115 protein-coding genes (1 of these 115 running past the window's edge) are annotated in these 115,343 nt (G+C 42.2%); 41 read left to right on the top strand and 74 right to left on the bottom strand.

All coding sequences use genetic code 11. The features are described 5' to 3' along the window. Positions 1-755 carry the final stretch of an alkaline phosphatase D family protein gene (locus tag BIZ38_RS09360; RefSeq protein ID WP_187490161.1) on the top strand. 1,036 nt of this gene lie to the left of the window's left edge, so only the last 755 of its 1,791 coding nucleotides appear in the window; its start codon lies off the left edge, out of view; its stop codon occupies positions 753-755. Here the strand turns inward: BIZ38_RS09360 and BIZ38_RS09355 are convergent. The 6 genes from BIZ38_RS09355 to BIZ38_RS09330 form a co-directional block, all read right to left on the bottom strand. After that, positions 752-1,294 (bottom strand): PH domain-containing protein, encoded by a 543-nt coding sequence (locus tag BIZ38_RS09355; protein ID WP_054554410.1) that lies wholly within the window; start codon positions 1,292-1,294, stop codon positions 752-754. The genes BIZ38_RS09360 and BIZ38_RS09355 overlap by 4 nt on opposite strands. A gap of 98 nt (positions 1,295-1,392) precedes the next feature. Then, positions 1,393-5,697: an alpha-1,6-glucosidase domain-containing protein gene (locus tag BIZ38_RS09350; protein WP_187490160.1), complete on the bottom strand. Its 4,305-nt coding sequence runs from the start codon at positions 5,695-5,697 to the stop codon at positions 1,393-1,395. A 22-nt stretch (positions 5,698-5,719) separates the two neighbouring features. Then, positions 5,720-8,614, bottom strand: coding sequence for a TonB-dependent receptor (locus tag BIZ38_RS09345; protein WP_187490159.1), 2,895 nt, complete (start codon positions 8,612-8,614; stop codon positions 5,720-5,722). A gap of 187 nt (positions 8,615-8,801) precedes the next feature. After that, entirely contained in the window at positions 8,802-9,419 is a 618-nt protein-coding gene (locus BIZ38_RS09340) for a LysE family translocator (RefSeq protein WP_054554413.1), read from the bottom strand. Then, positions 9,419-9,598, bottom strand: a complete 180-nt coding sequence (locus tag BIZ38_RS09335) for a DUF4177 domain-containing protein (RefSeq protein WP_054554414.1) — start codon at positions 9,596-9,598, stop codon at positions 9,419-9,421. The genes BIZ38_RS09340 and BIZ38_RS09335 overlap by 1 nt, the downstream gene beginning before the upstream one ends. A gap of 1 nt (position 9,599) precedes the next feature. Then, positions 9,600-10,004 carry a DUF3224 domain-containing protein gene (locus BIZ38_RS09330; RefSeq protein WP_054554415.1) on the bottom strand — a complete coding sequence of 135 codons (405 nt, stop codon included), beginning with the start codon at positions 10,002-10,004 and terminating at the stop codon, positions 9,600-9,602. A 77-nt stretch (positions 10,005-10,081) separates the two neighbouring features. Here BIZ38_RS09330 and BIZ38_RS09325 point away from each other — a divergent pair, with 77 nt between their 5' ends. Further along, positions 10,082-11,854 (top strand): ABC transporter transmembrane domain-containing protein, encoded by a 1,773-nt coding sequence (locus BIZ38_RS09325; RefSeq protein ID WP_054554416.1) that lies wholly within the window; start codon positions 10,082-10,084, stop codon positions 11,852-11,854. A 61-nt stretch (positions 11,855-11,915) separates the two neighbouring features. On the opposite strand, the gene BIZ38_RS09320 is transcribed toward BIZ38_RS09325, so the two are convergent. Further along, on the bottom strand, positions 11,916-12,548 hold the full coding sequence (locus tag BIZ38_RS09320) for an OmpA family protein (protein WP_054562840.1): 633 nt from the start codon (positions 12,546-12,548) through the stop codon (positions 11,916-11,918). Positions 12,549-12,628: 80 nt separating this feature from the next. Next, a complete protein-coding gene (locus BIZ38_RS09315) occupies positions 12,629-13,408 on the bottom strand; it encodes a substrate-binding periplasmic protein (protein WP_171041555.1) in 780 nt (259 codons plus the stop codon). A gap of 120 nt (positions 13,409-13,528) precedes the next feature. Here BIZ38_RS09315 and chrA point away from each other — a divergent pair, with 120 nt between their 5' ends. Beyond that, positions 13,529-14,665, top strand: a complete 1,137-nt coding sequence (gene chrA, locus BIZ38_RS09310) for a chromate efflux transporter (RefSeq protein WP_138618416.1) — start codon at positions 13,529-13,531, stop codon at positions 14,663-14,665. Here chrA and BIZ38_RS09305 read toward each other — a convergent pair. The 4 genes from BIZ38_RS09305 to speA are packed head-to-tail and all read right to left on the bottom strand — an operon-like array spanning position 14,662 to position 19,641. After that, positions 14,662-15,912 (bottom strand): mechanosensitive ion channel family protein, encoded by a 1,251-nt coding sequence (locus tag BIZ38_RS09305; RefSeq protein ID WP_054554419.1) that lies wholly within the window; start codon positions 15,910-15,912, stop codon positions 14,662-14,664. The genes chrA and BIZ38_RS09305 overlap by 4 nt on opposite strands. After that, positions 15,909-16,832, bottom strand: a complete 924-nt coding sequence (locus BIZ38_RS09300) for an acetyltransferase (RefSeq protein ID WP_166341111.1) — start codon at positions 16,830-16,832, stop codon at positions 15,909-15,911. Before BIZ38_RS09300 ends, BIZ38_RS09305 begins: the two co-directional genes overlap by 4 nt. Before the next feature lie 28 nt (positions 16,833-16,860). Continuing rightward, a complete protein-coding gene (locus tag BIZ38_RS09295) occupies positions 16,861-17,739 on the bottom strand; it encodes an acyltransferase (protein ID WP_054554421.1) in 879 nt (292 codons plus the stop codon). A gap of 21 nt (positions 17,740-17,760) precedes the next feature. After that, positions 17,761-19,641 carry a biosynthetic arginine decarboxylase gene (gene speA / locus BIZ38_RS09290; RefSeq protein ID WP_187490158.1) on the bottom strand — a complete coding sequence of 627 codons (1,881 nt, stop codon included), beginning with the start codon at positions 19,639-19,641 and terminating at the stop codon, positions 17,761-17,763. A gap of 198 nt (positions 19,642-19,839) precedes the next feature. Here speA and speE point away from each other — a divergent pair, with 198 nt between their 5' ends. Next, a complete protein-coding gene (gene speE, locus BIZ38_RS09285; protein WP_054554422.1) occupies positions 19,840-20,703 on the top strand; it encodes a polyamine aminopropyltransferase in 864 nt (287 codons plus the stop codon). A 49-nt stretch (positions 20,704-20,752) separates the two neighbouring features. Here the strand turns inward: speE and BIZ38_RS09280 are convergent, their stop codons facing one another. From BIZ38_RS09280 to BIZ38_RS09270, 3 genes are all read right to left on the bottom strand, one after another. After that, positions 20,753-22,354 carry a methyl-accepting chemotaxis protein gene (locus tag BIZ38_RS09280; protein ID WP_138601030.1) on the bottom strand — a complete coding sequence of 534 codons (1,602 nt, stop codon included), beginning with the start codon at positions 22,352-22,354 and terminating at the stop codon, positions 20,753-20,755. A gap of 73 nt (positions 22,355-22,427) precedes the next feature. After that, positions 22,428-23,657 carry a hypothetical protein gene (locus BIZ38_RS09275; RefSeq protein ID WP_187490157.1) on the bottom strand — a complete coding sequence of 410 codons (1,230 nt, stop codon included), beginning with the start codon at positions 23,655-23,657 and terminating at the stop codon, positions 22,428-22,430. Continuing rightward, positions 23,644-24,258, bottom strand: coding sequence for a methylamine utilization protein (locus BIZ38_RS09270; RefSeq protein ID WP_187490156.1), 615 nt, complete (start codon positions 24,256-24,258; stop codon positions 23,644-23,646). The genes BIZ38_RS09275 and BIZ38_RS09270 overlap by 14 nt, the downstream gene beginning before the upstream one ends. 160 nt (positions 24,259-24,418) lie before the next feature. Between BIZ38_RS09270 and BIZ38_RS09265 the strand changes: the two genes are divergently transcribed. Next, positions 24,419-26,461, top strand: a complete 2,043-nt coding sequence (locus tag BIZ38_RS09265) for a glycoside hydrolase family 97 protein (RefSeq protein WP_187490155.1) — start codon at positions 24,419-24,421, stop codon at positions 26,459-26,461. 132 nt (positions 26,462-26,593) lie between these two features. Here BIZ38_RS09265 and envZ read toward each other — a convergent pair whose 3' ends face one another. Both envZ and ompR read right to left on the bottom strand, forming a co-directional pair. Further along, the gene (envZ, locus tag BIZ38_RS09260) at positions 26,594-27,889 is read right to left on the bottom strand and encodes a two-component system sensor histidine kinase EnvZ (RefSeq protein WP_054554427.1); all 1,296 of its coding nucleotides are present in this window, start codon (positions 27,887-27,889) and stop codon (positions 26,594-26,596) included. Positions 27,890-27,894: 5 nt separating this feature from the next. Continuing rightward, positions 27,895-28,614 (bottom strand): two-component system response regulator OmpR, encoded by a 720-nt coding sequence (ompR, locus tag BIZ38_RS09255; protein WP_054554428.1) that lies wholly within the window; start codon positions 28,612-28,614, stop codon positions 27,895-27,897. A 166-nt stretch (positions 28,615-28,780) separates the two neighbouring features. Here ompR and greB point away from each other — a divergent pair, with 166 nt between their 5' ends. From greB to BIZ38_RS09235, 4 genes are all read left to right on the top strand, one after another. Continuing rightward, positions 28,781-29,263, top strand: coding sequence for a transcription elongation factor GreB (gene greB / locus BIZ38_RS09250; RefSeq protein WP_054554429.1), 483 nt, complete (start codon positions 28,781-28,783; stop codon positions 29,261-29,263). A 113-nt stretch (positions 29,264-29,376) separates the two neighbouring features. Then, positions 29,377-29,682, top strand: coding sequence for a hypothetical protein (locus BIZ38_RS09245; RefSeq protein ID WP_054554430.1), 306 nt, complete (start codon positions 29,377-29,379; stop codon positions 29,680-29,682). Between the two features lie 49 nt (positions 29,683-29,731). After that, positions 29,732-30,313, top strand: coding sequence for a CBS domain-containing protein (locus BIZ38_RS09240; protein ID WP_054554431.1), 582 nt, complete (start codon positions 29,732-29,734; stop codon positions 30,311-30,313). A gap of 135 nt (positions 30,314-30,448) precedes the next feature. Continuing rightward, positions 30,449-32,764, top strand: coding sequence for a Tex family protein (locus BIZ38_RS09235; protein ID WP_187490154.1), 2,316 nt, complete (start codon positions 30,449-30,451; stop codon positions 32,762-32,764). 68 nt (positions 32,765-32,832) lie between these two features. Here the strand turns inward: BIZ38_RS09235 and BIZ38_RS09230 are convergent, their stop codons facing one another. The 3 genes from BIZ38_RS09230 to bioH all read right to left on the bottom strand — a co-directional run bounded on the left by BIZ38_RS09230 (position 32,833) and on the right by bioH (position 34,853). After that, a complete protein-coding gene (locus BIZ38_RS09230) occupies positions 32,833-33,699 on the bottom strand; it encodes a putative metalloprotease CJM1_0395 family protein (protein ID WP_138601025.1) in 867 nt (288 codons plus the stop codon). A gap of 6 nt (positions 33,700-33,705) precedes the next feature. Further along, positions 33,706-34,014 (bottom strand): hypothetical protein, encoded by a 309-nt coding sequence (locus BIZ38_RS09225; RefSeq protein ID WP_054554434.1) that lies wholly within the window; start codon positions 34,012-34,014, stop codon positions 33,706-33,708. 101 nt (positions 34,015-34,115) lie between these two features. Next, on the bottom strand, positions 34,116-34,853 hold the full coding sequence (gene bioH / locus BIZ38_RS09220; protein ID WP_187490153.1) for a pimeloyl-ACP methyl ester esterase BioH: 738 nt from the start codon (positions 34,851-34,853) through the stop codon (positions 34,116-34,118). 58 nt (positions 34,854-34,911) lie between these two features. Here bioH and BIZ38_RS09215 point away from each other — a divergent pair, with 58 nt between their 5' ends. Beyond that, a complete protein-coding gene (locus BIZ38_RS09215; RefSeq protein ID WP_138601023.1) occupies positions 34,912-35,628 on the top strand; it encodes a ComF family protein in 717 nt (238 codons plus the stop codon). Positions 35,629-35,634: 6 nt separating this feature from the next. Here BIZ38_RS09215 and BIZ38_RS09210 read toward each other — a convergent pair whose 3' ends face one another. Then, positions 35,635-38,187, bottom strand: a complete 2,553-nt coding sequence (locus BIZ38_RS09210) for a M14 metallopeptidase family protein (protein ID WP_187490152.1) — start codon at positions 38,185-38,187, stop codon at positions 35,635-35,637. Between the two features lie 144 nt (positions 38,188-38,331). Between BIZ38_RS09210 and nfuA the strand changes: the two genes are divergently transcribed. Further along, positions 38,332-38,907, top strand: a complete 576-nt coding sequence (gene nfuA, locus BIZ38_RS09205) for a Fe-S biogenesis protein NfuA (RefSeq protein WP_054554437.1) — start codon at positions 38,332-38,334, stop codon at positions 38,905-38,907. A 14-nt stretch (positions 38,908-38,921) separates the two neighbouring features. Further along, the gene (locus BIZ38_RS09200) at positions 38,922-39,191 is read left to right on the top strand and encodes a hypothetical protein (protein WP_054554438.1); all 270 of its coding nucleotides are present in this window, start codon (positions 38,922-38,924) and stop codon (positions 39,189-39,191) included. A gap of 1 nt (position 39,192) precedes the next feature. On the opposite strand, the gene dinF is transcribed toward BIZ38_RS09200, so the two are convergent. Then, the gene (dinF, locus tag BIZ38_RS09195) at positions 39,193-40,527 is read right to left on the bottom strand and encodes an MATE family efflux transporter DinF (protein WP_138618440.1); all 1,335 of its coding nucleotides are present in this window, start codon (positions 40,525-40,527) and stop codon (positions 39,193-39,195) included. On the opposite strand from dinF, the gene BIZ38_RS09190 reads away from it, so the two are divergent. Continuing rightward, the gene (locus tag BIZ38_RS09190) at positions 40,504-41,535 is read left to right on the top strand and encodes a polysaccharide deacetylase family protein (protein WP_228290611.1); all 1,032 of its coding nucleotides are present in this window, start codon (positions 40,504-40,506) and stop codon (positions 41,533-41,535) included. The two genes, dinF and BIZ38_RS09190, sit on opposite strands and share 24 nt — an antisense overlap. Here BIZ38_RS09190 and BIZ38_RS09185 read toward each other — a convergent pair. The 13 genes from BIZ38_RS09185 to BIZ38_RS09125 all read right to left on the bottom strand — a co-directional run bounded on the left by BIZ38_RS09185 (position 41,522) and on the right by BIZ38_RS09125 (position 53,573). Further along, complete coding sequence (locus BIZ38_RS09185; RefSeq protein ID WP_187490151.1) at positions 41,522-42,556, bottom strand: chemotaxis response regulator protein-glutamate methylesterase; 1,035 nt, start codon at positions 42,554-42,556, stop codon at positions 41,522-41,524. The genes BIZ38_RS09190 and BIZ38_RS09185 overlap by 14 nt on opposite strands. Before the next feature lie 8 nt (positions 42,557-42,564). Continuing rightward, positions 42,565-43,182: a chemoreceptor glutamine deamidase CheD gene (gene cheD / locus BIZ38_RS09180; RefSeq protein ID WP_054554441.1), complete on the bottom strand. Its 618-nt coding sequence runs from the start codon at positions 43,180-43,182 to the stop codon at positions 42,565-42,567. Next, positions 43,179-43,997, bottom strand: coding sequence for a CheR family methyltransferase (locus tag BIZ38_RS09175; protein ID WP_054554442.1), 819 nt, complete (start codon positions 43,995-43,997; stop codon positions 43,179-43,181). The genes cheD and BIZ38_RS09175 overlap by 4 nt, the downstream gene beginning before the upstream one ends. Before the next feature lie 64 nt (positions 43,998-44,061). Next, entirely contained in the window at positions 44,062-46,389 is a 2,328-nt protein-coding gene (locus tag BIZ38_RS09170) for a methyl-accepting chemotaxis protein (protein ID WP_138601015.1), read from the bottom strand. A 29-nt stretch (positions 46,390-46,418) separates the two neighbouring features. Next, positions 46,419-46,904: a chemotaxis protein CheW gene (locus tag BIZ38_RS09165; RefSeq protein WP_054554444.1), complete on the bottom strand. Its 486-nt coding sequence runs from the start codon at positions 46,902-46,904 to the stop codon at positions 46,419-46,421. Beyond that, complete coding sequence (locus BIZ38_RS09160) at positions 46,901-48,982, bottom strand: chemotaxis protein CheA (protein ID WP_187490150.1); 2,082 nt, start codon at positions 48,980-48,982, stop codon at positions 46,901-46,903. Before BIZ38_RS09160 ends, BIZ38_RS09165 begins: the two co-directional genes overlap by 4 nt. Positions 48,983-48,997: 15 nt before the next feature. Next, entirely contained in the window at positions 48,998-49,360 is a 363-nt protein-coding gene (locus tag BIZ38_RS09155; RefSeq protein ID WP_054554446.1) for a response regulator, read from the bottom strand. A gap of 9 nt (positions 49,361-49,369) precedes the next feature. Continuing rightward, positions 49,370-49,642, bottom strand: coding sequence for a lipid asymmetry maintenance protein MlaB (locus BIZ38_RS09150; protein ID WP_054554447.1), 273 nt, complete (start codon positions 49,640-49,642; stop codon positions 49,370-49,372). A 164-nt stretch (positions 49,643-49,806) separates the two neighbouring features. Then, a complete protein-coding gene (locus tag BIZ38_RS09145; RefSeq protein ID WP_187490149.1) occupies positions 49,807-50,424 on the bottom strand; it encodes an SCO family protein in 618 nt (205 codons plus the stop codon). Next, entirely contained in the window at positions 50,421-51,329 is a 909-nt protein-coding gene (cyoE, locus tag BIZ38_RS09140) for a heme o synthase (protein WP_054554449.1), read from the bottom strand. Before cyoE ends, BIZ38_RS09145 begins: the two co-directional genes overlap by 4 nt. Positions 51,330-51,338: 9 nt before the next feature. Then, positions 51,339-52,328, bottom strand: a complete 990-nt coding sequence (locus tag BIZ38_RS09135; protein WP_054554450.1) for a COX15/CtaA family protein — start codon at positions 52,326-52,328, stop codon at positions 51,339-51,341. 20 nt (positions 52,329-52,348) lie between these two features. Continuing rightward, a complete protein-coding gene (locus tag BIZ38_RS09130) occupies positions 52,349-52,843 on the bottom strand; it encodes a hypothetical protein (protein ID WP_054554451.1) in 495 nt (164 codons plus the stop codon). Then, the gene (locus tag BIZ38_RS09125) at positions 52,824-53,573 is read right to left on the bottom strand and encodes an SURF1 family protein (protein WP_166341141.1); all 750 of its coding nucleotides are present in this window, start codon (positions 53,571-53,573) and stop codon (positions 52,824-52,826) included. The genes BIZ38_RS09130 and BIZ38_RS09125 overlap by 20 nt, the downstream gene beginning before the upstream one ends. Before the next feature lie 14 nt (positions 53,574-53,587). Here BIZ38_RS09125 and BIZ38_RS21945 point away from each other — a divergent pair, with 14 nt between their 5' ends. After that, positions 53,588-53,899 (top strand): DUF2909 domain-containing protein, encoded by a 312-nt coding sequence (locus BIZ38_RS21945; protein ID WP_082389325.1) that lies wholly within the window; start codon positions 53,588-53,590, stop codon positions 53,897-53,899. Here BIZ38_RS21945 and BIZ38_RS09115 read toward each other — a convergent pair. From BIZ38_RS09115 to lexA, 5 genes are all read right to left on the bottom strand, one after another. Next, on the bottom strand, positions 53,799-54,674 hold the full coding sequence (locus BIZ38_RS09115; protein WP_055020536.1) for a cytochrome c oxidase subunit 3: 876 nt from the start codon (positions 54,672-54,674) through the stop codon (positions 53,799-53,801). The genes BIZ38_RS21945 and BIZ38_RS09115 overlap by 101 nt on opposite strands. A 37-nt stretch (positions 54,675-54,711) precedes the next feature. Next, positions 54,712-55,242 carry a cytochrome c oxidase assembly protein gene (locus BIZ38_RS09110; protein WP_054554454.1) on the bottom strand — a complete coding sequence of 177 codons (531 nt, stop codon included), beginning with the start codon at positions 55,240-55,242 and terminating at the stop codon, positions 54,712-54,714. After that, positions 55,242-56,837 (bottom strand): cytochrome c oxidase subunit I, encoded by a 1,596-nt coding sequence (gene ctaD / locus BIZ38_RS09105; protein WP_054554455.1) that lies wholly within the window; start codon positions 56,835-56,837, stop codon positions 55,242-55,244. The genes BIZ38_RS09110 and ctaD overlap by 1 nt, the downstream gene beginning before the upstream one ends. Continuing rightward, positions 56,837-57,979, bottom strand: coding sequence for a cytochrome c oxidase subunit II (coxB, locus tag BIZ38_RS09100; protein WP_187490148.1), 1,143 nt, complete (start codon positions 57,977-57,979; stop codon positions 56,837-56,839). Before coxB ends, ctaD begins: the two co-directional genes overlap by 1 nt. 437 nt (positions 57,980-58,416) lie before the next feature. After that, positions 58,417-59,034, bottom strand: a complete 618-nt coding sequence (gene lexA, locus BIZ38_RS09095) for a transcriptional repressor LexA (RefSeq protein ID WP_054554457.1) — start codon at positions 59,032-59,034, stop codon at positions 58,417-58,419. Positions 59,035-59,195: 161 nt separating this feature from the next. Between lexA and BIZ38_RS09090 the strand changes: the two genes are divergently transcribed. Beyond that, positions 59,196-59,633: a PaaI family thioesterase gene (locus tag BIZ38_RS09090; protein ID WP_187490147.1), complete on the top strand. Its 438-nt coding sequence runs from the start codon at positions 59,196-59,198 to the stop codon at positions 59,631-59,633. Positions 59,634-59,640: 7 nt separating this feature from the next. Here BIZ38_RS09090 and BIZ38_RS09085 read toward each other — a convergent pair whose 3' ends face one another. Next, positions 59,641-60,021 (bottom strand): hypothetical protein, encoded by a 381-nt coding sequence (locus BIZ38_RS09085; protein ID WP_054554459.1) that lies wholly within the window; start codon positions 60,019-60,021, stop codon positions 59,641-59,643. 158 nt (positions 60,022-60,179) lie between these two features. Here BIZ38_RS09085 and BIZ38_RS09080 point away from each other — a divergent pair, with 158 nt between their 5' ends. After that, positions 60,180-60,905 carry a hypothetical protein gene (locus tag BIZ38_RS09080; protein ID WP_054562880.1) on the top strand — a complete coding sequence of 242 codons (726 nt, stop codon included), beginning with the start codon at positions 60,180-60,182 and terminating at the stop codon, positions 60,903-60,905. On the opposite strand, the gene BIZ38_RS09075 is transcribed toward BIZ38_RS09080, so the two are convergent. Next, positions 60,880-61,233 (bottom strand): VOC family protein, encoded by a 354-nt coding sequence (locus BIZ38_RS09075; RefSeq protein WP_054562881.1) that lies wholly within the window; start codon positions 61,231-61,233, stop codon positions 60,880-60,882. The two genes, BIZ38_RS09080 and BIZ38_RS09075, sit on opposite strands and share 26 nt — an antisense overlap. Before the next feature lie 116 nt (positions 61,234-61,349). On the opposite strand from BIZ38_RS09075, the gene BIZ38_RS09070 reads away from it, so the two are divergent. After that, positions 61,350-62,003, top strand: a complete 654-nt coding sequence (locus BIZ38_RS09070) for an endonuclease (protein WP_166341147.1) — start codon at positions 61,350-61,352, stop codon at positions 62,001-62,003. Positions 62,004-62,116: 113 nt separating this feature from the next. On the opposite strand, the gene hmpA is transcribed toward BIZ38_RS09070, so the two are convergent. Beyond that, positions 62,117-63,280 (bottom strand): NO-inducible flavohemoprotein, encoded by a 1,164-nt coding sequence (hmpA, locus tag BIZ38_RS09065; protein WP_166341149.1) that lies wholly within the window; start codon positions 63,278-63,280, stop codon positions 62,117-62,119. 20 nt (positions 63,281-63,300) lie between these two features. After that, complete coding sequence (locus BIZ38_RS09060; protein WP_187490146.1) at positions 63,301-64,533, bottom strand: NnrS family protein; 1,233 nt, start codon at positions 64,531-64,533, stop codon at positions 63,301-63,303. Between the two features lie 156 nt (positions 64,534-64,689). Between BIZ38_RS09060 and norR the strand changes: the two genes are divergently transcribed. Continuing rightward, positions 64,690-66,252, top strand: coding sequence for a nitric oxide reductase transcriptional regulator NorR (norR, locus tag BIZ38_RS09055; protein WP_187490145.1), 1,563 nt, complete (start codon positions 64,690-64,692; stop codon positions 66,250-66,252). On the opposite strand, the gene BIZ38_RS09050 is transcribed toward norR, so the two are convergent. After that, entirely contained in the window at positions 66,249-67,142 is an 894-nt protein-coding gene (locus BIZ38_RS09050; RefSeq protein ID WP_054562888.1) for a LysR family transcriptional regulator, read from the bottom strand. The genes norR and BIZ38_RS09050 overlap by 4 nt on opposite strands. Before the next feature lie 115 nt (positions 67,143-67,257). On the opposite strand from BIZ38_RS09050, the gene BIZ38_RS09045 reads away from it, so the two are divergent. Beyond that, the gene (locus BIZ38_RS09045) at positions 67,258-67,827 is read left to right on the top strand and encodes an NADPH-dependent FMN reductase (protein ID WP_187490144.1); all 570 of its coding nucleotides are present in this window, start codon (positions 67,258-67,260) and stop codon (positions 67,825-67,827) included. Positions 67,828-67,850: 23 nt separating this feature from the next. Here BIZ38_RS09045 and BIZ38_RS09040 read toward each other — a convergent pair whose 3' ends face one another. Further along, positions 67,851-68,297: a TerB family tellurite resistance protein gene (locus BIZ38_RS09040; RefSeq protein ID WP_054554468.1), complete on the bottom strand. Its 447-nt coding sequence runs from the start codon at positions 68,295-68,297 to the stop codon at positions 67,851-67,853. A 175-nt stretch (positions 68,298-68,472) separates the two neighbouring features. On the opposite strand from BIZ38_RS09040, the gene BIZ38_RS09035 reads away from it, so the two are divergent. Continuing rightward, positions 68,473-68,790: a hypothetical protein gene (locus tag BIZ38_RS09035; RefSeq protein ID WP_251603649.1), complete on the top strand. Its 318-nt coding sequence runs from the start codon at positions 68,473-68,475 to the stop codon at positions 68,788-68,790. A gap of 2 nt (positions 68,791-68,792) precedes the next feature. On the opposite strand, the gene BIZ38_RS09030 is transcribed toward BIZ38_RS09035, so the two are convergent. The 7 genes from BIZ38_RS09030 to fabR form a co-directional block, all read right to left on the bottom strand. Continuing rightward, positions 68,793-69,386, bottom strand: coding sequence for a hypothetical protein (locus BIZ38_RS09030; protein WP_138618462.1), 594 nt, complete (start codon positions 69,384-69,386; stop codon positions 68,793-68,795). 124 nt (positions 69,387-69,510) lie between these two features. Further along, complete coding sequence (gene leuD / locus BIZ38_RS09025) at positions 69,511-70,110, bottom strand: 3-isopropylmalate dehydratase small subunit (RefSeq protein ID WP_138618464.1); 600 nt, start codon at positions 70,108-70,110, stop codon at positions 69,511-69,513. After that, a complete protein-coding gene (gene leuC / locus BIZ38_RS09020) occupies positions 70,110-71,510 on the bottom strand; it encodes a 3-isopropylmalate dehydratase large subunit (protein WP_054554474.1) in 1,401 nt (466 codons plus the stop codon). The genes leuD and leuC overlap by 1 nt, the downstream gene beginning before the upstream one ends. Positions 71,511-71,568: 58 nt before the next feature. Then, a complete protein-coding gene (gene leuB, locus BIZ38_RS09015; RefSeq protein WP_187490143.1) occupies positions 71,569-72,645 on the bottom strand; it encodes a 3-isopropylmalate dehydrogenase in 1,077 nt (358 codons plus the stop codon). Beyond that, positions 72,642-74,189 (bottom strand): 2-isopropylmalate synthase, encoded by a 1,548-nt coding sequence (leuA, locus tag BIZ38_RS09010; RefSeq protein ID WP_063528590.1) that lies wholly within the window; start codon positions 74,187-74,189, stop codon positions 72,642-72,644. The genes leuB and leuA overlap by 4 nt, the downstream gene beginning before the upstream one ends. A 391-nt stretch (positions 74,190-74,580) precedes the next feature. Then, positions 74,581-75,069, bottom strand: a complete 489-nt coding sequence (locus BIZ38_RS09005; protein ID WP_166341161.1) for a hypothetical protein — start codon at positions 75,067-75,069, stop codon at positions 74,581-74,583. 109 nt (positions 75,070-75,178) lie between these two features. Beyond that, on the bottom strand, positions 75,179-75,811 hold the full coding sequence (gene fabR / locus BIZ38_RS09000; protein ID WP_166341163.1) for an HTH-type transcriptional repressor FabR: 633 nt from the start codon (positions 75,809-75,811) through the stop codon (positions 75,179-75,181). A gap of 116 nt (positions 75,812-75,927) precedes the next feature. On the opposite strand from fabR, the gene BIZ38_RS08995 reads away from it, so the two are divergent. After that, positions 75,928-77,061, top strand: coding sequence for an acyl-CoA desaturase (locus BIZ38_RS08995; RefSeq protein ID WP_058586121.1), 1,134 nt, complete (start codon positions 75,928-75,930; stop codon positions 77,059-77,061). Between the two features lie 13 nt (positions 77,062-77,074). Beyond that, positions 77,075-78,505 (top strand): Si-specific NAD(P)(+) transhydrogenase, encoded by a 1,431-nt coding sequence (gene sthA, locus BIZ38_RS08990; RefSeq protein ID WP_054562900.1) that lies wholly within the window; start codon positions 77,075-77,077, stop codon positions 78,503-78,505. Positions 78,506-78,554: 49 nt separating this feature from the next. On the opposite strand, the gene hemE is transcribed toward sthA, so the two are convergent. Beyond that, positions 78,555-79,619, bottom strand: coding sequence for a uroporphyrinogen decarboxylase (hemE, locus tag BIZ38_RS08985; RefSeq protein ID WP_054554485.1), 1,065 nt, complete (start codon positions 79,617-79,619; stop codon positions 78,555-78,557). Between the two features lie 612 nt (positions 79,620-80,231). Between hemE and rsd the strand changes: the two genes are divergently transcribed. Continuing rightward, a complete protein-coding gene (gene rsd / locus BIZ38_RS08980; protein WP_187490142.1) occupies positions 80,232-80,702 on the top strand; it encodes a sigma D regulator in 471 nt (156 codons plus the stop codon). 146 nt (positions 80,703-80,848) lie between these two features. Continuing rightward, positions 80,849-81,895: an LD-carboxypeptidase gene (locus BIZ38_RS08975; protein ID WP_187490141.1), complete on the top strand. Its 1,047-nt coding sequence runs from the start codon at positions 80,849-80,851 to the stop codon at positions 81,893-81,895. A gap of 55 nt (positions 81,896-81,950) precedes the next feature. On the opposite strand, the gene fkpA is transcribed toward BIZ38_RS08975, so the two are convergent. Continuing rightward, the gene (gene fkpA, locus BIZ38_RS08970; RefSeq protein WP_054554488.1) at positions 81,951-82,706 is read right to left on the bottom strand and encodes an FKBP-type peptidyl-prolyl cis-trans isomerase; all 756 of its coding nucleotides are present in this window, start codon (positions 82,704-82,706) and stop codon (positions 81,951-81,953) included. Positions 82,707-82,906: 200 nt separating this feature from the next. Between fkpA and BIZ38_RS08965 the strand changes: the two genes are divergently transcribed. Then, the gene (locus tag BIZ38_RS08965) at positions 82,907-83,905 is read left to right on the top strand and encodes a WD40 repeat domain-containing protein (protein WP_054554489.1); all 999 of its coding nucleotides are present in this window, start codon (positions 82,907-82,909) and stop codon (positions 83,903-83,905) included. Beyond that, on the top strand, positions 83,892-84,104 hold the full coding sequence (locus BIZ38_RS08960) for a SlyX family protein (RefSeq protein WP_054554490.1): 213 nt from the start codon (positions 83,892-83,894) through the stop codon (positions 84,102-84,104). The genes BIZ38_RS08965 and BIZ38_RS08960 overlap by 14 nt, the downstream gene beginning before the upstream one ends. Before the next feature lie 23 nt (positions 84,105-84,127). On the opposite strand, the gene BIZ38_RS08955 is transcribed toward BIZ38_RS08960, so the two are convergent. After that, positions 84,128-84,331, bottom strand: coding sequence for a YheV family putative zinc ribbon protein (locus BIZ38_RS08955; RefSeq protein ID WP_054554491.1), 204 nt, complete (start codon positions 84,329-84,331; stop codon positions 84,128-84,130). A gap of 129 nt (positions 84,332-84,460) precedes the next feature. On the opposite strand from BIZ38_RS08955, the gene BIZ38_RS08950 reads away from it, so the two are divergent. From BIZ38_RS08950 to BIZ38_RS08920, 7 genes are all read left to right on the top strand, one after another. Beyond that, positions 84,461-86,380 (top strand): ATP-binding cassette domain-containing protein, encoded by a 1,920-nt coding sequence (locus BIZ38_RS08950; RefSeq protein WP_054554492.1) that lies wholly within the window; start codon positions 84,461-84,463, stop codon positions 86,378-86,380. Beyond that, on the top strand, positions 86,367-86,792 hold the full coding sequence (locus BIZ38_RS08945; protein WP_138618474.1) for a TIGR02444 family protein: 426 nt from the start codon (positions 86,367-86,369) through the stop codon (positions 86,790-86,792). Before BIZ38_RS08950 ends, BIZ38_RS08945 begins: the two co-directional genes overlap by 14 nt. A gap of 220 nt (positions 86,793-87,012) precedes the next feature. Beyond that, entirely contained in the window at positions 87,013-87,153 is a 141-nt protein-coding gene (locus BIZ38_RS08940) for a DUF3149 domain-containing protein (RefSeq protein WP_074989877.1), read from the top strand. Between the two features lie 142 nt (positions 87,154-87,295). Then, positions 87,296-88,276, top strand: coding sequence for a hydrolase (locus BIZ38_RS08935; protein WP_054554494.1), 981 nt, complete (start codon positions 87,296-87,298; stop codon positions 88,274-88,276). Beyond that, entirely contained in the window at positions 88,273-88,530 is a 258-nt protein-coding gene (locus BIZ38_RS08930) for a YheU family protein (RefSeq protein ID WP_138600969.1), read from the top strand. Before BIZ38_RS08935 ends, BIZ38_RS08930 begins: the two co-directional genes overlap by 4 nt. 60 nt (positions 88,531-88,590) lie before the next feature. Next, positions 88,591-89,784: a dipeptidase gene (locus BIZ38_RS08925; protein ID WP_187490140.1), complete on the top strand. Its 1,194-nt coding sequence runs from the start codon at positions 88,591-88,593 to the stop codon at positions 89,782-89,784. A gap of 129 nt (positions 89,785-89,913) precedes the next feature. After that, positions 89,914-90,798 (top strand): hypothetical protein, encoded by an 885-nt coding sequence (locus tag BIZ38_RS08920; RefSeq protein WP_187490139.1) that lies wholly within the window; start codon positions 89,914-89,916, stop codon positions 90,796-90,798. A 211-nt stretch (positions 90,799-91,009) separates the two neighbouring features. On the opposite strand, the gene rpsQ is transcribed toward BIZ38_RS08920, so the two are convergent. Genes rpsQ through rpsJ form a run of 11 tightly spaced genes read right to left on the bottom strand, consistent with a single transcriptional unit; the run spans position 91,010 to position 95,977 of the window. After that, entirely contained in the window at positions 91,010-91,267 is a 258-nt protein-coding gene (rpsQ, locus tag BIZ38_RS08915; protein WP_054552372.1) for a 30S ribosomal protein S17, read from the bottom strand. Next, positions 91,267-91,458 carry a 50S ribosomal protein L29 gene (gene rpmC / locus BIZ38_RS08910; protein WP_054552371.1) on the bottom strand — a complete coding sequence of 64 codons (192 nt, stop codon included), beginning with the start codon at positions 91,456-91,458 and terminating at the stop codon, positions 91,267-91,269. The genes rpsQ and rpmC overlap by 1 nt, the downstream gene beginning before the upstream one ends. After that, positions 91,458-91,871 carry a 50S ribosomal protein L16 gene (rplP, locus tag BIZ38_RS08905; RefSeq protein ID WP_036974208.1) on the bottom strand — a complete coding sequence of 138 codons (414 nt, stop codon included), beginning with the start codon at positions 91,869-91,871 and terminating at the stop codon, positions 91,458-91,460. Before rplP ends, rpmC begins: the two co-directional genes overlap by 1 nt. A gap of 12 nt (positions 91,872-91,883) precedes the next feature. Further along, complete coding sequence (rpsC, locus tag BIZ38_RS08900; protein WP_054552370.1) at positions 91,884-92,585, bottom strand: 30S ribosomal protein S3; 702 nt, start codon at positions 92,583-92,585, stop codon at positions 91,884-91,886. 11 nt (positions 92,586-92,596) lie between these two features. Further along, positions 92,597-92,929 carry a 50S ribosomal protein L22 gene (gene rplV / locus BIZ38_RS08895; RefSeq protein ID WP_004588690.1) on the bottom strand — a complete coding sequence of 111 codons (333 nt, stop codon included), beginning with the start codon at positions 92,927-92,929 and terminating at the stop codon, positions 92,597-92,599. 14 nt (positions 92,930-92,943) lie between these two features. Beyond that, positions 92,944-93,222 (bottom strand): 30S ribosomal protein S19, encoded by a 279-nt coding sequence (rpsS, locus tag BIZ38_RS08890; protein WP_010376377.1) that lies wholly within the window; start codon positions 93,220-93,222, stop codon positions 92,944-92,946. A gap of 16 nt (positions 93,223-93,238) precedes the next feature. Beyond that, complete coding sequence (gene rplB, locus BIZ38_RS08885) at positions 93,239-94,063, bottom strand: 50S ribosomal protein L2 (RefSeq protein ID WP_054552369.1); 825 nt, start codon at positions 94,061-94,063, stop codon at positions 93,239-93,241. A 17-nt stretch (positions 94,064-94,080) separates the two neighbouring features. Beyond that, a complete protein-coding gene (gene rplW / locus BIZ38_RS08880; RefSeq protein WP_054552368.1) occupies positions 94,081-94,383 on the bottom strand; it encodes a 50S ribosomal protein L23 in 303 nt (100 codons plus the stop codon). Beyond that, positions 94,380-94,985 carry a 50S ribosomal protein L4 gene (rplD, locus tag BIZ38_RS08875; protein WP_062568199.1) on the bottom strand — a complete coding sequence of 202 codons (606 nt, stop codon included), beginning with the start codon at positions 94,983-94,985 and terminating at the stop codon, positions 94,380-94,382. The genes rplW and rplD overlap by 4 nt, the downstream gene beginning before the upstream one ends. A 17-nt stretch (positions 94,986-95,002) precedes the next feature. Continuing rightward, on the bottom strand, positions 95,003-95,638 hold the full coding sequence (rplC, locus tag BIZ38_RS08870; protein ID WP_036974218.1) for a 50S ribosomal protein L3: 636 nt from the start codon (positions 95,636-95,638) through the stop codon (positions 95,003-95,005). 27 nt (positions 95,639-95,665) lie between these two features. Next, positions 95,666-95,977, bottom strand: a complete 312-nt coding sequence (gene rpsJ, locus BIZ38_RS08865) for a 30S ribosomal protein S10 (RefSeq protein WP_002957900.1) — start codon at positions 95,975-95,977, stop codon at positions 95,666-95,668. A gap of 431 nt (positions 95,978-96,408) precedes the next feature. Between rpsJ and plsB the strand changes: the two genes are divergently transcribed. Beyond that, positions 96,409-98,859 carry a glycerol-3-phosphate 1-O-acyltransferase PlsB gene (gene plsB, locus BIZ38_RS08860; protein WP_187490138.1) on the top strand — a complete coding sequence of 817 codons (2,451 nt, stop codon included), beginning with the start codon at positions 96,409-96,411 and terminating at the stop codon, positions 98,857-98,859. On the opposite strand, the gene tesB is transcribed toward plsB, so the two are convergent. After that, positions 98,856-99,713, bottom strand: a complete 858-nt coding sequence (tesB, locus tag BIZ38_RS08855; RefSeq protein ID WP_187490137.1) for an acyl-CoA thioesterase II — start codon at positions 99,711-99,713, stop codon at positions 98,856-98,858. The two genes, plsB and tesB, sit on opposite strands and share 4 nt — an antisense overlap. 79 nt (positions 99,714-99,792) lie before the next feature. On the opposite strand from tesB, the gene BIZ38_RS08850 reads away from it, so the two are divergent. After that, positions 99,793-100,254, top strand: a complete 462-nt coding sequence (locus BIZ38_RS08850; RefSeq protein ID WP_138618051.1) for an EVE domain-containing protein — start codon at positions 99,793-99,795, stop codon at positions 100,252-100,254. Positions 100,255-100,339: 85 nt separating this feature from the next. Next, positions 100,340-101,371: a cytosolic protein gene (locus BIZ38_RS08845; protein ID WP_187490136.1), complete on the top strand. Its 1,032-nt coding sequence runs from the start codon at positions 100,340-100,342 to the stop codon at positions 101,369-101,371. 26 nt (positions 101,372-101,397) lie between these two features. Here BIZ38_RS08845 and BIZ38_RS08840 read toward each other — a convergent pair whose 3' ends face one another. After that, entirely contained in the window at positions 101,398-101,610 is a 213-nt protein-coding gene (locus BIZ38_RS08840) for a hypothetical protein (protein WP_054563926.1), read from the bottom strand. A gap of 43 nt (positions 101,611-101,653) precedes the next feature. Further along, entirely contained in the window at positions 101,654-102,718 is a 1,065-nt protein-coding gene (locus BIZ38_RS08835) for a potassium channel family protein (RefSeq protein ID WP_187490135.1), read from the bottom strand. A gap of 145 nt (positions 102,719-102,863) precedes the next feature. Here BIZ38_RS08835 and BIZ38_RS08830 point away from each other — a divergent pair, with 145 nt between their 5' ends. Together BIZ38_RS08830 and BIZ38_RS08825 are read left to right on the top strand one after the other, a co-directional pair. Next, on the top strand, positions 102,864-103,817 hold the full coding sequence (locus BIZ38_RS08830; RefSeq protein ID WP_054554500.1) for a chemotaxis protein CheV: 954 nt from the start codon (positions 102,864-102,866) through the stop codon (positions 103,815-103,817). Positions 103,818-103,932: 115 nt separating this feature from the next. After that, on the top strand, positions 103,933-105,246 hold the full coding sequence (locus BIZ38_RS08825; RefSeq protein ID WP_054554501.1) for a short-chain fatty acid transporter: 1,314 nt from the start codon (positions 103,933-103,935) through the stop codon (positions 105,244-105,246). Between the two features lie 668 nt (positions 105,247-105,914). Here the strand turns inward: BIZ38_RS08825 and BIZ38_RS08820 are convergent. Next, positions 105,915-106,931 carry a metalloprotease gene (locus tag BIZ38_RS08820; RefSeq protein WP_187490134.1) on the bottom strand — a complete coding sequence of 339 codons (1,017 nt, stop codon included), beginning with the start codon at positions 106,929-106,931 and terminating at the stop codon, positions 105,915-105,917. A gap of 173 nt (positions 106,932-107,104) precedes the next feature. On the opposite strand from BIZ38_RS08820, the gene BIZ38_RS08815 reads away from it, so the two are divergent. Then, positions 107,105-108,325 (top strand): EAL domain-containing protein, encoded by a 1,221-nt coding sequence (locus tag BIZ38_RS08815; protein ID WP_054554503.1) that lies wholly within the window; start codon positions 107,105-107,107, stop codon positions 108,323-108,325. On the opposite strand, the gene BIZ38_RS08810 is transcribed toward BIZ38_RS08815, so the two are convergent. Continuing rightward, a complete protein-coding gene (locus BIZ38_RS08810) occupies positions 108,322-109,386 on the bottom strand; it encodes a hemolysin family protein (RefSeq protein ID WP_054554517.1) in 1,065 nt (354 codons plus the stop codon). The genes BIZ38_RS08815 and BIZ38_RS08810 overlap by 4 nt on opposite strands. 144 nt (positions 109,387-109,530) lie before the next feature. Between BIZ38_RS08810 and BIZ38_RS08805 the strand changes: the two genes are divergently transcribed. Together BIZ38_RS08805 and BIZ38_RS08800 are read left to right on the top strand one after the other, a co-directional pair. After that, positions 109,531-112,026 carry an alpha/beta hydrolase family protein gene (locus tag BIZ38_RS08805; protein ID WP_187490133.1) on the top strand — a complete coding sequence of 832 codons (2,496 nt, stop codon included), beginning with the start codon at positions 109,531-109,533 and terminating at the stop codon, positions 112,024-112,026. A gap of 165 nt (positions 112,027-112,191) precedes the next feature. Beyond that, positions 112,192-112,896 carry a response regulator transcription factor gene (locus BIZ38_RS08800; protein WP_187490132.1) on the top strand — a complete coding sequence of 235 codons (705 nt, stop codon included), beginning with the start codon at positions 112,192-112,194 and terminating at the stop codon, positions 112,894-112,896. Between the two features lie 7 nt (positions 112,897-112,903). Here BIZ38_RS08800 and BIZ38_RS08795 read toward each other — a convergent pair whose 3' ends face one another. Then, positions 112,904-114,415 (bottom strand): YifB family Mg chelatase-like AAA ATPase, encoded by a 1,512-nt coding sequence (locus BIZ38_RS08795; protein ID WP_187490131.1) that lies wholly within the window; start codon positions 114,413-114,415, stop codon positions 112,904-112,906. A gap of 39 nt (positions 114,416-114,454) precedes the next feature. Beyond that, entirely contained in the window at positions 114,455-115,069 is a 615-nt protein-coding gene (locus BIZ38_RS08790) for a trimeric intracellular cation channel family protein (RefSeq protein ID WP_138600951.1), read from the bottom strand. Positions 115,070-115,343 lie beyond the last annotated feature (274 nt).

The raw sequence follows: 115,343 nt of genomic DNA, 5'->3' as shown, positions 1-115,343 counted from the left end.
TAGGTAACGAGCAACTTACATGGCTGACTGATGGTTTAACGACAGCAACAACACAATGGCAAGTACTTGGGCAACAGGTGCTGATGACCAAAATGCATTTGCCACTCGAGATTTTACAGTTACTAATGAATATTCAAGTGACTCAAGCAAACGGTGCTGATCCCTCGGCATTACTTGCTCAAGCAAACACATTATTTAGTGAGCTTGCGCAAATTAAAGGGCGCGTATTAGCTGGCGATCCAACGGTTACTAGTGAACAGCGAGCACGTGTAGAAACAACAGCACCTTATAATCTTGATGCATGGGATGGCTATGCTTATGAGCGCGAGCAAATACTTGGGACTGCAATTGCAGCACAAAAGAATTTGGTCGTTTTGGCAGGTGATACGCATAACAGTTGGGCAGGACAATTAGTCACTGATGCAAGCAATCCTGTTTCTGCTAAAGCCGCAGCTGGTGTTGAATTTGCAGCATCTTCGGTTTCATCACCAGGTCTTGAGAACTACTTAGCGTTAAATACGCAATCGAACGAAGCTGTCGCACAAATTGAGCAAGTCATTGCATTATTGGTTAACGACTTAGCTTACAATAACTTAGTTGAACGCGGCTACTTAACCGTCACCTTTACTCAACAACAAGCGCTTGCCCAGTGGCATTATGTAAGTAGCGTTAAAACAGCCGATTACACACTGCTTAGCGAGCGTCAAAAAGCGCTCAGCGTACAAGCTGGTAACCCTACTTTACAAATGGTTTAACGCTTTTCATCTAATAGCGTAACTAACATTTGCTCAATGTTTTTTACGCTATAAGTAAGTGAACGCAGCAGCTCTAACTGACTATCTTCAGGTTGATGCTCAGCTTTAGTACTGCTGCTTTGAGTCATCTCATCTTTTTGTTTTAAGATTGCCTCGCGAAACGTCTCTGCATCAACCACTCCGAGCAATGATACTAATGCACCTTGCCCTGATTGACCTGCCGTTTCAAAACTCAGTCGATAAAGACCAAATTGACGCATTAAAGGACCTTGACTTAGTGCTACATCGGTTATTTTTTCAAGTGGGATCGATTTTTCTTCTTTAAAGAAGACACCGCGTTTTACCACTAACTTACGTGTTAACAACGTGGCTGACATCGCCGCTAAAATACGCCCTGCCACCAGCCAGATTATTAACGCAACAATGGGAATGAAAGGGATCCCTACCATACTAATCACACAGGTAAAAATACCCAGTAATAACCAATACTGTTTTACTTTTGGATCAAAGCTGGCACTCAATAAACTGGTTTCTGTCATCATAGGCTCCTTGATAGAGAGTTATGACAATATACAAACTTTTCATTAAACACAAAAAAAGCCGAGCAAAGCCCGGCTTAAGGGTACTGCAGGGAAAGCTATTCCACTGCTTCAACCGTCACTGTTAATTTACTCAGATCAGGTCCTTGCACTGTAAAACGATAATCCCCCGCTACAGCAATACTCAAGGTGATATCGCCCCCAACGGCTTCTAATAAGGTCGCTTCACCAATAATAGCGATGGGTGAATCACCACTACCGCCATAATTTATGGTGTTCCAGTCGCTTGAAGCGACTTTGAATCCATATTCTCCCACTTCAAGTGCCAGTGTCGTACTATATAAAGCATCGCCAGTATAAATTAACGGATCCACTGGATCCCAATTATTCATGCTGCCTCGCAAATAGACTTGAGTTTCGCCAAACATTTCTGCATTAAATACGGTCATGAGTGGCTCTTCAAGGTTACTAGCATCAAACACAAACTGATATTGACCATCGCTGGCAATATCCATTGTCATGTTTGCGCCTTTTACTGCGAGTAGTTTTTCAGTACCCACTGTAACCGCTGCGCTACTTTCACCTGAGCCATAATCGACTGTATTCCAATCACTTGAAGCAAACTTAAAGCTATAGCTACCTGCAGTTAATTGTTTAGTGAAAGTATAAACACCTTTGCCTTGGTACATTAACTCATCACTGGTATCCCAACTATTGAAGTCACCGCGCACATAAATTGGGGTGCCAACAAATGGCTCTTCATTATAGATTTTAAGCACTGGGTTATCGGTGTCTGTGGCATCGAATGAGAACACATAAACAGCATCCATTGCCGCCGTAAAGGTCATATTGGCGCCACTGCGTGTTAGCGGCTCATCTTCACCTTCGATCACTTCAGCAACATCGGCAGAAAGCGCACCAAAATCAACGGTAGACCAATCTTCAGAAGCCACTTTAAATTCATAGCTACCTGCTGTTAGAGGAATCGCAATTTTGTACTCGCCATTACCTACATATTCAAAGCTATTTGCCGTCCCCCAGTCATTTAACGAGCCACGAACATAAACTGTTGTGCTACCAAATGGAACAATATCTGGCGCCCCCACAGTCGCATCGGCACTTAAGCCTTCACCTTGTGCATCAGCTTGTGGTTTCACAAACACAGCAACAGTATATGGTGGAACATTAAAGGTACCTTCGCCCTCACCAGCCATAAAGCTTGCCGCTGACATACTTGAGTCAACACTCGCTTTTAAAACAGGATGAAGCTCAAAACCCGCAGCCGTTGATACCGTATGCGATAAGCTTTGCTCAGTGCCGTTCATCACCACGACAATGGCATCGTATTGGCTATCTAGGTCAGTCAACCCAACACCATCATCAATACTCATCACCACTAAGCCTTGTTGTTGACGCTTACCAATATTGTGGAAGCCAACGCGGTCTAGAATGTCTTGCTCTGTGGTTAAACTAAATAATGGGCTGGCACTACGAATTGCTAAGAACTCAGTAAATACATTACTTGCGTACTCAATGTCGCTTGCCATCGCTTGCGCATTCGTATTTGCAGAAATAGGTGCAATTTCGCCCCACTTCGCTTGGTTATCTTGCGCAGGAGGTAGGCCTACATTCCAGTTATTGGTATCCATACTGAAATCAACAAAGTTGAACCAATCACCAGAATCATAGCTGTTACGATCCATTGATTTAGAACGCAGCATATCAGCACCCATTTGCATAAATGGAATACCTTGGCTCATCAGCGGCATAGCTAAAGCCATATTGTGAACACGCACACGCTCTTCAATACTTAAGTTAGTACCATGCTTATATTGCAGCTGATCCCATAGTGTTTCGTTATCATGCTTAGAGACATAGTTAATGCTATCAGCTGGGTCGAGTGCATAAGCTGCTGGCTGACCACCCCAACTAAAGCTGCTACCTTTTGCTGAATTACCTTTAAAGTCTTTAAGAATGTAGTTTTGTAAGTTACCTGCCAGCGATAAACGCAACGTATCTTGCTCAGATAAATTGCCATCTGTGGCATTATTGGTAAAGAATGCACCACCACGAATTGCTTCACGGATACGGTCATTAAAGGTACCTACTTCAGTTCCAGCCATATCCATTTGTTTAGCTTGCACAAATAAACGATTATCTGCGACTTCATCAAAGTTCCATCCTTCACCGTAAAAGTAAGTATCTGGGTCAACTGCTTGCACTGCATTAAGCGCTGCCATAATTGAGGCTTTTGGCATATGCCCCATCACATCAAAGCGGAAGCTATCGTAACCAAAGTCACGGGCTAAAATCACCATAGAGTCAGTAACAAACTTATCCATCATGACATGTTCTGTTGCAGTATTCTCACAACATGTTGAGCGTTCCATTATGCCTGTTGTTTCGTTATATCTGTGGTAGTAACCTGGTACTAGTTTATCAAACACAGATTTATCCCAAACACCTGATGAGGTAGTGTGGTTATAAACAACATCAAGCACAACACGCAAACCAATTTCCTGTAAAGACTGGATCATCGCACGCGTTTCTTTGACTCGTGCAATACCTTCAGGCGATGAAGCGTAAGAGCCTTCAGGCGCAATAAAATGATGCGGATCATAACCCCAATTAAAGCTATCAACACCACGCATAGCATTAGCCAGTGCTTGAGCATCATCAGAACCAGGCAGGTAAGACGCCATTAAATCAACTATCAATGCACTCTTATCTTCGGTTTTACATGCATCAGCATCATCGTCAATGCGGGTACATAAATCACCTAAGGTTGCAGTAATATCAACACGCTGACTAGCATCTTCATCTATGGTGCCAATATCAGTCAGTGGCAGTAAATGGAAATGAGTTAAGCCATTATCTGCCAGCTTTTTAAGATGTTGCATTGGTGCGCTATCAAGTTCAGTAAACGCTAGATACTTACCACGGTTTGCTTCACTGACGGTTTCATCCCGTACACTAAAATCACGCACATGACCTTCGTAAATGACCGCTTGCTCAGGGTAATCAACCGTTGGCACCATACGCTCATCCCAGCCGGTTGGTTTAGTATCTTCATCATCAAGGTTGATCAGTTGGCTATATAGACCATTGGTTGAAACGTTTAATGAATAAGGATCAGTGCTCCATAAGCTTTCAATTTGCTTAGTCGTAGGATGATAAACATCAAACATAAAGCGGTAGTAATGGCGATCGTGACTGATATCGATATTGCTAGACCAAATACCCGTTGCGCTATCAAAGGTCATCACAAGTTGTTCAAGCTCTGTTTTATCAGCATCATACAGCACTAATTTCATATTGCTTGCCGTTGGAGCCCATACCGACACATCAATGCCATTATTGGCGTAATGCACACCTAGTTGTGCTTCATTAGCATCACTTTCGCCACTGGTGTATAAGTCATCTAGGGCTTTAGCGGTTTGCACATAAGTGGCTTCTGTTAGCTTGCCATCAGCATCATAGCCCGCCACAACTAATTGTTGTTTAATAAGCTCTTTTGCAGCGGCGGCATCCCAGTTACCTTGGTACGCATTCCATCCGGCAAGGTGTGGTACTTTAGCGATTTGCTCATCACTTAAAGATGTCGATGTAAGCTCAACCACTTGACCATTTAGCTCTTCGGTGTCTTCATCTATTGCTAAATCTGCATTGTTTGATGAGTGTAATTTAATGATACTAGTCAGTTCATTACTTGGATTATAGACAAAGGTTGAGAGGTCAAGCCAATGTGCTGAGGCACCTGAAAGACTCACTCCTAAACTCAAAATTGGGAATTCAAAAACAGACGGTTCACCATGAAAAGTAAAGTTCATACGTTGGAACTTTTCATCGTCCTGCATCAATGGCATTTTTAAGTCAACATCACCAAACGCTTTGCCGGACCCTTCGGTTCCAATATGCACAATGAAGTTAGCACACTCGTTGTAACCCTCTTTTAGTTTTACAATCCAATACGCGCCGTAGTTAGGGTCAACACCATCGTATTCATGACCATTTGCCCAATCAGTGGCATCAAACGGTGCAGCGTAAGCATCACAGTCATCGTTATTCCATGAGTGTAAACGGTATCCTTCATAGATTTTATCTGTGCGGTTATAGAATAAGATGGCTTCGTCGTCTGCAGGGAAAACCACAGGATCAGGCAAAGTGGGATCAGCGCCTACAACGCAGCTCTCATTATTTTCATCTGGTACGGAATTGCCTTTACAACTAATTGGTGGTGGATCTATACACTCAGTCCCTGCTTCATTAGGGATTTGCGGTACGCTACAAGTTAATAAAACTTGCCCAGAATCTATATCGTCACTTGCGCCACCACCACATGCAGTTAGAAATACCATGCTACATGCAATCAGTAAGCGGTTTAAATTAGCTATTATTTTCATATTATTATCTCCAGCTTACTGATCAATGGTTATAGGTAAAACCCAGATAAAACTGACGGCCAAAGAATTGCGTGGTGCCTGTTTTACTGGTTGTTCCAAAGTAGCTTTGTGTTGGTTCGTCGGTTAAGTTATTCACTTGTAATAACATGCCGAATGAATCTGTGAACTGATACGATGTTTGGAAATCGACAACCGTTTCTGCATCAAAATTCACCACTTGCTCATTGACAGCAACTTGCTCTGAAACAAAATCATCGCGATAACGCACATTAAAACGTGTTTCAAAGTTTTCATAGCTGTAAAAGAGTGTGCCGTTAAAGACATTATTTGACAGGCCAGGCAAGTCTTGCGACACAGAATCACCACCTAAATCGGTAATAGATTGCACCTCACTCTCGGTATACGAGTAACTGGCGTTAATACCTAGGCCTTCAAACGGTGAGGGTAAGAAAGAGAAAACTTGCGTATAGGCAAGCTCAATACCGCGAATATAACCGCCTTTGGCATTGTTAACCGCAGTGGTGTACACACCATTTGTGGTTTCGATTTGCTCACCACTGACAGGGTCAACAATGTATTCTGGTACGTTAAAACCATTACCCTTAAAGTCAAAGTTCTCTATGGCTACCGTGTCTATGAATGAGTCGATATTCTTATAAAACGCAGCAACAACCAGTGCCCCATCGGTGTCTTCAAAGTATTGCTCGTACGAGATATCGTACTGATCCGCATAAAAAGGTTTTAAGAATGGGTTATTAGTACTTGAACCGTTAATTTCGCCGTCATTGTTAACCGATGCACTGGCATCGCCTGCTAAACGGTTAATCGGAGCACGCGCCATCACTTTTGCCGCAGCAAAACGAATTTGTGTCGCGTCACTCACTTTAAAGTTTAGGTTTAATGAAGGCAGGTAGTCTGTGTATTTTATGCCTAACACGCTTGGTGCATAAAGGTCGTTAACAATGCCATTGTCATCAACAATATACTGCGCACCGAGTTGTGGGTCACCACCGACGTTTTCAAGCACCGTCGCGGACTGATCGGTATCTACTCGGCGAATACCAATATTACCTGTGATTGGCAGCTTGCCAATTTCAGTATCAATGTTAAGCATAAGGTAAGCGGACACCACTTCTTCATACACTGAACCACTTTGCAACATGGTCCATGAATAGTTAGTGGTATAGTCTTGTGCATCTGGCTCACCATCACCATCTAAATCAACAACACCATCAGCATTACCCCAGGTTTGTACTGGTTGCGGAATACCATTTGGGAACCATGCGTTAAGTGCTTTATCTAAATCTATCGCTAGATATGATGGGAAATAACTAAACTCACCTTGCCAATTGACGACTGTAGCCATGTCATCGGTAAGGCGAAGCGGTGGTTGAGTCGAAGAAAATGCACCGTCGTTACCGTATTCAAATACAGAGCGATTATTGCTGTATTCACGGTCAGAATAACGAACGCCAAATTCAATGGAGCTAAACCAGTTATTCTCTAACTCATACTTAAAATCGAGTCGAAATGCTTTTACTTCATCTTCATTTTCATACGGGTAAATACCGTATTTACTGACCATAACTCGGTCAATATCGCTAAATGCGTCGGCTTGGTTAAAACCTACATCAGGCAAGTTTAAGCCGTTCAATTGATAGTTAAGCGATACATTGGTATCGAACACAGGGTTCTCAACGGTGGCATCTTCCGCAACCAATGCCCAAAGTAAACCATTACGGAAATTACTCTTAGCACGTGATAGCGACACGTCAGCATTGACGTTTAAACGCTCAGTAACTTGCCAATCCGCATTAATGCCGTAGCTGTCTACTTCATCGAAATCTTGGTTATCATCATTAACAATTTCAACACGGGTAAAGCTATTTGATGTGCGGTTAATCGCACCACCAATCACCGCATTACCGTCAAGCACTGGGTTAGCATACACCGCAGACGGACCACCAAACTTAACTCGGAAACCACGGGCAAATGACTCGCTATCAAAACGCGATAAAAACGCATCACCCTTTAATTTAAAGTTATCGGCTGGCACCCATTCAATTGAGGTTAAATAACCATTACGGGTTTCTTCACCACCTAAGTGCTGAAGCTCAAATCCCTCGCTGATGTATTCATTGGCAGGATTATCTGCAGGGCCATCGGTATCATTTGCCAGTCCATCAACATCTTTGTTTCCGTTATATGCTAAACCGATAAACTGAGTCGCCACACTTGGTTGGAATAAGCGCGCGTAACCCACTGCGACACCTAGCGTATCGTCAAGAAACTTACCTTGGTAAGAAAAGCTAATACGGTCGCCGTACTCGGTTGCATCAAAGACCTCTGAAGCACGGTCGTTATACATACCACGCACATTCGCAGTAAATTTGTGTTGCTGGTCATTATCCAATGGGCTGGCTGTTTGTAGCTCTACCGTACCTGCTACGCCCCCTTCAATGAGGGATGCCTTTGGCGACTTGTAGACCGCCGCTGAACTGATTAACTCAGACGGGTATTGATCAAACTCAATACTGCGACTACCACTAGTAGATACTTGCTCACGACCATTTAATGTCGAAAAAACAAAGCCACCAGATAAACCGCGAATGTTGATTTCGGCAGCTTGGCCTCCGGTACGTACCGCCGAGATCCCCGGTAGACGTGTTAATGCATCAGCCATAGACACATCAGGTAATGCCCCTAAGTCATCAGCTGATAGTTGCTCAGAGACAGTGTCGCTAAAGCGTTTTTGATTTAATGATTGAATTAAGCTGCGACTAAAGCCGCGCACTTCGATTACTTCTAGCTCAGGATCGATTTCCTTTGCTGATGTGCGTTCTTGTTCCGTCGCCGCTATTGCACTATTTGCTGCCACTAAAGCCAGCATAAGCGCACTTAGCTTGAATTTCCCCATTGGATTTCCACCCTGTTGTCGTTGGAGGTGTTGTATTTGTGGTTATTGTTGTTGTCAAAAAACAACCAATAAAGTGTAACCAAAAGGTAAATATTGTGTGATGAATACGTATGCAATAGGAGCTTGCTGGGGAGAGCAGCGATCACAACCCTTTTCTATTAGTGATGTAATCGCAATATAGAGGGATTTATAAAGTAATAACGACGCGAACAGCTAGAGCAATAAAGATTATCCCTAGCAATTTTTCGAGCCATGGATTTGTCTTGGTGAAACCAAAACGCTTTTTTGATATGTCGGTTAACAGTGCAACAACTAGATACCAGCCCGTATCAAGCACAAATACCGTTAAACACATGATTAAACCAACTTGCAAAGTCAGCTTTTCAGGATCAATAAATTGCGAAAACAGTGCTAAAAAGAACACCGCAAGTTTTGGGTTTAAAAAGGCAATAGCAAAGCCATCTTGCAATGCGCTACGAGGACTCGGCTTAGTCTGCTCAACATTCAATGTTTGCGAGCTAGGTTTAGCTAACAAAATACGAATACCCAAATATGCGAGATAGGCTGCACCGCCATAGACCAGCACTTGATAAAGCGTTGGCAACTGAGTCATCAGCGCACCTAAACCAAGTAACGAGGCACACGCATAAAAGCCAACCCCAATACCATGGCTTAACGCCGCTAACATGCCATTCTTCATACCGCCATGTAAACTGTGCTTTAAAACCACAGCTAAACTCGGCCCCGGCGACATCGCTCCCATCACGCAAATTAAAACTAAACTCAACCACTCAGTTAGTGTCATTATTCGTTATTCTCGATTAGCAATAAAACGGATGTTATCTGACCATAAACCCCTGTTGCTGTAGTGATAGTTTTCACTTGCCAACCAGCTTGACCTAATTCGAACACTCGTTGATTTAATGCATCAATATCGATGCCGCCAAAAAAGCGTTTCTTTTTAAACTCTACAACTTTTTGCATGTTAGTCCGTCAGTTGGTATTCAAAGTCATAATGATGAATACCCGATTCAATTCGAATTGCCATTTTACCAGAAATACCTTCAAGTTCACCTGCGCCTGAGTCTGGTACCACTTCTAAAATCAATCGGTCAGCCCCTTTATCCATGGTGCCAAAATGTTGCAGCACAAAACTGCCTTGCTTACCTTCTAAGCTACCAACAACTTGCTCTATCGCTACATAACCTGCACTGCCCTGAGTTGCAGTCATGGCACTGAGCATTTCGCCTTGGCTTGTTGCTTCTAATGGACCTGAAAACTGTTTATCAATCGACATGCGTCCCAAATTTACGCCATCTTGCCCTGTGGCATAGCCGCCAATTGGGTTTAACTTTACGGTGAATTGACCACTGATCGTTGTAGATTCCATACTAATCCCTTAATAACTGTTGATTTTTAGAGCATTGATAACCATATCTATACCCTATTCATCAACAAGAATCTAGCATGTCTACCAATAAAGAAAAGGCCGCATTTAGTAGCCTGTTACCGATTTTAGCTTTTATTAAACCCTATAAATGGGTGGTGTTTGCAGCCCTTGGCGCCTTGCTGCTTACGGCCGGTGTTAACTTATCACTCGGACAAGGCGTTAAATTTGTTATCGACCATGGCTTTATTGCAGGCTCACAAGCTCAGCTTCAACAAGCAGTAATGGTGTTGATTGGTTTAATAAGCTTATTAGCTGTAGGTACTTTTTGTCGCTTTTATTTAATGTCGTGGATTGGTGAGCGAGTCAGTAACGATATCCGTAAAGCCGTGTTTGATCGCATCGTTACATTACACCCGAGCTACTTTGAAGAAAACCGTAGTGGCGAGCTGATGTCGCGCCTGACCACCGACACCACCTTATTGCAATCTATCATTGGTTCCTCTTTTTCAATGGCACTACGTAGTAGTTTAATGCTGATTGGTGGCTTGGCTATGCTACTTATTACCAACCTAAAGCTGACTCTTGTCGTTGTTGCCTGCGTACCAGTAGTATTAGTGCCGATGATGATTTTTGGCCGAAAAGTAAGAAAACTGGCAAGCTCAAGCCAAGATGCCATTGCCGATATCAGCACCTATGCTGGTGAGATCATTCAAAATATTAAAGTAGTGCAAAGTTATAGCCATGAAGAACGTGAAAAAGCAGCATTTAGCGAAGAGACCAACAAGGCGTTTCAAGTAGCGAAGAGCCGAATCAAACAGCGCTCGTTTTTGATTGCAGCGGTGATATTTCTGACCTTTAGTGCTATTAGCGTGATGCTTTGGGTTGGTGGCAGTGACGTATTAGCTGGCACTATGACAGGTGGTGAGCTAGGTGCTTTCGTGTTCTATGCGATTATGGTGGCGATGTCTGTAGCAACCGTTGCCGAAGTGTATGGTGAGCTGCAAAGAGCCGCAGGTGCAGCAGCACGGCTCTTAGAGCTACTTGCCGTTGAAAGCATGATCAAAAGTCCAGATACAAATCATGATGCACAACTTGAAGCAAACAAACTTAATCACCCTGCTATCGAGTTTAATGAGGTATCTTTTCATTACCCTTCAAGGCCAGATAAAGCCGCTTTAAATACGCTGAATTTACAAGTAAAACAAGGTCAAACTCTTGCTATCGTTGGCCCATCGGGGGCTGGTAAAACAACGTTGTTTGAGTTACTGCAGCGCTTTTACGACCCAAGCTCAGGGAGTATTTCGCTGGCAGGAATAAACATAAAAGCACTCTCTCTTGATTGCTTACGCCAGCAAATGGGGATGGTGGCACAAAACCCAATTTTATTTAGCTCAGACGTAATGCATAACATACGTTATGGCAACCCAAGCGCCAGCGACGAGCAAGTATATGCGGCGGCCAAATATGCCCATGCCGATGAGTTTATTAGTCAACTGCCAGATGGTTACCACAGCTTTTTAGGGGAGCAAGGTGTTAGGCTTTCAGGTGGGCAAAAACAACGCATAGTTCTGGCCCGCGCAATATTAAAAGACCCTGCAATTTTATTGCTTGATGAAGCAACCAGTGCACTCGACGCACAAAGTGAGTTTCATGTACAAGCTGCCCTTGAGCATCTAATGAAAGACAGAACAACACTGATCATTGCCCATCGTTTGGCAACGGTTAAACACGCCGATGTGATTGTCGTGATGGATAAAGGAGAAATTATTGCAACGGGTACGCATCAGCAATTGTTTGAGACTAACCCATTGTATAAACAATTGTGCGAATTACAGTTTAATCGAGATTAAGAAGGGAAATGTCAGGTTTGAAAGGGCATATCAAACCTGACCACAAATCTAGATATAAAATCTAACCTTGTGTATTCGGTACGATCTGAATTTCTACGCGGCGGTTTAAAGCTCGGCCATTTGCTGAGTCATTGCTTGCCACAGGGCGTGTTTCACCATAGCCTCGTGTGCTGATACGCGCAGACATAATCTGATGATTCACTAAGTAATCTTTTACGCTTTGCGCACGTTGTTGAGATAACGTCATATTGTAGCTATCTTTACCTGTGCTGTCGGTATGACCTTCTACGCTTAAGTAGGTTTTTTCGTATTTATTCATCACCTTAGCAATCGCATCTAAGGTGCTATGAAAGCCCGACGAAATATAAGATTGGTCAGTTGCAAAAGTAATATTTGATGGCATGACTAGACGAATATTGTCGCCTTCACGAACCACTTCAACACCTGAGCCTGCTAGCTCATCGCGAAATGCTTCTTCTTGCTTATCCATATAATCGCCAACGGCTGCACCTGCTAATGCACCAATAGCCGCACCAATGAAGATACGTTTATCATCGTGGTCGCCAGTTGCTTTACCTAGAACGGCACCTGTAGCAGCACCAATCGCAGCGCCTTTACCTGTATTCGTTGTCTCACAACCTGTCAATAAAACGGCTAATACGCCCACTGTTAAAACTGATTTTGTAAAAGTCATGTGTCTCTCCATGGCAATTATTCAAATTGAATTGTTAACAATTATGAATGAACGTCTATGAACAAACTATGAAGAATGGGTTACTTATCGATTGCTACAGCAGTAACCGGAGGTAAGTTATAACTTTTGACCAATTCTGTTAAACGGCCATTGAGGACTAAGGTATTGAGGCGCTCTTGAATTTTTTCGGCTAAACTCGAGCTTGCAAACTGTTTACTTAGGGCAATGTGACCATAAATAACATCTTTATAGCGATAAGGCATTTTTACAATTTCTTGTGAAGGTCGCTGCAAAAAAACGGAGGCATGATCTGCAGTCTCTTCAACAGCAATCACTAAATCAACACGATTTTTTAATAACATCTCAAAAGCATTATGTTCGCTTAAAGCCTCGATTTTAGTGAGGGTTTTATCAGTGTCGAAGCGGGGAAAATGCGCAGCACCTCGCATTATCGCAATGCGCTTACCGACTAGGTCTTGGTAATTGTTTATTTTAAGCTCGCTATCAGCTTTTGCATAAAACACGAAAGAAGACGACAGCATCATATACGGCGGGGTAAGAAACTGCATTTTTTGTTCGCGCGCTTCTGTGCGAATAAGGCCGCCCATCACATCCAGCTCATTTTGCTCAAGCATCTTTAAACAACGAGAAAATGGGCAAGCAACATACTCAAACTTAATTGGTAAGCTAGGTTGCATTTCACGCATAATATCAACAATTGCGCCACTCACTTTACCATCATCAGAAATCATGCCATAAGGGGGCGCATGATCAACAGCCACCAACACTTTCTCGTAAGAGTTCGCAGATACTAAGCCACTGAAAAAAAATAACAACAAACTTGCAATGTAGTGTTTCATAGTGATACTCATGACTACGTTCACTGGTTCTGTATATTGTAGACGGCCTTGTGTCATAAAAACCACAAAAATGTCATACAATTTTGTCATAATTGAAAAAAAATTACTGATGGCAAATCAATGTTATTCATCATATTTAAGCAATTCTTTTTATTAGGCTGTATGAGCTTTGGTGGCCCTGCAGCACACCTTGGTTACTTCAAACGCCACTTTGTTGATAATTTAAAATGGCTTTCTGCTGAACGCTATGCCCAACTGATTAGTCTTAGCCAAGCATTACCGGGCCCAGGTTCGAGTCAAGTTAGCTTTGCGATGGGGGTTGAAAAAGGAGGGGTATTGGGTGGCCTGTGCGCTTTTATTGGGTTTACCCTACCCTCATTTTTAATCATGTTTTTTCTGGCTCTAAGCGCTCATCAATTTGGTGATATATACTTTGCAGTAATTGCTGGGCTAAAACTCTTTGCAGTAGTGATTGTTGCCGATGCAACCTATAGCATGGCAATGAGCTTTTGCAAAAACCACTTACATAAACTTATAGCAGTGCTAAGTACTGTTGTATTGATTATTTTCTCACAATTATCGAGCCAAATTTTAGTACTTATTGCAGCAGCGGCTATAGGTTGGTGCTATCCACAACTTAAATTACCTGAAAGCCAAGAGCAAAAATCAGTGAAAATTGCTTGGTTACCACTTGGCTTATTTGCCATCTTGTTATTAATTAGTTTTTTACCTTTCGGTGAATGGCTTTCTTTGTTTGCCCCATTTTATCAAACTGGCGCTATGGTCTTTGGTGGCGGTCACGTTGTGTTACCTATTTTACAAGCTGGTGTACCGAGCCTTGAAACTGAGCAGTTTTTATCGGCTTATGCCAGTGCCCAAGCCATACCTGGACCGATGTTTACTATCGCTACTTATTTGGGAGCACAAGTTACACCAAGCATTCCACTTGTAGGTGCTATTGTCGCGACCATCCTGATTTTCTTACCGGGTTTTTTGTTGATGTTAGCCTTTATGAAAAGCTGGTTACAGTTAGCAGATAAGCCACGCTTTGCAGGCAGTATCGCAGCGCTAAATGCCGCTGTAGTGGGGTTTTTAGCCGCTGCTCTTTATTCACCGATTTGGCAATCGGCAGTGCAAAATCTATGGCAAGTAGCTTTAGTCATTGCAGCATTTACATGGCTAAGAATGGCAAAGCCACCTATTTGGTGGCTTTTGTTAGGCTTTATTACGATTAGCTTATTGATTGGTCAGCTTTAAGCTTTCTCACGTGGAGGATTAGCTACCTTGATACTAGGCTTTAAGCCAGTTTGGGCTTCGCTTGTGCTCAACTGACCCGTAACACTTTGATAAGGTCTAAGCCCAAAAATAGGCAGTACAGCAAGTAGATGATCCATGATCTCTGCTTGCAAGTGCTCGTATGAAATCCAGCGCTTATCCTCACTAAAGCAATAAAACTCAATAGGTAAACCATGATTTATTGGTTGCAGCTCTCGCACCATTAAAGTTAAATCACGATTAATTTTTTCATGTTGCTTTAAGTAACCTTCAGCATAACGTCTAAATAAGCCAAGATTTGTTACTGGGTTAGGTAAATTTGCTACTCGTATGTAGTCATGCAAAGGAATTGCATCATCAATTTGCTCTCGAAAAGCATCATCCACCAAACGAATACTATTCATATCAATGTTTAAAGAACGCTTGATACGACGACCACCTGACTCTTGCATACCACGCCAGTTTTTAAATGACCCTGCAACTAACATGTAAGTTGGAATGGTTGTAATCGTGTTATCCCAGTTACGCACTTTTACTGTATTTAAACCAAGGTCGATAACTTCACCGTCTGCGCCATAGCTATCCACTTGGATCCAATCACCGTAAGTTACTAGTCGATTTGCCGCAATTTGAATACTGGCGACAAAACCCAAAATGGTATCTTTAAATACGAGTAAGGTCACCGCCGCTATCGCACCAAAGCCAGACAAAATATAAGTTGGCGACTTCTCTAGCAAAATGCTCACAATGAGAATGGCGCAAACCATAAAGGTGATAAGTTTTACAACTTGGATCAAGCCCTGAATCGGAATATCGCGCGCAAAATCAAGCTGGTTATAAATACCACCAGCAATGCTCACCACACTACTTAAAATGAAGCCACCGTAAATGATCAGTGCAATTTGACCCACCGTTTTAAGTACTAATGCAGCGACATCATGAACTGGATAAACATAATCGAAGGTCGCTAAATAAAGTACACAGCACAATATCCCTGCAAAACGACGGTTTAACTTATTGAGCATAGGTGTGAGCGCACCAATACGCTCAGGAGACAGGCGTGTAACAACCTTTTGAATACCCGGCAGTAATAAGCGACGGGTAAACATGTAAATTATTAGTAATGAGCCAACACCGATAGCTGTAGCGGTTAATGCACTTATTAGCGCCGCGTCTGGCATTGATTCAAACCAAGGCATCACCAACTCTTGTAGGTGAGTTTGCTTCATGGCGCTTCAATCTCCTTATTGATGGTAGCAAGGTACTCAGCTTGCTGAGCTTGGTGATAAGTTAGTAGCTGAGCATCTTTTTGTAACCACAACTCATTAATATGTTGTTGGAAAGCCGTTCTAAATGCACGGTCATGCTGATAATCACCAATCATCTCTGCGCTAATTGCTTGCACTTGCACTTCAACTTTAATCACGTTTAAACGGCCACGCATAAGATTACGGCAAATATGGTCGCCCTCCCCCTGATAAATAATCGAGGTATTTAATAATGCATCAAATTGCTCACCTAACACCTCAAGAGCAAATGCTATACCGCCTGCTTTGGGCTTTAAAAGGTAAGTAAACGGACTATTTTGCTTACTGTGTTTTTGACTTGTAAAACGCGTGCCTTCAACAAAGTTAATGATTGTTGTTGGGTGATTACGAAAATCACGGCAGCTACGTTTGGTGCGTTCAACATCGAGCCCTTTCAACTTAGGATTTTTTGCCAGTTGCGCTTTGCTCACCCGCTTCATAAAAGGCATACCCATAGCCCATGCGCCAGTGCCAATGAATGGCACATACTTCAGCTCATCTTTTAAGAAAAACTTTGGCGCGGGTAAAACATCGATTGCACTCAGAACAACAATATCTAGCCAGCTCATATGATTAGAGATAAGTAAGTACCAACCATCTGTAGTAACTTTACCTTTAATATCAATTTCAATTGTTGGGCAACCTAACCACAAGGCTAAGCGGTTACCTTTACACCAACCGCGATAAGCTAAATGAAGAATATCGCTAACCACCTTAAATGGCAGTAGCAACTTAAGCACACCAAACAGCAGCACCAGCGTGCCCCAAATAATCACATTAGCAAACAAGACAATACTAACTAGAACGCCTGTTAACCAATTTGGTAAAAATTTCTTTAACATATGTGTGCTCTCGACTGCGTTAGCAATACTACTGCGTTTTAGCTTCTAATTCGGCTAACTGTTGATTTTTTTCTTCCCAAATTCGATTTAGCTCAGCTTGAAAATTTACTCTAAACTCTGCATCGCCCGTATAATCCCCAATCAAATTTGGACTCACTTCCATCACTTCTACTCGCACATCGACTTGCTTTACTCGACCACTAGCAAAGTCCACAAAGCTAGGAATACCACCAGGGTAATGAATGGTTACATTCACTACTTTGGAAATTTGTTCACCCATTGCTTGCATAACAAACGCAACCCCGCCCGCTTTCGGCTTTAATAGGTGCTCAAAAGGACTATTTTGGCGAGAATGCTTTTGCTCAGTAAAACGCGTACCTTCAACAAAGTTAACAATACTCACTGGCATTTCTTTAAACTTTTCACAGGCTTTGCGCGTGGTTTCTAAGTCTTTGCCACGCAATTTAGGGTTTTTCTTTAACTGGGCTTTACTCGTACGAGTCATGAATGGGAAATCCAACGCCCACCATGCAAGACCCAAGAAAGGAACGTATATCAGCTCTTTTTTCAAGAAAAAGTTTAAAAACGGAATACGGCGATTAAACAGACGTTGCATAACAACGATATCGACCCAGCTTTGATGATTCGCGATCACCAAGTACCAGTCTTTCGCTTTTAACTGCTCAAGACCTGTCACGTTCAGATTATATGAAGCAAATATGTTTTGGTTGATGCTGTTGCAACTCACCCACATAGTGGCGCATTGCTTAGCAATCCAACTCATTAATTTTTGCAATGGCTTGATTGGAATAAGCTTTATGAGGCCACAAATAAAAATAGGCACAAACCAAAAAAGGGTATTGAGGGTGTAAAATAAAAAACTGAACACACAACGGATCATCGACATTACTACTTATTCCTTTAACGCTTAATCTTCAAAATACGTATAGCCAGCAAGGCCTGCATTTAGTTCTGATAAATATTGTGCCTTAGATTGCTCATCAATTGCCAGTGAGTTGACCCGTTTTGCAAAGTTTTCAGCAAGAATCTCGCTATCATAATCAACAAACTTTAATACGTCCTTAACACTGTCACCTTTAATGGCATTAGTCAGTTGATAGCCTGCTTCTGTAAGCTCAACATGCACTGAATCTGTATCGCCGAACAGGTTATGTAAATCACCTAAAATCTCTTGATACGCACCCACTAAAAACATTGCAATATGGTATTGCTGACCTTGCTTGTACTCAGGAATAGGTAAGCTGCTCTCTATGCCTGTGCCTTCGACATAATCACGAATTTGCCCATCTGAGTCACAGGTAATGTCTTGAATAATGGCGCGCTGTGTTAATGGCTGATGCAAGTTTTCAACTGGCATGACAGGGAATAACTGCCCAATCCCCCAGACATCGGGGAGTGACTGAAATAATGAGAAGTTAACGAAGAGCTTATCGGCAAGTTTCTCGTTTAAATCGTCTAACACTTCTCGATGTGAACGGGCATTCTCACTAAGTGATGCACGAACACGATGTAAAATTGTGAAATACAACTGCTCGAGCTTCGCCCACTCAAGCATAGTGAGTAGGCCATGCACATATTGGTCATGGGCTTCACTGAATAGATGCATTGCATCATGATAAATTTCCAACGCCATACGCGGTGTTAAACGCTGTAAACACTGCCACATTTCATCTAGTACCAATACACTGCCTGCCTCTGGCGCCGTTGGATTTGCATGGTTTGGCGCACGCTCAACATCAATAACATCTGTAATTAATACCGCGTGGTGCGCTGTTAACGCACGGCCTGACTCGGTAATAATGGCAGGGTGTTTAAGGTCATGTTGCTGACACACTTCAGCAAACGCATTAACTACATTACGCGCATATTCTTCAACACTGTAGTTCATTGAACACGAACTACGTGACCCAGAGCCTTCGTAATCAACACCTAAACCGCCACCGACATCCACGGTATTAAGTGGTACGCCTAACTGTGTTAACTCTGCAAAGTGACGAGCACATTCACGCAGTGCGCGATGAATATCGCGGATATTGGCAATTTGCGAGCCGATGTGGAAATGCACTAGTTGCATTAAATGAAGTTTATTGCGCGATTTAAGCAGCTCAACCGCAGATAGCACTTGCCCTGCTGTTAAACCAAACTTACCTTTCTCGCCACCGGTATTCTGCCATTTCCCCTTACCAACCGAGTTTAAGCGAATACGAATCCCAATTGATGGATCGATGCCTAGGTCATCAATTTCTGCCAATAGAGTAGTTAGCTCAGAAAGTTTTTCTACAACAATATGAACCTTATGACCCATGCCTTGGCCAATACAGGCTAAGCGTAAAAACTCACTGTCTTTATAACCATTACAAACGATGGTAATTGGCTCTTGTGCTACACCTAAAATAGCCATCAGCTCAGGTTTTGAGCCGGCTTCAAGGCCCACTAAACCACTTGGGTGAGCAAGTAGTTTACTGACCACAGAACGCTGTTGATTAACTTTAATTGGATAAACACAGGTATAACTACCTTGGTATTCACGGGCATTTCGTGCTTTGGTAAATGCGCTAGTCAGCGTTTCAACGCGATTTTGTAAGATATCGGTAAAACGCACTAAAACAGGTAGGGTAAGACCTTGCTTTTTAAATTGCTCAGTCAGTTCAGATAAAGACACCGCGGCTTTAGTTTGATCGCCATCAGGGTAAGCCACCAGCTCACCTTGTGCGTTAATGTCAAAGTAACCGTCACTCCAGTGAGCAACATTGTATGTTTCGCGTGCTTTATCTAAACCCCAAGTCATGGCAATGTCTTCTGTAAATTCATTAAATATAAACGCACATTTTAATACGCTAGGGCTGACCACGCTAACAAAAATTGCGCTGTATGCCAAAGTGATAAAAAATATTCGCTATACTGATTAAAATTTGATTGAGCAATTAGCCAAGCACTGGCAGAATTGCACCCCTTTTTTACCATTAACCAAAAGTGTATAAGCAAGATGGCTAATTTAGATCAAAATAACTGGTTCACTGAAATTAGTGACCGTGATGGTAGTGCCTTTTCATTACGCATTACTAAAAAGCTTGATGAACAGCAATCGCCATTTCAAAAAGTAGAAATGTACGAAACAACTGACTTCGGTAATCTGATGATTATTGACGGTTGCACTATGGTAAGTAGCCGTGAAAACTTTTTTTACCACGAGATGATCAGCCATCCGGCATTGCTTGCACACCCAAATCCAAAAAATGTTGTGATCATTGGTGGTGGTGACTGCGGTACTTTACGCGAAGTATTAAAACACCCAAGTGTTGAAAACGTAACGCAAATTGATATCGACGAAGTCGTGACACAAATGTCACTTAAATACTTCCCTGAGCTGTGTGAATCAAATCAAGATCCGCGTGCTACAGTGATGTTTGATGACGGCATCAAGTACATGCGCGAAGCAGCCCCAGAATCAATCGATGTAGTAATTGTTGATGGTACAGATCCAGTTGGCCCAGGCGAAGGTTTATTTAACCACGCTTTCTATACCAGCTGTTTAACTGCACTTCGCCCGGGTGGCATCTTAATTCAACAAAGTGAATCGCCACTTATGCACATGCCACTTTTAGTTGAAATGCGTGATGCAATGACTGAAGTGGGCTTTGTTGACTTACAAACGCTGCCTTTCCCACAACCAATTTATCCAAGTGGTTTATGGTCTGTAACGCTTGCTCGTAAGTCAGAAGCGTTCGCTGGTTTTCGTGAAGATGATGCCAATAAACTTGCGCAAAGCACTGAATACTATAATGCAGGTATTCACCACGGTGCATTAGCCACACCTAATTATATGAAACGTGCTTTCGAGAAAAAGTAAGCGTTTTGACTAAATGAAAAAAGGGCTCATTGAGCCCTTTTTTGTTGTATTAAACCTTAAATCTATTAACTAGCTGATTCAGTTCGTCAGTAAGCTGATTCATACGGTTAGCGACCTCTTGTGTTGAACTCGCTAACCCGCCTCCATGTTGGGTTTGATCGTTTAGATCAGACAGGTTTTGACTAATTTCATCTGCCACAGCAGTTTGCTCTTCAGTTGCTTGTGCTGTTTGCATCGCCATATCATTTACTTTGACCGATGATTCTTGCATCGAGTTAAGTATATCGTTAGTTTGGGTAAACGACTCTACTGCTTCATCAGCAAAACGCTTACCACTATTAATCGCCTGTAAGGATTGCTCAACACTGGCTGCAAATTGCTCAACCATAGTTTGAATATCATTAGTGCTTTCTTGGGTCCGAGTTGCTAGGGTGCGAACCTCATCTGCAACCACCGCAAAACCTCGCCCTTGCTCACCAGCTCGCGCAGCTTCAATTGCAGCATTGAGTGCAAGTAAGTTAGTTTGCTCAGCTATAGCGCGAATAACTTCAAGCACTTTAGCAATGTTGTCTGAGCTTTGTTGCAGTTCAGTGGAACGTTGGCTGGCATGTTCCATATTATCTGACAAGGCAACAATTTTTCGACTCGAGTTATCAACCGCAGCCAAGCCTTGTTTAGCCAGTTGCTGTGAGTTGTCAGCTTCATGGGATGAGTTTTGTGCCACACCTGCAACCTCACGACTTGCAACGCTCATTTCATGTACTGCACTAACTATTGATTCAGATGCTTGGCTAAGCTTTTGATTTATTTGATGGTTCTGATTAGCAAAATTATCAAGGTCACGACCTAAATTATGCAGCTCTTTAGCCTGTCCAAGTATGTCTTTGATAAGTTGTTGTAGGTTATCTAAAAACCCGTTAAAAGCCGTCGCAAGTTCTGCAAACTCGTCTTGTGTTTTTACATTGATACGGCCTGTTAAATCACCATCTCCCGACGCAATCTCATTAATTCGCTCTGTCACAAAGTTAATCTGCTTCGTGAGTTGTCGAGGTACATAATAGCTAAACCAACCAGCGACAAGTAAAACGATAGCGATCATTATCATTAGTTTAACTTTAAAGCTGATAACACCATCCATTAACTTCTCAGTTTCAGATTTTGATGTTTTATCTGCTGCTTCGCCTGCTTTATCTAAAATATCCCTCAGTGCTGAAAATGTTTGTTCAGCAATCTGCTTTTTTTCACTGTTTTGTGGGTCATTAATAAAGTTTTTTGATGCCGAATACCATGAATCAAATGCGCTATCAAAATGACGAAACCGGTCGACTACCTCGGTGTAAGGTGACATGTAAGACAAGTATTGCCCAAAGCGCTCTTTAACTTGCTCGGCATTTTCTTGATGTTCATTTAGATAAGTTTTATCTGTGTTACTGCTTGTAACAAGAGTAAGCTCGGCAACCTTTGCTTGGTAAATATCTCTATCAGCATTAACAACGACCGAAATCGCATTCAAAAATCGTTCTGATTGCGCGTCAACAGCTTGTTTTTGCAAACTGATAAGATAAGTGTAGCCTGCAATTAGAATAAGAATGGCAATGCCTAACAAAATAATCGGTAGGGAACTTTTAACGCGAATGCTTTGTAAATTCATACATTTTCCTAATTAAAAATCGAAACCAGCATGCTTATTGAATCTTAGCTGAAAAATATAAAACTGTATGAAATTAAAAGTGCCAACTCGCTGAAAGCTGAAATTGCTGCTGCGAGTTATGCTCATTAAATCCCATACCGGGTCTGTTTTGAGCGTCACTGCTCAGCACTGAATATTCAGCACCTACTTGCCACTTGGTTGACAGTTGATAACGCCAACTTGCGGTTAAAGCTTCTCCACGACTTTGGTTAGGATCAAATTGCCAATCATCATGATCGCTAACCTTGAAATAATCATACCTAATTGTGAGACGATGCTGGTCTAACTTGTGGCTTAATAAAACAAAATGGCTATAAAAATCATTGTCTACCCCACGATTTGTGCCCATCGCAGTTTTACCATCAAGAAGCTGTACAATAATGCGTGTTTGCTTATTAAACTTATACAACCATGCCGCGCTTAAAAAGCGTGTATCCCACGCATATTGACCAGTACGGGTATTCAAAGCACCTGGATCGCCATTGTTGTCATAATAATAGACACGTAATTGTGATTTTTTTTGATAATCCCAATGAGCGCCAACGTAATAGCCAAAACGCCCATCTACTTCTTCGAAAGGCTGCACGTGCTCGGCTTGCTTATCTAGCTGCGACCATTCAAATGAACGTGGAACAGCAAAATCAATTTGTTCATTGAACGTAGTCTGCCTGTCATGCATAGCAAAGCCACGCCATGACAGCAACGTCCCAGCAGGATCGTTGCCTTTAAAAACCGCAGCAAAGCCTTCAAAACTATGATTACTTCTAAATTGCCTACCTGGGCGCTTAATGTTTGCCTCTAAACCAAAGGCCCGCACTTCTTCGCCAATCCAAGTATTAATCGCAGAATTAGTGTAGTTATAAGGTGACATCCAGCCATTTTGCGGGTTCTCAAGCGACATTTTGGGATAAAAGCCACCTCCTTTCACTGTCCATTTATAACGACTAGCTGTAAGAGGCTGATATTGCAAATAAGCCTGAGTTAAACCAACTGTTAGTTCTGGATCAGGATGAGCGTTAAGTACTGTGTGCGCAGACCAATCGCTATTTAACTCAAAACGACTACTCAGCATAGCTTGGGATATCACAACACCATCATGCTCTTGGTCATAACGGTATAAGCCAATTCCTTTACGCTGATAGCTCGCTAGTTGGTCACCACGCACAGCCGAAACAGTTACCAGACCATCATGCTCAGCATATACCACTGCAGGCAACCCAAAAACACTCGCCAATAGCAAGGCTTGCCATTTATTCATAATCATCAAACTCGTCACTGCTTAGTTCTAATTTTGGTAATAAGTTTTGCTTTAACTGATAGCTCAACGACTTTGCATTGTTCGTTATCTCGATAGTTTCTGGTGTACTGATATCATTAAAGCGGTCATGCCAAACAGCCAGAGTAAACTTACTTTCAGGTAAGCTTAATTCAACCATACCTTGATCATCTGTTTGCCCATAGATCCCACCATCGACGACCACAATGTAACCCAGCATCCAGTCATGAATGTTACAGCCAAGCTCAACAACCCCCGATTGTGCAAAGTTAATCGGTTTTTCGGGTTTATCGTGGTAAAGCTTTAACTCAAATTGCTTTGTTTTAGAAAATGAATAAACGTGGTGCATGATTGAATCAAGGTTAGGAAATTCAACATTTGCCCCTTGTGGCACTGCCAGCACATGAGGCACAAAGGCACGTTCTTTTTGGCTCATGGTGTAGTGACTCTCAGCAACAGCAAGCTGTTTTGAACCTTTGAGCCAAACCACGGCATTCTTAACTGGCTGATTCTGCTTATCAACTATCTGTATTTGCTGTGCCAATAAACTTTGACTAAACAATAATAGCAACAGGGTTATTCTTGTCATTTTGCTAAACCTTTTTCAGTGCTAGGCTGGATATCGCCGCGTTCACTTTGTTGAATACGTATGCAGATCTCTCGTATTAACCGGCAAGTCACTTTATGCTTTAAGGATGTATGTGAATACGTGACAACAATCCATAACCATAAGCCGCCAAGGAACAACAATGCGATTAACTGCCTTAATGTTAGCAGCCTTTTCAGGTACTTGCCTAGCACAAACCACAACCGTCAGTTCACCTGATGGGCAGATCAAAGTAACTATCTCAGATGAGCAACACACACCTAGCTACGAAATCAGCTTTGCAGGTAAACAAGTCATTGCGAACTCTTCGTTAGGCCTTGTTTTTAAACAACAACCAGCAATGAGTGAAGGTTATAAAATTAGCAGCCAAACCACTGATTCGGTAAAAAGCAGCTGGGAGCAACCTTGGGGTGAACGCCAAACTGTGGTTGATAACCATAACGAAGTCGCTGTTACTTTTAAAAAACCACAACCACAAGGTGGCACGTTTACGGTACGTTTTCGCGCTTTTAATGATGGTGTAGGTTTTCGATACGAATTACCAAAACAAGCTGGCTATGATGATGTAGAAATCACTAAAGAGCTTACAGAATTTGCAATTACAGACTCATCAGATGCAACAGCTTGGTGGATCCCCGCTCGTGGTTGGAACCGTTATGAATATGTTTATAACACCACCCCACTTCATAAAGCAGCACTTGTGCACACACCATTTACTATAAAAAATAAAGAGGGTGTGCATATTAGTATTCACGAAGCTGCCCTTGTTGATTATGCAGGCATGGTGTTAAATCAACGTCGTGATGGTACCTTCCAAGCCGATTTAACACCTTGGTCAGACGGTGTAGCGGTTAAAAAGCACGGCGCATTTAATACTCCTTGGCGTACAATTCAAATTGGTGATGAAGCCGTTGATTTAATCAACTCAGATATCATCTTAAACCTAAATGAGCCAAATAAGCTGGGTGATGTATCTTGGGTTAAACCGGGTAAATACGTAGGTATTTGGTGGGGTATGCACATCAATGAAAATACTTGGGGTAGCGGTAAAATTCATGGTGCAACCACTGCAAACACGAAATATTACATGGACTTCGCTGCTAAATATGGCTTCGATGGCGTGCTAGTCGAAGGCTGGAATATTGGCTGGGATGGCGACTGGTTCTATAACGGTGACGTTTTTAGCTTTACACAACCTTATGACGACTTTGATATTGAAGAGCTGACACGTTACGGCAAAGAAAAAGGCGTACAATTAATCGGTCACCACGAAACGTCGGGTAACGTGACTAACTACCGTAACCAAATGGAAGATGCATTTGCGTTATACGAAAAATCAAATGTAAGCCAAGTTAAAACAGGCTATGTCGCCGACGGTGGTAACATCAAGCGTATCGATGAAAATGGTATTGTACGCAAAGAGTGGCACGATGGTCAGTTCATGGTTAATGAATACCTACACAACGTAAAACTTGCTGCAAAACATAAAATTAGTATCAACACGCATGAGCCTGTGAAAGATACCGGCCTACGTCGTACATACCCGAACTGGATTGCTCGTGAAGGTGCTCGTGGTCAAGAGTTTAACGCATGGGGTACACCACCGAACCCACCAGAGCATATTCCAATGCTAGCTTTCACGCGTATGCTTGCAGGCCCAATGGACTTTACGCCAGGTATTTTTGATATGGGCTTTAACGGTTTAGGTGCTAATACCAACCGCCCACAAACAACCCTAGCGAAGCAATTAGCGCTATACGTTGTAATGTACAGCCCAATTCAAATGGCGGCAGATTTACCACGTAATTATTTAGCGAAGCCAGATGCATTCCAGTTTATTCAGGATGTACCAACTGATTGGCAACAAAGTATTGCACTACAAGGTGAAGTTGGCGATTTCGTTGTATTTGCACGTAAAGAACGCAAGCGTGATCAATACTCAGGTAACGACTGGTATCTAGGTGCTGTTACAGACGAAAAAGCCCGCACTCTAGAAGTGAAGTTAGACTTCTTAGATAAAGGTAAAAAGTTTGAAGCGCAAATCTACCGCGACGGTGACAAAGCTGAATGGGTAAATAACCCTTACGACTTAAAAGTAGAAAAACGCATAGTGACTGCTGATGATAAGCTAACGTTAAAGCTTGCCACCAGCGGCGGCACAGCAATTCGTTTTAAAGCAATCTAAGCTAAAAGCTGTTAGTTTAAGCTTCAAGTAAAAAGAGCGCGGCATTTGATGTCGCGCTTTTTTATTGCCATAAAAAAGCAGCCCACTCGGGCTGCTTGAAACTTATAGCTTAAGGCTTACAGCTAAATACTTTTAAAACGGCAAATAGATTTGCGCACTGAGGCCACCTTCTGGACGATTAAGTAGTTGTACTCGGCCGCCGTGCATATCGACAATACGTTTAATAATTGCAAGGCCTAAGCCACTGCCTTCGCTACCGCGAGCGGCATCACCTTGTTTAAACGGTTCAAATACAGTTTCAAGTTCGCTTTCTGGGATCCCCGGACCGTGATCGTTAACCACAACTATGGCAAACTTTTTATTACTGCTCACGCGGGTTTCAACCTCTATATCACCATCTGAATAGCGAATTGCGTTTTCAATCATATTAGTAACAACACGCTTTATTGCCACCATACTCACTGGCACTTCACTTAAGCTCGGATTCTCTTTAAAGGTAATAGTGCGGTGATGTTTTTGTTCAGCTTCGACAACTTCTGACACAATCGCGTTTAAATCTTCTAGCTCAAGTTCTTCACGTTTGTGGTGGCGTAAATATTCAATGAATTGGTCGATAATGGCATTCATGTCTTCAATATCATGAATGATCCCTTCACGCAGGTAATCTTCATCGTCCGACATCATTTCGGTGGCAAGGCGAATTCGTGTAAGCGGCGTGCGCAAGTCATGAGAAACACCTGCCATTAATAACCGACGGTCGTTCTCAAGAGCTGCAATACCACGCGACATTTGGTTAAACGCACGGGTTACTTCAATGACTTCTGTAGAACCTTGTTCTTCTAATTTGGTAGAAAAGTCACCTACCCCTACTTTAACAGCGGCTTGTTGCAGTGCTTTTAAAGGTCTATTTAGATGGCGGGCAAACAACCACCCACCGAGCACACTTAAAAAGCCAATACTCGATAAATAAAAGGTTAAGAATTTTAGGTTGTTTTCTTGCAGGCCGGTGAGCGGCACGCGCACCCAATAACCCGGTGCTTGTGGAGCTTCAACCCAATAAACAAGTGGGTCGGTTTGGCTAATACGTACCCGAGCAGAACCATTGAGCTCTTTCGACATACTGCGCGATAACATGGAGTACTCACGAGTTTCAGCCAAACCCTGACTCATCGCTTGGCGCTGGGTCATCACTTCGATGCCGGTGATCTCAAAAAACTTATCAGAAGCTTCTTTGCTTACCTCAACCCCTTCTTCCCATTCAATAAACACGGTTTTCACCTGTTTAGAAAGGATCAGGTTTACTTGTTCTATAGTTGGTTTAACAACATAAAAACTGACCGTAATATAAGAGACAATTTGATTGATTAACAGCAGGGCTGCAACCAAAAATACCGTTTGTCCAAACGCACTACGTGGAAACATGCCCATTACTGTTATTTTTCACCGTCTGGCACAAATACGTAGCCTAAACCCCATACTGTTTGTATATAACGAGGATTCGCGGCATCCACTTCGATCATGCGGCGTAAGCGTGAAACCTGAACATCGATACTGCGCTCAAGCGCACTGTAATCTCGGCCGCGAGCTAAATTCATCAATTTATCGCGACTAAGCGGTTCACGCGGATGAGTCACTAACGCTTTTAATACTGCAAACTCACCACTGGTTAACGACATTGTTTTATCACCATGGCTCATTTCACGGGTCGCAAGGTTTAGTGTGAAATCACCAAAGCTAATTTCGTTTTCTTCGGCAGCAGGCGCACCTGGTACTTCTTTAGCACGACGACGTAAAATTGCTTTAATACGCGCCAACAGTTCACGTGGGTTGAATGGTTTAGGAATGTAATCATCAGCACCAAGCTCTAAACCGATTATGCGGTCAACTTCATCGCCTTTGGCTGTAAGCATTACAATTGGAATGTCATTTTCTTTTTGACGTAAACGACGGCAAATTGATAATCCATCTTCACCTGGTAACATTAAATCTAATACAATCAAGTGGAAGTTCTCGCGCTCTAATAAGCGATCCATCTGCTCTGAATTTGCTGCTGAGCGAACAATAAAGCCTTGTTCTACAAGGTAACGCTCTAGCAAGCTACGTAAGCGCATATCGTCATCAACAACCAATACTTTTGTCGTTTCGTGTCCCATAACTTTCATTCTTTTTGTAATATGTTACTTATTAATATAAATGAAAAAGTTAAGAATAAAAAACGAATTACGCGCTTAGATTGTTACTGAACATTTCAAAATCCCACTCGACAAAGGTAAAAGACTTTTATACCTTGCGGCTGGTTTTCTTTTTAGGCTGAATAAAATGGCAAAGACAAATTTAATAACCCGAGAAGGGTATCAGCAATTACAACAAGAACATGACTACCTATGGCATGAAAAGCGCCCTGAAATCACCAAAATTGTGACTTGGGCAGCAAGCTTGGGCGACCGTTCTGAAAACGCAGATTATCAATTCAACAAACGTGTTTTACGACAGATAGATCGCCGCGTACGCTATCTTCGTAAACGCATGCCAGATCTTAAAATTGTTGACTACAACCCGCAACAAGCAGGTAAAGTGTTTTTTGGTGCTTGGGTCGAAATTGAGAATGAACAAGGCGATACAAAGCGTTTTCGCATTGTCGGCCCCGACGAAATTTACGAGCGCAAAGATTACATTTCGATTGATGCACCTATGGCTCGAGCGCTCCTTGGCAAACAGGTAGATGATGATTTTTCGGTGATCACGCCTGAAGGCGCAAAAGAATGGTATATCAACGAGATAACTTATCCTGATGCAAACTAATTTTCCCTGAAAATTCAGAAAGCGTTAATTAGTGATTGTTTAGTCTAAAAATGTGATCTATAACTAAAGGTACTCAAGATAAATCATTACTTGAGTTTTAGAAGGTAGTAAGTATGTCAAACGCAATACAACGCATAATGAGTAATGCCATTGTATTCGCACTATTAATTAGTGTGAGTTTGATATCTTACGCCAGTGATATAGAAAGCCACTCAGACAGTGTTACGCCAACTGCTCATTTTATTGCGTGTGATAGTGCGGACCCTGCTAACTTAGATACCGACCTCGATAAACATACTCCTGCGTTCATCACTAATGTAGCCCAACCACTGCAAGATGCACCTGTTGTTTCGTATGTTCCCCCTTGTAATAAGGTGTCTGTTTATAGCGCGCACCAGCGAGGACCACCTGCTTTTTAATTAACTCAAATTTTCTATTTCAGTTTTATTAAAATGTATGGTGATCAAAATGAATAAATTCAAAGAATTACGTCTTCAAGACATTTCTAATGGTGCTTTATCTAATACTGTAAACGAAGTTGAACCAACCCTCGACTTAACTTCTCCAGCGCTAAAAGTATTAAATAGCTTTACAAGCAAAGACCCTGTGCGAGCACATCATGATTTGAGTATTGTCGATGCACTTAAACAAACCAGCAGTCGTTGTTCTGACTTTATTTTAGTCGTAGATAATGACGAAAAGCTTATTGGTATTACTTCAAGTGCTGACTTACAAAGCTCTAAAATCATGATTCTTGCTCAGCGCCTCAATTTACATCGCAATGAAGTTACTTTGCAGCATGTAATGACACCACTTAGCAGCTTAGCTGGTGTAAGCTTACAAAGTATTAGCTATGCATGCATTGGCGATGCACTGCAAACTATGGAACACCAAGGTATGATGTTCCTTTTAGTAACCAGCGCTGAACATGAAATTTGTGGTTTGATTTCAGCCCGTGAAATTGCTAAAAAATTACATATTCCTGTTAATATCAACCCAATTGCTAATGGCTTCAGCGAAGTATTACAGCAGGTTGATCACCCGCACTAAGCGTTAAAACCCGCGTTGTGTAAGACTATTTTTGCAGGCCTTAAAAGCAGTGCTTTTAAGGCCTTCTTATTGTGATATTATTCAGGCAATTAATCTTCAGTTTTACTGATTTTCTATTTTTAAAAAGGGTTATGCATGAGCAATATCTCTGCACGCTTAGCAACTGAGCTAAGTGCCCAGCAACCACAAGTTGTTGCTGCAATCAAATTACTTGATGAAGGTGCCACAGTTCCTTTTATCGCCCGTTATCGTAAAGAAGTAACTGGTGGCTTAGATGACACGCAATTACGTTTACTTGAGCAGCGTTTATCGTATTTACGTGAATTAGAAGAGCGCCGCGGCTTTATCCTTAATACTATCGAAGAGCAAGGCAAGTTAACTGCTGAGCTAAGTGCTGATATTAATAACGCTGACAGTAAAACTGAGCTTGAAGATTTATATTTGCCTTTCAAACCTAAGCGCCGTACAAAAGGACAAATTGCCATTGAAGCGGGTATTGAGCCGCTTGCCGATGCGCTATTTAACAACCCTAGCCTCGACCCTGAACAACAAGCAAGTGACTACATTAATGCCGATGCAGGCTTTGCAGATAATAAAGCGGTGTTAGATGGCGCTAAGTTTATCTTAATGGAGCGTTTTGCAGAAGACGCCAAACTACTTGCTAAATTCCGTAGTCATATCGCACAACATGGTCAGATTGAAAGTACTGTAATCGCTGGTCAAGAAAATGAAGGCGTAAAGTACCGCGACTACTTTGAGCATCAAGAACCACTTAAAAAAGTACCATCACACCGTGCACTTGCTATGCTGCGTGCGCGTAATGAAGGCGTCTTACAACTTAGTATCAACCCAGAGCCTGGCGCAGAAAATCCGGCGCAAGTGTGTGCACAAATGATTGCCGATCATTATCGCTTAGATGTTAGCAATTCTGCTGCAAGTAGTTGGTTAATGGGCGTAGTGCAATGGGCATGGAAAATTAAGTTAAGCCTTCACCTTGAGAATGAATTTTTAGGTGCAATGCGCGAAAAAGCAGAAACCGGCGCAATTGACGTTTTTGCTAAAAACTTAAAAGATTTATTAATGGCCGCTCCTGCAGGTCCACGTACTACGTTAGGTCTCGATCCTGGCCTGCGTACTGGTTGTAAAATTGCCGTTGTCGATAGCACAGGCAAGCTGTTAACAACACAAACGATTTTCCCGCACGCACCACAAAATCATTGGGATAAATCACTTCGTACTCTTGAGCAATTATGCCGCCAACATAAAGTTGAGCTAATCGCTATTGGTAATGGTACGGCTTCACGTGAATCTGACAAGTTAGTTGCAGAGCTGATTAAAGCGAACAGTGAGCTTAAGCTAAATAAAATTATGGTCAGTGAAGCGGGCGCTTCTGTTTATTCAGCGTCTGAGTTTGCCGCCAATGAATTCCCTAACCTTGATGTTTCACTACGTGGTGCTGTGTCTATCGCGCGCCGCTTACAAGACCCACTTGCTGAGCTGGTAAAAATTGAGCCTAAATCAATCGGTGTAGGTCAATATCAGCACGATGTATCGCAAAGCCAACTTGGTCAAACGCTAACATCTGTGGTTGAAGACTGTGTAAACTCAGTGGGTGTAGACTTAAATATGGCGTCGGTGCCATTACTTACTCGCGTATCTGGCTTAAACAAAACGTTAGCACAAAATATCGTTAGCTACCGTGATGCGAATGGCTCATTTAGCAAACGTTCTGAACTTAAAAAAGTTGAACGTTTAGGGCCTAAAGCCTTTGAACAAGCTGCCGGTTTCTTACGTATCAGCACAGGCTCAGATCCTCTTGATAACTCGTCAGTTCACCCTGAAGCCTACCCAGTTGTTAAGCGTATCTGCGAGAAGAACAGCTTAGATGTTAACAGCCTAATTGGTAACTCTGACATCCTAAACAAGCTCGTTGCGAACGACTACACAGACGAAAAGTTTGGTTTACCAACGGTTACCGACATTATCAAAGAACTTGATAAACCGGGCCGCGACCCGCGCCCTGAGTTTAAAACAGCTGAATTTAAAGCCGGTGTTGAAACCATTAATGACCTAAAACCGGGTATGATTTTAGAAGGTGTAGTGTCTAACGTTGCTAACTTTGGTGCCTTTGTTGATGTGGGTGTACACCAAGACGGTTTAGTGCATATTTCTGCTATTACGAACAAGTTTATCTCTGATCCACGTGAAGTGGTTAAAGCGGGCGATATTGTAAAAGTAAAAGTAGTTGAAGTAGATGCTGCCCGTAAACGTATTAGCTTTACCATGCGTTTAGACGATGATGTTGATACCAGCAATAAAGCCGCATCAGCTAGCAAACCTAAGCCAGCTGCGAAAGCGAAAAGTGCACCTAAACAAAAACGCGAATTTGGCAATGTTGCCATGGGTAATGCCTTTGCTGATGCATTTGCCAATGCAAAAGTGAAAAAATAATAGGCTGTAGGCATAAGTCGAAAAAAACCGCGTAAGTGTAAACTTACGCGGTTTTTTATTTTAGAAACTTAAATAAAAGCAGAGAACTGATTTTGATTAGTTGGCGAGGTCGCTGCTTGATAAAAATTAGCAATACGTGCAGCGCGCTCATCTACTTCAACGTCACGCTTTGCTGTTTTGGTTTCGCTAGTTTGAGTAGCGCTATCTTCACCATACTCACTGTTTATTTTGAAGGTCGATTTACCTGAATCAACATCGCCATCGGCTGATTGACTGGCGAGCTCAGCTTGCGCTGCCATCAGCTTTTGCGTGGCATCTGCGGCAATTGAACGATCAGCACTCGAAGGCTCTTGTGGTGCAAGTGCTGCAGCACGCACCGTCTGCATTTTTTCAATTGTGGCTTTTGGGTCGCCTTCAATTACAGCAACATCAATTTGCACCTCGCCGCCCACAGCATAGTTCGTACCATCAGGACCGCGTTGATATTCATAGCTTGGTGAGCCCGCATATTGCCCCCCCACTGATGCATGAGCTTGCTCATGAATACGTACTTCGGTATCGCGGGCTTTTAGCTCTTTAATTTGCTCAGCATCTTGCTGCTCTTGCTGGGCAACCTTTTGCTCTTTTTGCTGCTCTTGTTTAGCTTCTTGTTGTTCTTGCTCTGATTGTTCAGGCTCTTCTTGCTCACCACCTTGCTTACGTTCTTCAATCACCTTGTCTTCAGCCAGACGCCCTTTTGCATCATACGTACCCGCCTCAGAACCCGGCTGCTTGGTTTTGTCGCCATCATTCAGGGTTTTATTTTCTGCATTACTCGGCTTGGTAGCGGCAGGTGGCGGGATCACTTCACGTAACTGATTATCACGGCGAGCACTTTCGGTGTGCACGTTCGCCGTGTTGATATTAATCGAAGGAAACGGAGTGACGATATTCATAAGTTTTTAAACTTTAATATCTATTAATGTGCCGAGCACTTCATCAGCAGTCTGAATCGTGTTGATATTGGCTTTTGCATTAAACTCTTCAACTTTTAAGTTAACAAGCGACTCATCAATTGGGGCAGGTTGTGAAACTGGCGGAGTTACAGCTTCATTTGGAGTCGCCGCTTGTAATTGGCGTTGTTGAGCTAATTGGGCATCATCTTGCTGATCAATTGAGGCACGGCTAATCTCAGCGCTTGCCTTTTCGATACCTTGGCTTGCACGGTTATAACCTTCTACCGCATTATTAAAAACAGAACTGATTGGCATAACACCCTCCAACAGTGAGATCTACCCGGTAAGTATCGCTCATAAAACGAGCAAAATAAAGCTAAATCCCGCTATTTTTCTGGCCTCTCAGCGAGTTTTGCTTAACACATTGATTTCAGTGCTGATATAAATGCTGCTTTATGAGAAATAAAAGGCGCATGTGAAGCTTTATCTAAAACCTCGTATTCAAACTGGGGTTGTATGGCATGCATTTTTTCAATCGCACGATACGGTACTAATGAATCTAAGCGACCGAAAATACCACGCACAGGTACGCTAAGGTTAGCGAATAGTTCCCGTAAATCATCCTGCTGTAAAATGTCTAAGCCCGCACTTAAAGCTTGCTCTTGAGGCGCAGGGTATTGGTTTAAAAGTGCTTTAAGTTGCTTAATATCATCCCGAGCTGATTCACTGCCCATCGCTTGTATCGCCAAAAACCGTTCTATCGTTTTTTCTCTGTGACTAACTAGCTGATCTTTAAATGCATTTAATACGTCAGGTTTGATACCCGGCCATTCGTCGGTTTGCGCAAAAAAAGGCGTTGAGGCAACCAACACAACCTTTGCTACTTTGTCAGGCCAATGTGCTGCAATATACAAGGCAAAAAGCCCGCCCAACGACCAGCCAACAAGAATAGACTGATCATTTAGCTGTGTACTTAGTTGCTCAGCCGCAGCGTGCAAAGTGTAAGGTATGGGAATAGACTGTGCGTTACCAAAGCCAGGTAAATCGAGACAGCGGACTTCACCATCATGAAAAAACTCAAGCTCAGGTTTGATCACTTGCCAAACCCCTTGGTTCATTCCCCAGCCATGTAATAGCACCATCTCATTTTGCATAATTTGTATTTCCCAACCACACTTAGCGCTCATAATAGCGTTTAAAGGAATGAATGCAATGTCTCACTTACCTCATGCCTTAAAACTAGGGCTAGACGCACTATTCCCCAACTTTTGCATTAGCTGCCAGAATCACATACAGGCTGATCAAGCTTTGTGTCAGTATTGTTTAGATGACCTTAATTTATTTGACCTTACACGCCATCCAAATCTGTTACACCGACCAGATATATGTGATGCATTTCCTGATAGTAATTTTGACCATTTAATTGCCTGTGCGTGGTATCAAGCACCTTTTAAACTTTGGCTCAAGCAATTGAAATTTAATGACCAACAATATTTTCGTGTGGCACTACAACAAGTGATAGGGAAACAGCTGCAATTAGCTCGTCAAGTTAATGCAAATTGGCCCGACCTTTTTATTGTGCTGCCTCTGCATAATCAACGCTTTTTAGCACGCGGCTTTAATCAGGTAAGCCAAACTTGGCTGCCTGTTTTAAAAAACCAGCAATGTACTGTTAGCTCAGCTCTTTACAAGCAAAAAGCAACCAAAGCACAATCACAGTTAAGTAAAGCGAAAAGAGTTAAAAATCTACAAAATGCATTTGTTTGTCAGCAAGATTTAACAGGGAAAACCGTGGCAGTTGTTGATGATGTGATGACCTCTGGCGCAACTTTAAATGCTGCGACAGAAGCCATAAAAAATGCAGGGGCGAAGCAAATATGGGCTATGCTCACTTGCCTAACAGGGTTAGGCAACCTGCATTATGATTAAGTGTGATTATTTATCACCAGAGGCATGAAAGGCATTACCAAAAAATAAGGCATTGCTTAGTAATCGACTCGTGCCGTACCAGTAACCACGGAATACTGGGTTATCTGTCATGCCTATCACACTGCCTTTGCCATATGAATGCGCAATGAGGCCAGCAGCACCCGCTACTTGCTCTACGTTTACGTCATCAGTAAAGCCAGCTAAAAGCGGTTTATCTGTGTAAGTAAGCACATTAACAAATGGGGCATCTGACTTCTCAAGTAGCCAAGTGCTATTCTTAAACACAGGTAATGTATTACGATTCAGCGAATAGGTAAGTGGATGAGATAAATCCACTGAGGTATTAAAAATAGCCCCTGCAATACGCTGACGGCCTGCTAAGTCATCTTTATCAGCATAGCTAAGCCCTGTGGTATCAAAGGCACTCGCTACATCACGACGAGATAAGTAATTGGCTTTTAGTAGCTGCTGATCGGCTAAGAACTTAGCACCGCCTTTGTGACCCCAAATAACACCGCCTTTACGCACCCACGACTTAATAGCCACTTTAGTCGCATCATCAAGACGATTGAAATTTCCGTGCGCTAAAATAATATGGCTGTAGTTTTCAAGGTCGATGTTACCTAAACGTTCCATTTCGATAATGCTTGGCGCTGTACCAACAAAACGATCTAAGTAGTACCACACTTCTCCCAGCTCATACTGGCTAGTTCCTTGACCACCCACTAGCAATACTTTAGGCGCTTTCACAACCGCCATTGCACGAGAACCTAAATCAGCCCCCTTCACCGTTAAGCCCGAACTAATGGGTGTAATTTCAATGCCAAACTCATTCTGTGCTTGGTTTAAATAACTAACCCAGTTGCTATCAGTTTGCAGACCAGCAGGAACAAGAATACTACCTGGCTCAAAAGCGATTTCACCTGATGGTGTTTTTGCTGTTAGTGGGCTTAATGCCACACGTGCTTTCACGCCTTGCTCGAGTAAGCTATTAAGCATTTTTGGCGCTAGGTAGTCATCCCATTTGAATGCGTAAGCATAGCTTTGCGGTAATGCTGCAAAGCTTGACTTAACACTTTGCTGCCAAGGCATTTTTGCCACATTTAAACCCCAGTTGCTGCTTACCTTTGCAAATTCTAGGTTGAAGGCATGAGCAAGTGTCCAGCCAGATACATCATAAAACGTATTATCAACAAAACGCTGCTGCTCACTGAAAATTGCTTTAATTAAACGAAATTGTGGCTGTGCTAATGGCACATAATAGCTCTGCTCAGAAAAGCTTTGACCGTTTACTTTTAACGGCTCTTCTAACATGTACGCATTGATTTGATGTTGTCTAAGTAAATCAAGGAAGTATTGCATGCGGCTTTGATCAGCGCCGCCTTTAACTACATACCCTTTAAAGTCTTCATCACCAGCAAGATCAACTGCTTTGTTGTAAAATTTTGCTTGATAATCAAGTAAGTCTGTACGGTTATCAATCGCTGCTTGGAATGTCGATAAGCTAGTTAATAACTGATTTTTAATTGTAAACGGGAAGCTTAACGGACCGTTGATCGTTTCTTGTAAGTGACCACGCGAGCTCGCTTGTTCAAATAAGATGCCTACACCGCCATTGACGTCTGGGTAAGTTGAGCCTTTACCATAGTAAAAGTCATCAAAGCTTTCTTCAGTGAAGTAAAGTGCGTTGTGCTCATCAAGTGTCTTTGCATGATAGTTTGCAATTGCTTTAGTCAGCGTGACATTTTCTTCAGGCGTGATTGGGTGCTTACGAGTTGGGATCCCTGGTTGGAAAAAATAAGTGCTGTTTGGGCCCATCTCATGGAAGTCAGTTAGGATATTCGGTTTCCATTGGTGAAACTGTGCAATACGTGCACGTGATTCAGGATGTTGTAGTAATAACCAGTCACGGTTTAAATCAAACAAGTAATGGTTAGTACGGCTACTAGGCCAACTTTCGATATGCTCACGAGTTTGCGGATCTGATGATAACTTCATGCCACGGTTGCTGTTTGCCCAATTTGCAAAACGCGCTAAGCCATCAGGGTTTAATGATGGGTCGAGTAAAATAACCGTGTTGTTAAGTAAGGCGTCGATTTCTGGGCCCTGTGCAGCGGCAAGGTAATACGCAACCAGTAACGATGCATTGCTGCCCGATGATTCATTACCGTGAACACTGTAACCCATCCAAACAACCGCAGGCTGCTTGCTTGAGTCACTCGCTTCACCATTTAGGCGAGCTAAGTGAGCCTTACGAATTTGCTCAACTTGGCCAAGTTTGTCGGACGCTGTAATTGTTAGCATCACCAATGGACGCTGCTCATGAGTACGACCGATTACTTTAAAATTCATTCGGTCACTTTTTTCAGCAAGAATTTGCATATATTGCACAAGCTGATCGTGACGTACATGCCACTCACCCACTTCGTAGCCTAACACCTGTTCAGGAGTCGGAATACTTGGGTCAAATTTCACATCTTGTTCAAAGTAATAAGAAAGAGGTTTTGCTAATGCGCTAACGCTCACTAGCATGGTTAATATTGTTATTATGAAACGCATAGATAGCACCCGTAATTATTTGATGTTTTAACGCTACCATTCGATAAAATAGATGCAACTTTTTACGCTCAACACTGGCGACAACACGATGAGCGGAGTATGATACACAGTATCCGAGTAATTTAGTCAAGTATAGTCCGTTTTATGATCTCTATTTCTGAATCTGCACAATCTCATTTTGCTAAACTTTTAGCAGACCAAGCTGAACAAACAAACATTCGTGTGTTTGTAGTAAACCCAGGTACTTCGCAGGCTGAGTGTGGTGTATCTTACTGCCCAGAAGACGCCGTTGAAGCGACTGATATTCGTCTACCATTCAATGGTTTTGATGCCGTTGTTGATGCAGAAAGCGCCCCTTTCTTAGAAGAAGCTGAAATCGATTTTGTAACTGACAAAATGGGTACTCAGTTAACGCTTAAAGCACCAAACGCAAAAGCACGCAAACTTAGCGATGATGCGTCACTACAAGAGCGTGTTCAACACATGCTTGAAACCGAAGTTAATCCACAGCTCGCTAACCACGGCGGTCAAGTAAGCCTAGTAGAAATTACAGCTGACGGTATCGCGGTACTGCAATTTGGCGGTGGCTGTAACGGTTGTTCAATGATTGACGTCACACTTAAAGAAGGCATCGAGAAAGAAATGATCGCCAAGTTTGACGAAATCAACGGTGTAAGAGACATTACTGATCACCAATCTGGTGAGCACTCTTACTACTAACCGGTATCTAAAGCATGCTTAAAAAATGGGTATTTCGCTTAGGTAGCGATCCCAAATTAAGCTTAAAACGCTTTCTTCGCGGCCTAGCACTGTTTGTGCTAGCCGTGATTTTTATTGCCATAGGTTATTATGGGCCCGCACTATTTCAATTAATTGGCCTAGTCATACTCGCAGTGGCTTTATTCTTTGCTGGTTGGGGCTATTTAGGTATTTTTGCCAACCGCTTCGCGCAAGTTTTAGAGCGCTCTTCACCCAAAAATCACGACCCTGATTTGTGGAAGTAATTTAATCTAATAATTGCTGATTATTGACAATTTTACGGTAGCGAAACCACAGCGTTAACCCGCGCATCAGCATAAAGCTGGTCATCGCAAACCATAAACCATGATTTTGCCAGCTACTCACTAACCAAAACAGTCCAAAAAAGCCCACTAAAGCACTAAATAGCATAGTATTACGCATATCTTTAGCACGGGTTAAACCAACAAATATGCCATCAAATAAGAAGCAGCCCATCGCCGCGATAGGCAATATAATCACCCAAGGAAGGTAAACCGTTGCAAGACTGATAACTTCGGGCACATCGGTAAGTAAGCGAATAATTGCCTCACCAAATAATAAAAATATAAGGCTATAAAACAGCGCAAATAACCCGCCCCAAAATAAGCTCAAATTAACCCATAACTTAATCTGCTTAGCGCTGTGCTCACCTTTCGCTTTACCGACCTTAGCTTCACTCGCATAAGCAATACCATCAAGCGCAAAGCTCACCAACATTAAAAAGTTTAGCAATACGGCATTAGCCGCTAAAGTTGTTTCGCCGATCCGTGCGCCATAAAAAGTCATAAAACTAAAACACAGCTGGAGTGCTAGTGAGCGAATAAAAATATCGCGATTTAAGCTCACCAAATCAAGTAACTTAGCAATACTTAACCAGGCTTTCACGGCAAGGTTGACACCTTGCTTTTTGGCGAGCTGAGCAACTAACATAAGTGCAAAAGCAAGGGCGATATAATCAGCAATTAAAGACGCCCACGCAGCTCCAGCCACACCCCAATCAAGAAACACCACAAAATAAATATCAAGCACGATATTGGTAATATTGGTGATTAGTAATAAATAAAAAGGCCCGCGGCCATAATGGACACCTAGCATCCAACCAAGTAAAACCAAATTACATAAAGCAGCGGGCGCACTAAAAATACGAATAGAAAAATAGCTATTTGCTTGTTCTAAAACAGCTTCATTAGCATTTGATAAATATGCCATTAAGGATTGAATAGGTATACTCAGCGCTATTAATAACAGCGCAACCGCTGTTGCTAGTAACAAGCTGCGCTTTAATAGCTCAGCGAGCAAGGTATGATCGCTTTTACCATAAGCCTGGGCAACCAAACCTGTGGTACTCATGCGCAAAAAGCCTGCTAGCCAAAATAATAACGAGATAACTGCTGAGCCCAGCGCTATACCAGCCAAATAGTGAGCGCTTCCTAAGTGGCCGATTACAGCAGTATCAACTAAACCTAACATTGGCACGGTAATATTTGATAAAATCATCGGACCGGCTAATAACAGTAAACTTTTATGGTGTGCCTTATGACGTTTAAGAAAATGTTTCATGTAGTATTTGCAGTCCTGTTAGGTTTATCTTTGCGCGCCCATGGTGCAGTCATTCTACAGTATCACCACGTCAGTGAAAGCCTTCCTGCGGTTACCAGTGTCAGTAGCGAAACATTCACTGAACATATGCAATATTTAAAAGATAATAACTTTAACGTTATTCCATTAGATGAACTCATTACCTCATTACAAACAGGCCAACCGCTAACAGATAAAACCGTCGCGATTACCTTCGACGATGGCTACAAAAATAACTATGAAGAAGCAGCGCCCATCTTAGAAAAATTTGGCTATCCGTACACTATTTTCGTCAATCCCGAGCTCATTGATGAAGGCAAAAGCTATGTAATGACTTGGCAGCAGTTAAAGGAGCTATCGAAAAAAGGTGCCTTAATTAGCAACCATACGCAAATTCATAATTACTTACATCGCAAACAACCAGGCGAGAGTGAAGAAGCATGGCTTGCACGTACTAAAAAAGACATTTTATCTGCCCAGCAGCGAATTAAAGAAGAAATTGGCCATGATTATAAATACCTCGCTTACCCTTATGGCGAGTTTAATAATTCATTGCAACAACTAGTAAAATCGCTAGGCTTTGTTGGTATAGGTCAGCATTCGGGTGCTGTTGGTATCCACTCTGACTTTACCCGATTACCACGTTTTCCAGCATCGGGCTTTTATTCAAAGCTTGAAACACTTGCCACTAAACTCGACTCTCAAGCATTCACTATCAAACAGCTCACCTACTCAGATAGTGTGACAGACGAAAACCCACCTAGTTTAACGATGCAATTTGATATGCAGGACTTTCATAAAAGCCAGTTTGCTTGTTATGTATCAGGTATTGGTCAAGCTGATTTAACTTGGCTCAGTAAAGATACGGTGAAGATCACATCACCTGAAAAACTGAAAAAAGGCCGCTCTCGCTTTAACTGCACGGCCCCTTCTATCGCGAAGAAAGGTAGCTATTATTGGTTCTCTCAACCTTGGGTTATTGTACCTTAACTGCTTGTTTTAGCATTTGCGCTGTGACCTTATCAAGGCGAACCACTTCATTAGCCGCATTGAGTTCGACTGCGGCTTTTGGCATGCCCCATACCACTGACGATAATTCATCTTGCGCGATGGTGTAAGCTCCTGCTTGATTTAATGCGAGCATGCCTTTTGCGCCATCGCTGCCCATACCGGTCAATAACGCAGCCACAACCGCTTTAGGGCAAGCCACAACCAAGGAGTTAAATAGCACATCAACCGCTGGGCGATGGCGATTAACCAACTCATTAGTATCAAGCTGGCAGTATAGGCCGCCTGCTTTTTTCACTACACTTAAATGCTGATCGCCTGGCGCAATGTACGCCCAACCTGACTGTAACTTATCGCCATGTTCAGCCTCCTTAACACTAATTTTGCAGGTTCTATCCATGCGCATCGCAAACGAAGTACTAAAAACCGGCGGGATATGCTGTGTAATCACTATCGGTGGACAGTTTTCTGGCATGCGCACAAGCACTTCTTTAATTGCTTCTGTTCCACCTGTTGAAGCACCAATTGCAAGTACACTATTGGGCTTAAATTGCAGTGCTGTTAAGGCGCTATCGTCTTCAATTTTTGTTTCTTTAAATGCACGTATTCTTGCACCTGCGGCTGTGCGTACTTTTTGCTGAAGTAAATGTGCATATCGCTGCAAGTTTTCTGTTACATTGATAGTTGGTTTAGCAATAAAATCAACAGCACCAATTTCGAGGGCTTCCAGTGTAATGGGTGAGCCTTTTTGAGTCAGTGTTGAAATCATCACAACTGGCATAGGACGAAGGCGCATCAAGTTTTTTAAAAAGCTTAATCCATCCATTTTCGGCATTTCGATATCCAGCGTTAAGACATCAGGATTGAGGCGCTTAATTAAATCTCGGGCTTGATAAGGATCTTCTGCCGCGCCAACAACTTGAATGTCTTCTGCTTGCTCGAGTACTTCCTTGAGTAAACCACGGATCAAAGCAGAATCATCAACTATGAGTACTTTGATCATTTGCTCTCCTAAAATAATTCAATATCCGTTTCTGCATCTTGCTGTTCGATATCGTGTAGGTATTTGATTTCACGTTTTTCGAGCTTATCTGAATGCAGTTCACGCATTTTTTTTACTTGGGCTTTACCTGTTTGAGGATCAAACATCACCTTTCGGGGCCAAGGCCCACCGACATCATGAGATACTAAATCTAAACCTTCCTCAAGTATATAAGCATTTGCAAAACGAATGTTGCCAACACCAATATCAGTCATTGAGCGGATTATTTTCCCTCCGCCAAACAGTTTTACTTTGAGATTGCGCCTAGAAGCACCGTTTTTAAGGATTTCATTGATCAGATATTCCATTGCCCAGTTACCGTAACGACAATTAAGACTATGAGCATTACTAGGATCGACTCCTTTTTCTACAGGCAACATAAAGTGATTCATGCCGCCAATTCCTAGGCCTTCATCATAAATACATGCTGCAATACATGAACCAAGCACTGTCGTGATCAATTCATCAGTTTTAGAGACATAAAACTCGCCAGGTAATACCTTAGCAATTACCTTCCCACGACGATTATCCCAAAACCGTTTCACATGCTCAAAGCCAGATATAACAGGCCGGAAGTGACTATTCATGATCCGCCCCTTTGGTAAATAGTCTGGCCTAAGTTTTTAAATTCCTTATGATCCTTCCCTAATGTCTCTGAATGCCCTAAAAATAAGTAGCCAGTGTTAGTCAGTAAGTCGTGATAGCGTTTAAAAAGTTCGTCTTTGGTTGGCTTATCGAAATAGATAACAACATTACGACAAAAAATCACATCAAACGGTCCTTTCATAGGCCAGCTCTGTAATAAGTTTAGACGCTTAAAAAAAATGTTCTTTTGTAGTTCGGGCTTTACTTTATAAAGTTCTCCATCGTGGCTTTTCAAAAACCAGCGCTTAAGATGGCTTTTGTCTAGTCCATTCACATTTGCTGCGGTATAAGTGCCAGCCTGCGCTTTTGCGAGTACATTTGAGTCTAAATCGGTGGCTAAAATTTTCACATCCCAATCGGGTGGAAATAAACCATGCAATGTCATAGCAATCGTATAAGGCTCTTCGCCAGTGGAACAGCCAGCTGACCAGACCCTTACCCGCTTTTGTTTTGCATTACCAACCAATAGTTTTGGCACTATAGTATTTTTCAGGTAATTAAAGTGATGGGGCTCACGAAAAAAAGAAGTCAGATTAGTGGTTATAGCATTAATAAATTCACTGAACTCTTGCTCTTTATTCTCATCAAGAAAACCTAAGTACTCCCTAAAACTCTTTAGCTTGTGATGGCGGATACGTCTTGCTAAACGCGAGTAAACCATTTCACGTTTATGCTCCGCCAATACAATGCCACACGCATCGTACACCTGAGAAGAAATAGCCTTGAAATCATTATCCGTTAATAAAAACTCTTTCATGTGTTTGACCCTGCAGCTGTAACAGTCGGTGCAATTAACCTATTAGAATAAAGTCGGGAAGAGTTTAAAACTCTTCCCACTCGTCACTGGGATCAACAAAATTGTTGCCTTTTGGTGCCGAGCGCACTGGTGAGCTTGGCTGTTTAGCTGCAGGCGCTGAACTAGCGCTGTTTGAAATATCAACTTCGTTATTTGATAACGAGAAGAAGTTTAACAAGCGGCGCATATCATTTGCTTGTTCAGCCATTGATTCGCCCGCAGCTGATGCTTCTTCAACTAAAGCTGCATTTTGTTGAGTCATTTCATCCATTTGAGCGATGGCTTTATTAACTTGCTCAATGCCAGAGCTTTGCTCTTCTGATGCTTGAGCAATATCAGAGATCATTGCCGTAACTCTTTGTACTGCAGTTACTATTTCTTGCAATGTTGAACCTGATTCATTAACAAGTAATGTACCATCTTCAACTTTGCCAACACTGTCTCGGATTAATTCTTTGATTTCTTTTGCTGCGGCGGCTGAACGCTGTGCTAAGTTACGGACCTCACCAGCAACAACAGCGAAACCTCGGCCTTGCTCACCTGCTCGTGCAGCTTCGACTGCAGCATTCAACGCAAGTAGGTTTGTTTGGAAAGCTATTTCATCAATCACACTAATGATGTCAGCAATTTTCTTACTCGATTCATTAATTGCCGACATGCTGGTTACGGCGCGATTGACAACTTCACCACCTTTTTGCGCTTTTGTACGCGTTTCTTCCGCAAGTTCATTCACTTCTTTTGCATTATCAGCATTTTGACGAACCGTACTGGTCATTTCTTCCATGCTTGATGCTGTTTCTTCAAGTGATGAAGCTTGCTCTTCAGTCCGTTGACTTAAATCTGCATTACCTTGTGAAATTTCTTCTGCACCACTGGCAACGAGCGTTGCAGAGGTATTAATGCGATTAATCACTTCAGTAAGCTTATCAGCTGTGGCATTTGCATCACGTTTTAACTTATCGAATGAACCTTGGTACTCTTGTTCTATTCGTTTTGATAAATCACCATTTGCCATGGCATCAAGCATATTGCCCGTGTCTTTTACTGCATCATCGACGATACTAACTAGGCTATTCAAGCCCTGCGCTAGACGTAAGAAGAATCCTTGTTTGCCCGCTTCTTCAACACGCGCTTCTAAATCACCATTCCCGGCAGCAGCAACAAGGCCTGCAATTTCTTTTTCAATCGCCACTTCAGCTGTTCTATCTTCCCACTCTACAACCGTACCAATTCGTTCGTTTTCTGGCGTAAAGATAGGGTTTGCAACTAATCCAAATGTTCGACCACCAACATATATTTCAGTGCTATATGTGCTACTCAGCTTCGCCAGCATATTGCGCTGATGTGCTGGGTTTTTATGGAACACATCAATATTTTGACCAATGAGGTTACTACTGTTGAAATTAGGTAAGTCTTTACGTAAATCACTTTCAGCTGCTTTCATCATATTTAAAACAGCTTCGTTCATGTAAATAATATTATTGCCGGCGTCTGCAATCATGGTATTGGTTGCCACACGGTCTAACGCGCGTCGAACACGAAGATTCTCTTCTGCTTCACGTTTTTCAGCTTCCGCTTTTGCCACGCTATCAGTGATATCTTGCCATTCAACAATTGTTCCTAGACGACTTCCAGATACACTGAGCCACGGCGTTGCTATTAAACTAAATATTAAATCCGCAATTTTAAGCGTTGTTTTAAAAGGCTCGGTCAAGGTTCTTAGTACTTCACGCTGATGAGATGGTTGCTTATGAAAGTCATCAACACAGGTGCCAACTAAGCTATCAACCGAGAAGTTTGGCAGCACCTCTTTTAAAGCTTCTTCACGAAACTTAAGCATTTTTTGTACTTGGTCGTTAACAAAAATAATTTCTAGGTCATTATTAGCAATCATCACATTGGCTTGGCAGACCCGAAGCGCGTTTGACAGATCTGCATCACGCTTAGATTTTTTTTCTAGCTCTTTTTGCGCTGTAATATCACTGGCAAACTTAATAACTTTAACGACATTGCCATTACTATCAATAATTGGGTTATAGGTAGCTTGAATCCAAATTTCTTTACCATTTTTGGCAAACCGCTTGAATTCATCTGACATAAATTCACCTGTGCGCAAGCGCTGCCAGAACTGTTGGTATTCAGGACTTTGAGTTTCTTGGTCATCAACAAAAATTGCGTGATGTTGCCCTTGAATTTCTTCAAGTCGGTAACCCATGGCATTCAAAAAATTAGCATTCGCAGTGATTATGTTTCCACTTGGTTCGAACTCAATAACTGCCAGCGATTTGTTCAGTGCTGCAACAACTAAATCATTATTTGACTCAACGTTTTTAGGACTACTAAACCATCCCATACCCTTCACCTTCTTGTTAATCTACCCAATTAAATGTCCATTGTTTTTTGTAGGTCTAGTAACGCGACCATCTTTTCACCCACATTGACTAAACCCGCAACAAATTGAGTGTTGTCTGAGTCAGACAAGTGCGGCACCGCTTTCGCTTCATGCTCTGCAATGCTATAGACATCCGACACGGCATCAACCACGATACCCATAATTTTACATGTGCTCTCTAGTTTAACTTTCAGTACAATAACGACAGTTAACGGTCCATAAGTGACAGCGGGCAAGCCAAAGCGCAGCCGTAAATCAATAATAGGAACTATAGTGCCGCGCAAATTTATAACGCCTTTAACGAAGTCAGGTGAGTTTGGAATTTCAGTAATTTCTTCCCAACTACGAATTTCCTGTACCGTAAGAATATCTACACCGTACTCTTCATCAGCCATGAAAAAGGTTAAAAACTGTTTAATATCTTCGTCTTGCCCGATATTCAGCTTACTTTGTAGGTCATCGTGCTCAACAATCATGACGCCTCCAAATTAGCTTTTGATTCAATAATTAACTCTTGGCTTCCTGGCTTCCTTAAGCCTGACAATTTAATTAAGCCGCTGATATCTATAATTAAAGATACTCTGCCATCTCCTAAAATTGTCGCTCCTGATACACCATCAACTTTTTGATAATTCGCCTCTAAACTTTTAATAACCACTTGTTGCTGTGATAATAAATCATCAACCAACAAACCAACTTTTTGATTATCGCTCTCAACAACAACCAACAAAGTTCTATCAAGCGTTTCTATCGCACCTTTGTGATTAAAAATATTGTAAAGCCTTAAAATTGGGATGTACTCATCTCTCAAACGAAGTACATCTAAATCTTTGCCGACGCGACTGACTTTGCTGATATCAATTTGTAGTGACTCAATAATAGAAATGAGTGGAATAATGTATGTATGCTGGGCAACTTTAACCAATTGACCATCCAAAATAGCTAGAGTAAGAGGTAACCGGATGGTGAAGGTTGAACCGACACCTGGCGCTGAAGCCACCTCAACCGAGCCACTGAGCGCTTCGATATTACGCCTAACCACGTCCATACCAACACCGCGGCCAGATAAGTCACTCACTTGATCCGCTGTCGAAAAGCCAGGTAAAAAGATAAGCTCATTAATTTCGTTATCGTTTAAATCCTCACTTTCAGAGATCAAGCCATTTTTTATCGCCTTTTCTCTGATCTTTTGCGTGTTGAGCCCCTGACCATCATCCATAATTTCGATAACAATATTACCGCCTTGATGAAATGCATTAAGCGTAACAGTGCCAACAGGGTCTTTGCCCGCAGCAACACGCTTATCAACTGTCTCTAAGCCATGATCTAAGGAATTTCTCACTAGATGCACCATAGGATCAGAAAGCTTCTCCATCACCGTTTTATCTAGTTCTGTTTGTTCACCAAGCAATTTAAGCTCAACTTGTTTATCCAACTTTTGCGAGATATCACGAACTAACCGAGGGAAGCGACTAAATACAAAGCTTATTGGTAACATGCGAATACGCATGACATTTTCTTGTAAGTCACGAGTATTATGTGCCAGTTGCGCTAAGCCCTCTTGTAACGAGGCGATGGTTGCTTCGGTGATTTCTTGCTCACCTAACTGGCTTAACATCGCTTGAGTAATAACTAACTCACCCACCATGTTGATCAATGAATCAACTTTGTCGATACCAACCCTGATTGAGGTTGACTCTGCATTGGCTGTGGTCGCTTTAACGGGTACTGGTTTTTTCGTATCAGTAGTTGGTTTAACTGGAATAGGCTCGGCTTCTTTCTTTGGTTCGACAACTGCTGTAGCCGTTTCAGTCGTTGTAATTTCTTCATCACCAAACAAGCCACCGCACAATGTGATAGCAATGTCAGCGTCATCCTCAACCCACTCAAAAATTTCTTCTATGCAACTTTGCTCTTTGTCTGTGGTTAAGAAAAAACGCCATGATAAGAAACAGTCTTCGGGGGCAAGGTTAGTAATATCGGGGACATCATCTTGAAAGGCTTGTGTTTCTAGCTCACCCAACTCAGCAAGTTCACTGATCATGTACAGTGGTTCATTGCCAGTTTTAAATAAATGATGATGGGGTTTGAAGTCAATTTGAAAGGTATTTTTTATGTTAGTTTCGTTACTAACTGCCTGCTGCTGAACAACTTTGCTCTTAGAGCGCATGCCCAGAATTTCTTCAAATTTAACCCGTAACTCATCAGCCTCTGTTAAGTCTGGCTGCTGCTCCGCTTGTAATGTTCTTAACAACGCTCTTAAGCAATCAACCGACTTGAGAAGTAGATTAACGTGTTCTGCGGTTAAGGTACGAGAGCCTTCACGGATTTGATCTAACAAAGTCTCAAGTACATGAGTAAAGTCAGCAACGGCGCTGAAACCAAAGGTACCACTGCCTCCTTTTATTGAGTGTGCAGCACGGAAAATTGTATTTATCGTTTCCAAGTCTTCTTCGCCTGGCACCAAGTTCAATAACTCGGCTTCCATTGCATCAAGACCTTCGAAGCTTTCTTCAAAGAAAACCTCAAAAAATTGGCTTAGATCTATACTCATGCCCCGCTCCTATTATTAGCGAATCACTTTTTTCAATACCGCTAACAATTGCTCAGGATTAAATGGTTTAACAATCCACCCTGTTGCTCCAGCAGCTTTACCTTCTGTTTTTTTATCAAGCCCTGACTCTGTGGTCAGCATTAGTAGTGGTGTAAATTTATAATTAGGTAAGCTACGCAGCTCGCGAATAAGAGTAATGCCATCCATGACAGGCATATTCACATCCGAAATAACCGCATCAAAACCTTGTTGCTTAGCGATATTTAGTGCTTCGCTACCATCTTTTGCTTCTGTTACATCGAAGCCTGCTTTTTTTAGTGTAAAGCTGACCATTTGGCGCATTGATGCAGAATCATCGACAGCTAGAATTCTCTTCATAAAAACCTCTTAATTGGCATTTTCAAGCACAAGATAATGGCTTAAACCCAAACTAGTAATTGCTTGTTGCAAAGGCTTGCTTTCACCAACCCATATGATTTTGTGTTGTACTGAAAGCAAATGTTTTTGCAGCGCACATAAAAGCTGAATTGACGCCGTATCAGCTCGTGTCACTTCACTAATATCAAGACAAATATCGTCATTCGCAGACAATTCTTGTAGCAAATCTTGATGGAGTGTTTCGACCTGAGTAATGGCTAATTCAATAGGGAGCTTTAACATTATTTGAATCTTCCCTGCTTAAAACAATTCATAATAAAAGCTTAGACTGACTAAACGAAATTGCCATAAATTGCTTTAAAAAATAGTAAATTTTTTTAGTAGCTTAGCGAGTTATGGCAAAAAATGTATTTACTATTGTTAGCTAATATCGCAAGGCAAATGCTTTATTCTGCATAATAGTCTGCTATTAACTTAAACTCCTCCGTTAACTTGCTAGCATCTACTAATGGCACATTACCTTGCTTAAATTGTGGTTTAAAAATAGCTCTAACAGAGCCTGTAGGATCAACTAAAACAACTGATGCACTATGATCAACTGCGTATTCTTGCTGATCGCTATCGTTAATTGCGTAAATTAAGCCTAACTCTCTTACAAATGGAAAAAGTTGTTTATGCGGACCTGAAACAGCAAGAAAGTTAGGATTAAAGTAATCAATATAAGCTTTACGCTTTTCAGTTGTGTCACGCTTAGGATCAACAGCAACAAACCACACTTGTACTTTGTAATCTTGACTTAACTGTTTTTGAATCGCGGTTAGTTTTGCCAGTGTCATTGGACAAATATCTGGGCAACTGGTGTAACCTAGAAAGACCAAATTCCAATGATCAATAAATTGGCTGTTATCTGCAGGCGCACCATGTTGATCAGTTAATAAAAAAGGACTAATCGGTTTCGCTTGCTCATAAACCAGCGCTTCCACCTCAGGGACGCTATTATTTTTTTCACATCCAGCAATAAATAACACCAAGCCCATAAATAATAAAGCGACTATTCGCGTCATAAAACTAACCATTTATCAATAAATAAGACAATAAAGAGTAGCATTAAATGCACAATTGAAAAACGAAATAAGTCCATTGCAGTATCATCTTTAGGTGCTATTTTCAGCTTCAGCGCCTTATAAATGAAAACAGCATTTAGTATGCTCGCCCCAAGCAAATAAATTAGCCCTGACATACCAATTAAGTAAGGCAGTACACACACTAACGCGAGTAAAATGCTGTAAGCCACTACACATGTTTTACAAAATTCAATACCGTGAGTAACTGGCAGCATCGGAATTTTTGCCCGCTCGTAATCACTTTTACGTGCAATCGCTAATGCCCAAAAATGTGGTGGGGTCCAGGTAAATATAATCATCACCAATAACCATGGTGCAGCAGCCATATGGCCAGTTTCAGATACCCATCCTAACAGCGGTGGCATAGCTCCAGCCAAACCACCAATAACAATATTTTGCGGTGTGGCACGCTTTAAAAATGAAGTGTAAATAAAGGCATAGCCAACAAGCGCAAACAAAGTAAGAATGGCTGTAAGTGTATTCGCCCAAATCACAAGCATCATAAAACCTATTACGCCAATCACTCCAGCAAAGCTCAAAGCGTGCTGTTTACTGAGTCGACCTTTTGCCACAGGGCGATGGCGCGTACGTGCCATTTTACTGTCGATTTCACTATCAACAACATGATTGATCACAGCAGCTGCGGCCGACAGCAAGCCAATGCCTAGCAAGCTTGCAAGTTGCACAAATACTCCTCGCCCAACATCAGGAGCTAATGCCAGACCAACCCATGCTGTGAGTACAAGCATGGCAACCACTTTAAATTTACTTATAGCTAAGTAATCTTTAAGTAACTCTGAGCTTTGAATAAATAATGATTTTTCTGAGCTTAGTAATAATGCCATCACAGCCTCCTAGGTTCTTATTTTTAAGTGGAAGCATAGTCTTACCATGCTAAGCAGTAACAATGCGGCCATTAGGTTGTGCGCAAGCGCAACACTTAATGGAAAGTGCCAGTGCACAACAGCTAGACCTAAACAGATTTGGCACAACAAAGCGATTAATACAGTGACGGTACAGTGCTTAATTTTTCGTGAGTAACAGCGTGAATATATGCGCCACATGATCAGCGCTAACACTACACAAGTAACCAGCGCCCAAATACGATGCAGCAAATGAATAGACATACGCGCTTGCTGCGATAGCACACCATATTCATAGGTACTGTGCTCGAGCGGTAATTGAAAAACGCTCTTCAAAGAAAACGGTTGTCCGTAGCTACACAGCGGTAAGCCATTGCAATGTGGAGCTGCATAATTCGCCGCAAGCCAGCCACCCAATGCAATTTGCAGTATAAGCACCACCAAGCCCACCAGCGCTAACCGGTAATATGGCTTTGCGCCGCTATCACTGCTAGCAACAGGTTCGGTCTTTAAACGTAGATACAATAAAAACAGCAACGACAAAATACTAAAACCGCCGAGCAAATGCCCCATTACAACTAAAGGTTGTAGGTTCATAGTGACAGTCCACATGCCCAATACAGCTTGGAATACCACCAGTAATAATAGTGCTAATGGCAGCTTAACCGGCATATTTGGATATTGACGTTTTAAAAATGCAAAAACAAACAAAGCTAAAATTAATAGGCCAAGGGCACCGGCAAAATAGCGGTGGATCATTTCTTTCCATGCTTTTGCAGCCTCAAACATCATATCAGGGTAGTTTTGCTCAACATGTAACAGAGCAGTTTCATGTTTTGGCACGGTTAAAAATCCATAGCACCCAGGCCAGTCAGGACAGCCAAGCCCAGCATCACTCAGCCGTGTATAAGCACCAAGCCCAACAACTAAGATTGAGAAGAAAACGGTAATTAAGACTAAATATTTATAATTTTTATACATCTTTATCCCCTTAATGAGGTTTAACTTGAACGCGCATAGTTAAGTAGTTTCTTTAAGTCTTTAAGTAAGCCTTTTTGAATCAGTCTGTTTTGTTCTGGCTCAGCCGTGTAGGGGTAATGCAAAACCACTAAGCCCATGTGATCAACTAAATATAGGTCTCCCGCTTTGAGTGCAGGACTTACTGCTAATTGACGCCAATTTGCCGATACCTGCTGTTGATTTGTCAGTACCGCCACATCCACTTTTTGCTGATTTTTACCTAAAGCGACATATAGGTTATCTAGACTGGCTAATTGGCTTGCACAAACATCAGTGCACTCTTTTGGATAATTAAGCGCAATAGTCCATTGTTTAGGTTCGCCTTGTTGCCAATCAACTAGCTTCACTTCTTCACTTAAAAGCTCACCATGATTACTCGAACCACTCGGTAACCACTCAAGCTTTAATGCTGCATATGCAAGTGCCAACGGCACAAAACAGCATAAAACGAATAAACTAAGCGGGTTTATTTTCATAACCTCTCCTTCTCATCGCAAAATAAGCAATAACAACACACGCTAAGCCGATTAATAACCACTGCACGGCATAGGCGTAATGTTTATCTGGCCCCATCACGACACTCTGGTAATGCGGGGTTGCAATACCATCTGCTTCATTGCGATAACCAATAAAGCCTTGTAAGGGCTTTGCTAATTGAGCACTAAAAATTGCTAAGTCGATGCCTTGAATACGCTTAGGCCAGCCTTGCTCTGCACCAATCTCATCGGCAAGTGTGAAGCCTTGTAAGTTGCCTTGTTTCAATTGCACAGTAGCCGTAAAGCTTGTTGATTCTGGCCACACAACGGTTGGCAACTGGCTACGGTTTGTTGGAGCTTTTAGCCAACCAAAGTTAACGATTAAAGGCGCGGTTTCACCGGTAATTGTCATCGCTACTAGTAAGTCATAGCCCACTTGCCCCTGATAAATTTGATTATCAAGCAGCCAGTACTGTTGTTTATTTACCTCGCCAGAGACTTTGACTTGCATGCCCGTTTTGTTCAGCTCTTTAGGTAAATTTTGCAGCTCTTGCCAATTCAAAACTCCTTGCTCTTTCGAAACGGCTAACTGGCTTAGTTGCTGCTGTTTTTGCTCGCCTCGCTGGTATTGCCAAACGCTGAGTCGTAAACAAATAAGCACTGCAAGTATCACAACGCAAATTGCGATAATTGAGCTAAGCTTTTGTTTGCGCCATAAAATTAACTGCATTTGGAATACCTAATATGATTAAAATCATTATTGTTTTGTTATTACTTTATATTCTGTTCAACCTGTTTAGAGCGCTGTTTGTGATGATGTCAGCAAAAGAGCACTCTAAACCCATGTCGCATTATTTAGGTCGTCGAGTGCTGTTCTCAGGTATTGTGCTGGTGCTCATCATTGCCGCAATGAAATTAGGCTTTATTCACACCAACCCGTCGCCGCTTCACAAAGCTACAGCACGTACACAAATACAAATAAACACAACCACACCACATCAACAAAGTGCCAATACCAAGCAGCTGCTTGAAAGGCAAAATGCTTTTCACTCGTGAAGTGGCCTTTAAAAATTCTGAGCAGCACCACAAATAAAATAATGGTTCCAAGTGTCACGTGCATACCGTGAAAGCCCGTTAACAAGAAAAAGGTATTCCCATAAACGCCCGCATCTAAGGTCAAACCTAGATCTTGATAAGCATGCATATACTCATAAACTTGTAAGCCAAGGAAAATCACACCTAATAGCACGGTTAAAGATAAAAACACCTTCAGGGCGCCGCGCTTGTTGTTTTCAATAGCAACATGAGCAAAGTGAATTGTGACCGACGAGGTAAGTAGAATAAGCGTGTTGATCAATGGTAGACCTTGCCAGCCCATAGCCTGTGTGGTCTCGCCCGCTGGCGTAGTTAATAGCGGCCATACGGCTTCAAAGGTTGGCCAGAGCACTTCATTGGTCATAGCGTTATTACCAGCGCCACCGAGCCAAGGCACCGAAATCATACGTGCGTAAAAGAGAGCGCCAAAAAACGCCATAAAGAACATAACCTCAGAGAATATGAACCAGCTCATACCTTGTCTGAAGGAGCGGTCCATTTGTGCTGAGTAAAGCCCTTTATGAGACTCTTCAATAACGTTTCTAAACCAGCTAAAAACCATATAAACTAATATGGCAATGCCTAGATACAACACATACTGGCCACTACTGCCCTCACCACTTACTTGCATCACAGTTAAACCAGCACCAACAGCAATTAAAAACATCGCGATGGCACCAACTATTGGCCAAGGACTCTCGGCTGGAACATAGTATTTTTCATAATTTTGATTCATTTTGTTTGCTCCCAATTAGCAATTAGCTTGGCGGCTTTTAATCGTTTTTAGCCACAACATGCCCGCTAATATCAAACACGGTATACGACAACGTCAGTTCCTCAACATCGTCGGGTAACTCAGTATCAACATAAAACAACAAGGTAAACTCCATTTCTTCACCGGCTTTCATTGGCTGCTGATCAAAGCAAAAACAGGCGATTTTATGTAAGTACTTTGCTGCTTTACCCGGTGATACTGATGGAATTGCTTGCATGACTTTGTCTTCATTACTGGTGTTTTTCGCTGAGAATTTAACTTCACGCATGGCACCAGGTTGTACTGCCACACTGTATTGCTCAGACTGCACCTTAAATGGCGCGCCGCTTTGAGCGTGAGTGGTAAAGCTGACATCAACTTGACGCTGTGTATTTATTGATTCACTCGCGCTCGCTTTTTCTAATGATGGCTTACCATTCAACCCTGTAACGTCGCAAAACACGTCGTAAAGCGGCACCATTGCAAAAGCAAAAGCAAACATGAGCAAGCATGTAATCAGCAGTTTTTTTAGCAAAGGTGCATGGTTCATTACTTAATCTCCGGCGGTGTTTCAAAGGTATGATAAGGTGCTGGAGAATCGACTTCCCACTCTAAACCTTCAGCTCCATCCCATACTTTGGCAGGTGCTTTTTCGCCCCCTCTGGCACATTTAAATACCACCAACACAAACAACAGTTGCGATAAGCCAAATGCAAAACCACCAATACTGATAATGGCGTTAAAGTCAGCGAATTGCAGTGCATAGTCAGGAATACGACGCGGCATACCGGCAAGGCCAACAAAGTGCATAGGGAAGAACAACACGTTGACACTGATTAGCGATAACCAAAAATGCCATTTCGCCAGCGTTTCGTTGTACATGTTGCCAGTCCATTTCGGTAACCAGTAGTAGGCCCCCGCCATAATTGAGAACACAGCTCCTGTCACAAGCACATAATGGAAATGAGCCACCACAAAATAGGTATCGTGATACTGAAAATCTGCCGGTGTAATCGCAAGCATCAAGCCAGAGAAACCACCTAAGGTGAATAACACAATAAAGGCGATGGCAAACATCATCGGAATTTCGAAGCTAATTGAACCGCGCCACATGGTGGCTACCCAGTTAAACACTTTAACGCCCGTTGGTACCGAAATGAGCATGGTGGCGTACATGAAAAACAACTCGCCTGCTACAGGCATCCCTGTGGTAAACATATGATGTGCCCAAACGATAAAACTTAGCAGCGCAATCGATGAAGTTGCATACACCATAGACGCATAGCCAAATAGCTTTTTGCGCGAGAAGGTAGGTACGATAGTCGATATAATGCCAAAGGCTGGTAAAATCATGATGTACACTTCAGGGTGACCGAAGAACCAGAAAATGTGCTGGAACATCACAGGGTCGCCCCCTCCGGCTGCATCAAAAAAGCTGGTTGCAAAGTATTTATCGGTCAACACCATAGTGACCGCCCCTGCTAGAACAGGCATAACAGCAATTAACAAAAATGCAGTGATTAACCATGTCCAAACAAATAGCGGTAGCTTCATCCACGTCATACCTGGTGCTCTTAAGTTGACGATGGTCACGATAACGTTAATCGCCCCCATAATTGAGCTGATACCCATGATATGTACGGCAAACACAAAAAGTGCAGTGTTATCGTTGCTGTAAGTTGTTGATAGTGGTGCGTAGAAAGTCCAACCAAACGCAGGACCACCACCAGGCATGAGTAACGAAGCCAACAGGATTAAAAATGCGAACGGCAATATCCAAAAGCTCCAGTTATTCATACGTGGTAAGGCCATATCTGGTGCGCCTATCATCATAGGTACCATCCAGTTTGCAAGCCCAGTGAACGCGGGCATAACGGCACCAAACACCATGATCAAGCCATGTACGGTAGTCATTTGATTAAAAAAGTGCGGATCGACTAACTGTAATCCAGGCTGAAACAGTTCAGCGCGGATCACCATTGCCATTGCTCCGCCAATTAAAAACATGGTGAGTGAAAAAATCAGGTATAAACTCCCGATGTCTTTATGATTGGTGGTGTAAAGCCAACGCTTAAAACCTTTAGCTGGGTGATGATGGTCGTGATGCGCATGCCCTGTTGCTTGCTCGTTAATAACATTACTCATTAGTTCGCCTCCGCTGCTGCATCAATCGCGGCTTGAATTTGACTCGGTTGGATAACATCGCCGGTATCATTACCCCACGCGTTTCGCTTATAAGTAATAACCGCAGCAAGTTGCTTAATTGAAAGCTGTTTATCAAACGCTTGCATTGCTGTACCAGGCTTACCGTATAACACAATGTCTATGTGATCTTTTACATCACCTAATACAATCGGGCTGCCTTTAAGTGCTGGAAATACGCCAGGTAGGCCCATACCGGTAGGTTGGTGACATGCAGCACAGCTTGCCATATACACTTGCTCACCTAAGACCATAAGCTCTTCTTTCGGTAATGTTTGATCAAGCAAAGCAGCATCTGCTGCGGCCGCATTGGCTTTTTCTTGCTTGGCATCTGCAAGCCAATTAGCAAATTCATCTTCAGGTAAGGCTTTCACCACAACAGGCATAAAGCCATGATCTTTACCGCATAACTCAGCACATTGACCACGGTATACTCCGGGTTCGTTAATACGTGTCCACGCTTCATTAATAAACCCAGGATTTGCATCCTTTTTAACCGCAAAATCAGGCACCCACCATGAATGAATTACATCGTCTGAGGTCATTAAAAAGCGAACTTTCTTATTGATAGGAAGTACTAGCGGTTTATCTACTTCAAGCAAATAATGCTCAGTTTTCTCTGCTTGGTTGTCTATTTGGTCTTTAGGAGTAGATAGAATCGAGTAATAAGCAATGTCTTCGCCCATGTACTCGTAATGCCACTTCCACTGTGAGCCGGTCACTTTAATGGTGATATCGGCTTTAGAGGCATCTTCCATGGCAATTAAGGTTTTTGTGGCAGGCACAGCCATGGCGATTAAGATGACAAATGGAATGGCAGTCCAAAGTATTTCAACTTTTGTACTTTCATGAAATTGGGCAGGCTTGGCCCCTTTGGATTTACGGTGGTGTATTAAAGCCCAAAACATCACCGCAAATACGATGATGCCGATTACACAGCAGATAATAAATATCGTCATGTGTAACTCATAAACATTATTACTTATATCGGTCACCCCTTTACGCATATTGTATTGGCTATTTGCCAATGCAAGCTCAGGAAGTGCAAACAATATAAGCCACAAGGCGTAACGCAGTTTACCCATGTGACGGCTCCTTTAGATGCTATTGCAAGACGCAAAGCGAAAAGGCGATACAACAAGGTGCCAATTCGTTTTTCTTATTGTTCAGAGCGACTACGTATCATTTTGACCCACTTATGATACCGACCCCATGACTAACACCTCGCACATTTTTGTGTCTTTTTATTAATTAGGTGTTAATACAGTGTATTAACCAATTAGTTAAAAAATGACCAATAAGCAAGTTTTAATGATAATAAATGTTTATTTTGGTGCAGAAATAACAACTATAATCAGCGCTTTATTTAATGTTTAGGAGTAAGAACGAAATGTAAAAAGAGAGGAAAACTGCGCTATATAAGGCTTTAAATGAAGAGTAAGGATTCACAAATCCTAATTAAGTAGTAAAATTTCAGTGGCGCACCAAATTGAGTCAATTTGATGCACCAAATTGGGAACGCTTACATCCAGTCAGCGTTACGAATAACACCTACCGCTAACCCCTCGATGTTGAACGACTCATGCTCAAGGTCAACCTCAATAGGCGAAAACTCTTCGTTCTCAGCGTGTAAAAGTACTTTGCGACCCGCTTTTTCTAGACGCTTAACTGTTACATCTTCATCGACTCGAGCTACAACTACTTGCCCGTTTTCAGCAACTTGTGTTCTGTGTACTGCAAGCAAATCGCCATCCATAATACCAATGTCTTTCATACTCATACCATTTACACGCAGTAAGAAATCGGCAGCAGGTTTAAATAATGAAGGATCAACTTGGCAGTGACTTTCAACATGCTCTTGCGCCAAAATAGGTTCACCAGCTGCAACACGGCCAATTAAAGGTAAGCCTAGTTGCTCTGGCTCATCTTCTTCAATTAACTGAATACCGCGACTCGCCCCAGGCTTCATTTTGATCATGCCTTTTTTTGCCAGTGCTTTTAAGTGTTCTTCAGCAGCGTTGGCACTTTTAAAACCCAATGTTTGAGCTATTTCAGCACGCGTAGGTGGCATGCCTGTATCTTTAATAAAGACTTTAATTAGTTCTAAAATTTGCGATTGGCGTTTAGTTAATGGGCGCATACAACTGGTTTTCCATACAGTACATTTAACTGTGAGTATATACAGTTATTTGAAAATCGCAAATTTAAATTAACCCCATCATATTGCTACAAAACTAACATTGAACCACACCGAAAGATGCCATAAGGTATTAGCTTTAATTAGCAGGCTAAGGAAACACAATGAGTATTTGGCACCAACCAATCACGTTAGAGCTTTGCAAAGAGCTGGAACAAGGGGTCACTGGTCAAGGCACTTTAATGAAAACTATGGGCATTGAGGTAACTGAAATTGGCGATGATTATTTAATGGCAACCATGCCTGCTATTCCTGAGCATCATAATCCTATGGGCATGGTCCATGGCGGAGCAAACGTTGTATTAGCAGAAACAGTGGCAAGCTATGCAGCCAATTTCGTGGTTGATTTCAATAAGTTTTATGCTGTTGGCCAAGAAATTAATGCCAACCACATGAAAGCGTCACGCAAAGGAACGTTAACAGCAACTGCGAGACCGCTGCATTTAGGTAAGCGAACTTCTGTTTGGGATATTAAAATTACCAATGCCGCAGGAGAGCTTTGCTGCGTATCAAGAATGACCGCAGCTGTTGTAGAGCGATAAATTCTGGCTATTTTTCGACAGGATAAATAGTAATTTCAATCCCTGCGCCAATTGCAGAGATACGTAATAAGGTATCGGCATGCAGGGGTTGGTTAAAGCATTTAGGCGAATTACCTGATTCAAAGCCTATATCAAATGTACGCTTTGAGCACGATAACCACTGTTTTAATGCATTGCGCGAGCAAGACTCAATAAGCTCGCAAAGCTGGTTAATGGCTTTATCTGGAGAGCTGATATCTGCGGTTGCTTCAATACGTGCTAGTTGGCGGTATTCATCTTGGTCATAATGTAAAACCATGGCATTTTTCTTCAAATCAGCAACAAGCGCACTAATATCGTGCTTTGATTCAAGCTCCAGATCTACATTTAAAAATTGAATTTCCGACATACTCTCGTTTTTACCCTCTATTTATATCGACTGAAACTTTAACTCAGTTTTGTATATATACCAAATCTAGAATACAGTTAATGCGACATTATGCCGCATTGGCAATCTAGCTAAACAACCTAAAATAGCGCCCACATAACAATAATAACGGGGTAATAATGAATAAACGTCTGTTTAAGTATGCTCGTAAAGGGCATAAATGGCTTGGCTACTTACTTGCTTTGCAGATCTTTTTTTGGCTTTTAGGTGGGCTTGTGATGAGCTCATTACCACTTGAAAAAGTACATGGTAAGCATCTGGCTAATCGCAGTTTAAGTAGCCCATTTTTATTGTCGGACTACCCTGCTTCAATTGATAAAATCACAGCGCAATTTGAGCAAATCGAAGGGATTAAATATAGCCATTTTTTAAATACCCCGATTATAGAAGTTACATCCTCTAGCGGTACGTTTATTTTTGATGGCAGAACAGGTGCTAAAATGCCTGCACCGAGTAAAGCGCAAATCATTGAGAATGCGCAAGCTCACCTGCTTATTGACGCAAAAATAACGCAAGCGCAGTTATTAACAAAAGGGCCTAGAGAAGTCGGTCACAAAGCCAATGTTTGGCAAATTAGCTTCGATGATTGGTTAACAACAACCTTATATTTAGATAGCCAAACCGGTAAAGTTATAACTGTGCGCAGCACCCTGTGGCGCATTTTCGACTTTTTCTGGATGCTACACATTATGGATTATGATGAGCGTGAGAACTTTAACAATCCACTACTCATCAGCTTCTCAGCCACCAGCGTACTATTTTGTATTACAGGAGTTCTCTTGTTACTACAAAACGTTCGAATTAAACGTAAAAAGCCAGCTACACGTGTTGGTCAATCAAAATAGGATTGCCATCTGGGTCGGTGATAATAAAACTCGCGTCACCGGCCTTTTGTATTTCTAATCCTTGTTGCTGAAATTGTGCAGCTAATTGCTCAAAGGTTGCAAATTCATCCAAAGCTTCAGCATTTTGATCCCACCCAGGATTAAAGGTCAGCATGGTTTTATCAAACATACCTTGAAACAAACCTATCAAATGTTCACCGTTTTTCATTATTAGCCAATGCTGTTCTATCTCCCCAGCAAACTCTTTGAAACCTAGCTTTTCATAAAACTGCTTTGAAGCACGAATATCTTTTACATTTAGACTTACAGAAAAAGCACCTAATAACATGGTTGTAATTCCTTTAATAAAAACGGCCTAACAACTATAGCTGAGTTGAAAAACTTTTCCTTTTTAGAATAGTCGCTCTAAAATGGCGGCTCCTGTAGTTCACTGATGTGATGGATATGCGTTTATTCCTATACTTAGCCCTTTGTTTTATTTTCACTTTTCCTATATCCGCTAAAGAGTTTTCGAGCTTTTACAGTGCCAAAAAGCATTTAATTAAGAATCTACCAAGCAATAGTAAAAGCTTATATTGTGGTTGCGATATCAAGCGCCAAGGTAAAAAACTTGTGCCAGACCCTGATGCGTGTGGTTATATTCCTAGAAACCCTGTCACCCGCTCAGGTAAAGAGAATGCTCGCGCAAAAAGAATAGAGTGGGAGCATATTGTGCCTGCCTGGGAGTTTGGTCATCAATTACAATGCTGGCAAGATGGCGGTCGTAAAAACTGTAAAAAGGTCAGTGCGAAATTCCGTCAAATGGAAGCCGACATTAATAACCTTGCCCCTGCTATAGGCGAGATCAATGCTGACCGTTCAAACTTTCGCTACGGCATGGTGTCAACATCAAGTGCAAGTTACGGAGCATGCCCTGTAAAAATCGACTTTAAGCAGCGCGTATTTGAGCCACCCATTTATGCAAGAAAGCAAATAGCCGATACCTATTTTTATATGCAAAAAACCTATGGCTTAAAAATATCAGACAAACAACGCAAGCTATTTGAATCGTGGCAAAAGCTTGAAATAGCTGAAATGAGCAATCGTAAGTTACTCTAATAGTGAAATTTTTATGGGCTTCTAAAGTACAAAAAGAGCTCCGTATTTCACTTCCTAATCTAGAGTGCGAAGTTAACTAACAAAAAGGCGCAGCTCAAGCTGCGCCTTTTACATCATAGGCTTTGGTGAGGGCCAAACACCTCGTAGTGAATGCGTTCACTTGCAACCCCAATACTTAGTAGTTGCTCTTTTATCATTGCCATAAATGCGATTGGGCCACACAGGTAAAAGTCACCTTTGCTTATTGGTAAGCTTTCAGCGATGTGGTTTACATCCATTAAGCCCGCAAAATCGCCCCCCTTGCCATCTTTAAACCAGGTAACACAATGTAATGAAGCGTGCGCTTGCTGTTGCTTAAATAAATACTCTTTAAAGGCAAACTGCGTCTCACTGTCGCAAGCATGCAGGTAATGGATTGACTGGTTAGGTTGATTACTTAATAGTGTTTCTAGCATCGCCATCATCGGGGTTTGACCAACACCCGCAGAAATCAATACAACAGGCGAGTCGATTTCGCGAAGCACAAAGTCGCCTGCAGGTGGGTAAATTTCTACCTTATCCCCCTCAGTTAAGCTGTGTAGGTAGTTAGATACCAAGCCTTCTTCTTTCACGCTAATTCGGTAATTGTGGCCATTACTTTGCTGTGATAAAGAGTATTGCCTAACTTGCGTTAAATCACTGTTTGCTGGCGTTACTTTAATTCCTAAATATTGGCCCGGTAAATACGCCACAACAGGCTTTGCATCGGCAGGCGTTAATATGAAACTGCAAATTTGCGATGACTCCATACGTTTTTCTGTAATTGTGAAAGTACGAGTACCAAACCAACCTCCCGGTGCCTTTTTGGTTTTTTGATATAGCGACATCTCCTCATTGATACATACATCCGCTAATAATGAATAGGCTTCACGCCATGCATACTCGACCTCAGGAGTAAATTGTTCTGGCAATAACTCTTTTAAAGTCGCAATCAGATGTCCACCAACAATAGGATAATGCTCTGGCAAAATATGGTAACTGGTGTGTTTATGATTAATGCGCGCAAGCGCACCTTTTAACACTGCCAAGTTATCAATATTTGCCGCGTAGGCAGCTAAGGCATTAAATAGCGCAAATTGCTGAGAGCCCGATTGCTGATGCGTCATATTAAAAATATTTTTAAGCTCTGGGTTGTAGCTAAACATACGATCATAAAAATACTCAGTCACTTGAGGGCCTGCTTGTGCAAGCAACGGCAAAGTACTTTTAACAATCTGGATCGTTTTTTCAGATAACATAGTTTTTCCTATTGGAGAGGTTAACCGCGGCGACCATCAACACGACGATTCACTAAGATGGGCGCACAATGAAATAAAAATAAGCTAAAGCCAGCAACCCACAGCAACGCACTTAACTGCCATGCAAGGTGATGACCTAAATAAACGGGAAGTAACGAACGTACAATGGCAGCTATCACAATGAGTACAAATGCCAAACTAATGTACGCAGGGGCCTGTAATGCGCGCCCAGTGTGACCATGAGAGACACGTACCATCATGGCGATGATCATCACACCTATGGTGCCAACAGTGATCAGATGAAGCGCATCTTTGAATAAGATAATTGGGCTGAAATAGCTCAGCGCGACGAGTATTAAACCAACCGATAAAGCCCAATAAGCCACATGTAATGACCATAGCAAAGGCACTTTTAGAATGCCTTTATGCCACCACAAAACACACCGGGCTGAATGTAAACAAGCAAGCCAAGCAAAAACCCAACCGGTGCTCATTGCGCTAAAAAATAGCTGACTCATAAAAAACCACGCAATGGCGAAAAGTGAGCTAAATACGACTAATTTATCGAGCTTGGGGGTTCTAACTTGTTCACTTAGGTTAAGGCCGCGCGCGGTAAAAAATGGCACAACTCGCCCAGCCACAACACCAACTAGCAGTGTCATGATAAGTACAGCGGTATCAACAACCCCCAGTGCCAGCGACATTTTATTAAGTACAACTAAGCTCAAAAAAATCACATTGAGCGCACAGAGCAAAGATGCGATGACAATAAATAAGTAGTTATGGCTGCTTTTTGCCTGTATCAGCATGTCAGCTAGAATAATAATTCCAGCTAGCCACCAAACGAGTTGTAGCGCACTAACAATATAAAGGTTTAGCTGCTCGAACCCTGCAATCTCAATAAAAAAACTAAACCTTGCAGCAAGCCAAATCATGCTAAGCAAACAAAGCTTAATACCACTTACACTCGCCACACCTGTCCATGTTTGTGCGGCGGTTAGCAAAAAGCCCATGGCAACCACGCCTGCAAAGCCAAACAGCATTTCGTGAGCATGCCAAAGCGTTGCGGGCATTGTTAGGTGCCACTGTGCATAGCCCGCCAAGATTAAAAACCAGTAACTCATAGCAAATACAGCTAAGGCACCTGCCGCCAAGAAAAAAGGCCGAAATGCTAATGCCCATAACGGCCACTGGCTGAGTTGATAAAATTTGATCTTAGTTGGCATAGGTTCAGTTAAATTAATGACTTTCATTCGTGCTCTCAGCGTTTAATTTCCCCAGCTATTGCACAATTCAAGCCAAAAATAAAAACCATTAAATATCAATGCATTAAATTTGGACACTTGATAAATAAGTCAAAATGACACACCATTAAAAGCATCAATAAAACACATTCAGGTCAAATTGACATGATACTCAAAAAATCCCTTCTTGATGTTGCACTTGCACTTACCAAAGCAAGCAGTGTTGATCATAATTTCAGTTATCTGTTGAGTTGCATTAATGATTGGCTTGAATGTGATGCAGTTGCCTTATTATTGAAACAAGGCGATGTGTTAAAGCCCGTAGCCCTTCATGGGTTGTCGGACGATACGTTAGGAAGACGCTTTAAAATAGCGGAGCATCCGCGCTTATTTGAAATATGCCGTGGCAGTGAACCGCTAAAATTTGCCAAAGACTGTGGCCTACCCGACCCCTACGATGGTTTATTACAAAGCCAGCATGGCGACTTTCCTGTTCATGCCTGCATGGGCGTGCCGCTGCTGAGTAGCAAAGATAACAACGAACTATTGGGTGTTTTGACCTTTGATAGTTTAGATGAACATGCCTTTGACGCTTTAGCAATGAACGAGCTCAATCAACTAAAACAGCTAGCTGCAGGCTATGTTGAGCATGCCCTAACCTTGCAGCATTTTATGCAACACGCACAGCACAGCCATCAAGTTGCGCAGCAGCTTAACCTTGAGGCACTAACACGAGAAGGTGTCGAAATTATTGGTAATAGCCAAGCAATGCAGACCCTTAAAAATGATATTCAGCTGGTGGCTGCCTCAGAATTTAGCGTTTTAATACAAGGCGACACAGGCGTCGGTAAAGAACTCGTTGCGCGCAATATCCATTTAAACTCAAAACGCCGTGACATGCCGTTGATCCACTTAAACTGCGCATCGTTACCAGAGAACTTAGCCGAAAGTGAATTTTTTGGTCACAGTAAAGGCGCATTTACTGGCGCACATACTGCTCGCCAGGGTAAGTTTCAACTCGCCGATGGCGGCACGCTATTTTTAGATGAAATCGGCGAACTTCCGCTTGCCATGCAAAGTAAGTTATTGCGTGTATTACAAAGTGGTGAAGTACAAACTGTGGGGGAAGATCAAAGCCGTTATGTTGATGTCAGAGTGATTGCAGCAACCAACCGCGATTTAAAACAAGAAGTCGCTGCGGGCCGCTTTCGTGCAGATCTTTATCACCGATTAAGCGTTTACCCATTGCATGTTGCACCACTAAAAGAGCGCGATAACGATGTTATTTTATTGGCAGGCTTTTTTATTGAGCAAACATCTAAAAAATTGGCAATTAAACAACTTAAACTTAGTAGCGATACACAATTACTACTGCGTCAATATGATTGGCCAGGCAATGTGAGAGAGCTTGAACATGTGATCAGCCGCGCGGCACTCAAAGCCAAACAACAGCAATGGCAACAAAGCATTGTCACAATCGAACCTGAACATTGTGATATTGCTAAAACAGCCGTTGCCGCACCAAGCCCTGTTGCAGTTAACGAACAAAAAGCCACTCGCTTATCGCTGAAAGAGGCAACTGACACTTTTAGTTATCAATTGATTATGCAACAACTTGAACTACACAACCTAAACTGGGCAGCCACAGCACGCAGCTTAAGTGTTGATAGAGCCAACCTTGTGCGCCTAGCCAAACGACTAGGCATTAGCGTTAAAAAGTCTGTTTAAGCTTTTAAATCTTTAAAATACGCTTTTAAAAGCTGACTAAATGCTTGTACTTTGGCTGTGCGATGCACCAAATGATGTGTCACTAGCCAAAGATCTGTTGGCCAGTTTAGCTCTTTAGGAAGCACTGGCAGCAGATCAGGGTATTGGCTTGCCACTTCATGCTGTAAACCACCAATTCCTAAGCCCCTCACAATCGCCCGTGTAGCTTCTGATGTTTCAGACACCCGTAACTTAATTTGCGAAGGTTCAATGTGTTGATCAACCCATGCAAAATAAGGCACTTTACCGTTATAGCCAGCCACCCCAGAGACAAAACTATGCTGCTGCAACTGCTCAATATTCTTTGGCATGCCATACTTTTCAATATAACTTTTAGAGGCATAAAACCCTGACGAAAGTTCAGCTAAATGCTGGGCAATATAGTCGCCTTCATCAGGCCGAGGACCTGCTCGCACGGCAATGTGTGCCTGACCGTGATCAAGACGTAAGCGGTTTTGATCAAGAATAACTTCGAGCTGCACTTGCGGGTGCAGGCTTTGAAACTGTTCGCAGACATCACTAAGCACATCAATAAAACCACTGACCGTAGTTAATAATAAACTGCCTCGCAGTTGGCTATCAGCGGCAATAATATCGTTGTGAAGTTTTTCAAGTTCAGCGTTAATCGATTTTGCAGTCGCAAACAACTTAGCGCCAATTTCTGTCACTGTATAGCCACGGGCATGACGGTGGAATAACCGCGCATCAAGGTTATCTTCTAAATTGTTGATTCTTCTAAGCACTGTGCTGTGATGAACACCTAACGATTCAGCAGCAGCGGTTAACGTACCGAGCCTTGCCACCTCATAAGCAACTTTTACATCTTGCCAATCATCAAATTGAATCGCCATAACGGCTCCTTGTGTGCATATACGCACATAAGTTTTGCGTTTATTTGGCTTTTCTGCAAGCTGTTTTTTGCTACAGTGAATATATCAACAGTGAAGCTTAAAAAAGGAAACCATCATGACAGCACCAAAAATTATTGCCCTAGCAGGCAGCCTACGTAAAGACAGCTTTAATCAAAAACTGATCAATGAAGCTGCACGCTTCGCCCTCGAAAGTGGTGCTGAAGTAGAAGTGATTAAATTAAGTGATTTAGACTTACCTTTATTTGACGAAGATATTGAAGCGCAAGGTACACCTGCTGGCGCACAATTATTAAAAGATAAGCTTCGCGCTGCTGATGGCATTTTATTAGCAAGCCCAGAATATAATGGCTCAATTACAGCGCCACTTAAAAACGCAATCGATTGGGCTTCTCGTACAGAGCAAGGCGCAGTACCCGCATTTCGTAATAAAGTCACAGCACTTTATGCATCTTCACCAGGTGGTTTAGGCGGCTTACGTGGTTTAATTCACGTACGTGATATTTTATCGGGTATTGGTAGTTTAGTGCTTGCAGATCAACTTGCAGTGCCTGCTATCCACAGCAAATTAGATGAGCAAGGCCGCATCAGCGATGCTGATACAGCCGATAAAGTTGCCAGCCTTGCCCAGCAACTTGTGAGCGTAGCGAGCAAATTAAATAAATAATTGCTAGCCTAGTTTTATCGCTACTAACTTAGTTTTGTCGCTGCTAACTTAGCAGCGATAAAATCTTCATGGGTTACATACAATAAACTTGCGACACGGCGAATAACCATTTCTTCATGCTTATCTAAATTGCCATCTGCGTAGGCTAAACGCCACAACAGCTCGATGATATCAATACGCTGCTCGGCGCTGCACTGGGCATTAATTTGCTTTGAAAACTGAAAATAATCTATTGCATCATCTAGGCTTTGCGATGCACTTGCAACTAACTCTTGAACCTCTTCCTCGTTAAGCGAGAAATACTTCTTTAAGGTCTCATTCAGGGTCTGTTGCTCATCATCTTGTAACTCATTATCTGCACGCATAACCTCAATCAATAACGCAGCAACGGCGGTTTTTAGGTCATGCTCAGTAATGCTAGATTGGGTATCATTCAGCGCTGAAAACAGCTGTTTTATTTTATTGAGCATCACATTTTCCCTTTTTGGGTGTTAGACTACATGTAAGACGTAACGTTACCTTAGTTTGACTATGGATGCTAATTCAGGTTCAACATCACGATGAAACAAGGTATTAATCACATGGAGTTAAGTGTTTATGAGTGAACTGAGAAGTACACAAGCACTATTAATTAGCGCCGTTTTAATGTTAGCGGGGTGCAGTAATGCACAAGCAGCAAAAGGCGAAACCGAAAAGCTCTATGACTTCGACGAAAAAGTCCATTACTACCAAACTAAATTGGCCGACGGCCGCTACCACCTCGAAATTCAGTCTGACGACTACAAGCACTTTCGCAATCAAAGCGTATTCTTACTGCGCCATGCAAGTCGCTTATGTAGAGACAAACCTTTTATGCTAAGAGTGACTGATGGGGTGCAGGAGTATGAACGTTTTCCAACTAAACCACGCGCCTATCAGCCACCTTTAACGGTTGTTTTACAGTGTGAAGACGAAGCTAAATAGTACTAGTCTTCATATCCCCACGGCGCGCTTGGCGGCGTGATAGGTTTTGTTAAGTCAAAATCAACGCGAAACTCACGTCCTTCACGCACTAAGCGATACGTAAATTGCTTTGGATAAATATACATTTGCCACGTGTTACCCATTGATTGGGGAATACCTTGACTCACAAACAACTCTTTTGAATACTGATCAGCCGGGAACGACTGTGCGTTAGCAAAACCCGCATCAAGAGTATGCCCACCATACATGGTTGATTTATCATCGCTGCCATCTTTATGGCGATGGTCATGCTTTAAACTAAGTCCACTGCCCGTTTTTGTGATGATCCAAGTACGAGATGCATCATCCCCTACATGAAATGGCACTTGTAACTCACGCTCGTTACAACGACGTACATGCATTACTAACTTTTTGCCCACAAATGAGCTCGGGCCAGCTGCGTTATCAACGCTCACTTTACCTTCGTAAGCTTTACCGCAATGGGCAGCGATATTATCAAAAAAGCCATCATGGCTTGGAATTGACACTAACGGTGCAGGTCGTGCAGCCGCTACTGATGATGCTGCCACGAGCATCGATGCCACTAAATATTTCATGGTGTGTTCCCTAAATAAAATTTCAGTCTAGGCTAATGGTTTAAAGGCCATAAAGAAAACAATTACGATAAATAACAAAAAAACGCGGCCTTGGCCGCGTTTAGGTTCACATGGAAAAAACAGGTTATTGCCAAGGGCGTTCTACTGCTAGCTGCTGCTCAAAGGCATCAATTTGGCTGTTAAGTGTTTCAGTCACACCGATAAAGTCTAAGCCACTTAACAAACGCTCTTTAATGTCATGGCGAATATCAAAGTGAATAGTGTCAAACTTATCGCTACGAAGTTGTTGGTTTTCTAAATCAACTTCAATGTGAATATCATCATGTTGTTCACTCAGCACAAATAATTGCTCAAGTGTTTCTGCTGGTAATGCGATAGCAAGCATTTGGTTATTGCCGCAGTTATTAAAGAAAATATCGGCAAAGCTTTCCGCTAAAATAACTTCAAAACCATATTGCTTTAATGCCCATGGCGCATGCTCTCGCGATGAACCACAACCAAAATTGTCGCGAGTTAAAAGAATTTGCGCACCTTGGTAACAAGGACGGTTCAAAATAAACTCAGGGTTTGGCTCGCCGTTATCTAGATAACGCCAATCGTAGAAAAGCGCCGCATCAAAACCATCACGGCTGGTCGAAGTTAAAAACTGCTTTGGAATAATTTGGTCAGTATCAACATTGTTTTTATCTAACGGGGCCATTAAGCCACTAAAAAATACACTCATTAGGCTTCTCCTCTGATATCAACAAAACGACCATGAATTGCCGCTGCCGCAGCCATTGCAGGGCTCACTAAGTGAGTGCGGCCACCGCGACCTTGGCGACCTTCAAAGTTACGATTAGAGGTCGACGCACAGCGTTTACCGGCTTCTAACCTATCGTCATTCATTGCTAAGCACATTGAACAACCTGGCTCACGCCATTCAAAGCCAGCTGCTTTGAAGATATCTGCAAGGCCTTCGTCTTCGGCTTGTTTTTTAACAAGGCCAGAACCAGGAACAATCAGCGCTTCAACACCCGCTGCAACCTGCTTACCTTCAACAATTTGCGCAGCAGCACGTAAATCTTCAATTCGGCTATTTGTACATGAGCCAATAAATACGGTATCAACAGTCGCAGAAGACAATTTATCACCGGCTTTTAAACCCATATATTTTAGTGCGCTGCGGATTGCATCAGCCTTGATTAGATCTGGCTCTTGCTCAGGATCAGGAATGAATTCATCTACGCCAATCACTTGCTCAGGGCTGGTACCCCACGTAATTTGCGGTTGAATATCAGCAGCCTCTAATTCAACAACATGATCAAACTCTGCGCCTTCATCAGTTTTTAGTGTTTGCCAGTAGGCAACGGCACTATCAAAGTCAGCACCTTGTGGTGCAAATGGGCGACCTTTTAAATAATCATAAGTTGTTTGATCTGGTGCGATTAAACCCGCTTTTGCGCCCATTTCAATACTCATATTACAAAGCGTCATACGCGCTTCCATAGACAGCGCTTCGATCCCTTCACCACAAAACTCAGCAACATAGCCAGTACCACCCGCAGTGCCTAATTTACCGATCACTGCCATGATTAAATCTTTGGCAGTAACGGTTGGACGTAGGCGACCATTTATTTGAATTTTTAATGACTTAGCTTTTTTCTGCTGCAGTGTTTGAGTGGCTAGAACATGCTCAACTTCTGAAGTACCAATACCGTGCGCTAGTGCACCAAATGCACCATGGGTAGAGGTATGGCTGTCACCACACACTATGGTTGTGCCCGGTAAGGTAATGCCCTGTTCAGGCCCCATTACATGCACAATACCTTGATTAATCGAATTTAAATCATAAAGTTGAATACCAAACTCTTTACAGTTTGCATCCAGTGCCATTAATTGATTTTTCGACACTTCACTCGCAGCATCTAATGAACGGCTTTTTGTTGAAACGTTATGGTCCATGGTCGCAAAGGTTTTTTCTGGGCAACGTACTTTACGGTTTTTCTCACGTAAACCAGCAAAGGCTTGCGGCGATGTAACTTCATGAACTAGGTGACGGTCGATATAAAGTAAATCGGTTTGATCATTTATGCTGGCGACTACATGAGCTTGCCAAATTTTATCGTATAAGGTTTGGGCCACTTGCTATTCCCTCATTTTAGTTACGCTGAGTGACGAGCTCAGCGCAAACAATTTTTAATTAAATACGTGCCACAATTGCCGCAGCAACATCACTGGTGGTGTACCCTGCATTTGGGTAGATATCTGGCGTGCCAACACCTGCTTCAACCGCTTCTGCCACCGCTTTTTCAATCGTACGAGCCGCTTCATCTTGCCCTAGTGAGTAACGCAACATAAGCGCAGCACTTAAAATTTGTGCGATTGGGTTTGCAACACCTTTGCCAGCGATATCAGGTGCTGAGCCACCAGCTGGCTCATACAAACCAAAGCCAGACTGATTTAAACTCGCTGATGGTAATAAGCCCATAGAGCCGGTGATCATCGCGCACTCATCAGACAAAATGTCACCAAATAAGTTATCGCAAAGTAATACATCAAACTGACTTGGCTGTTTAACTAACTGCATTGCCGCGTTATCAACATAAATGTAGTCAAGGCTTACCTCTGGGTAGTCTTTGCTCACTTCAGAGACCACTTCACGCCAAAGTACGCTGGTCGCCAACACATTCGCTTTATCAACCGAGGTAACATGATTACTACGCAGCTTAGCGGCTTCAAATGCAAAGCGTGCGATGCGCTCAATTTCTTTACGTGAGTATGTTTGGGTATCGAAAGCAGCTTCTTGCTCCCCTTCGCCACTGCGGCCTTTTTCACCGAAATAAATACCACCGGTTAACTCGCGCACACATAAGATGTCAAAGCCTTGTGCACTGATATCTGCACGCAGCGGTGATGCAGCACTTAGTGCTGGTAATAATTGTGCTGGGCGTAAATTACAGAACAAACCAAAATGCTTACGCAATGGCAACAGTGAAGCTCGCTCTGGTTGCTCATTCGGTGGTAAGCTTTCCCATTTAGGGCCGCCTACCGAGCCAAATAAAATCGCATCGGCATTTTCACAAGCACTCAATGTACTTTGCGGCAGTGCCTGGCCAAACTCATCAATAGCAGCACCACCAATCGCGTGATGATGACGAGTCAAAGTAAAACCAAATTTTTCGCTTACAGCATCCAAGACGGTTTCTGCTGCTGCCATAACTTCTGGACCAATCCCGTCGCCTGCTAATACTGCGATACTGTAATTCGATTGACTCATCCTGCTTTCCTCTGTTGTTTTAAATCAGACACTTTTTGTGCACGATAAATTAAGTTATAAACGCGGATCATGGCGCGTACTGACGCTTCAACCACATCCGCTGCAATGCCCGCGCCGTGATATGGGCGACCATCGTATTTAGCGATAATATTCACTTGTCCTAGCGAGCTGGCGCCTTGGCCTGTTGCTTCTAGGTTATATTCAATCATCTCAACCGACATACCCGTTAAGCGCTCAATTGCTAAGAATGATGCTTCGACAGGGCCGTTACCTGTTGCTGCCTCTTGCTTAGACTCGCCATCAATTGTCATGCCGATTGTTGAGCTCGCCACTGATTGTGAGTTAGACGTAGAGTTAACAAACTCAAGTTGGTACTTCTCGTCTTTATCTTTGATTTGATTAAAGTAAATCATCGCTTCTAAGTCGTAGTCATACACAGTACCTTTCTGGTCTGCTAATGCTAAGAAGCTGCTGTATAAGCTATCCATATCGTAATCAGATTTTTGATAGCCTAACTCTTCTAAACGATGCTCAATAACATGACGACCTGAACGCGAAGTCATGTTTAATTGATTATTAGGTACACCGACACTTTCTGGCGACATAATTTCGTAAGTGTTTTGGGCTTTTAATACGCCGTCTTGGTGGATCCCTGAGCTGTGTGCAAAGGCATTTTCACCAACAATTGCTTTGTTTGGTTGTACTGGCATATTACAAATCTTCGCGACTTGACGCGAAGCACGGTAAATTTCTTCACTACGAATATCGGTATGCACTTTTAAGTGGTCTTCACGCATCTTCATGATCATCGCCACTTCTTCAAGCGAACAGTTACCTGCGCGCTCACCAATACCATTAATCGTACATTCGATTTGGCGAGCACCGGCTTGTACCGCTGCGATTGAGTTAGCAACCGCTAAACCTAAATCGTTATGGCAATGCACGCTTAAACGCGCCTTGTCGATATTTGGCACATTGTTCATTAAGTGATGGATCATCGCAGCGTATTCGTCTGGCGTTACATAGCCTACGGTGTCAGGTAAGTTGATAGTTGATGCACCCGCATCAATAGCACTTTCAACGATGCGGCATAAATCCCAATGCGGTGTACGGCCTGCATCTTCACAAGAAAACTCAACGTCATCGGTGTAGTTACGCGCAAGTTTAATCGACTTAACAGCCATTGCCGTTGCATCGTCTAAGCTCATACGTAATTTGTGTTCAAGGTGTAATGGGCTGGTTGCAATAAATGTATGAATACGGCCCTGCTCTGCCGGGCGAAGCGCTTCACCACATGCTTCAATATCTTTTGCTACAGCACGTGCTAAGCCACAAATAATCGGCCCTTTCACTTCAGTCGCAATGCGCTGTACAGAGCGAAAATCTGCCGGGCTAGATACCGGAAAACCCACTTCCATTACATCCACATTTAAGCGGCTAATGGTATGCGCAAGTTGAATTTTGTCGTCTTCGGTTAGGCTTGCTTTTAATGCTTGCTCACCATCACGTAACGTTGTGTCAAAAATCCAAACCTTATCTTTCATAAACTGTCCTCGTTCCCAATGACCCATTAGCGAGATAAAAAAAACCCCGCGGTTGCGGGGTTTTTTAATGTTCTACAAATGCAAATACACTAAGCCCCGCTCACTGATTTAAGCAGTAAGAGGTTTAGTTTTAATGTAATTGAATGTGTAATTTGCATCTTAATTTACTAAATGTGTGTTCAGTGGCTGTATTTTTAACATTCAAAAAACCAGCTTGCAAGCATAATTTTTCCACAAAATCGATAAAATCACGTCCACGAAAGGTTAAAAAACCCAGGCAACAACAATTACACAAATAAAAATACCAACCCTACTTACTAAACATGATAAATAAAATAATGATCGAGCAATCTGTAACTAGAAAACGTAAAGAAAATATTTAACTCTGTGGTTAATAAATTTGATGGTGAGAATTCACAGTTCTGTAGATAACACGACGAGTATAAATTATGTGTTGATCTATCCTGTTGGGTTGTCCTTCGTTGCCATTGCTTTGTAATAGCCTAGCTTGTTGATCTCTCAAATCTACTGATGTTGCATTGCTAGCAGTCTCTGAGCTATGGTTCTTTGAAATAGTAGCGCTTTTTGGGTATAGCGCAATTCGGCTATAAACATGGCGAAACTGACTGTAGGGAACTCGCTTCCAACCATTTTGGTTAATCCAAAACTGGCAGCGTTTGTCATCTCGAAATTGTGAGACCTGATGAGCGTCTAATACGCCAAGCAGGTTATCTTGAATTTTCTTTTGCACACTTTTCGGTAGCGAGTATAACAAACTGCGGCTCAAGTCCCGAAAGCTTGGGCTGTTTTTTACCGTTGTTTCTTCACTCTGTTCTAAAAAATGGGCATGAGTATCATTCACCGGATCCTTGGTGAGCATATGCGTCCTCGCTATTTATTCATATTTTGAGGTAACTGAATAACGAAAAATTAGTTACTTAATTTGGCAGCGAACAATACATAAAACAGGAACAAAAATCCACCATGCTTTAGGCTGTTTTTTCTACATTACCTTTACTATCACGACCATACAAAGTGGCACCGCGAGCAATATAGCGTAATTGCCAGATCAAGCGTTCAACCAGTTCTTCACGTTGTGTCCCTTCAATATCGAGGGCTTCGGCACCAGCATTAAATACTAAAGTCACCATGGCTTCGGCTTGAATATATGCATGAGTTGGGTCGCACGGAGTTTCGCTTTCAAGGTAATGCGCAAGCTCTAAAATGAAATGTTTAATTTCACGAGCAACCGCAGCACGAAATGCTTTTGAAGTTCCTGAGCGCTCACGCAATAACAATCTAAATTGGTTGCTCGAGTTATCGATGAACTCCATAAAGGTCACGATTGATGTCGTGATCACACTACCGCCGCTCTCAATACGGCGACGCGCTTGGCGCATAAGTTGACGCAGTGTTAAACCAGCTTCATCAACCATGGTCAAACCAAGCTCATTCATGTCTTTAAAGTGGCGGTAAAAAGAGGTGGGGGCAATCCCTGCTTCACGGGCAACTTCACGTAAGCTTAAATTAGAAAAACTATGATCGGCACTCAATTGATTGAATGCAGCCTCGATTAGTGCTTGTCGTGTTTTTTGTTTCTGTTGCGCTCTAACACCCGACATGGAAACTCCCAGCGTGAACTTTTAATGATTTTTCGGTTAATGAGCTAGTCTAATACTTGACGCGGAGAGAATGAAACACTATTTTAGCGTACAACTGTACGCCGAGATTTATTCAGATGAAAAAACCACCGATTATTTGGACCAATGTGCTATTTTTTAGCCTTACATTTTTGGCCGCGATCACCCTTGTTCCTTGGTATGGCTTTAGCTACGGATACACCAGTACACAGTGGATAGCCTTTGTTGGCTGTATGTTCTACGCCGGACTTTCTATTACTGCAGGTTATCACCGCTTGTGGGCACACAAAGCCTATGATGTGCATCCTGTTATTGAAGTAATTTTTGCCTTAGGTGGTGCTTTTGCATTACAAAATAGTGCCTTGCACTGGAGTAGCGATCACCGTATTCACCATGGTCAAGTCGATGATCCTATCAAAGACCCTTACGCCGCTACTAATGGCTTTTGGTATAGCCACATCGGTTGGATGCTGCGTGATTATCAAGGCGAGCAATACGGTAACTACAGTAACTGCCGTGACTTACAAAAAAACAAAGTCGTTATGTGGCAACACCGTCACTATATGAAGTTAGTCGTCGCGACTAATTTTGGTATTCCTTTACTACTTGGTTTAATGCTTGGCGATGTATGGGGCATGTTATTACTAGTTGGTTTACTGCGCTTGGTATTGAGCCAACATTTTACCTTTTTTATCAACTCGCTGGCGCATATCTGGGGTTCACGTCCGTACACAGAAAAAAACACCGCCCGTGATAATGGCTTTTTAGCGCTATTCACATACGGTGAAGGCTATCATAACTTCCACCATATTTTTGCTAGCGACTATCGCAATGGCATTAAGTGGTATCACTATGATCCAACTAAGTGGATGATCCGCTCTTTAGCGGCAATCGGTCTTGCTTCAAAATTAAAGCGCACACCGATTGAGCGAATCGAAAAAGCCAAGGCAGAAACCTTGATGAATAAGACTCAAGGTCGCCTTGCAAAATTGCCTTTAGCGCAAGATAAGCTTACATTATTACAATCTGAGTACGATTTACTGCTGAAAAAACTGCAACACTTCTGTGCCTTGCAAAAACGCGTGTTAGAAATCAAACGCAATAAAATGATGAAACAGTGTGAAAAATCAGCATTAATGACACAATATCACGAGCTTGAAGCCGCTTGGGAAAACCAAAAGCAGGCTTGGCTTGCACTAAATGCGAGGTTGTTAAAAGCCTCTTTTAGTTAACATAGGAGCGGCTGTGGCCAAACAACAAGTAAAGCAAAAAGATACTCCATCTTATCAATATGATGCAATCATCATAGGTACAGGTCCTGGCGGTGAAGGTACCGCCATGAACCTATCTAAAAGTAATAAGAAAGTCGCTGTTATTGAGCGTCAAGAAGCAGTAGGCGGCGGTTGTGTGCACTGGGGTACTATCCCGTCAAAAGCATTACGTCATTCTGTAAGCCGTTATATTGAATATAAAGCAAATCCGCTATTTAATATTAGTGAGCGCCCTAACCGCTTAACTTTCCCAGATATTTTGCGCCACGCAAGTAACGTCATTTCAAAGCAATCTAATTTACGTAGCAGCTTTTATGAACGTAACCGCATTCATATGTATCAAGGTGATGCTGAGTTTATTGATAAACACACTATTAAAGTGACGCACCTAGACGGTTCGTTTGAAACGCTTACTGCACAAACAATCGTTATTGCTACTGGCTCGCGCCCTTACCGTCCACCAGGTGTAGACTTTAAACATCCGCGCATTTACGACAGCGATACCATTTTAGGCCTTGAAGATGACCCTCATCGTGTGCTCATTTATGGTGCTGGTGTAATTGGTTGTGAATACGCCTCTATTTTTAAAGGTTTAGGCGCCAAGGTTGACCTAGTGAATACCCGTGACCGCCTACTTGCCTTTATGGATGCAGAAATTTCAGACGCTCTAAGCTATCACTTTTGGAATAGCGGTATTGTTATTCGTCATAATGAAGAGTTTGATCGTGTAGAAACCCGTGATGACTGTGTGGTAATGCACTTGAAATCAGGCAAGCGCGTAAAAGCTGACTGTATTTTATTTGCCAATGGCCGTACGGGTAACACAGACACATTAAACCTTGAAGCTGTTGGCCTAAAAGCGGATGGTCGTGGCCAGCTTAAGGTGAACGAAACATACCAAACAGAAGTCGACAACATTTATGCTGTGGGCGATGTAATAGGTTACCCAAGCCTTGCTAGTGCAGCATTTGACCAAGGCCGTATTGCAGCCGATGCGATTGCATGTGGTAATTGCGATGAGAAGCTGATCATTGATATTCCAGCAGGTATTTATACAATCCCTGAAATGAGCTCAGTGGGTAAAACAGAGCAAGAGTTAACAGCTGCAAAAGTCCCTTACGAGGTGGGCCGTGCTCAATTTAAACATTTAGCGCGTGCACAAATTGCTGGCACCGAGGTGGGTAGCTTAAAGATTTTATTCCACGTTGATACCAAAGAAGTACTGGGTGTGCACTGCTTCGGTGAGCGTGCCTCTGAAATCGTTCACATCGGTCAAGCTATTATGGAACAAAAGAACGGCGGTAATAACATTGATTACTTTGTAAATACCACGTTCAACTACCCGACTATGGCTGAAGCCTATCGCGTAGCTGCACTAAATGGTTTAAATCGTTTGTTTAAGTAACTTACAAAAAAGCCCGCTTAATGCGGGCTTTTTTATGACTAGCTTTTGCTTACTTGTGGTATTTACCACTGAATTCATGAACAGCGTTGATAAATACACCTGCGTTTTCTGGGTCTACATCTGGTGTAATACCGTGACCTAGGTTAAATACATGGCCAGAGCCTGTACCAAAGTCTTCTAGGATAGTAGCAACTTCTTGGCGAATACGCTCAGGCGTGCCATGCAGCATTGCTGGGTCCATGTTACCTTGCAGCGCGACTTTATCGCCGACACGACGTTTTGCATCACCAATGTTAATAGTCCAGTCTAGACCTACTGCATCACAGCCTGTTGCTGCAATTGCTTCAATCCACTGACCACCATTTTTAGTAAATAATGTCACTGGCACTTTACGGCCATCGTATTCGCGAATTAAGCCATCAACAATCTTGTGCATGTATTGTAATGAAAACTCATTATAGTCACGTGGGCTTAATACACCGCCCCATGAGTCAAATACCATTAAGGATTGCGCGCCCGCTTTAACTTGCGCGTTTAAATAGTCGATTACTGAGTCAGCTAATTTATCAAGTAATAGGTGCAGTGTTTGTGGATCTGCAAAGGCCATTTTCTTGATTTTACCGAATGTTTTGCTGCTACCACCTTCAACCATGTAAGTGGCAAGTGTCCAAGGTGAACCAGAGAAACCAATTAGCGGTACTTCACCTTTTAATTCGCGACGAATCGTACTTACCGCATTCATCACATAACCAAGCTCATCAGTTGGATCGATATTTGGGATTTTTTTAACATCTGCTAATGAAGAAATCGGACGTTCAAATTTTGGACCTTCACCTGTTTCAAAGTAAAGACCTAAGCCCATAGCATCTGGAATAGTTAAAATATCACTGAATAGAATTGCAGCATCAAGCGGATAACGACGTAATGGCTGTAACGTTACTTCACAAGCAAGTTCAGCGTTTTTACATAAACTCATAAAGTCGCCTGCTTGGGCACGTGTAGCACGGTATTCAGGTAAATAACGGCCAGCTTGGCGCATCATCCATACCGGTGTGACATCAACAGGTTGCTTTTGTAGTGCACGTAAATAACGATCGTTTTTTAATTCGCTCATGCGTATAGAATCCTAGAACTGAATGAAATTGAGCAGATTGTATCACCATATTGCGCGTCTCACTATGGATAGATAATCAAGGCTAGATATAGATCATGTTTTTTAAGCCTACCTAAGCCTATAGTGTGTTTTTTGAGCGAAAACAAAATAAATTTAAAACTTTTCATTAATAAATTTGCAACATACAAAAAAGCTTGGTATAACTTATCCCGCGTTAACAAAAACAATAATAAAAATCTTATAACAATAAGAACAACAATCTTCCCATAATAATAAGAACGCTTGTTTTAACAAGTCTTAGAAAAAGAATTAAACCACCAATTTTGGTGGTTTTTTCTTTTCTAAATCAGCAAATTACAACTCATCCGCTTAGATAAAAATCGCAAAATTAATACTAGTAGTTTTGAATCAATTCCCATACACTGCAATGAGAGCAAAAAAAGTCCACTCTAAAAAACAAGGAATTTTTTAGCTTATTCAATGCTGAAAACTATGCCTTTAGAATGACTTTTACAATCTGTTGCAATTAGACACTAAGAATTTAGTTGATCTTTGTGTCATATTTCCTTTTTATATATACAAAGGAAAACCTACTCAGCGAGGAGATGAAATATGCTGACGCGTTTGGAAAAAGCTCAACAAAAGTGGGGTGGTAGTCACTCTGTAATCGACAAATGGCTCACAGAACGTCAAGAGCTGCTTGTGTTGTTCTGCCGTATTGCAGGCTTTTCACCGTACGAAAAGAAAGATCACGCCCTTCCTGATCAGCTGCAAATTCAAAACTTTTGCCAAATTCTGATGGATTACCTTTCTGCTGGCCATTTCGAAATTTACGACGACATTGCCAAAGCGTGTGAAGAAAAAGGTCCTGAAAGCCAAAAGCTGGCTAATGCCTTATACCCGCGCATTTCTGAAACCACAGATGTGGCACTCGACTTTAACGACAAATACGCAGAAATTGACAAAGATGACCTGCTTGATGAGTTTGATAAAGACCTATCAATCTTAGGCGAAGCACTTGAACTGCGCTTTGAGCTAGAAGATGAGTTAATCGATAACCTTTATTCTAATCACACCAGCTAACAGCTTAGTTACACAGCAGAGAAACACTCTCTGCTGAAAAACACCTTTTTGCCTGCCTAAAAAGAATCATCTATTCCATTTCGTAACAAATATTTGAAATATTTTCTTCGATGCGATACTCATACTATAAAAACATGAGGCTCGCTATGAATAAACGGTCATTTTTAAAGTCACTTTCAATTCTTGCCGCTGGCGCAAGTCTGACATCAGCTCCTTTAATGGCGGTGCAGAATGCTAGCACCCAAACATTAATTAAGCCAAAAGCTCTTCCTAAAGGCGGCACAATTGGGATATGTAGCCCTTCAGCTGCCACTGCTGCACACGCTGATATTTTATTAGCACAAGGCGTTATAGAAGCACTGGGTTACAAAGCTAAGCTTGCACCAAACATTTTAGCAAGACGTGGTCATTTAGCTGGCACTGATGCAATGCGAGCCGGCGACTTAAATAGTTTATTCAGCGACAAAGAGGTTGATGCCATTTTGTGTTTACGTGGCGGTTCAGGCGCTGCCCGTATTCTACCTTTGCTTGACTACGCAATGATCCGTAACAACCCAAAACCTCTAATGGGCTATTCAGATATTACCGCTCTTCACAATGCATTACTGTCTCAAGCTGGGTTAATCAGCTTTCATGGTCCAAATGCATCAAGTGACTGGAACCCGTTTCATGTCGCGCAATTTAAGAGCATGTTCGAAGCGCGTAAATTGATGCATTTCCAAAACTTATCAAAAGCCGATGATGAGCTTGTTAACACTCAGTATCTGACCCAAACGATTACATCAGGTAAAACCTCAGGACGATTAATCGGCGGTAATTTAACGGTACTGACAGCCCTTGCTGGCTCGAATTATTTACCTGACTTTAATGGCGCAATTTTATTTTTAGAAGATATCGACGAAGCACCGTATAGAATTGACAGGATGATGAGCACACTAAAACTTATGGGCGCACTGGATAAAATTGCAGGCTTTGTATTTGGCGATTGTAATGACTGTAAGCCAGGCCGTGGTTATGGCTCATTAACCCTTGATGATATTTTTGCAGATTATATAAAACCGCTGGGGATCCCTGCTTATCGTGGAGCTATGATTGGCCATATTAAGCGCCAATTTATCCTGCCTGTTGGTACTGTGGTTGAGCTTGATGCAGATAGTGGCACATTAAAAATGAAAGAAACGGCATTTAGTTAATAAGCTTCGCGCATAAAAAAAGGGCTTTTCAGCCCTTTTTGTATTGAGTTAAATATTACTCAGCTGGAACAGCTTTTTCATCGCTTTGGATTTCAAGTAATTCTACTTCGAAAACAAGCGTTGAATTTGCAGGGATCTTACCAAGATCACGCTCACCGTATGCAAGTTCAGATGGAATAGTGAACTTGTACTTAGAGCCAACAGGCATTAATTGTAAACCTTCAGTCCAACCTGGGATCACACGGTTAAGTGGGAAAGTAGTTGGTTCGTTACGTGAGTAAGAGCTATCGAACTCAGTACCGTCTAATAAAGTGCCTTTGTAGTGTACTTTAACAACGTCAGTTGCTACTGGCTTTTCGCCTTCACCTTCAGTGATCACTTCGTACTGTAGGCCAGACTCAGTTACTGTAACGCCTTCTTTTTTCGCGTTTTCAGCTAGGTATTTTTCGCCTTCAGCTTTGCTCTTTTCAGATTCTACTTTCGCTTTTTCTTGTTGTTTAGTGCGAATGCTTTGGTCAAGTGCAGTTAACACTTCACGAATTTTTTCGTCATCAAGTTTAGCGTTACCCGCTAGTGCGTCTTCAAAACCACGCTTAAGAAGTGCTTCGTCTAATTCAACACCTAGCGCTTTTTTATCAGCAAGGTCTTGGTTTAAGAAGTTACCAACAGATGCACCAATACCGTATGCTTGTTGTTGAGCTTCAGTCTCTAGTTTAACTTCAACTTGCTGTTCTTTTTTTGCTTCCTGATTACAAGCTGTAAGCGCTAAAACTGACGCTGCAATCAATGACAATTTAATCGTCTTTTTCATTTTATATCTCCGACACACTTTGCAGTTGTCAATTATTGTATTATTACTAGTTAAAGATTAACGACCTACATGGTAGGCTGCTTGTCTAATAACTAACGTCATGCCAATGCATGATCAGCGATTAGACTAACAACCTAGGCCTTCAACGAGACCTAGTCTAACCTCTCAATCACTAAGAGTTAAGGGGAAATACTCGTAATATGTCGATATTTCGTACTTTTTTGTATCTGCTCAGCCTTTGCTTAGTTGTAGCTTGCTCTGAGCAACATGAGCAATCAACTGCACGCTATGAGCATGCGGCTAAAGGTGCCTTCGCCTCCGCGCTGTCGCACGATGGTAAATACAGCTTAATCTCATCAATACACCATGGGGTTGCATTGTGGGATAATCAACAGCAGGTATTAAAATACCAATGGTTTCAACAACAAGCCCAAGATAGTCTCGTCCATACTGTTGCTATCTCGTACGACAACAGCCATGCAGTTACCGCTGAGAAGTCCACCTTTGCAGTGTGGAACATTGCCACGGGCAACAACACGGGTTATTACAAAATACACGCCTCAACAATTAGAGATATCGCGATAAGTAACCAAGGGCGCAGTGTATTATATGGTCGCGCCGACGGTGTAGTCGTTTACCTCGACTTAGAGAGTGGCAGGCGCATAGAGTTCCTTGGCCACCAAGAAAAAGTCAATGTTGTTGACCTTTCACCTAACGGTCACTACGCCATTAGCGGCTCAAATGACTATGTTGCTTACTTTTGGGACACTCGCACAGGGCAAGTGATCCATCGCTTTAATCACCCAAGTCGCGTTACTCAAGTCGCCCTTGATCCACAAGGTCGTTACGCATTTACCGCAGACAGTATGAAGCAAGCAAATGTATGGCAACTGACTACAGGTGATCTTGTTAGCAAACTGGCGTATATTGCGCGTCAGAAAATTTTTACCGCCGTCCGTTTTAACGATGAAGGCACTTTAATTGCCACAGGTTCACCCAATCGATTGGTTGATTTATGGCAACTAGAGTCAGGTAAAAAATTACAAACGTGGCAAGTGATTCCTCGTGAAGGAAGCCGCCCGAAATCAGCCGTGGTGTTAGATGTTGCGTTTACTGATAACAACCAAGCGTTATTAACCGAAAGCTCCAGCGGATTCGCTGAAAGTTTTAATCTAAGAGAATCAAATGAATACAATTGAAGATCGTCTAATGGAACTTGAAGCGAAAGTCGCTTTTCAAGATGAAACAATTGAAATATTAAACGATGAGCTTAAAGCGCACCAACAGCAGCTGGCTAAAATGAAGCGCCAGACAGAGTTACTTGCAGAAAAGATTAAAGAAGCGCAGCAGCCATCTTTAATGTCACAAATGCAAGAGCCGCCACCGCCGCACTATTAATTAAGTAGTGATAGAGCCGGGAATTAATCGCCCGGCTTAAATACACCAATCACTTGCTCAAATTGGCGTGTTGAGGCTTGTACAGCCTGCTCTGGTTGCGTCATTTTGTGGCCACACTGTACGCACTCCACTTTTTCCACATCATGTTCTTTATAAAGCATCATGGTATCCATGGCCTTACATTCAGGGCACGATGCGCCAGCAATAAAGCGTTTTCTTTGTCTCATAGATGATCTCCCGTGGCATGTAGGCGGCTATTTTAGCCTAATAATTCTCTGTTTGATACGATTGCGAAGGCTAATGTGATCCGTGTTATGATAGCGGCAATTTAATCAGTGCTGTGCAAGTAAACATTCATGATCCAAATTTCAGACATCGAACTTCTACGTGGTGGTAACGCCTTACTAAAAGGGGCTTCTGCAACCTTATTCCCAGAGCATAAAGTCGGCCTTGTTGGTGCTAATGGCTGTGGTAAATCAACGCTGTTCGCGCTATTAAAGTCTGAATTGCAACTCGATGCCGGTGAATGCCAAATTCCTAAAGACTGGTCAATTGCCTCTGTAAAACAAGAAACTCCCGCGCTCGAAATCAGCGCTCTGGATTATGTATTACAAGGTCACCCTGAATATTACGCGCTAAGAATTGCACTACGCGAAGCCGAGCAAAATAACGACGGCGATGCGCAGGCAAAAGCACATATTGGCCTAGAACATATTCAAGGCTATAGCATTGAAGCAAAAGCAGGTGAGCTATTACACGGTTTAGGTTTTAGTAATGAGCAAATTGACAACCCAGTGAGCGCCTTTTCAGGTGGCTGGCGTATGCGCTTAAACTTAGCACAAGCACTTATTCGTGATGCTGATTTATTACTGCTAGATGAGCCAACCAACCACTTAGATCTCGATGCCGTTTACTGGTTAGAGCGCTTTTTACGCGCCTACACAGGCACTCTAGTGCTTATTTCCCATGACCGAGAATTCTTAGATGCCGTTGTTGACCAAATTTGGCACATAGACGCACAAAAAATAAATGTTTATAAAGGCAATTACTCGCAATTCGAACGCCAAAAAGCAGAGCGCTTATTACAGCAACAAGCGATGTTCGAAAAGCAACAAGAACAAATTGCTCACCTAGAAAAATTCATTACGCGCTTCAAAGCAAAAGCCAGTAAAGCTAAGCAAGCACAAAGCCGCGTAAAAGCCCTAGAGCGTATGGAAAAGTTAGCCCCAGCCCATGTTGACTCACCCTTTGATTTTGAATTTGCGGAGCCAACAGCGCTGCCAAACCCGTTAATGACTCTTGACCAAGCCAAAGCAGGCTATGGCGACACCACCATTTTGCATAGCATCAAGCTAAACCTTGTGCCGGGTAGCCGTATTGCGCTGCTTGGCCGAAATGGTGCGGGTAAGTCAACACTGATTAAATTATTAGCTGGCGATTTACAACCTCAAGCAGGTGAAGTATTTCAGCATCAGGGCTTAAATATTGGTTACTTTGCGCAGCATCAACTTGAGTCACTTGATTTAAAAGCCAGTGCAGTGACCCATTTACAACGTTTAAATCCGCAAGCTCCTGAGCAATCATTGCGTGACTTTTTAGGCGGTTTTGCATTCTTTGGCGATAAAGCACTTGAGCCAGTTGCGCCATTTTCTGGCGGTGAAAAAGCCCGTTTAGTGCTAGCAATGCTGGTGTACCAAAAGCCAAACCTACTGTTACTGGATGAGCCAACCAACCACCTAGACTTAGAAATGCGTCATGCCTTAGTAATGGCGCTACAAGGCTTCGAAGGTGCTATGGTGACCGTATCGCACGACCGTCACATGCTTAAAAATACCGCTGATGAGTATTACCTTGTTGATAACGGCGAAGTAACACAATTTGGTTATGACCTTGATGCCTATTACCAATGGCTACTCAATGCCAATAAAGAAGCTGCTAAAAGCCCTGAAGACAATGCACCTAAAGCACATTCAAGCGTTAACCGCAAAGAGCAAAAGCGCTTAGAAGCTGAGTTCAGAAAGTCAGTGCAGCCGTTGAAAAAGCAAATCGAAAAGCTTGAAAAGCAACTTGATAAGTACTCTACAGAGCTTGGAGAAATCGAAAACGCACTTGCCGATAATGATTTATATAGTGATGAAAATAAAGCCAAACTGACAGAGCTGCTCACTAAGCAAGCAAGCTTAACACCCAAGCTTAATGACGTTGAAGAAGAGCTGCTCATGGCACTTGAAGAGCTTGAAGAAAAAGAGCAGGCCTTTGCCGATGAAACCGCTTAACAGCGAACAGTTTTGGCAGTTTGCATGCAAGCTTTACAGCAAAGACGGCATGCAAACCAAGCTACTAGGCTATCAAGACCAGCAAAGCAAAAATGTTAACCTTTGCCTGCTGCTTTATTATCTTGATTCGTTAGAGCTGGCTGTAACACCCTCTCAACTGAGTGAGCTTGAGTCGTGCATTGCCGAATTTGACCAACAGGCTTTACAGCCCCTACGAGCCACACGCGCCTACCTTAAAACCATTCAAAACGAGGTTTCAGACTACCCTACCATTCGCAAAGAGCTACTTAGCGCAGAATTAAAGCTAGAAAAAAAGCAGCAACAATTACTGATAAACGCAGCAAATACCATGATATTCACCCTCCATAAACAGGCTGAAAATGTAAGGCTTTATTTAAGCGACAAGCAGTAAAATCTAGTCGGTAGCAATCTTAATTGAACTGCCCTCAGTAAAGGCCCCTTTCTATCTGATTAAAACTTATAGCTAAAAGCTCCGAACTCCCCTAATAAACTTGATCCAAATCAACAATTAAATCACCTCCTATAGCATCAGGAAAATTGCTTGATCTGGATCATATCTGCCGTCCTCAAGCCAGCCTATGATTAACCCATAGACATTAGGAGGCACAACCATGAACGTATTCTTTAGAGATTTTTTTAGCGACCCAGTTTTATTTATGTCATTCGGCATTTTGGCAGTTGTTATCGTTTTATGCCTTTTCTATGTTGGTTACTTCATTAAAAAAGTACATGACGCAGAAGTTCCTAAGTAAGAATTAAGCACGACGCACAAAGCCCCTATCCAATTTATTGTTTAGGGGCTTTTTATTTGTGTATAGCTAAAATCTTGTTGCTGTTCTCAAAAAGCAAAAACTTGCTACAATAGGTGCTTATTTTGTTTCGAAAGTGTCAGCTATGTTACCTGAATTTAAGCCTGCGTGGTGGATGCGCAATCGCCATTTACAAACCATAATGCCGCGCTTTTTTCGCCCTTTTCATAATACCCGGTATGACTTATCGACTATCGATACCCCTGATGGTGACTTTTTAGAACTGGCTTGGGCAACACCTCATAATGAGCAAGCCCCCCTCGCTATTGTATTGCATGGTTTAGAAGGCAATATAAATAGCTTTTATGCTAAAGGCATGATGAAAAAACTTAAGCAACAAGGCTTTGCTGTAGTTTTAATGCATTTTCGAAACTGCTCGCGCGAAGTTAACCGTTTAGCACGTGCTTATCACAGCGGCGAAACAGAAGACCTACGCTTTTTCATCAATCACCTTAAGAGCAAATTCCCAAAACGCCCGTTATTTGCCGTGGGCTTTTCACTAGGTGGTAATGTACTAGCAAAATATTTAGGTGAGCATGGTACTAAATCGAACTTAACTGGCGCAGCCGTTGTTTCGGCACCATTTGACTTGTCATCATCGTGCGAAGTTATTCGTAAAAGCTTAGGTAAGATTTATCAAAAATATTTGCTCGATCGAATGAAAAAATCGATGCAAAGAAAGCTGCCACAAATCGAACAGCAAATTAGCCTAACGCCAGAAAAACTTATGGCGATTGATGACTTATGGCAATTCGATAATATGCTCACGGCACCATTGCACGGCTTTGCCGGTGCTGAAGATTACTATCAGCAAGCGAGTGCAAAACCATTTTTAAAAAGCATTGCAACACCTACGCTGATTGTGCACGCCAAAGATGACCCAATGTTATCAATAAAAGCCGTGCCAGATAGCTTAGATGTGAGTGAACATGTTACGCTACGCATCTCAGAACAAGGTGGCCATGTCGGTTTTATTAGCGGTAAAAACCCTTTTAAGCCCGAATATTGGCTTGAACGAATTGTTCCTGAGTATTTTCAACAATTAGTTAAAAAAGAGCAGTTATGATCATTCCCCACGAACGCCTCGATAAAGAGACTCTGTATAATTTAATCGAAAGTTATGTTTTACGTGAAGGCACTGATTACGGCGAGCAAGAATTTAGCATTGAAAGCAAAGTAGCACAGGTTCATCAACAACTTAAAAGTGGTGAAGCCATGGTGTTTTTTTCTGAGTTACATGAGTCGGTTACGATTATATCTAAAGCTGAATTCATTGCTCTACAAGCAGATCCAGAGTACCAAGCGTCGTTTAACGACTAAACTTGTAAGTTATACTGTAACCCTTCACAATGGCTTTTTAACTTAAAGAGCCATTAAAAAATGAAAAAACTAAGCTCATTGGTTGCCGCTGTTTCTTTGGCCTTGATTGGCCAAGCAAGCGCAGATCCGGTTACTGCATCAGATAAAGCCATTAAACTGGCAAAAGACACTATTTTAATCGATACCCATATCGATGTGCCTTACCGTATTCATAACAAGTGGGCTGACGTAACAAAAGCCACAAGCGACGGTGATTTTGATTATCCGCGTGCTGTTCAAGGTGGTTTGAACGCTCCTTTCATGTCAATTTACATTCCTGCAAACCTAGAATTTGAAGGCAAAGGTAAAAGCTACCAATTAGCAAATCAGTTAATCGACTCTATGGAAGCGATTGTACAACGCGCGCCAGATAAGTTCGCCATTGCAGACTCGACTGCCGATATTATAGAGCAGTTTAAACAAGGCAAAATGTCGATTGCTATGGGTATGGAAAACGGCTCACCTATCGAAGGCGACATTAAAAACCTTAAGCATTTTTATGAGCGTGGCGTACGTTACATCACTTTAGCCCACTCGCAGAGTAACCACATTTCTGATTCATCTTATGATATTCGTCGTAAGTGGAAAGGCCTGAGCCCATTCGGTAAAGAGCTGGTAAAAGAAATGAACAACATTGGTATGCTGGTTGATGTATCACATATTTCTGATGATGCGTTTTACCAAGTGATGGAAATTTCGAAAGTACCCGTGATTGCTTCACACTCATCACTGCGTAAATACACGCCTGGCTTTGAGCGTAATATGAATGACGACATGCTATTAGCTCTTAAAAAGAATGGTGGTGTTATTCAAATTAACTTCGGTTCAAGCTTTGTTACGGCAAAAGCTGGCTCTTGGTACGATCAACTTAAATCAGCAAAGGCTGAAAAGAAAAAAGACGGTACTAAGCTAAGTAAAGATTTTGATGCTGCCTATCGCGCTAAAAACCCGTTTCCATTTGCAAGCTTAGAACAAGTACTTGATCACATTGACCATGTAGTTGAGCTAATTGGTATCGATTATGTGGGTATTGGCTCAGATTACGATGGTGTAGGCGACTCTCTACCTACTGGCTTAAAAGATGTATCTAGCTACCCTAACCTAGTGCAAGGCCTAATGGACCGTGGTTATAGCAATAAAGACATCAAAAAGATTTTAAGTGGCAATATGCTCCGTGTATGGCAACAAGCTGAAGCATACGCAAAAGCCCATTAATCGACATAAACTCTATTTAAAAACGCAGCTAACTAGCTGCGCTTTTTGTTTTTATCATCATAAGTAATTGATAATACAAATGGCTTGTTTTAATCTGCTGATATTACAAAGCAACTTGGATGATGTGATATGTCGACTTGGCAAGGGAGTACTGCGCTGGCATTTGCAAGCATTGCACTGGGCTTATCAATTTATAGCTATACAAAAGTAAACTCGACTGACAAGCCTGTAGTTATACAGCAGGCAAAACCTAACTTAAAAGAGTTAACCATTCCAGAGCAAGACAGAGAAAACCTAGTTGCCTTACATGGCTATATTTTAGATCTCGAAACACGCATTCACGAGCTTGAAAATCAAACCCACACTCTTGACCAAGAGCGACTGACCTCATTGGTAAAACAAGCAATGGCACAGCAAGAAAGTGAGCGACGAGCTGAGATAGAAAAAAGGAACCCAGCAATGGGTTGGCTAGGAAATTTACCTGATGACTACCGCGAACGCATCAAAGCAGACCCACAATATGCCGACAACTCAATAAATGAAGCTCTTGCTACCTTACTCAATTTGAGTAAGTCCGAAAATGAGCGCTTAGCAGCCTACGGGCAACTAAAAATGACCTTAAGCATGCTCAGACGCGACTTAGATGAAAACCAAGAAAATGCTGTTATCGATGCCATGATAAGCATTAGCGAATACACTAATGATCCTAAGATTCGTGTCAGTACTTTAGAGAATTTATCTCGCCAAAATAACGTCTCGCCTAAGCTCGCTGAGCATTTTCAAAAGCTGTTACAAACAGACGATAATGATTATGTTCGCAATATTTCTGCCACAGCCCTCATCGGCCAATTTTTTCGCGCCACAAGAGACGGCAACAATAGTTATGCCAGTGATTTAGCAGAACGAATTACCACTATTGAGAATAGCAGTAATGCAAAAGCCGCCGAAATCATGGCTGAAAACCTAAAAGGTCCACGCTTAAGAGAAGAGCTAGATAAAGCGCTGGGGAAATGATTGAAGGTGCTAGGTGCTAGGTGCTAGGTGCTAGGTGCTAGGTGCTAGGACAAACTAAATCCTGTTTACTCTCAAGCAACTATTAGTTTTAGTAAACCGAAAGAAAACAACCCGCTCAATCTACTTAAAGCTTAAAGCTTCCAACTGTATTTTAAAAACAAAAAGCCCCAGCAGATGCCGGGGCTTTTTAGTAAGGAAACTTAATTAAAAATTAAGCTTTCTTTGGACGCTCAACAACGTCTACTAAAGTCCAAGACTTAGTCTTAGAAATAGGAGCGCACTCAGAAATAGTAACTACGTCACCAGTTTGAGCTGTGTTGTTTTCGTCATGTACGTGTAGTTTAGTCGTACGTTTGATGAATTTTCCATATACTGGATGCTTCACGTAACGTGCGATAGCAACAGTGAAAGATTTATCCATCTTGTCGCTGATTACACGGCCTTGAAGAGTACGGATTTTATCGCTCATTATTGACCTGCCTTCTGGTTAATAACTGTTTTTACACGCGCGATATCGCGACGTACTGTTCTTAGCGTGTGTGTCTGAGCTAACTGACCAGTGCTTGCTTGCATGCGCAGGTTGAACTGCTCACGAAGAAGTCCTAGAAGTTCAGCATTTAGCTCTTCTACGCTTTTGTCTTTTAGTTCGCTAGCTTTCATTACATCACCGTCCGAGTTACGAAAGTTGTTGTGAATGGTAATTTACGCGCTGCAAGGTTAAATGCTTCACGAGCAAGCTCTTCAGAAACACCTTCCATTTCGTAAAGTACTTTACCAGGTTGAATTTCAGCAACCCAATATTCAACAGAACCTTTACCTTTACCCATACGAACTTCTAATGGTTTGTTCGTAATTGGCTTATCTGGGAATACACGAATCCAGATTTTACCTTGACGCTTTACGTGACGTGTCATAGCACGACGAGCTGCTTCGATTTGACGAGCAGTCATACGGCCACGGCCAGTAGCTTTCAAACCGAAAGTACCGAAGCTTACTTTGTTACCGTTTTGCGCTAAACCGCGGTTGCGGCCTTTGTGCATTTTACGGAATTTTGTACGTTTTGGCTGTAACATTACTCGCTACCTCTACTTAGCACTTTTTTTGGCTTTCTTTGGCGCGCGTTTAGCTGGCTTCTCTTGCTCTTGTACTAGTGGTAAACCACCAATAACTTCGCCTTTGAAGATCCAAACTTTAACACCAATGATACCATAAGTGGTTAAGGCTTCAGAAGTTGCGTAGTCGATATCAGCACGAAGAGTATGTAGAGGTACACGACCTTCACGATACCATTCTGAACGTGCGATCTCAGCACCGCCAAGACGACCGCTAACTTCAACTTTGATACCCTTTGCACCAATGCGCATTGCATTTTGTACCGAACGCTTCATAGCGCGACGGAACATAACACGACGCTCTAGCTGTGACGCAATACCGTCAGCTACTAGTTGTGCATCAAGTTCAGGCTTACGAACTTCAGCGATATTAATCTGAGCCGGAACACCTGCAATCTTAGTTACTGCTTGACGTAGTTTTTCAACGTCTTCGCCTTTTTTACCGATAACAACACCAGGACGAGCTGTGTGAATTGTTACACGGATAGATTTAGCTGGACGCTCGATAACGATTTTAGACACAGAAGCCGCTTTTAATTCCTTAGTAAGGAAAGTACGTACTTTGTGATCGCCAAAAAGCTGATCAGAGAAATCTTTTGAATTCGCGTACCAGGTAGAAACCCAAGGTTTAGAGATACCTAGGCGAATACCAGTAGGATGAACTTTTTGTCCCATTACTTATACTCCTAGCTATCTGAAACCACAACAGTGATGTGGCTTGTACGCTTAAGGATGCGGTCTGCGCGTCCTTTAGCACGTGGCATAATACGCTTCATTGTTGGACCATCGTCCACAAAGATCGTAGTTACACGAAGCTCATCAATGTCAGCACCTTCGTTATGCTCTGCGTTAGCAATAGCAGACTCAAGTACTTTTTTAACTAATACAGCCGCTTTTTTAGGGCTGTACGCCAGGATTTCTAGAGCGCGATCAACCGGAAGTCCGCGGATCTGATCTGCAACTAGACGTGCTTTTTGCGCCGAACCAGAGGCGAATTTATGTTTAGCTAATGCTTGCATTTATCATTCCCCTCTTAACGTTTCTTCGCTTTCTTATCCGCAGCGTGACCGCGGTAAGTACGAGTTGGTGCAAATTCACCTAGTTTGTGACCGATCATTTCGTCTGTGATGAACACAGGAACGTGCTGACGACCATTATGGACAGCGATGGTCAATCCGATCATGTTAGGTATGATCATTGAACGACGGCTCCAAGTTTTAATTGGCTTCTTGTCACCGCTTTCCAACGCTTTCTCTACCTTCTTCAGCAAGTGTAGGTCAATAAAAGGACCTTTCTTGAGAGAACGTGGCATGGCTATTCCTCAACTATTATTTAGTACGACGACGTACGATAAATTTATCAGTACGCTTGTTCTTACGTGTCTTAGCACCTTTAGTCGGTTTACCCCATGGAGACACAGGATGACGACCACCAGATGTACGACCTTCACCACCACCGTGCGGGTGATCTACCGGGTTCATGGCAACACCACGAACTGTCGGACGGATACCACGCCAGCGATTTGCACCAGCTTTACCTAGTGAACGAAGCATATGCTCAGCATTACCTACTTCACCAAGTGTTGCGCGACAGTCAGCTGGAACTTTACGAACTTCGCCAGAACGAAGACGTAGAGTTACGTATTGACCTTCACGAGCAAGGATTTGAACGTATGCACCAGCAGAACGTGCGATTTGCGCGCCTTTACCTGGTTTTAATTCTACGTTGTGAACAGTCGAACCTACAGGCATGTTACGCATTGGTAACGTGTTACCAGCTTTGATTGGTGCATCAATACCAGATTGGATTGAATCACCAGCTTTTAAGCCTTTAGGTGCAATAATGTAACGACGCTCACCGTCTGCATATAATACAAGAGCGATGTTTGCGCTACGGTTTGGATCATACTCTAGACGCTCAACAACAGCTGGAATGCCATCTTTAGTGCGTTTAAAGTCGATTACACGGTAATGATGCTTATGACCACCACCGATGTGACGAACCGTGATACGACCTTTGTTATTACGACCACCAGACTTAGAGTTTTTCTCTAGTAGTGGTGCGTAAGGTTTACCCTTATGTAGATCTGGGTTAACCACTTTAACCAGGTGACGACGACCCGCAGAAGTTGGTTTACACTTTTGAAGTGCCATAATTCTAACTCCCCTTATTACTCGGCGCCGCCGACAAAGTCTAGCTCGCTACCTTCTTTAAGAGTAACGTAAGCTTTCTTCCAGTCTGAACGACGACCGAAACGCATGCCAGTACGTTTTGTTTTACCCTTAACGTTTAGTGTGCGAACACCAGTTACTTCTACTTCAAAAAGCTTTTCTGCTGCAGCTTTGATTTCAGCTTTAGTTGCATCAGAAGCTACTTTGAAAACAATCGTGTTGTTCTCTTCAGCAGCGATAGTGCTTTTCTCAGAGATGTGTGGAGCAAGGATCACTTTTAAAAGACGTTCTTCACGGATCATGCTAGCGCCTCCTCAAGTTGCTTAACAGCAGCAGCTGTAATAAGTACCTTATCGAAAGCGATTAGGCTTACAGGATCGATACCAGCTACATCACGCGTGTCAACCTTGTATAGGTTACGTGCCGATAAGAAAAGATTCTCATCTACTTCTTCAGTCACGATTAGAACATCTTTAAGCTCAAGTTCTTTAAGCTTAGCAACTAGTTCTTTAGTTTTTGGTGCTTCAAGACCAAACTGCTCAACAACGATTAAACGCTCTTGACGAACTAATTCAGATAAGATGCTTTTGATCGCACCGCGGTACATTTTACGGTTTACTTTTTGGCTGTGATCTTGTGGTTTAGCTGCGAAGCTAACGCCACCTGAACGCCAAATTGGGCTACGAATTGTACCAGCACGTGCACGGCCAGTACCTTTTTGAGACCATGGTTTTTTACCACCACCGCTTACTTCAGAACGTGTCTTCTGAGCACGAGTACCTTGACGAGCACCTGCTGCGTAAGCAACAACTACTTGGTGTACTAATGCTTCGTTAAACTCACGTCCAAAAGTAGCTTCAGAAACTTCAAGAGCGCCAGAAGCGTCTTTAATTGCTAATTCCATCACTAAATCTCCAGGACTTATGCTTTAACAGCTGGTTTAACGATAACGTCACCGCCGATAGCGCCAGGTACTGCACCTTTAACTAAAAGCAAGTTACGCTCAGCGTCAACGCGAACTAGTTCTAAGTTTTGAGTCGTTACACGCTCAGCACCCATGTGACCGGCCATTTTCTTACCTTTAAACACCTTACCAGGTGATTGGTTTTGACCGATTGAACCAGGAGCACGGTGAGATAGAGAGTTACCGTGAGTAGCGTCTTGCATGCTGAAGTTCCAGCGCTTAACACCACCTTGGAAACCTTTACCTTTAGAAGTACCGGTTACGTCAACTTTGTTGATTTCGTTGAATAATTCAACAGTAAGCTCAGCGCCTACTTCAAAATCGCCTTCACCACCATTTAGGCGGAATTCCCACAGACCGCGACCCGCTTCAACACCAGCTTTAGCGAAGTGACCCGCTGCTGCTTTGTTTACACGGCTTGCTTTTTTAGTGCCTGCGGTTACTTGAAGCGCGTTATAACCGTCAGTTGCTTCAGATTTGATCTGAGCAATGCGGTTAGGTGTCGCTTCGATAACTGTCACAGGGATAGATACACCATCTTCAGTGAAGATACGTGTCATACCCACTTTACGACCGACTAGACCTAATGCCATTTTCCTAAAACCTCTCTAATCTTCCGATTAACCCAGGCTGATTTGAACATCAACACCAGCAGCAAGATCTAAACGCATAAGAGCGTCAACAGTCTTGTCAGTTGGTTCTACGATGTCGATCAGACGTTTATGGGTGCGGATTTCGTACTGATCACGCGCGTCTTTGTTAACGTGCGGTGAAGTTAGTACAGTAAAACGTTCAAAGCGTGTAGGTAGTGGGATTGGACCACGTACTTGTGCGCCAGTGCGTTTCGCAGTTTCCACGATTTCCGCCGTTGATTGGTCAATCAAACGGTGGTCAAAAGCTTTTAGGCGAATACGAATGCGTTGATTTGACATTCTTAAACCTCAATATAAAGAGCATTTAAAAAGAGCATAAAAAAACGACCGAAACAATCTTAATAACTAAGATGTCGGCTGCTTTCTTATATCTACGTTGAATTCCAAATCGGAATTCCTGTTTATTAGCTTGAAATCCAAGCTTAATCTTTCCTTCCAAGTTCCCGAGGGAATTTTGAAAGCCTGCGTATTATAGATAGATTGGTGATAAATGCAACAACTATTTTGAAAATCTCAAAGGTCTAAATTAAATTTTGTTTAATTTTCGAACTTTATCAATAACATTAGCGTCTTTAAATTATACTTGTGCGAGTAAAGAGGCTAGAAAATCGCTTTTAAATGGTCAGTCCAGTTAATAATTGTTATTCTATGCCGCTTATTTTTGACCACACTCGGTCTATTTAATATCTACTAATAACTTTGGTGAGTTGATGCATATCATTAATCGTTGTTTAAATTTCATTTCTGCCGGTATGAACCGCTTGTTTGTAAAAAGTAAGGTGCTGCCAGAGAATCCGATTGAACAATACAATCTAAACCCAGCCAACCCTACTTTCTATATTGTTAGGCTAAATGCACGCTCTGATTTAGCAGCACTGGCGCGGGTATGTAAAAAATACGGCTTACCTAACCCGACCGAAGAGCAGTTATTAGGTAATGCAGAACTTGATCGCTTTATCGGTATTCAAAACCCACCACCGCTATTTGGTAACAAAAGCAAACCTAGCAATGCTCTGCAGCAAGGCAAACAAATTATTGACCACCTGATGCAATCAGGTGAGAAAAACGTCCAAGTGATCCCAGTGACTATTTTATGGGGCCGCAACCCAGGCAAAGAAAAACCAGGTTTAGGTACTTTGGTGTCTCATTCATTAACACCCAGCTGGTTTCGTAAGTTCTTTGTGTTGCTATTTTCTGGGCGCGATAACTTTATTCGCTTTAGTCAGCCACTCGATTTATCGTTATTGGTGAATGAAAAAGCCGATGTTGATGAACTACCTCATAAGCTTTTACGTGTAGCCCGCGTGCACTTTCGTCGTCAAAAACTGGCAGCGACTGGCCCGAAAATGCCATCACGTGAACAGCTATTTAATTCGCTACTTGCCTCACCAACAATAAAAAAAGCAATTCAAATAGAAGCGAAAGAAAAAAACATTAGCCAAGAGCAAGCGCGCCAAAATGCGCTAAAGCTACTTGATGAGATTGCCGCTAATTATAGCGATGCCACCATTCGTGTTGCAGACCGTATTTTAACGTGGCTGTGGAATAAGCTTTATAACGGGATTGATATTAAGTTTTCAGAACAAGTGCATGAGCTCACAGATAAAGGCCACGAGATTATCTATATGCCTTGTCATCGCTCGCACATGGATTACTTATTGCTGACCTATTCTATTTACCATTTAGGCTTAGTTCCGCCGCATATCGCTGCGGGTATCAACTTAAACTTCTTTCCAGCAGGGGGGATTTTCCGTCGCAGTGGTGCTTTCTTTATTCGCCGCTCATTCGCGGGCAATAAGTTATATTCAGCTGTATTTAAAGAGTACCTGAGCCAGTTATTTATCAAAGGCTATTCAGTAAAGTTTTACACTGAAGGTGGTCGTAGCCGAACTGGTCGCTTGCTACCGCCAAAAACAGGTATGCTCGCCATGACATTACAAGCCATGTTACGTGGCATTGATCGCCCTATTTCAATTGTGCCTGTATACATTGGCTATGAGCACGTAATGGAAATTAATACCTACTTAAAAGAGCTTGCCGGTAACGATAAAAAAGGTGAGTCGGTATTAGGTATCTTTAAGGCAATTAAAAACCTTAAAAACTATGGTCGTGGTTATTTAAACTTTGGCGACCCTATATCGATAAACCAATATCTCAATGATCAACAACCTGATTGGCGAGAGTCGATTCACCCAACTGATGTTCAGAAACCACAATGGCTTGGACCACAAGTCGCTAACCTCGCTGATAAAGTCATGGTTAATATTAATAGCGCCGCTGCACTCAATGCGGTGAATCTACTTGCGATGATATTACTGGTTAATGATAAACACGCATTAAGTAAACCAAAGCTGATTACTCAGCTTGAGTTTTATCTACATTTACAGCGTAGCGCCAGCTACAGTGAAAAGGTGACCACACCAGACGAAAGCGCCGAGCAGCTACTAGAGCATGCCCTTAAACTTAATAAGTTTGATGTGATCAGTGACGAGTTTGGCGAAATTATCGCTATTAACGATAAAGAAAAAACACTGTTCAACTACTACCGTAATAACGTGTTGCACTTGTTTGCAGTACCGAGCTTATTGGCGCTGCATTTATTCAAAGCACATCAAACTACCATGGCAGATTGCCAAGCCTTAATTGCACGTTTTTACCCGCTATTTGCCAAAGAGTGGTTCTTGCATGAGTTAGATGAAAACTACATTACGCGCGTACTTGCAAGCTTCGTTGATCAGGACCTGATTGAAATTGATAGCGATAATATCAAGATCACAAACAGCAACGACTGCTTAGCGAAACTCGAAATGCTTGGTCGTGCTCTAAGCTTAACACTACAACGCTACGCTATCGTGGTTGGTTTTATTCAAACTAGCAGTGGTATTGAGCGTGAAGAACTTGAACACGAAAGCCAAGTGTTAGCAGAGCGCTTGGGCACCTTGCACGGCATTAAAACCCCTGAGTTCTTCGACAAAAAAGTACTTATTGGTTTTATTTCAAGCTTGCGAGAGCAAAAGCTAATTACCGAAACAGAGCAAGGCTTAACGGGTAGCAATGAACTATGTGAGGTGTATTTATACCTTAAAGCATTGCTGCCAGCACGGGTCTGGCAGTCAATTGACGATATAGTGCAAAGCCAAGCTCAGCACACAAAAGATTAACGCTGACGCATAACCCCCTCTTGGATCGTTGAGGCAACCAAATTGCCTTGACGGTCAAAGAACTGACCTCGCACCAAACCACGACCAGAGCTCGCACTTGGGCTATCAATCGAATATAAAATCCAATCGTCTAGTCTAAACGGGCGGTGAAACCACATTGCATGGTCAATCGTTGCAACCTGCATATTCGGCTGCATAAACGATACGCCGTGCGGCTGTAATGCAGTTGGTAAAAACTCAAAGTCAGATGCATACGCAAGTAAGTAATTATGAATGCGCTGATCGTCAGGCATCTCACCATTAGCTTTAAACCAAATATGCTTAACTGGCTCCATCACTTGTGGTTTGAATGGGTTATGAAAAGTCACAGGGCGCATTTCAATTGGTACTTCTCGGATGAACTTATTTCGAATTGGTTCAGGAATAAGCTCTGCATTTGCTTGGTAAAATTCAAGCGATGACTTTAATTCTTCAGGCTGTGGTACATCAGGCATCTGCGTTTGGTGTGATAAGCCCTCTTCTTCACCTTGGAAAGAAGCGGTCATGTAAAAAATCGGCTTACCATATTGAATTGCTTTGACACGGCGAGTACTAAAACTTTTACCATCACGTATATTCTCTACATCATAGACAATCGGCTTTGCAGCATCACCTGGGCGCAAAAAGTAAGAGTGTAAAGAGTGAACAATGCGTCCTTGTGGTAATGTTTCTTTTGCGGCAGATAGGGCTTGGCCCATTACTTGGCCACCGAAAACCGCTCTAAATCCTAAATCTTGGCTTTGCCCGCGATACAAGCCTTGCTCAATCTCTTCTAACGACATTAATGACAGTAGGTCATCTAATACTTGGCTCATTTATTTATCCTCAATCCCGACAAGCGTTTAATGATACTATAGACTAATTGGAAGTAAATCTTTGTAAGAGCACCTCATTATGGCTTATTGGCTTTTTAAAACCGAACCCGATGCATTTTCAATTGATGATCTAAAAAACGCACCGGAGCAAACCTCTATGTGGGATGGCGTGCGTAATTATCAAGCCCGCAACTTTCTTCGCGATGGTATCAAGCACGGTGACTTGGTGATGATTTATCATTCAAGTTGCAAACAGGTGGGTGTTGCAGGTATCGCTACGGTAACTCGCGAAGCTTATGCCGACCCAACACAGTTTGATTTAAATAGCGATTACTACGACGCCAAAGCAACCGCTGATAACCCGCGCTGGTTTGTGGTCGATGTGCAATATCAATCACACCTTAAAAAGTTAGTTAGCCTGCAAGCGATTAAAGCCAATGATGCAATCACCGAAATTGCCCTTAAAAAAGGCGGCCGATTGTCAGTAATGCCTGTCACCGAACATGATTGGCAACAAATCATCGCAATGAGCGAGGGCTAAGCGTATAAAGTAGCGGCCATTTTTAATGAGCTGCTATTTTTGCTATAATTTCGCCCCTTTATTTTAGAGGTACTAAGGGGGATGTATGAAATTACTGTATTGGTTAGAGGAATGGACCCGTCTTCCCCGCGATGAGCAACAAAGCCTTGTACCTATGACTGGCGGTGATTTGCTCGGCGATGTTTATGTAAAATACCATATCATTGATGCCAATAAGCCCCTGCTAATTACCTTCTCTCCTGCTGGAACAAATTATCAAGAACATGATATTACTGATGATTTTTCGCCTTGGGCTTATAAGCTCGCGAAAAAGCAAGATGTGAATATTATCGCCTTTCAACATTTAGGCATTAGCAACTGGTTTAGGCACCGCAATCTGTTGTTTTTCATTGAGCAGCTAGCACCACTGATTGGCGGATTCAAAGAGCGGTTAGGTTATGGTTTGAGCCGAGGAGGCTTTGCCGTTGGCGCCTTTGCCAATCTATTAAAGCTTGATAAAGTTTTACTCTTTCACCCTGTTAGCACAAAAAACAAAGAAAAAGCACCATGGGATGACCGTTCAAGCACTGACATCGCGCAAAAATTCGATTGGAACGGTGACTACCACGATTTAGATTTAGGCCATGCAAAGGGTTATATTATTTACGACCCAACTAATCGTATCGACCGAGCTCATGCTAAACGTTACCCACAACTCACCCACTTACGCGTGTTCGGTATGGGCCATAGTGTTCATGCAACATATTTAAATAAGTTTGGCTTTTATAAAGATGTTGCTGTTGATTTTATAAGCCACCAGCAAGTTGATATAGCTCAGTTCCGCCAGCAAACCAAAACGCTACGCTTTAAAGAAGACTATTATCGTCGCCTAAATAAGGCAAACAAGAGTTCGCCACATCGTTTAGCCTTACTAAGCACCGCGCATACAATTTTAGCTGAAGAAAAAGCCGAGCACATGCAAGAGCAAAAAGATGCGATTGATGTGCAACCGCTGATTGATGTTGCAATCAAGCATCAAGATGAGCACCCAAACGATGCAATTAAGGTCTTAGAAGTGGCGCAGCAACTCTCACCGGATGATCCTGTGATAGACCATAAACTAAAACAGTTGAAGTGATAAAGCAGCTGTAAGCTTAAGGTAAGTTAACCCTTGGGTTTTACTTTACGGTGCTTTTTGACTCGCCCGTGTTTAGGGATAATTGTTAAGTACATTACTAAAGCTAACCACGAAAAGAAGATGATACCGATTAACCAAGCATTCTTTTCGTGGCCTTGCGTGCGTTTACTATTAAGCACAATGACCACAGGTAAAATGTAGGCACTGAGTACGATAATTAAAAACACAACTTCATTCATATATACCAATTCACTTAATTAAAAGTATTATTGCGGATTGGTACTATACCAACGCTGACCAATCAACTTCGTCGCTCAAAACTCGTTCAGCAGCGATATAATGCAAAATATCTCCCTCACTTACTACATAATCAAGCGGCGGGTTTAAGTCCATATTTTTTGCACTCAAATTATGTGCGACACCCAGTAATATAGCATCGTGACTATATTTAAAGTGATGAAACAGTTTGCCAAACTCCATTGCTTGCACGCCTTTTGGAATTGGTAAACTAAATTGAGTATCACCGTGCAATGTCGATAGTAACTCTTCTTGCACGCGACTTGAACCCGGGTCTTGCATTGAACGCACTAATATCTCGGCTGATTTAGCACTGCTACATTCTACATTGTGGCAATGCTCATGTAGCATTTCGATTTTAGTTTCATCAGAAAAATGTGCACTAATGTGGCACTGTTCATTTACCAACTTGCTAATACGTAATGCCGTTGTAAACGTTTGGTCATCATCTTGGCCATCAATAATAATTTTATCGGCCCGGCCAATCGCAATTCGGTTCAACTCATCTAGGTCAGTAAAGCTAGTTAAGCGTGCAAAATCAACCATCGGGTTTGCTAAAAATGGATGCTCCATTTGCTCCGTAACGGCCAATAAAATACGACGATCTAAACGTTTATGATCGGCCAAGATATAATCGACCATCTTCTTAGTACGTGTATCATGCCAACCAAAGATAATAATGTGATTGTTTATATGTGCGAAGCTTTTATCACCCGTCATAGCGCGCCTAATTAAATAAGTTACTGTTTGCCCTGTTTTTCCTAACAGAACGCCAAATAATGCTAAACCAAAAGGTATTTGCAGTAATGCGACAATCCAACGGCCAAGCTCAGTGCTCGCACTAAAGTCGCCATAGCCAACTGTTGACGTAGTTACTACATAATAATAAAAATAAGTGCCAAGAGGTGTAAGAGCTTGCTCTCCTGCAAGCATAAGCAGCCACCAAATTAGTAGCATATGCAAAAGCGTGGTAAGCACCACAGCCTGCCAACTTACTTGATCAATATGGCTGCGAATAAGAACTACTATTCGATTAAAAAAATAGTGCATGATCCTTGCAATTTATCGTGGGGGAAATTATCGATACGGTACTGTAATGCAGGATATTTAGCAACAGGCGCTAAATTGAACATACATGTCGATGAAAAATAATAGTAGACTATACTATCTCTGTATTAGGTGTTTAGGGTGAAATATGTCAGGTGTTCTTGCTTCTGTTGATAAGCGTACGCAACTGGTCGGTGAAAACCGCTTAGAGCTTTTGCTATTTTACCTTCACAGCCGTCACTTATTTGCTCTAAATGTGTTTAAAGTTAAAGAAGTAGTAAAGCTGCCACCAATTAGCAAGATCCCTCATGCGCACCCAAAAGTATCGGGGGTAGTAAATATACGCGGTGAATCAATTCCGGTTATTGACTTACGCAAGGCGATTAATATGCCTGAAGCTAAAAACATCGAAGATACAAACCTAGTTATCACTGAATACAACCGCACTGTGCAAGGCTTTTTAATTGGTAAAGTGGATCAGATCATTAATATGACATGGTCAGATATCATGCCACCGCCAACCGCAATTGGTAAAAATCACTACCTAACAGCCTTAACTAAAGTAAAACGCGATGGCCAAGAACATCTAGTTGAAATTATCGATGTAGAAAAAGTGCTCGCCGAAATCGTTGAGTATGAAGTACAAATATCTAATGACATTCTTGATAAAAGTATCGTGAATGAATTTGCAGGCCGCAAAATTCTTCATGCCGATGATTCGCCAACGGCTCGTAAACAAGTAAGCGATACCTTGTCGCAACTTGGCATCGAAATCATACCTGCTCGTAACGGACTTGAAGCACTCGAAATGTTAAAAGGCTGGGCTGATCAAGGCAAAGATGTTGAGAAAGAATTACTCATGGTGATCACCGATGCAGAAATGCCGGCAATGGATGGCTACCGCTTAACACACGAAATTCGTAACGACAGCCGCATGAAAAACCTATATATCGTGCTTAACACATCTTTGAGTGGTAGCTTTAATCAAGCTTTAGTTGAGAAAGTTGGTTGTAATGCGTTTTTATCAAAGTTCCAGCCAATACTGCTAGTCGAAGAAGTTCAGGCTCGCTTAAAAGCGGTGCTTGAGCAAGATTCACAGTAATTAATTTTAGCATTTGTTTTTGAAGGCATAAGCTCAAGCAACGACGTCGCAATTTGCCAATCATCGTTATTCATGATTTATTGGCACTATCGATTCGACGACAACAATAAAAACCATGCTAAATCGCGTTGCTAAACCATTCACTAATCTAGTAGAGCGTTATCTACCCGACCCATTTGTATTTGTTATATTACTCACTTTGCTGAGCTTTATCGTTGCGAGCCTCTTTACGCCATCAACGCCCACGCAAGTGCTCGCGGCTTGGGGTGGTGGTTTTTGGAACCTGCTACAATTCGCCATGCAAATGTTGCTGGTGCTGCTAACGGGCTACATGCTAGCAAGTACCCCGGTGATGCGCAGCATACTCAACAAGCTTGCGACTTTCGCCAACAGCTCTGCCAAAGCGATTATACTCGTTACGCTCGTGTCATTATTGGCTAGCTGGCTAAATTGGGGCTTCGGTTTAGTTATTGGCGCTTTGTTCGCCAAAGCAATTGCGAAACAAACCCGCGTTGATTACCGTTTGTTAGTAGCCAGTGCCTATTCAGGTTTTATTGTTTGGCATGGTGGCTTAGCCGGTTCAGTGCCGCTGACCATCGCAACCGATGGCCACTTTGCACAGCAAAGCATTGGGGTGATAGGTACCGAAAACACAATTTTTTCGGCATTTAATATCGCTATTGTTGTGGGCTTGTTTATTATCATGCCGTTGGTAAATCGCTATATGCTGCCAAGCGAAAAAGATAGTGTTTATGTTGACCCCGCAAAGCTTGATGATGAAACGCAGCAAATAGCAACACCCACCCGCCCTGCTGAAGTCATAGAACATAGTCGTTTGCTTGGTATGGGAGTAGGTGCCGTTGGTCTTGCCTATTTATTTTATTATTTTGTGTTAAACGGAGGCGGCTTAAACTTAAATAGCGTGATCGCAATTTTCTTATTTAGCGCAATTTTACTGCATCAAACACCACATAATTTACTTAGCAGCTTACAGCAAGCAATCCCTAGTGGCGCTGGCATTGTGATTCAATTTCCATTTTATGCCGGGATCATGGCGATTATGGTAAAAACGGGACTTGCTCAACAAATTTCTGAAGGATTTATTGCCATTGCAACAGCCGAAACGCTGCCTTTTTGGAGTTTTTTAAGTGCAGGGTTTGTGAATATCTTTGTGCCGTCAGGCGGCGGTCAATGGGCGGTGCAAGCGCCGATTGTCATTCCTGCAGCACAAACACTTGGCGCGGATATGCCACGGGTTGCTATGGCTGTCGCATGGGGCGATGCTTGGACTAACCTTATTCAGCCGTTCTGGGCACTCCCCGTACTTGCTATTGCCGGCTTAAAAGCAAAAGACATCATGGGCTTTTGCCTTGTACAGCTGATCATCACCGGCGTATTTATATCGTTAATGCTGAGCTTTTATCCTTAAAAAAGCTTTATAAACATCACCTATTAGAAAGGGGCAAAAGCTCATAGCGAGAGCCCCTCTTCAAAACGGTTTGTTTATCAAAGGTAACCAAAACCCTCAATCTGTAGTGCTTCAATCAGCGCCGAAAAGAGGTCTTCACTCTACCCAAGCAATAGTCTATTACTTAAAGTTAGAATTACTGCTCTCGCTCCTTTTATCTCTTTTTAATACAAAACAAACGATCTTAGAAACAACGAAGTACACTAAAATAAACGCAGATATATCGATAAAATAATCTACCAAGCTACTACTTTTTGAAATAGAAAAATCAAAAGTAAAAAAAGCAACTCTGGTTATGATATAAGTGATAAAGAAACTAAATAAAAATTGCTTCATGAACAAAACAACCTCCATTTAATTTAATAGATAATGTCTGTGCTAAAGTGATTACACATATTAACTGCTCACTTTGCTGCACAGTCGCCTCCCTTCTGAACAAGCTCATTGCAAAGTCCTTTTACTGTTCCTCTTGGGTTTAAGATTAGCTAAATATTCTAGTTTCTATAAATCGGAACTTTCTCAAATAGTATCCTTTTTAAATTTAATGCTTAGTCATTTAAATAAGGATTTATATGCACTAACGTGAATTTAAGCACCAAGCGGAATATAACTTAGTGCTTAAATATTAATTAACTTGCTAATATCTTCATTGGTAAGCTTAAGATTGGGCTTTCTGAGTCGGCAAAGTGCATCATCACCGCAACGTGACCTGCAACAACCAGTGCGTACATTACTGCTGAAAAACCTTGCCCGTAAGTATCAAGAGGAATGAGGTGTGAGTAGTGACGCCCGCGCCACTCAAAGATAATCTCAAGTGCCCCTACAAATAAGAAAAACACCAGTAGCATCAAGCCAAAGGTGTAACTCAGCCACAAGCCAAATAACACACCTAATAAACATACACTTAGGCCTATCCATGAACGCATCGAAAAACTAATGCTTTTAAGTACATGGCCACCATCCAAGGGCAGAATAGGTAACAAGTTAAATAGGTTTAACAGTGCACTGAGTACCGCCACACCGGCGAATATTTCCATTTCAGTGGCGTAGTAAAGCACCACTCCCAGCACTGAGGTAATTAAGCCAAAAGCGGGCCCCATGAGTGAGATCACCACGTCTTGCCATCGAGTGGTAATTTTATCATCAGAAACAGCCAAACCACCGACAAAGGGAATAAGGTAAATACCTTTCGTTTTAATGCCAAAATATTTCATTGCGCGCACATGACCGTATTCATGCACAACCAAGCAAGCGATTAACATTAAGGCAAATTCAATGGAAAATAGCCAAGCGTAGCCAGCCACCGAGGCACCCGCTAACGCAGCTTTCACGACTTTTGCACTTTTGAATAATTTAAAACCTAATGCCAGCAAACCAATAATGCCGCGTTTTGGTTCGGCTTCTTGCAACTCAGGTAAAGCAAGTTGACTTACCTGCTGCTGATTAACAAAAATCACTAAGCTTTTTTCGTGCACTTTACTGGTATCAAGGCCAATACGCTGCCCCTGAAAATCAAACTCATAAAGTTTTGGCTCTGGATTATCGAAGGCAATTGCTTGTTGTTGATGAAAAATCTGAATTAACTGTGAGCCGTTTAAATGCAAAATAAAGATTTCATCTGCGAGACTCAACTGAAGTCTGACCATAGTTCTTATAAATACGAATAAAAAGTGCGGCTATTATACTTCGCACAGATAAAATTACGAGTTTCAACCCCTTAAGTGATTGTGCATTTATTATACAAAAAGAAATCAATAAACATGACTTAATGCAATTTTTCTACTACTTTTATAATAGTATTCTCATTCAAGGAATGAATATGGTTAAGTCAAATAGGCACATTCTCGTCGTAGATGATTCGAAAGCAATTTTAATTGTCATGCATGCTATTTTGAATGAGCTCGAAGTCCCTCATATCACCACAAGCCTAAGTGCTGAGGAAGCACTAGAAAAAATAAAAAAAGCCCCGAAATACTTTGATGCTGTTTTTACTGATCTCAATATGCCAGACATGGATGGCATGGAACTTATCCGTCATTTAGGTGCCATGAAATACCAAGGTGCAATTGCCATTATTTCTGAGATGGACCCTAAGGTTATAGACCTAGCTGCAGACTTAGCTCGCAAGCATAACGCTCACTTAATTGGTAATGTTTCTAAGCCAGTACAATTAAATCAAGTTTACTTACTACTTCAAAAGTTGGAACACTTTGCTATTCATGTTGAACGAACTCAGGCGCCTATTTCTGAATCATTACTACTGCATGCTATCAGCCACAATGAAGTGATCCCATTTTATCAGCCTAAAATTAATCGTCATGACAACCGGGTTGAAAGTATTGAAGTATTAGCACGGATCAACACGCGTCAAGAACAAGAAATCATTTTGCCCGAACGCTTTATTTGTGTTGCTGAAGATTTGGACTTGATAAACCTTATTACTTTTCAATTATTTGAAAAAGCCACTAGCGATTTTATTGAAATAAAGGAAAACTTTGATCAAAACTTAAAGCTCGCTTTCAATTTATCACCCTCGCAACTAGAAGACTTAAGCTGCCCAGATAAACTTGCGTTAATCTTACACTTAAATAATTTAACTCCAAGTGAAATCATCCTCGAAATCACTGAGCAGTATGCACTTAGAAGTGCGGCACAGCTCGAAACACTCAACCGTTTACGAATGCGCGGTTTTGGTATTTCGCTCGATGACTTTGGCACTGGCTTTACTAATGTTCAACAACTCAAAACATTACCGTTTACCGAAATTAAGATCGATCGCACCCTGATTAGCAATATTGAAACCGATCAGTTTTCCCAAGTGATTGTTAGTAGCTTAGTGAATATAGCGATACAAGAAGATCTCGCTATTGTAGCCGAGGGCATTGAGCGAGTGGAAGAACTCGAATACCTCGACCGCTACAAAGAGTTTATTCTTATGCAGGGCTTTTTGCTGTGCCGCCCGAAAGCCAAAGAAGACTTTTTAAATTGGTCACTCTCATGGCGACAAATGGTAAAAACCGCAGCAGGACATCGCCGCTAAGGTTGACGCTTATCGTCACTGACGATGGTATTACTAGATGCTAAACGTTGTCGCCAACGCTGTTTGGCGACTTTTTGCATATTAGCTGATTGATCGTGCTCATCAACAATTTCGAGCCCCATTAATGCTTCGATTAAATCTTCAAGGGTGACAATACCTTGCACATCACCGTATTCATCCACGACTAAACAAATATGCGTGCGCTCAGACAGTAAGGTTTCAAGTAAGGTCGGCACATGTAAGGTTTCTGGTACGGTGTAAATAGGCTTAACGAGCTTGCTAATTTTATAGTCTTCACCTAGACGATGATAAGCCAGCATAATGTCATTTTTATGCACAAAACCAATAATATCATCACCATTTTTGTCATAAACCAATACCCGAGAAAACGAAGAAGAACCATGCTCCGCCAAGTATTGGTTTACAGTTAAATCTTTATGTACTTTAAAAAGCACCGTACGTGGTGTCATTAAGGTATCGAGTTTGGCATGACGAAAATGCAGCAGGCTGCGTATAATTTCAGATTCATCTTGCCCAAGGGCTCCTGATTCAGTACCAATATCAGCCATGGCTTCAATTTCTTGGCGAATATAATAGGCTTCATCGTAATTACGCCCTAAAAAGCGCGTTAAAATATCTGCAAACCACACAAAGGGTTTTAGAATAAACACCAACCAAATTAGGCTCACACTAACAATGGGTGTTAATCCTCGCCAATAATTAGCCCCTAATGTTTTCGGAATAATTTCAGAAAGCACCAGAACCAATAGCGTCATAATTGCAGAGGCAACGCCAACCGCAGCATCTGAAAACACCACTGCAGCTTGTGCGCCAACACCAGCTGCGCCTGCCGTGTGCGCTATGGTATTTAACGTAAGTATTGCTGCCAGCGGTTGGTCTATATTGTCTTTAAGCTTACCAACACGTTTTGCCAGTTGTGGTTGTTGCTTTCTGAGCATGGCAACATAACTTGGCGTAATACTTAACAGTACCGCTTCCATCACTGAGCACAAAAACGAAACCGTAATGGCAACAAACATATAAACAAGTAACAATGTCACTGTAAGCCCTCTTAAAAAGTTAACCTGCTCACCATAGCAATTGAAAACCACAAGCTCAAACCCGACTGCAATCTAACGCAGAGCACTTTTTGGCTAATTTGCAGCGTGCTATATTGGTTTAAATTACCTTCAACAGGCGAAACTATGACACTTTCAACTACTTGGCTAAGCCAATCAGCCAAGCTAAAAACAACATTTAGTGCATTAGCGTTATGTGCGTTAAGCAATACTGCGATGGCCGCTGCCATTGATAAATCAGCGGTGCAATTTATTGGCCCTCTTGGCGAAGATATGCAACTTAAGCCATATCAAACGGATCATCGCGATGCCATTATTGCTAACCTATTACCAAGCTTGCAAAACAGCAGCGATAGCATGCGTGTTTTTGGTAATGAACTTGACTGGCAATCATTCGACAAAGTGAGCGCGCTAACACTCGGTGGTTTACAGGCGCTGAAATTTACCGCCTCAACTGAACGTTTTAGCCAAGGCTCATTAACACTTAAAGGCATTGAAAACGCGCAGCTATTTATTGATGGTGAAAAGCAAACAGAAAAAAATAAAAGCTATGAGCTAGCTTTAAGCCAAGGCGATCATCAGTTTATTATCATCACTGAGCAAGTAGCCAACTGGAATGAGGTTGAGCTTGATTTTACGGCTAAGTCAGAACTAGATGCTGTGCAATTTAGTGCTAAAAAACAACTCGGTTTGTCGGCTAAGCAATTATTCGATGCGCCAACGGTTAGTTATATTTCAATGGCACCAAATGGCGATTACTTCATAACTAGCCAACGTCATTACGAAGATGCAACCGCTAATCAAGCGCAATATGTTACTGAGCTTAAAGACGCAAAAAACAATACACTTTATCGCTTTGAGTCAGCCCAGCCGAGTAACATAACTTGGAGCCCAGATAGCAAAAGCTTAGTGTATTTATTAAATGGCGAGCTTAAGCGTTTAAACCTAAAAACCATGCAATTTAGCGTCATTGCTAAAAACCTCGCGGGTGCAAGTGGCTTTCAGTTTTTCGATAACAACAGCTTAATTTTTAGTTGGTCGAAGTCTCCAACAGACAATGGCAAGCTCACTAAACATTACCAAGGCCTGCAAGACCGTTGGTCTTATGCTCGTACCACATCGCAAGTCTATTTACTCGATATCGCCACAGGTCTAAGCAAAATCTTAAGCCAAGGCCCACTTAGCCATTCACTTGAAGATTTTGACGCTAAAAGCGGCCACGTTTTGATGAGCCGCTCTGCACAAGCAATGAAGCTATCACCACAACCAGCAACAGAACTTGTTGAGCTAAACCTAGCGACATCGGCAACTACGGTACTTGGTCAATACAATACATTTAATCAGGCTAAATATACTGACGACGGAATTTATGTCACTGCCGGACCAGATTTTAATAATGGCTTAGGTCGTAACCTTCCTGAAGGGATGCTTGCGAATAACTATGACGGTCAACTTTATTTGCTAAGCCGTGACGGTAAAAAAGCCAGCGCTCTGAGTAAGGCTTTTAACCCAGCTATCGGCCAGTTAAATGTGCTTGAAAACGGTGATGCGCTTATTAAAGTGACCGAGCAAGATACCGTACAACTTTATCAATTCGACTTAAGCAAAAAGCGTTTTAATAAAGTGAATACGGGTTTTGATGTTGTTGAGCAAGTTAGCTACTCACACGAACGCACCCCGCGCATTTTGGTTACCGGCACCACAGCGTCAACACCTCAGCAGTTAAAACAACTAAGCTTAGGTAAAGGTCGCGCTAAAGTAGTGTGGGACTCTAAGCCAATTGGCTATAAAAATACGCAAGTAGCCTCACTGGAAGAGTTTAACTTTACTAATAAAGATGGCATTGAAATTAAAGGCCGCGTTTATTTACCCCATGATTTAGATAGCAATAAACAATACCCTGCACTGGTTTATTATTATGGTGGTACATCGCCAGTAACCCGTGGTTTTACCGGTCGCTACCCATTTAACCTATGGGCTGAGCATGGCTATGTTGTTTACGTTGTACAACCTACGGGCGCAACCGGCTTTGGCCAAGAGTTCTCGGCTAAACACGTCAACGCATGGGGTGAATACACCGCCAACGATATCATCGACGGCACAAAAGCCTTTTTAGATAAATATAGCTTTGTAGATAGTAAGCGTGTAGGTAATTTAGGAGCCTCTTACGGTGGCTTTATGACCATGCTACTCGCAACTAAAACAGATATGTTCAGTGCATCGATTGCTCATGCTGGAATTTCAAACATCACCTCGTATTGGGGCCAAGGTTGGTGGGGTTACTTATACTCAGCTGAAGCATCTAAAAATAGCTACCCGTGGAACAACCCTACACTTTACAGCCAACACAGCCCGGTTTTTCATGCTGACAAAGTAACAACGCCGATATTACTCCTTCATGGTGATTCGGATACCAACGTACCGGTTGGTGAAAGTCACAATATGTACACGGCATTAAAGTTATTAGGTAAAGATGTTGACCTGATTGAGTATAAAGGTGCAGATCACCAAATTTTTGCTCGTGATAAACGCTTCGACTGGTGGAATACCATGTTGGCTTATTTCGATAAAAACTTAAAAGATCAGCCACAATGGTGGCAACACCTTTATCCTGAAAAGTAGTTTAATCACTTGGCTGAGCACTGTGCGAGTGCTCAGCGCTCTCCCTTTTAAGCTAACGCTAAGCTATTAAGTTGTAAGAAATAGTTACAAACCTCACCATGGCACTTCTCAGCCTTTGCCATACAGTGCTAACATTACAACAAATCAAGTGTGAAATTAAAGCGAATGACTATTCAAGTTTTATTGGTTGAAGACGACGAACTACTCGTTAAACGCATTCTTAATCATTTTAAAGAAACTGAGTTTAATATTGAGGTAGATTCAACGGGGGCCGATGCATTAAGCATTGTACAATTGCGTGCTTCATCAAAAAAAGCAATCTCTTTAGCCGTTATCGACATTGTGTTACCAAAACGCGATGGGCTTTTGCTTGCCAAAGAGCTTAATGCACTAACAGACATTGGCGTTATTGTGCTGTCTAGTCGTGACTCGCAAGCTGACCGTATTGCAGGCCTTGCACAAGGTGCTGATGACTACATTTGCAAACCAGTTGATTTACTTGAACTTGAACTTAGAATGCGCGCCCTGTTTAAACGCATAAAAGGCTCTCAGCAAGATGATGAGAGCGAAGAGTTTATTGAATATGCCGACTTTAAACTGCACCCTGATAACCGAACATTAGTCACCCCTAATGGTGAAGAGTCTCGTCTTACTGAAGCAGAACACAAGGTACTTATTTGCCTTATTGCAAATGCGGGTAAAGCGACATCACGTGAAAAAATTTCCGAAGAAATTGGTCAGCCTGACTGGAGCCCAAGCGATCGTACCGTTGATGTACTTATTGGCCGCTTACGTAAAAAACTCAGCGATGAAAAAGACCAAAAGCGTATCGTAACCGTTCGCGGTAAAGGCTACATGCTATCAATTTAAAAGCTCACTAAAACTGCGTTAATTGGCTTATTAGCCGTTCAAACGCACGATAATTCAACGCCTCTTTTAATTCGTTTAAAGTAATTGCTGGCTGTGCTTTTAGGTCGCTAATGGTACGTGCCACTTTAATAATGCGATGATATGAACGCGGTGATAACGCCAGTTTTTCGCTGGCTTTTGCTAAAAACTGCAACTCAGCAGTTGCCAACTCACAATGAATGCTCATTTCTTTATTATTCAAGCGCGCATTCACTTTGCCTTGTCGGTTGAGTTGAATTGCATAAGCTCTTTCGACTCTGGCTCTTACTTGTTCACTGCTTTCTTCTACTTGCGTGCTCTGCAATTGACTACTGGTGAGTCGCGGCAGCTCAATTTGTAAATCAATCCTATCGATAAATGGCCCAGATACCCGAGATAAGTACCGCAATACTTGATCTGGCGTTGCACGCTTATCGGTATGGCTTCCTGTGGGGCTAGGATTTAATGCGGCGATCAGCTGGAATTGCGATGGAAATTCCATTTGTCGTGCCGCTCGCGATATAGTCACCACGCCCGTTTCCATTGGTTCACGCAGTGAATCGAGCACTTTTCTTTCAAATTCGGGTAACTCATCTAAAAACAGAACGCCATTATGAGCGAGAGAGATTTCACCCGGTTTAGGATTTGAGGAACCACCAACAAGGGCAACAGCAGAGCAAGTATGATGTGGGTTTCTGAAGGGGCGTTCACGCCAATTCGATAAATCAACCGACTGACCAATTATCGAATATAACGCGGCAGTGCTAATTGCTTCATCATCCGACATGGTTGGCATAATCGTAGGCATACGCTGAGCAAGCATTGACTTGCCAGTACCTGGAGGGCCAAGAAATAGTAAATTATGACCACCAGCCGCAGCAATTTCTAGCACTCGTTTAGCCCCAGGTTGACCTTTCACATCACTTAAATCGAGTAGCGAGTCACGCTGCGACTGCTGCTCTGGATAACAAATATTAAGTGGCAGAGGTTGCTGATCTAATAAGTCATTCCAAACATCTTGTAAAGAGTAAACGGCCTTTCGAGAAACGCCCGAAACAAGGCTTGCGAGATTATCGTTTTCGGCGGGTAAAAAACAACAGCGCCCCAGCTCTTTCGCTCCTAACACCGAAGGCAAAATAGCATTCACCCCTCTTACCTCACCATTCAATGCCAGTTCTCCGTAAAACTCATAACGATGAATATCGGGGCAGTTTATTTGCCCAGAGGCGACCAAGATACCCACTGCAATAGCCAAGTCAAAGCGACCACCCTCTTTAGGTAAATCAGCAGGCGCAAGGTTGACGGTTATTCGTTGGTCAGGAAAGCCAAACTGTGAGTTTTCGAGTGCGCTACGCACTCTATCTTTTGACTCTTTGACTAACGCTTCAGGCAAGCCAACGATATGAAAAGCAGGTAAGCCGTTGCCTAAGTGTACTTCTACAATCACTTCAGGAGCTTGCACACCTACTTGTGCACGAGAAAATATTCTAGCTAAAGACACGATCCATGATGTCCCTATCATTCATTCTTAATACTAATCTTAGTCGGGATATTTAAAAACGTGTAATGTAAGGTGCCATTTCATTGCAGCTAAACGCAGTGATAAGGTCATAAGCATAGCCAACACCATGGCCATTTCGGTCACTAAACCCAGTGAGATACTTAATGTGTAAACAATCCCACCTGCGATGCAAGTAATAGCATAGAGCTCACCTTTTAACAGCATCGGCATATTTCCAGCCAACACATCACGGATAACGCCACCAAAACACCCTGTGATCACACCCATAATAATCGCGGTGGTATCAGGCATACCGGCAAGCATGGCTTTTTGCGCCCCCATCACCGCAAAAAATGCTAAACCAAAAGCATCTGCCACTTGCAATGCATTAAGTGAAATCGAACGCTGTTTATTGATTAAACGAGTGGTAACAAATACAGAAAGTAATATAGCCCAGAAATAGCTTTGATCATGTAACCAAAATACGGGCACATCTAAAATAACGTCGCGCACAGTTCCACCGCCAATAGCAGTGACTGTGGCTAACACAACAACCCCAAAGCCATCCATTTTTTTGTCGTACGCTAATAGCGTTCCAGAAACAGCAAACACGGCTACGCCGATTAAATCAAACCAATGGTAAAGTTCAGTCATGTTTGTAACTAAAAAGTAATGTTAGTGCCGTTGTAACATAAACTTTTCAATCTTTTAAGCGAAGATTAGATCTAAGTAGGTTAGCTGGTGTGTATTTTGATTTACTACGACTATCAATCCTAAAAAAACAGCCCAGTACTTCATACTGTGCTGGGCTTTATATACCCAAACCATTTCAAGGTGCGAGTTTCAGTTGGAATTAAAAGCGATTTAGGCAAGGCATTGATTGCAAGTAATAGTGGTTCTATTGTTAAAATCAATAACGCAGTATAAA

Source organism: Pseudoalteromonas sp. BZK2 (assembly GCF_014349195.1).
GTDB classification, from domain to species: Bacteria; Pseudomonadota; Gammaproteobacteria; order Enterobacterales; family Alteromonadaceae; genus Pseudoalteromonas; species Pseudoalteromonas simplex.
This window is presented reverse-complemented; position numbering and strand designations above follow the sequence as displayed.

What these genes read in the sequence shown, in the direction of transcription:
- BIZ38_RS09355 (WP_054554410.1), bottom strand. Translation starts at nt 1,294, where the DNA reads ATGACAGAAACCAGTTTATTGAGTGCCAGCTTTGATCCAAAAGTAAAA.
- BIZ38_RS09350 (WP_187490160.1), bottom strand. Translation starts at nt 5,697, where the DNA reads ATGAAAATAATAGCTAATTTAAACCGCTTACTGATTGCATGTAGCATG.
- BIZ38_RS09345 (WP_187490159.1), bottom strand. Translation starts at nt 8,614, where the DNA reads ATGGGGAAATTCAAGCTAAGTGCGCTTATGCTGGCTTTAGTGGCAGCA.
- BIZ38_RS09340 (WP_054554413.1), bottom strand. Translation starts at nt 9,419, where the DNA reads ATGACACTAACTGAGTGGTTGAGTTTAGTTTTAATTTGCGTGATGGGA.
- BIZ38_RS09335 (WP_054554414.1), bottom strand. Translation starts at nt 9,598, where the DNA reads ATGCAAAAAGTTGTAGAGTTTAAAAAGAAACGCTTTTTTGGCGGCATC.
- BIZ38_RS09330 (WP_054554415.1), bottom strand. Translation starts at nt 10,004, where the DNA reads ATGGAATCTACAACGATCAGTGGTCAATTCACCGTAAAGTTAAACCCA.
- BIZ38_RS09325 (WP_054554416.1), top strand. Translation starts at nt 10,082, where the DNA reads ATGTCTACCAATAAAGAAAAGGCCGCATTTAGTAGCCTGTTACCGATT.
- BIZ38_RS09320 (WP_054562840.1), bottom strand. Translation starts at nt 12,548, where the DNA reads ATGACTTTTACAAAATCAGTTTTAACAGTGGGCGTATTAGCCGTTTTA.
- BIZ38_RS09315 (WP_171041555.1), bottom strand. Translation starts at nt 13,408, where the DNA reads ATGAAACACTACATTGCAAGTTTGTTGTTATTTTTTTTCAGTGGCTTA.
- chrA (WP_138618416.1), top strand. Translation starts at nt 13,529, where the DNA reads ATGTTATTCATCATATTTAAGCAATTCTTTTTATTAGGCTGTATGAGC.
- BIZ38_RS09305 (WP_054554419.1), bottom strand. Translation starts at nt 15,912, where the DNA reads ATGAAGCAAACTCACCTACAAGAGTTGGTGATGCCTTGGTTTGAATCA.
- BIZ38_RS09300 (WP_166341111.1), bottom strand. Translation starts at nt 16,832, where the DNA reads ATGTTAAAGAAATTTTTACCAAATTGGTTAACAGGCGTTCTAGTTAGT.
- BIZ38_RS09295 (WP_054554421.1), bottom strand. Translation starts at nt 17,739, where the DNA reads ATGTCGATGATCCGTTGTGTGTTCAGTTTTTTATTTTACACCCTCAAT.
- speA (WP_187490158.1), bottom strand. Translation starts at nt 19,641, where the DNA reads ATGACTTGGGGTTTAGATAAAGCACGCGAAACATACAATGTTGCTCAC.
- speE (WP_054554422.1), top strand. Translation starts at nt 19,840, where the DNA reads ATGGCTAATTTAGATCAAAATAACTGGTTCACTGAAATTAGTGACCGT.
- BIZ38_RS09280 (WP_138601030.1), bottom strand. Translation starts at nt 22,354, where the DNA reads ATGAATTTACAAAGCATTCGCGTTAAAAGTTCCCTACCGATTATTTTG.
- BIZ38_RS09275 (WP_187490157.1), bottom strand. Translation starts at nt 23,657, where the DNA reads ATGATTATGAATAAATGGCAAGCCTTGCTATTGGCGAGTGTTTTTGGG.
- BIZ38_RS09270 (WP_187490156.1), bottom strand. Translation starts at nt 24,258, where the DNA reads ATGACAAGAATAACCCTGTTGCTATTATTGTTTAGTCAAAGTTTATTG.
- BIZ38_RS09265 (WP_187490155.1), top strand. Translation starts at nt 24,419, where the DNA reads ATGCGATTAACTGCCTTAATGTTAGCAGCCTTTTCAGGTACTTGCCTA.
- envZ (WP_054554427.1), bottom strand. Translation starts at nt 27,889, where the DNA reads ATGGGCATGTTTCCACGTAGTGCGTTTGGACAAACGGTATTTTTGGTT.
- ompR (WP_054554428.1), bottom strand. Translation starts at nt 28,614, where the DNA reads ATGGGACACGAAACGACAAAAGTATTGGTTGTTGATGACGATATGCGC.
- greB (WP_054554429.1), top strand. Translation starts at nt 28,781, where the DNA reads ATGGCAAAGACAAATTTAATAACCCGAGAAGGGTATCAGCAATTACAA.
- BIZ38_RS09245 (WP_054554430.1), top strand. Translation starts at nt 29,377, where the DNA reads ATGTCAAACGCAATACAACGCATAATGAGTAATGCCATTGTATTCGCA.
- BIZ38_RS09240 (WP_054554431.1), top strand. Translation starts at nt 29,732, where the DNA reads ATGAATAAATTCAAAGAATTACGTCTTCAAGACATTTCTAATGGTGCT.
- BIZ38_RS09235 (WP_187490154.1), top strand. Translation starts at nt 30,449, where the DNA reads ATGAGCAATATCTCTGCACGCTTAGCAACTGAGCTAAGTGCCCAGCAA.
- BIZ38_RS09230 (WP_138601025.1), bottom strand. Translation starts at nt 33,699, where the DNA reads ATGAATATCGTCACTCCGTTTCCTTCGATTAATATCAACACGGCGAAC.
- BIZ38_RS09225 (WP_054554434.1), bottom strand. Translation starts at nt 34,014, where the DNA reads ATGCCAATCAGTTCTGTTTTTAATAATGCGGTAGAAGGTTATAACCGT.
- bioH (WP_187490153.1), bottom strand. Translation starts at nt 34,853, where the DNA reads ATGCAAAATGAGATGGTGCTATTACATGGCTGGGGAATGAACCAAGGG.
- BIZ38_RS09215 (WP_138601023.1), top strand. Translation starts at nt 34,912, where the DNA reads ATGTCTCACTTACCTCATGCCTTAAAACTAGGGCTAGACGCACTATTC.
- BIZ38_RS09210 (WP_187490152.1), bottom strand. Translation starts at nt 38,187, where the DNA reads ATGCGTTTCATAATAACAATATTAACCATGCTAGTGAGCGTTAGCGCA.
- nfuA (WP_054554437.1), top strand. Translation starts at nt 38,332, where the DNA reads ATGATCTCTATTTCTGAATCTGCACAATCTCATTTTGCTAAACTTTTA.
- BIZ38_RS09200 (WP_054554438.1), top strand. Translation starts at nt 38,922, where the DNA reads ATGCTTAAAAAATGGGTATTTCGCTTAGGTAGCGATCCCAAATTAAGC.
- BIZ38_RS09190 (WP_228290611.1), top strand. Translation starts at nt 40,504, where the DNA reads ATGACGTTTAAGAAAATGTTTCATGTAGTATTTGCAGTCCTGTTAGGT.
- dinF (WP_138618440.1), bottom strand. Translation starts at nt 40,527, where the DNA reads ATGAAACATTTTCTTAAACGTCATAAGGCACACCATAAAAGTTTACTG.
- BIZ38_RS09185 (WP_187490151.1), bottom strand. Translation starts at nt 42,556, where the DNA reads ATGATCAAAGTACTCATAGTTGATGATTCTGCTTTGATCCGTGGTTTA.
- cheD (WP_054554441.1), bottom strand. Translation starts at nt 43,182, where the DNA reads ATGAATAGTCACTTCCGGCCTGTTATATCTGGCTTTGAGCATGTGAAA.
- BIZ38_RS09175 (WP_054554442.1), bottom strand. Translation starts at nt 43,997, where the DNA reads ATGAAAGAGTTTTTATTAACGGATAATGATTTCAAGGCTATTTCTTCT.
- BIZ38_RS09170 (WP_138601015.1), bottom strand. Translation starts at nt 46,389, where the DNA reads ATGGGATGGTTTAGTAGTCCTAAAAACGTTGAGTCAAATAATGATTTA.
- BIZ38_RS09165 (WP_054554444.1), bottom strand. Translation starts at nt 46,904, where the DNA reads ATGATTGTTGAGCACGATGACCTACAAAGTAAGCTGAATATCGGGCAA.
- BIZ38_RS09160 (WP_187490150.1), bottom strand. Translation starts at nt 48,982, where the DNA reads ATGAGTATAGATCTAAGCCAATTTTTTGAGGTTTTCTTTGAAGAAAGC.
- BIZ38_RS09155 (WP_054554446.1), bottom strand. Translation starts at nt 49,360, where the DNA reads ATGAAGAGAATTCTAGCTGTCGATGATTCTGCATCAATGCGCCAAATG.
- BIZ38_RS09150 (WP_054554447.1), bottom strand. Translation starts at nt 49,642, where the DNA reads ATGTTAAAGCTCCCTATTGAATTAGCCATTACTCAGGTCGAAACACTC.
- BIZ38_RS09145 (WP_187490149.1), bottom strand. Translation starts at nt 50,424, where the DNA reads ATGACGCGAATAGTCGCTTTATTATTTATGGGCTTGGTGTTATTTATT.
- cyoE (WP_054554449.1), bottom strand. Translation starts at nt 51,329, where the DNA reads ATGGCATTATTACTAAGCTCAGAAAAATCATTATTTATTCAAAGCTCA.
- BIZ38_RS09135 (WP_054554450.1), bottom strand. Translation starts at nt 52,328, where the DNA reads ATGTATAAAAATTATAAATATTTAGTCTTAATTACCGTTTTCTTCTCA.
- BIZ38_RS09130 (WP_054554451.1), bottom strand. Translation starts at nt 52,843, where the DNA reads ATGAAAATAAACCCGCTTAGTTTATTCGTTTTATGCTGTTTTGTGCCG.
- BIZ38_RS09125 (WP_166341141.1), bottom strand. Translation starts at nt 53,573, where the DNA reads ATGCAGTTAATTTTATGGCGCAAACAAAAGCTTAGCTCAATTATCGCA.
- BIZ38_RS21945 (WP_082389325.1), top strand. Translation starts at nt 53,588, where the DNA reads ATGATTAAAATCATTATTGTTTTGTTATTACTTTATATTCTGTTCAAC.
- BIZ38_RS09115 (WP_055020536.1), bottom strand. Translation starts at nt 54,674, where the DNA reads ATGAATCAAAATTATGAAAAATACTATGTTCCAGCCGAGAGTCCTTGG.
- BIZ38_RS09110 (WP_054554454.1), bottom strand. Translation starts at nt 55,242, where the DNA reads ATGAACCATGCACCTTTGCTAAAAAAACTGCTGATTACATGCTTGCTC.
- ctaD (WP_054554455.1), bottom strand. Translation starts at nt 56,837, where the DNA reads ATGAGTAATGTTATTAACGAGCAAGCAACAGGGCATGCGCATCACGAC.
- coxB (WP_187490148.1), bottom strand. Translation starts at nt 57,979, where the DNA reads ATGGGTAAACTGCGTTACGCCTTGTGGCTTATATTGTTTGCACTTCCT.
- lexA (WP_054554457.1), bottom strand. Translation starts at nt 59,034, where the DNA reads ATGCGCCCATTAACTAAACGCCAATCGCAAATTTTAGAACTAATTAAA.
- BIZ38_RS09090 (WP_187490147.1), top strand. Translation starts at nt 59,196, where the DNA reads ATGAGTATTTGGCACCAACCAATCACGTTAGAGCTTTGCAAAGAGCTG.
- BIZ38_RS09085 (WP_054554459.1), bottom strand. Translation starts at nt 60,021, where the DNA reads ATGTCGGAAATTCAATTTTTAAATGTAGATCTGGAGCTTGAATCAAAG.
- BIZ38_RS09080 (WP_054562880.1), top strand. Translation starts at nt 60,180, where the DNA reads ATGAATAAACGTCTGTTTAAGTATGCTCGTAAAGGGCATAAATGGCTT.
- BIZ38_RS09075 (WP_054562881.1), bottom strand. Translation starts at nt 61,233, where the DNA reads ATGTTATTAGGTGCTTTTTCTGTAAGTCTAAATGTAAAAGATATTCGT.
- BIZ38_RS09070 (WP_166341147.1), top strand. Translation starts at nt 61,350, where the DNA reads ATGCGTTTATTCCTATACTTAGCCCTTTGTTTTATTTTCACTTTTCCT.
- hmpA (WP_166341149.1), bottom strand. Translation starts at nt 63,280, where the DNA reads ATGTTATCTGAAAAAACGATCCAGATTGTTAAAAGTACTTTGCCGTTG.
- BIZ38_RS09060 (WP_187490146.1), bottom strand. Translation starts at nt 64,533, where the DNA reads ATGAAAGTCATTAATTTAACTGAACCTATGCCAACTAAGATCAAATTT.
- norR (WP_187490145.1), top strand. Translation starts at nt 64,690, where the DNA reads ATGATACTCAAAAAATCCCTTCTTGATGTTGCACTTGCACTTACCAAA.
- BIZ38_RS09050 (WP_054562888.1), bottom strand. Translation starts at nt 67,142, where the DNA reads ATGGCGATTCAATTTGATGATTGGCAAGATGTAAAAGTTGCTTATGAG.
- BIZ38_RS09045 (WP_187490144.1), top strand. Translation starts at nt 67,258, where the DNA reads ATGACAGCACCAAAAATTATTGCCCTAGCAGGCAGCCTACGTAAAGAC.
- BIZ38_RS09040 (WP_054554468.1), bottom strand. Translation starts at nt 68,297, where the DNA reads ATGCTCAATAAAATAAAACAGCTGTTTTCAGCGCTGAATGATACCCAA.
- BIZ38_RS09035 (WP_251603649.1), top strand. Translation starts at nt 68,473, where the DNA reads ATGTTAGCGGGGTGCAGTAATGCACAAGCAGCAAAAGGCGAAACCGAA.
- BIZ38_RS09030 (WP_138618462.1), bottom strand. Translation starts at nt 69,386, where the DNA reads ATGAAATATTTAGTGGCATCGATGCTCGTGGCAGCATCATCAGTAGCG.
- leuD (WP_138618464.1), bottom strand. Translation starts at nt 70,110, where the DNA reads ATGAGTGTATTTTTTAGTGGCTTAATGGCCCCGTTAGATAAAAACAAT.
- leuB (WP_187490143.1), bottom strand. Translation starts at nt 72,645, where the DNA reads ATGAGTCAATCGAATTACAGTATCGCAGTATTAGCAGGCGACGGGATT.
- leuA (WP_063528590.1), bottom strand. Translation starts at nt 74,189, where the DNA reads ATGAAAGATAAGGTTTGGATTTTTGACACAACGTTACGTGATGGTGAG.
- BIZ38_RS09005 (WP_166341161.1), bottom strand. Translation starts at nt 75,069, where the DNA reads ATGCTCACCAAGGATCCGGTGAATGATACTCATGCCCATTTTTTAGAA.
- fabR (WP_166341163.1), bottom strand. Translation starts at nt 75,811, where the DNA reads ATGTCGGGTGTTAGAGCGCAACAGAAACAAAAAACACGACAAGCACTA.
- BIZ38_RS08995 (WP_058586121.1), top strand. Translation starts at nt 75,928, where the DNA reads ATGAAAAAACCACCGATTATTTGGACCAATGTGCTATTTTTTAGCCTT.
- hemE (WP_054554485.1), bottom strand. Translation starts at nt 79,619, where the DNA reads ATGAGCGAATTAAAAAACGATCGTTATTTACGTGCACTACAAAAGCAA.
- rsd (WP_187490142.1), top strand. Translation starts at nt 80,232, where the DNA reads ATGCTGACGCGTTTGGAAAAAGCTCAACAAAAGTGGGGTGGTAGTCAC.
- BIZ38_RS08975 (WP_187490141.1), top strand. Translation starts at nt 80,849, where the DNA reads ATGAATAAACGGTCATTTTTAAAGTCACTTTCAATTCTTGCCGCTGGC.
- fkpA (WP_054554488.1), bottom strand. Translation starts at nt 82,706, where the DNA reads ATGAAAAAGACGATTAAATTGTCATTGATTGCAGCGTCAGTTTTAGCG.
- BIZ38_RS08965 (WP_054554489.1), top strand. Translation starts at nt 82,907, where the DNA reads ATGTCGATATTTCGTACTTTTTTGTATCTGCTCAGCCTTTGCTTAGTT.
- BIZ38_RS08960 (WP_054554490.1), top strand. Translation starts at nt 83,892, where the DNA reads ATGAATACAATTGAAGATCGTCTAATGGAACTTGAAGCGAAAGTCGCT.
- BIZ38_RS08955 (WP_054554491.1), bottom strand. Translation starts at nt 84,331, where the DNA reads ATGAGACAAAGAAAACGCTTTATTGCTGGCGCATCGTGCCCTGAATGT.
- BIZ38_RS08950 (WP_054554492.1), top strand. Translation starts at nt 84,461, where the DNA reads ATGATCCAAATTTCAGACATCGAACTTCTACGTGGTGGTAACGCCTTA.
- BIZ38_RS08945 (WP_138618474.1), top strand. Translation starts at nt 86,367, where the DNA reads ATGAAACCGCTTAACAGCGAACAGTTTTGGCAGTTTGCATGCAAGCTT.
- BIZ38_RS08940 (WP_074989877.1), top strand. Translation starts at nt 87,013, where the DNA reads ATGAACGTATTCTTTAGAGATTTTTTTAGCGACCCAGTTTTATTTATG.
- BIZ38_RS08935 (WP_054554494.1), top strand. Translation starts at nt 87,296, where the DNA reads ATGTTACCTGAATTTAAGCCTGCGTGGTGGATGCGCAATCGCCATTTA.
- BIZ38_RS08930 (WP_138600969.1), top strand. Translation starts at nt 88,273, where the DNA reads ATGATCATTCCCCACGAACGCCTCGATAAAGAGACTCTGTATAATTTA.
- BIZ38_RS08925 (WP_187490140.1), top strand. Translation starts at nt 88,591, where the DNA reads ATGAAAAAACTAAGCTCATTGGTTGCCGCTGTTTCTTTGGCCTTGATT.
- BIZ38_RS08920 (WP_187490139.1), top strand. Translation starts at nt 89,914, where the DNA reads ATGTCGACTTGGCAAGGGAGTACTGCGCTGGCATTTGCAAGCATTGCA.
- rpsQ (WP_054552372.1), bottom strand. Translation starts at nt 91,267, where the DNA reads ATGAGCGATAAAATCCGTACTCTTCAAGGCCGTGTAATCAGCGACAAG.
- rpmC (WP_054552371.1), bottom strand. Translation starts at nt 91,458, where the DNA reads ATGAAAGCTAGCGAACTAAAAGACAAAAGCGTAGAAGAGCTAAATGCT.
- rplP (WP_036974208.1), bottom strand. Translation starts at nt 91,871, where the DNA reads ATGTTACAGCCAAAACGTACAAAATTCCGTAAAATGCACAAAGGCCGC.
- rpsC (WP_054552370.1), bottom strand. Translation starts at nt 92,585, where the DNA reads ATGGGACAAAAAGTTCATCCTACTGGTATTCGCCTAGGTATCTCTAAA.
- rplV (WP_004588690.1), bottom strand. Translation starts at nt 92,929, where the DNA reads ATGCAAGCATTAGCTAAACATAAATTCGCCTCTGGTTCGGCGCAAAAA.
- rpsS (WP_010376377.1), bottom strand. Translation starts at nt 93,222, where the DNA reads ATGCCACGTTCTCTCAAGAAAGGTCCTTTTATTGACCTACACTTGCTG.
- rplB (WP_054552369.1), bottom strand. Translation starts at nt 94,063, where the DNA reads ATGGCACTTCAAAAGTGTAAACCAACTTCTGCGGGTCGTCGTCACCTG.
- rplW (WP_054552368.1), bottom strand. Translation starts at nt 94,383, where the DNA reads ATGATCCGTGAAGAACGTCTTTTAAAAGTGATCCTTGCTCCACACATC.
- rplD (WP_062568199.1), bottom strand. Translation starts at nt 94,985, where the DNA reads ATGGAATTAGCAATTAAAGACGCTTCTGGCGCTCTTGAAGTTTCTGAA.
- rplC (WP_036974218.1), bottom strand. Translation starts at nt 95,638, where the DNA reads ATGGCATTAGGTCTAGTCGGTCGTAAAGTGGGTATGACACGTATCTTC.
- rpsJ (WP_002957900.1), bottom strand. Translation starts at nt 95,977, where the DNA reads ATGTCAAATCAACGCATTCGTATTCGCCTAAAAGCTTTTGACCACCGT.
- plsB (WP_187490138.1), top strand. Translation starts at nt 96,409, where the DNA reads ATGCATATCATTAATCGTTGTTTAAATTTCATTTCTGCCGGTATGAAC.
- tesB (WP_187490137.1), bottom strand. Translation starts at nt 99,713, where the DNA reads ATGAGCCAAGTATTAGATGACCTACTGTCATTAATGTCGTTAGAAGAG.
- BIZ38_RS08850 (WP_138618051.1), top strand. Translation starts at nt 99,793, where the DNA reads ATGGCTTATTGGCTTTTTAAAACCGAACCCGATGCATTTTCAATTGAT.
- BIZ38_RS08845 (WP_187490136.1), top strand. Translation starts at nt 100,340, where the DNA reads ATGAAATTACTGTATTGGTTAGAGGAATGGACCCGTCTTCCCCGCGAT.
- BIZ38_RS08840 (WP_054563926.1), bottom strand. Translation starts at nt 101,610, where the DNA reads ATGAATGAAGTTGTGTTTTTAATTATCGTACTCAGTGCCTACATTTTA.
- BIZ38_RS08835 (WP_187490135.1), bottom strand. Translation starts at nt 102,718, where the DNA reads ATGCACTATTTTTTTAATCGAATAGTAGTTCTTATTCGCAGCCATATT.
- BIZ38_RS08830 (WP_054554500.1), top strand. Translation starts at nt 102,864, where the DNA reads ATGTCAGGTGTTCTTGCTTCTGTTGATAAGCGTACGCAACTGGTCGGT.
- BIZ38_RS08825 (WP_054554501.1), top strand. Translation starts at nt 103,933, where the DNA reads ATGCTAAATCGCGTTGCTAAACCATTCACTAATCTAGTAGAGCGTTAT.
- BIZ38_RS08820 (WP_187490134.1), bottom strand. Translation starts at nt 106,931, where the DNA reads ATGGTCAGACTTCAGTTGAGTCTCGCAGATGAAATCTTTATTTTGCAT.
- BIZ38_RS08815 (WP_054554503.1), top strand. Translation starts at nt 107,105, where the DNA reads ATGGTTAAGTCAAATAGGCACATTCTCGTCGTAGATGATTCGAAAGCA.
- BIZ38_RS08805 (WP_187490133.1), top strand. Translation starts at nt 109,531, where the DNA reads ATGACACTTTCAACTACTTGGCTAAGCCAATCAGCCAAGCTAAAAACA.
- BIZ38_RS08800 (WP_187490132.1), top strand. Translation starts at nt 112,192, where the DNA reads ATGACTATTCAAGTTTTATTGGTTGAAGACGACGAACTACTCGTTAAA.
- BIZ38_RS08790 (WP_138600951.1), bottom strand. Translation starts at nt 115,069, where the DNA reads ATGACTGAACTTTACCATTGGTTTGATTTAATCGGCGTAGCCGTGTTT.